The sequence below is a fragment of the Streptomyces sp. BBFR51 genome, assembly GCF_044591655.1.
Classification (GTDB): domain Bacteria; phylum Actinomycetota; class Actinomycetes; order Streptomycetales; family Streptomycetaceae; genus Streptomyces.
On sequence record NZ_CP172448.1, the window covers coordinates 3,324,986 to 3,440,328 of the forward strand.

87 protein-coding genes, 1 tRNA gene, 1 other RNA gene and 5 pseudogenes (2 of these 94 running past the window's edge) are annotated in these 115,343 nt (G+C 71.8%); 39 read left to right on the forward strand and 55 right to left on the reverse strand.

Going from position 1 to position 115,343, the window contains the following annotated elements; all coding sequences use genetic code 11:
- Positions 1 to 1,149 carry the 5' portion of an FAD-binding oxidoreductase gene (locus ACGH7X_RS15110; protein ID WP_399885599.1) on the reverse strand. 276 nt of this gene lie to the left of the window's left edge, so only the first 1,149 of its 1,425 coding nucleotides appear in the window; the start codon lies at positions 1,147 to 1,149; the stop codon falls past the left edge of the window.
- Positions 1,150 to 1,240: 91 nt separating this feature from the next.
- On the opposite strand from ACGH7X_RS15110, the gene ACGH7X_RS15115 reads away from it, so the two are divergent.
- Positions 1,241 to 2,662, forward strand: a complete 1,422-nt coding sequence (locus tag ACGH7X_RS15115; RefSeq protein WP_399885601.1) for a tetratricopeptide repeat protein — start codon at positions 1,241 to 1,243, stop codon at positions 2,660 to 2,662.
- Positions 2,663 to 2,673: 11 nt separating this feature from the next.
- On the opposite strand, the gene hppD is transcribed toward ACGH7X_RS15115, so the two are convergent.
- Positions 2,674 to 3,819, reverse strand: a complete 1,146-nt coding sequence (gene hppD / locus ACGH7X_RS15120; protein ID WP_399885603.1) for a 4-hydroxyphenylpyruvate dioxygenase — start codon at positions 3,817 to 3,819, stop codon at positions 2,674 to 2,676.
- A gap of 124 nt (positions 3,820 to 3,943) precedes the next feature.
- Here hppD and ACGH7X_RS15125 point away from each other — a divergent pair, with 124 nt between their 5' ends.
- Genes ACGH7X_RS15125 through ACGH7X_RS15145 form a run of 5 tightly spaced genes read left to right on the forward strand, consistent with a single transcriptional unit; the run spans position 3,944 to position 8,225 of the window.
- Positions 3,944 to 4,426 carry an Lrp/AsnC family transcriptional regulator gene (locus ACGH7X_RS15125; protein ID WP_399885605.1) on the forward strand — a complete coding sequence of 161 codons (483 nt, stop codon included), beginning with the start codon at positions 3,944 to 3,946 and terminating at the stop codon, positions 4,424 to 4,426.
- A gap of 29 nt (positions 4,427 to 4,455) precedes the next feature.
- Positions 4,456 to 5,103 (forward strand): ABC transporter permease, encoded by a 648-nt coding sequence (locus tag ACGH7X_RS15130; RefSeq protein ID WP_399885607.1) that lies wholly within the window; start codon positions 4,456 to 4,458, stop codon positions 5,101 to 5,103.
- Positions 5,096 to 6,379, forward strand: coding sequence for a betaine/proline/choline family ABC transporter ATP-binding protein (locus ACGH7X_RS15135; RefSeq protein WP_399885609.1), 1,284 nt, complete (start codon positions 5,096 to 5,098; stop codon positions 6,377 to 6,379). Before ACGH7X_RS15130 ends, ACGH7X_RS15135 begins: the two co-directional genes overlap by 8 nt.
- Positions 6,376 to 7,242 carry an ABC transporter permease gene (locus ACGH7X_RS15140; protein ID WP_399885611.1) on the forward strand — a complete coding sequence of 289 codons (867 nt, stop codon included), beginning with the start codon at positions 6,376 to 6,378 and terminating at the stop codon, positions 7,240 to 7,242. The genes ACGH7X_RS15135 and ACGH7X_RS15140 overlap by 4 nt, the downstream gene beginning before the upstream one ends.
- Complete coding sequence (locus tag ACGH7X_RS15145; RefSeq protein WP_399885613.1) at positions 7,239 to 8,225, forward strand: glycine betaine ABC transporter substrate-binding protein; 987 nt, start codon at positions 7,239 to 7,241, stop codon at positions 8,223 to 8,225. The genes ACGH7X_RS15140 and ACGH7X_RS15145 overlap by 4 nt, the downstream gene beginning before the upstream one ends.
- 19 nt (positions 8,226 to 8,244) lie before the next feature.
- Here the strand turns inward: ACGH7X_RS15145 and ACGH7X_RS15150 are convergent, their stop codons facing one another.
- Both ACGH7X_RS15150 and ACGH7X_RS15155 read right to left on the reverse strand, forming a co-directional pair.
- Positions 8,245 to 9,024, reverse strand: a complete 780-nt coding sequence (locus ACGH7X_RS15150) for a S16 family serine protease (protein ID WP_399885615.1) — start codon at positions 9,022 to 9,024, stop codon at positions 8,245 to 8,247.
- 4 nt (positions 9,025 to 9,028) lie between these two features.
- Positions 9,029 to 9,520, reverse strand: coding sequence for an ATP-binding protein (locus ACGH7X_RS15155; protein ID WP_399885617.1), 492 nt, complete (start codon positions 9,518 to 9,520; stop codon positions 9,029 to 9,031).
- Between the two features lie 157 nt (positions 9,521 to 9,677).
- Here ACGH7X_RS15155 and ACGH7X_RS15160 point away from each other — a divergent pair, with 157 nt between their 5' ends.
- Together ACGH7X_RS15160 and ACGH7X_RS15165 are read left to right on the forward strand one after the other, a co-directional pair.
- A complete protein-coding gene (locus ACGH7X_RS15160) occupies positions 9,678 to 10,538 on the forward strand; it encodes a Scr1 family TA system antitoxin-like transcriptional regulator (RefSeq protein WP_399885619.1) in 861 nt (286 codons plus the stop codon).
- On the forward strand, positions 10,535 to 10,738 hold the full coding sequence (locus ACGH7X_RS15165) for a DUF397 domain-containing protein (protein ID WP_399885622.1): 204 nt from the start codon (positions 10,535 to 10,537) through the stop codon (positions 10,736 to 10,738). The genes ACGH7X_RS15160 and ACGH7X_RS15165 overlap by 4 nt, the downstream gene beginning before the upstream one ends.
- Positions 10,739 to 10,760: 22 nt before the next feature.
- On the opposite strand, the gene ACGH7X_RS15170 is transcribed toward ACGH7X_RS15165, so the two are convergent.
- The 3 genes from ACGH7X_RS15170 to ACGH7X_RS15180 all read right to left on the reverse strand — a co-directional run bounded on the left by ACGH7X_RS15170 (position 10,761) and on the right by ACGH7X_RS15180 (position 15,141).
- Positions 10,761 to 11,420: an IclR family transcriptional regulator gene (locus ACGH7X_RS15170; protein WP_399885624.1), complete on the reverse strand. Its 660-nt coding sequence runs from the start codon at positions 11,418 to 11,420 to the stop codon at positions 10,761 to 10,763.
- A gap of 308 nt (positions 11,421 to 11,728) precedes the next feature.
- Positions 11,729 to 13,525: a DEAD/DEAH box helicase gene (locus tag ACGH7X_RS15175; RefSeq protein WP_399885626.1), complete on the reverse strand. Its 1,797-nt coding sequence runs from the start codon at positions 13,523 to 13,525 to the stop codon at positions 11,729 to 11,731.
- Between the two features lie 164 nt (positions 13,526 to 13,689).
- Positions 13,690 to 15,141, reverse strand: a complete 1,452-nt coding sequence (locus tag ACGH7X_RS15180; RefSeq protein ID WP_399885628.1) for an MFS transporter — start codon at positions 15,139 to 15,141, stop codon at positions 13,690 to 13,692.
- A gap of 183 nt (positions 15,142 to 15,324) precedes the next feature.
- Here ACGH7X_RS15180 and ACGH7X_RS15185 point away from each other — a divergent pair.
- Positions 15,325 to 15,399 (forward strand) — tRNA-Cys (locus ACGH7X_RS15185).
- Here ACGH7X_RS15185 and ACGH7X_RS15190 read toward each other — a convergent pair.
- The 10 genes from ACGH7X_RS15190 to ACGH7X_RS15235 all read right to left on the reverse strand — a co-directional run bounded on the left by ACGH7X_RS15190 (position 15,368) and on the right by ACGH7X_RS15235 (position 27,422).
- Positions 15,368 to 16,048, reverse strand: a complete 681-nt coding sequence (locus ACGH7X_RS15190; RefSeq protein ID WP_399885630.1) for an SUKH-4 family immunity protein — start codon at positions 16,046 to 16,048, stop codon at positions 15,368 to 15,370. The two genes, ACGH7X_RS15185 and ACGH7X_RS15190, sit on opposite strands and share 32 nt — an antisense overlap.
- Before the next feature lie 159 nt (positions 16,049 to 16,207).
- Positions 16,208 to 18,526, reverse strand: a complete 2,319-nt coding sequence (locus tag ACGH7X_RS15195) for a xanthine dehydrogenase family protein molybdopterin-binding subunit (RefSeq protein ID WP_399885631.1) — start codon at positions 18,524 to 18,526, stop codon at positions 16,208 to 16,210.
- Complete coding sequence (locus tag ACGH7X_RS15200; RefSeq protein WP_399885633.1) at positions 18,523 to 20,424, reverse strand: 2Fe-2S iron-sulfur cluster-binding protein; 1,902 nt, start codon at positions 20,422 to 20,424, stop codon at positions 18,523 to 18,525. Before ACGH7X_RS15200 ends, ACGH7X_RS15195 begins: the two co-directional genes overlap by 4 nt.
- Positions 20,421 to 21,314 (reverse strand): FAD binding domain-containing protein, encoded by an 894-nt coding sequence (locus tag ACGH7X_RS15205; protein ID WP_399885635.1) that lies wholly within the window; start codon positions 21,312 to 21,314, stop codon positions 20,421 to 20,423. Before ACGH7X_RS15205 ends, ACGH7X_RS15200 begins: the two co-directional genes overlap by 4 nt.
- A gap of 242 nt (positions 21,315 to 21,556) precedes the next feature.
- Entirely contained in the window at positions 21,557 to 23,200 is a 1,644-nt protein-coding gene (locus ACGH7X_RS15210; RefSeq protein WP_399885637.1) for a beta-N-acetylhexosaminidase, read from the reverse strand.
- Between the two features lie 16 nt (positions 23,201 to 23,216).
- On the reverse strand, positions 23,217 to 24,062 hold the full coding sequence (locus ACGH7X_RS15215; RefSeq protein ID WP_399885639.1) for a carbohydrate ABC transporter permease: 846 nt from the start codon (positions 24,060 to 24,062) through the stop codon (positions 23,217 to 23,219).
- Complete coding sequence (locus tag ACGH7X_RS15220; protein ID WP_399885641.1) at positions 24,059 to 25,051, reverse strand: carbohydrate ABC transporter permease; 993 nt, start codon at positions 25,049 to 25,051, stop codon at positions 24,059 to 24,061. Before ACGH7X_RS15220 ends, ACGH7X_RS15215 begins: the two co-directional genes overlap by 4 nt.
- Complete coding sequence (locus tag ACGH7X_RS15225; RefSeq protein WP_399885644.1) at positions 25,048 to 26,346, reverse strand: extracellular solute-binding protein; 1,299 nt, start codon at positions 26,344 to 26,346, stop codon at positions 25,048 to 25,050. The genes ACGH7X_RS15220 and ACGH7X_RS15225 overlap by 4 nt, the downstream gene beginning before the upstream one ends.
- A gap of 188 nt (positions 26,347 to 26,534) precedes the next feature.
- On the reverse strand, positions 26,535 to 26,819 hold the full coding sequence (locus ACGH7X_RS15230; RefSeq protein WP_007450147.1) for a DUF3039 domain-containing protein: 285 nt from the start codon (positions 26,817 to 26,819) through the stop codon (positions 26,535 to 26,537).
- 30 nt (positions 26,820 to 26,849) lie between these two features.
- Positions 26,850 to 27,422 (reverse strand): YqgE/AlgH family protein, encoded by a 573-nt coding sequence (locus ACGH7X_RS15235; protein ID WP_042826249.1) that lies wholly within the window; start codon positions 27,420 to 27,422, stop codon positions 26,850 to 26,852.
- Positions 27,423 to 27,656: 234 nt separating this feature from the next.
- Here ACGH7X_RS15235 and murA point away from each other — a divergent pair, with 234 nt between their 5' ends.
- Positions 27,657 to 29,003 (forward strand): UDP-N-acetylglucosamine 1-carboxyvinyltransferase, encoded by a 1,347-nt coding sequence (gene murA, locus ACGH7X_RS15240; protein WP_399885646.1) that lies wholly within the window; start codon positions 27,657 to 27,659, stop codon positions 29,001 to 29,003.
- A gap of 192 nt (positions 29,004 to 29,195) precedes the next feature.
- Here the strand turns inward: murA and ACGH7X_RS15245 are convergent, their stop codons facing one another.
- From ACGH7X_RS15245 to ACGH7X_RS15305, 13 genes are all read right to left on the reverse strand, one after another.
- Complete coding sequence (locus ACGH7X_RS15245) at positions 29,196 to 29,477, reverse strand: HU family DNA-binding protein (RefSeq protein ID WP_003950507.1); 282 nt, start codon at positions 29,475 to 29,477, stop codon at positions 29,196 to 29,198.
- 352 nt (positions 29,478 to 29,829) lie between these two features.
- Entirely contained in the window at positions 29,830 to 31,245 is a 1,416-nt protein-coding gene (locus ACGH7X_RS15250) for an NAD-dependent malic enzyme (protein WP_399885649.1), read from the reverse strand.
- Positions 31,246 to 31,669: 424 nt separating this feature from the next.
- On the reverse strand, positions 31,670 to 34,006 hold the full coding sequence (locus ACGH7X_RS15255) for a HelD family protein (protein ID WP_399885651.1): 2,337 nt from the start codon (positions 34,004 to 34,006) through the stop codon (positions 31,670 to 31,672).
- An 82-nt stretch (positions 34,007 to 34,088) separates the two neighbouring features.
- Positions 34,089 to 34,874, reverse strand: a complete 786-nt coding sequence (gene rsuA, locus ACGH7X_RS15260; protein WP_399885653.1) for an anti-sigma U factor RsuA — start codon at positions 34,872 to 34,874, stop codon at positions 34,089 to 34,091.
- A gap of 59 nt (positions 34,875 to 34,933) precedes the next feature.
- Positions 34,934 to 35,458, reverse strand: coding sequence for a sigma-70 family RNA polymerase sigma factor (locus tag ACGH7X_RS15265; RefSeq protein ID WP_279559696.1), 525 nt, complete (start codon positions 35,456 to 35,458; stop codon positions 34,934 to 34,936).
- A 185-nt stretch (positions 35,459 to 35,643) separates the two neighbouring features.
- On the reverse strand, positions 35,644 to 36,234 hold the full coding sequence (locus tag ACGH7X_RS15270; RefSeq protein ID WP_399885655.1) for a CGNR zinc finger domain-containing protein: 591 nt from the start codon (positions 36,232 to 36,234) through the stop codon (positions 35,644 to 35,646).
- A 726-nt stretch (positions 36,235 to 36,960) separates the two neighbouring features.
- Positions 36,961 to 38,130 carry a uroporphyrinogen-III synthase gene (locus tag ACGH7X_RS15275; protein ID WP_399885657.1) on the reverse strand — a complete coding sequence of 390 codons (1,170 nt, stop codon included), beginning with the start codon at positions 38,128 to 38,130 and terminating at the stop codon, positions 36,961 to 36,963.
- A gap of 109 nt (positions 38,131 to 38,239) precedes the next feature.
- On the reverse strand, positions 38,240 to 39,601 hold the full coding sequence (locus ACGH7X_RS15280) for a nitrate/nitrite transporter (RefSeq protein ID WP_399885659.1): 1,362 nt from the start codon (positions 39,599 to 39,601) through the stop codon (positions 38,240 to 38,242).
- Positions 39,602 to 39,733: 132 nt separating this feature from the next.
- Positions 39,734 to 40,642, reverse strand: a complete 909-nt coding sequence (locus tag ACGH7X_RS15285; protein WP_399885661.1) for a hypothetical protein — start codon at positions 40,640 to 40,642, stop codon at positions 39,734 to 39,736.
- 82 nt (positions 40,643 to 40,724) lie between these two features.
- Positions 40,725 to 42,068, reverse strand: a complete 1,344-nt coding sequence (locus ACGH7X_RS15290; RefSeq protein ID WP_399885663.1) for an acyltransferase — start codon at positions 42,066 to 42,068, stop codon at positions 40,725 to 40,727.
- Positions 42,065 to 44,269: a polysaccharide deacetylase family protein gene (locus ACGH7X_RS15295; RefSeq protein WP_399885665.1), complete on the reverse strand. Its 2,205-nt coding sequence runs from the start codon at positions 44,267 to 44,269 to the stop codon at positions 42,065 to 42,067. Before ACGH7X_RS15295 ends, ACGH7X_RS15290 begins: the two co-directional genes overlap by 4 nt.
- Entirely contained in the window at positions 44,269 to 45,480 is a 1,212-nt protein-coding gene (locus tag ACGH7X_RS15300) for a hypothetical protein (protein WP_399885667.1), read from the reverse strand. The genes ACGH7X_RS15295 and ACGH7X_RS15300 overlap by 1 nt, the downstream gene beginning before the upstream one ends.
- A 301-nt stretch (positions 45,481 to 45,781) precedes the next feature.
- Positions 45,782 to 46,753 (reverse strand): LysR family transcriptional regulator, encoded by a 972-nt coding sequence (locus ACGH7X_RS15305; protein WP_399885669.1) that lies wholly within the window; start codon positions 46,751 to 46,753, stop codon positions 45,782 to 45,784.
- Positions 46,754 to 46,836: 83 nt separating this feature from the next.
- On the opposite strand from ACGH7X_RS15305, the gene ACGH7X_RS15310 reads away from it, so the two are divergent.
- Positions 46,837 to 48,147 carry an MFS transporter gene (locus tag ACGH7X_RS15310; protein WP_399885671.1) on the forward strand — a complete coding sequence of 437 codons (1,311 nt, stop codon included), beginning with the start codon at positions 46,837 to 46,839 and terminating at the stop codon, positions 48,145 to 48,147.
- Here ACGH7X_RS15310 and ACGH7X_RS15315 read toward each other — a convergent pair.
- The gene (locus ACGH7X_RS15315) at positions 48,110 to 48,538 is read right to left on the reverse strand and encodes a winged helix-turn-helix transcriptional regulator (protein ID WP_399885673.1); all 429 of its coding nucleotides are present in this window, start codon (positions 48,536 to 48,538) and stop codon (positions 48,110 to 48,112) included. The genes ACGH7X_RS15310 and ACGH7X_RS15315 overlap by 38 nt on opposite strands.
- 132 nt (positions 48,539 to 48,670) lie before the next feature.
- Between ACGH7X_RS15315 and ACGH7X_RS15320 the strand changes: the two genes are divergently transcribed.
- Positions 48,671 to 49,516, forward strand: a complete 846-nt coding sequence (locus ACGH7X_RS15320; protein WP_399885675.1) for an NAD(P)H-binding protein — start codon at positions 48,671 to 48,673, stop codon at positions 49,514 to 49,516.
- A gap of 139 nt (positions 49,517 to 49,655) precedes the next feature.
- Here ACGH7X_RS15320 and ssrA read toward each other — a convergent pair.
- The 5 genes from ssrA to ftsE all read right to left on the reverse strand — a co-directional run bounded on the left by ssrA (position 49,656) and on the right by ftsE (position 53,577).
- Positions 49,656 to 50,054: a transfer-messenger RNA gene (gene ssrA, locus ACGH7X_RS15325) on the reverse strand.
- A 102-nt stretch (positions 50,055 to 50,156) separates the two neighbouring features.
- Complete coding sequence (smpB, locus tag ACGH7X_RS15330; RefSeq protein ID WP_399885677.1) at positions 50,157 to 50,636, reverse strand: SsrA-binding protein SmpB; 480 nt, start codon at positions 50,634 to 50,636, stop codon at positions 50,157 to 50,159.
- A 46-nt stretch (positions 50,637 to 50,682) separates the two neighbouring features.
- Entirely contained in the window at positions 50,683 to 51,870 is a 1,188-nt protein-coding gene (locus ACGH7X_RS15335; RefSeq protein ID WP_399885679.1) for a S41 family peptidase, read from the reverse strand.
- Positions 51,871 to 51,938: 68 nt separating this feature from the next.
- Positions 51,939 to 52,856, reverse strand: coding sequence for a permease-like cell division protein FtsX (ftsX, locus tag ACGH7X_RS15340; RefSeq protein WP_399885681.1), 918 nt, complete (start codon positions 52,854 to 52,856; stop codon positions 51,939 to 51,941).
- A gap of 31 nt (positions 52,857 to 52,887) precedes the next feature.
- Positions 52,888 to 53,577, reverse strand: a complete 690-nt coding sequence (ftsE, locus tag ACGH7X_RS15345; RefSeq protein WP_073723721.1) for a cell division ATP-binding protein FtsE — start codon at positions 53,575 to 53,577, stop codon at positions 52,888 to 52,890.
- Between the two features lie 215 nt (positions 53,578 to 53,792).
- Between ftsE and ACGH7X_RS15350 the strand changes: the two genes are divergently transcribed.
- On the forward strand, positions 53,793 to 53,987 hold the full coding sequence (locus tag ACGH7X_RS15350; protein WP_024885332.1) for a hypothetical protein: 195 nt from the start codon (positions 53,793 to 53,795) through the stop codon (positions 53,985 to 53,987).
- A 142-nt stretch (positions 53,988 to 54,129) separates the two neighbouring features.
- On the opposite strand, the gene ACGH7X_RS15355 is transcribed toward ACGH7X_RS15350, so the two are convergent.
- The 4 genes from ACGH7X_RS15355 to ACGH7X_RS15370 form a co-directional block, all read right to left on the reverse strand.
- A complete protein-coding gene (locus ACGH7X_RS15355) occupies positions 54,130 to 54,966 on the reverse strand; it encodes a hypothetical protein (RefSeq protein WP_399885685.1) in 837 nt (278 codons plus the stop codon).
- 318 nt (positions 54,967 to 55,284) lie between these two features.
- A complete protein-coding gene (prfB, locus tag ACGH7X_RS15360; protein ID WP_399885687.1) occupies positions 55,285 to 56,391 on the reverse strand; it encodes a peptide chain release factor 2 in 1,107 nt (368 codons plus the stop codon).
- Positions 56,392 to 56,467: 76 nt separating this feature from the next.
- On the reverse strand, positions 56,468 to 57,724 hold the full coding sequence (locus ACGH7X_RS15365; RefSeq protein WP_399885689.1) for a serine/threonine-protein kinase: 1,257 nt from the start codon (positions 57,722 to 57,724) through the stop codon (positions 56,468 to 56,470).
- Positions 57,725 to 57,904: 180 nt separating this feature from the next.
- Entirely contained in the window at positions 57,905 to 59,584 is a 1,680-nt protein-coding gene (locus ACGH7X_RS15370) for a serine/threonine-protein kinase (protein ID WP_399885691.1), read from the reverse strand.
- A gap of 429 nt (positions 59,585 to 60,013) precedes the next feature.
- On the opposite strand from ACGH7X_RS15370, the gene ACGH7X_RS15375 reads away from it, so the two are divergent.
- From ACGH7X_RS15375 to ltrA, 7 genes and pseudogenes are all read left to right on the forward strand, one after another.
- Positions 60,014 to 63,934 (forward strand): FHA domain-containing protein, encoded by a 3,921-nt coding sequence (locus ACGH7X_RS15375; protein ID WP_399885693.1) that lies wholly within the window; start codon positions 60,014 to 60,016, stop codon positions 63,932 to 63,934.
- A 315-nt stretch (positions 63,935 to 64,249) separates the two neighbouring features.
- Positions 64,250 to 64,813 carry a Uma2 family endonuclease gene (locus ACGH7X_RS15380; protein WP_399885695.1) on the forward strand — a complete coding sequence of 188 codons (564 nt, stop codon included), beginning with the start codon at positions 64,250 to 64,252 and terminating at the stop codon, positions 64,811 to 64,813.
- Between the two features lie 120 nt (positions 64,814 to 64,933).
- Positions 64,934 to 66,125, forward strand: a pseudogene (locus ACGH7X_RS15385) (IS3 family transposase).
- A gap of 31 nt (positions 66,126 to 66,156) precedes the next feature.
- Positions 66,157 to 67,650: pseudogene (locus tag ACGH7X_RS15390) on the forward strand (polymorphic toxin-type HINT domain-containing protein); the annotation flags it as partial.
- Between the two features lie 28 nt (positions 67,651 to 67,678).
- On the forward strand, positions 67,679 to 68,359 hold the full coding sequence (locus ACGH7X_RS15395; protein WP_399885697.1) for a DUF6193 family natural product biosynthesis protein: 681 nt from the start codon (positions 67,679 to 67,681) through the stop codon (positions 68,357 to 68,359).
- A gap of 135 nt (positions 68,360 to 68,494) precedes the next feature.
- Positions 68,495 to 68,902 (forward strand): annotated as a pseudogene (locus ACGH7X_RS15400) (transposase); the annotation flags it as partial.
- 708 nt (positions 68,903 to 69,610) lie between these two features.
- Positions 69,611 to 71,023, forward strand: coding sequence for a group II intron reverse transcriptase/maturase (gene ltrA, locus ACGH7X_RS15405; RefSeq protein WP_399885699.1), 1,413 nt, complete (start codon positions 69,611 to 69,613; stop codon positions 71,021 to 71,023).
- A gap of 31 nt (positions 71,024 to 71,054) precedes the next feature.
- On the opposite strand, the pseudogene ACGH7X_RS15410 reads toward ltrA, so the two are convergent.
- The 3 genes and pseudogenes from ACGH7X_RS15410 to ACGH7X_RS15420 form a co-directional block, all read right to left on the reverse strand.
- Positions 71,055 to 71,915: pseudogene (locus tag ACGH7X_RS15410) on the reverse strand (tyrosine-type recombinase/integrase); the annotation flags it as partial.
- A gap of 256 nt (positions 71,916 to 72,171) precedes the next feature.
- A complete protein-coding gene (locus ACGH7X_RS15415; RefSeq protein WP_399885701.1) occupies positions 72,172 to 72,396 on the reverse strand; it encodes a helix-turn-helix domain-containing protein in 225 nt (74 codons plus the stop codon).
- Positions 72,396 to 73,869: pseudogene (locus ACGH7X_RS15420) on the reverse strand (replication initiator). Before ACGH7X_RS15420 ends, ACGH7X_RS15415 begins: the two are co-directional and overlap by 1 nt.
- Between ACGH7X_RS15420 and ACGH7X_RS15425 the strand changes: the two are divergent.
- Positions 73,789 to 73,980: a hypothetical protein gene (locus ACGH7X_RS15425; protein WP_399897766.1), complete on the forward strand. Its 192-nt coding sequence runs from the start codon at positions 73,789 to 73,791 to the stop codon at positions 73,978 to 73,980. The pseudogene ACGH7X_RS15420 and the gene ACGH7X_RS15425 overlap by 81 nt on opposite strands.
- 62 nt (positions 73,981 to 74,042) lie before the next feature.
- On the opposite strand, the gene ACGH7X_RS15430 is transcribed toward ACGH7X_RS15425, so the two are convergent.
- On the reverse strand, positions 74,043 to 74,216 hold the full coding sequence (locus ACGH7X_RS15430) for a hypothetical protein (RefSeq protein WP_399885703.1): 174 nt from the start codon (positions 74,214 to 74,216) through the stop codon (positions 74,043 to 74,045).
- Between the two features lie 180 nt (positions 74,217 to 74,396).
- Between ACGH7X_RS15430 and ACGH7X_RS15435 the strand changes: the two genes are divergently transcribed.
- The 9 genes from ACGH7X_RS15435 to ACGH7X_RS15475 all read left to right on the forward strand — a co-directional run bounded on the left by ACGH7X_RS15435 (position 74,397) and on the right by ACGH7X_RS15475 (position 88,974).
- Positions 74,397 to 74,606, forward strand: a complete 210-nt coding sequence (locus tag ACGH7X_RS15435; protein ID WP_399885704.1) for a hypothetical protein — start codon at positions 74,397 to 74,399, stop codon at positions 74,604 to 74,606.
- 653 nt (positions 74,607 to 75,259) lie between these two features.
- Positions 75,260 to 76,669: an ABC transporter substrate-binding protein gene (locus ACGH7X_RS15440; protein ID WP_399885707.1), complete on the forward strand. Its 1,410-nt coding sequence runs from the start codon at positions 75,260 to 75,262 to the stop codon at positions 76,667 to 76,669.
- 4 nt (positions 76,670 to 76,673) lie between these two features.
- Positions 76,674 to 78,029, forward strand: coding sequence for a carbohydrate ABC transporter permease (locus ACGH7X_RS15445; RefSeq protein WP_399885710.1), 1,356 nt, complete (start codon positions 76,674 to 76,676; stop codon positions 78,027 to 78,029).
- Entirely contained in the window at positions 78,026 to 78,949 is a 924-nt protein-coding gene (locus tag ACGH7X_RS15450; RefSeq protein WP_399885712.1) for a carbohydrate ABC transporter permease, read from the forward strand. Before ACGH7X_RS15445 ends, ACGH7X_RS15450 begins: the two co-directional genes overlap by 4 nt.
- Positions 78,950 to 79,125: 176 nt before the next feature.
- Positions 79,126 to 81,411: a CDP-glycerol glycerophosphotransferase family protein gene (locus ACGH7X_RS15455; protein WP_399885715.1), complete on the forward strand. Its 2,286-nt coding sequence runs from the start codon at positions 79,126 to 79,128 to the stop codon at positions 81,409 to 81,411.
- Between the two features lie 178 nt (positions 81,412 to 81,589).
- Positions 81,590 to 83,800 carry a CDP-glycerol glycerophosphotransferase family protein gene (locus ACGH7X_RS15460; RefSeq protein ID WP_399885718.1) on the forward strand — a complete coding sequence of 737 codons (2,211 nt, stop codon included), beginning with the start codon at positions 81,590 to 81,592 and terminating at the stop codon, positions 83,798 to 83,800.
- Between the two features lie 7 nt (positions 83,801 to 83,807).
- Positions 83,808 to 86,051 carry a CDP-glycerol glycerophosphotransferase family protein gene (locus ACGH7X_RS15465; protein ID WP_399885720.1) on the forward strand — a complete coding sequence of 748 codons (2,244 nt, stop codon included), beginning with the start codon at positions 83,808 to 83,810 and terminating at the stop codon, positions 86,049 to 86,051.
- On the forward strand, positions 86,048 to 87,328 hold the full coding sequence (locus ACGH7X_RS15470; protein ID WP_399885722.1) for a hypothetical protein: 1,281 nt from the start codon (positions 86,048 to 86,050) through the stop codon (positions 87,326 to 87,328). The genes ACGH7X_RS15465 and ACGH7X_RS15470 overlap by 4 nt, the downstream gene beginning before the upstream one ends.
- 92 nt (positions 87,329 to 87,420) lie before the next feature.
- Positions 87,421 to 88,974, forward strand: coding sequence for a hypothetical protein (locus ACGH7X_RS15475; RefSeq protein ID WP_399885724.1), 1,554 nt, complete (start codon positions 87,421 to 87,423; stop codon positions 88,972 to 88,974).
- A gap of 16 nt (positions 88,975 to 88,990) precedes the next feature.
- Here ACGH7X_RS15475 and ACGH7X_RS15480 read toward each other — a convergent pair whose 3' ends face one another.
- A complete protein-coding gene (locus tag ACGH7X_RS15480; RefSeq protein ID WP_399885726.1) occupies positions 88,991 to 89,404 on the reverse strand; it encodes an organic hydroperoxide resistance protein in 414 nt (137 codons plus the stop codon).
- Positions 89,405 to 89,540: 136 nt separating this feature from the next.
- Here ACGH7X_RS15480 and ACGH7X_RS15485 point away from each other — a divergent pair, with 136 nt between their 5' ends.
- On the forward strand, positions 89,541 to 90,011 hold the full coding sequence (locus tag ACGH7X_RS15485; RefSeq protein ID WP_399885728.1) for a MarR family winged helix-turn-helix transcriptional regulator: 471 nt from the start codon (positions 89,541 to 89,543) through the stop codon (positions 90,009 to 90,011).
- 107 nt (positions 90,012 to 90,118) lie between these two features.
- Entirely contained in the window at positions 90,119 to 91,099 is a 981-nt protein-coding gene (galE, locus tag ACGH7X_RS15490; RefSeq protein ID WP_399885730.1) for a UDP-glucose 4-epimerase GalE, read from the forward strand.
- Positions 91,100 to 91,125: 26 nt separating this feature from the next.
- Here the strand turns inward: galE and ACGH7X_RS15495 are convergent, their stop codons facing one another.
- Both ACGH7X_RS15495 and ACGH7X_RS15500 read right to left on the reverse strand, forming a co-directional pair.
- The gene (locus ACGH7X_RS15495) at positions 91,126 to 91,569 is read right to left on the reverse strand and encodes a glutaredoxin domain-containing protein (protein WP_399885732.1); all 444 of its coding nucleotides are present in this window, start codon (positions 91,567 to 91,569) and stop codon (positions 91,126 to 91,128) included.
- On the reverse strand, positions 91,566 to 92,177 hold the full coding sequence (locus tag ACGH7X_RS15500) for a DinB family protein (RefSeq protein ID WP_399885734.1): 612 nt from the start codon (positions 92,175 to 92,177) through the stop codon (positions 91,566 to 91,568). The genes ACGH7X_RS15495 and ACGH7X_RS15500 overlap by 4 nt, the downstream gene beginning before the upstream one ends.
- An 88-nt stretch (positions 92,178 to 92,265) precedes the next feature.
- Between ACGH7X_RS15500 and ACGH7X_RS15505 the strand changes: the two genes are divergently transcribed.
- Complete coding sequence (locus tag ACGH7X_RS15505) at positions 92,266 to 93,096, forward strand: M55 family metallopeptidase (protein ID WP_399885736.1); 831 nt, start codon at positions 92,266 to 92,268, stop codon at positions 93,094 to 93,096.
- Between the two features lie 72 nt (positions 93,097 to 93,168).
- Here the strand turns inward: ACGH7X_RS15505 and ACGH7X_RS15510 are convergent, their stop codons facing one another.
- Positions 93,169 to 94,299, reverse strand: coding sequence for an FAD-dependent oxidoreductase (locus ACGH7X_RS15510; protein WP_399885738.1), 1,131 nt, complete (start codon positions 94,297 to 94,299; stop codon positions 93,169 to 93,171).
- A 580-nt stretch (positions 94,300 to 94,879) separates the two neighbouring features.
- Here ACGH7X_RS15510 and ACGH7X_RS15515 point away from each other — a divergent pair.
- Positions 94,880 to 95,419 carry a hypothetical protein gene (locus ACGH7X_RS15515; protein WP_399885741.1) on the forward strand — a complete coding sequence of 180 codons (540 nt, stop codon included), beginning with the start codon at positions 94,880 to 94,882 and terminating at the stop codon, positions 95,417 to 95,419.
- 14 nt (positions 95,420 to 95,433) lie between these two features.
- On the opposite strand, the gene ACGH7X_RS15520 is transcribed toward ACGH7X_RS15515, so the two are convergent.
- Complete coding sequence (locus ACGH7X_RS15520; RefSeq protein ID WP_399885743.1) at positions 95,434 to 95,838, reverse strand: nuclear transport factor 2 family protein; 405 nt, start codon at positions 95,836 to 95,838, stop codon at positions 95,434 to 95,436.
- Between the two features lie 40 nt (positions 95,839 to 95,878).
- A complete protein-coding gene (locus tag ACGH7X_RS15525; protein WP_399885745.1) occupies positions 95,879 to 96,514 on the reverse strand; it encodes a TetR/AcrR family transcriptional regulator in 636 nt (211 codons plus the stop codon).
- A 172-nt stretch (positions 96,515 to 96,686) separates the two neighbouring features.
- Between ACGH7X_RS15525 and ACGH7X_RS15530 the strand changes: the two genes are divergently transcribed.
- The 4 genes from ACGH7X_RS15530 to ACGH7X_RS15545 all read left to right on the forward strand — a co-directional run bounded on the left by ACGH7X_RS15530 (position 96,687) and on the right by ACGH7X_RS15545 (position 102,652).
- A complete protein-coding gene (locus tag ACGH7X_RS15530) occupies positions 96,687 to 97,622 on the forward strand; it encodes an ABC transporter permease (protein WP_399885746.1) in 936 nt (311 codons plus the stop codon).
- Positions 97,615 to 98,541: an ABC transporter ATP-binding protein gene (locus ACGH7X_RS15535; RefSeq protein ID WP_399885748.1), complete on the forward strand. Its 927-nt coding sequence runs from the start codon at positions 97,615 to 97,617 to the stop codon at positions 98,539 to 98,541. The genes ACGH7X_RS15530 and ACGH7X_RS15535 overlap by 8 nt, the downstream gene beginning before the upstream one ends.
- A 173-nt stretch (positions 98,542 to 98,714) precedes the next feature.
- The gene (locus ACGH7X_RS15540; protein ID WP_399885750.1) at positions 98,715 to 100,931 is read left to right on the forward strand and encodes a CDP-glycerol glycerophosphotransferase family protein; all 2,217 of its coding nucleotides are present in this window, start codon (positions 98,715 to 98,717) and stop codon (positions 100,929 to 100,931) included.
- The gene (locus ACGH7X_RS15545) at positions 100,928 to 102,652 is read left to right on the forward strand and encodes a glycosyltransferase family 2 protein (protein ID WP_399885752.1); all 1,725 of its coding nucleotides are present in this window, start codon (positions 100,928 to 100,930) and stop codon (positions 102,650 to 102,652) included. The genes ACGH7X_RS15540 and ACGH7X_RS15545 overlap by 4 nt, the downstream gene beginning before the upstream one ends.
- A 296-nt stretch (positions 102,653 to 102,948) precedes the next feature.
- On the opposite strand, the gene ACGH7X_RS15550 is transcribed toward ACGH7X_RS15545, so the two are convergent.
- From ACGH7X_RS15550 to ACGH7X_RS15565, 4 genes are all read right to left on the reverse strand, one after another.
- The gene (locus ACGH7X_RS15550) at positions 102,949 to 104,421 is read right to left on the reverse strand and encodes a hypothetical protein (protein ID WP_399897034.1); all 1,473 of its coding nucleotides are present in this window, start codon (positions 104,419 to 104,421) and stop codon (positions 102,949 to 102,951) included.
- A 142-nt stretch (positions 104,422 to 104,563) separates the two neighbouring features.
- Positions 104,564 to 109,525: an NAD-glutamate dehydrogenase gene (locus tag ACGH7X_RS15555; RefSeq protein WP_399885754.1), complete on the reverse strand. Its 4,962-nt coding sequence runs from the start codon at positions 109,523 to 109,525 to the stop codon at positions 104,564 to 104,566.
- A gap of 462 nt (positions 109,526 to 109,987) precedes the next feature.
- The gene (locus ACGH7X_RS15560) at positions 109,988 to 110,659 is read right to left on the reverse strand and encodes an HAD family hydrolase (RefSeq protein WP_399885755.1); all 672 of its coding nucleotides are present in this window, start codon (positions 110,657 to 110,659) and stop codon (positions 109,988 to 109,990) included.
- 57 nt (positions 110,660 to 110,716) lie between these two features.
- Positions 110,717 to 111,232, reverse strand: coding sequence for a DUF6912 family protein (locus tag ACGH7X_RS15565; protein ID WP_399885757.1), 516 nt, complete (start codon positions 111,230 to 111,232; stop codon positions 110,717 to 110,719).
- Positions 111,233 to 111,564: 332 nt separating this feature from the next.
- Between ACGH7X_RS15565 and ACGH7X_RS15570 the strand changes: the two genes are divergently transcribed.
- Positions 111,565 to 112,476, forward strand: a complete 912-nt coding sequence (locus ACGH7X_RS15570; RefSeq protein ID WP_399885759.1) for an Rv3235 family protein — start codon at positions 111,565 to 111,567, stop codon at positions 112,474 to 112,476.
- A gap of 74 nt (positions 112,477 to 112,550) precedes the next feature.
- Here ACGH7X_RS15570 and secA read toward each other — a convergent pair whose 3' ends face one another.
- Positions 112,551 to 115,343 carry the 3' portion of a preprotein translocase subunit SecA gene (secA, locus tag ACGH7X_RS15575; RefSeq protein ID WP_399885761.1) on the reverse strand. 51 nt of this gene lie beyond the right edge of the window, so 2,793 of the gene's 2,844 nt are visible here — the last part of the coding sequence; its start codon lies beyond the right edge, outside the window — the gene reads right to left on this strand; it ends in the stop codon at positions 112,551 to 112,553.

Below are 115,343 nucleotides of genomic sequence, written 5' to 3' on the forward strand. Positions count from 1 at the left end.
GATGGTGAGGTCGTACTTCGCGGCGATCCGCTCGATGCCCTCCAGCATGTCGCCGAGCCGGGAGCGGGGTACGCACACGTCGTCGATCATGGTGGTGCCCTTGACGGCTTCGAGGGCGGTGAGGGCCAGGCGCCGTGCCTGGAGGAGGAGTTCGGACTCGGCCGCGTCCTCGGCCGGTACCACCTGCGTGGCGCCCGCGGCCTCGCACAGCGCGCCGACGGCGGCGAGGTCGGCCGCCGGGTCGGTGGTGTCGAAGGCGGCGAGCAGGAGCGCCTCGGTGGTCTCCGGCAGGCCCATGTGGGCGAGGTCGTTGACCGCCTTGACGGTCGTACGGTCCATCAGTTCGAGGAGGGACGGCACGTGCCCTCCCTCCATGATCCGGCAGATCGCGTCGCAGGCGGCCGCCGCGGAGGCGAACTCGGCGGCCAGCACCAGCTGCTCGGGCGGCTTGGGGCGCAGCGCCAGCACGGCCCGTACGACGATGCCGAGGGAGCCCTCGGAGCCGACGAAGAGCCGGGTGAGGTCGTACCCGGCGACGCCCTTGGCGGTGCGGCGGCCGGTGGACATCAGGCGGCCGTCGGCGAGGACGACGTCCAGGCCGAGGACGTACTCGGCGGTCACCCCGTACTTGACGCAGCACAGGCCGCCGGAGGCGGTGCCGATGTTGCCGCCGATGGTGCACATCTCCCAGCTGGAGGGGTCCGGCGGGTAGTAGAGGCCGTGTTCGTTCACCGCGCGGGAGAGCGTGGCGTTGACGACGCCCGGTTCGACGACGGCGACGCGGTCGACCGGGTTGATCTCCAGGATGCGGTCCATCTTCGTCAGGGAGAGGACCACGCAGCCGTCGGTGGCGTTGGCCGCGCCGGACAGGCCGGTGCGGGCGCCCTGCGGGACGACGGGGACGCGCAGCTCGGTGGCGGTGCGCATGACGTGCTGGACGTCCTCCACGGTGCGTGGCAGGACGACGGCCGCGGGGGCGCCGGCCGGGCAGAAGCTCGCCATGTCGTTGGCGTACGAGGCCGTGACGTCGGGGTCGGTGAGGACGGACTCGGCGGGCAGTCCGGCGAGCAGCCGGTCGACGAGGGTGCTGTTGACCGTCGCGGCTGCGTCGTCTTCGTCGCGAGGCGCTTCGATACGGCTCATGATCACAGGTTCGCACCCGGGGCCATCGGTGTGAACCCCGTGGACGGCACCCGCCGCCTGCCCGGTGCGATCGTCGTATTGACGCACAGTGAGCGCCATGGACGCCATGGACGTCATGCAGAAGGAGACCGGACGCGGGTGGCGGTCCCGCCGCCGGAGCCGGGTCCTGATCGCCTCCGTCGCCGGGGCCGCCGTACTCGGCGGGGTCCTGGTGCTGCTGCCGTGGGGCGGGGGCGAGGCTGCCCCGCCCGCGCCCGGACCGGCGGCGCTGGCGCGGGGCGCGGTCACCACCGGGGTGCCCGCCGCGCTGGGTGACCTGGCGGTGCTGATCGGGGACCGGGAGACCCATCTGCGGGCGCAGCCGCTGGACGGGGTGTCGTGGGCGGTGCTGGGCGCGGCGTACGTCGAACAGGGCCGCCGGACGGAAGACGCCGCGAACTGGCCGAAGGCCGAGAAGGCGCTGCGCACCTCGCTGAAGACCGGGCCGGAGCGCAATCCGCAGGCCCTGGAGGGGCTCGCGGCGCTGGCGGTGGCCAGGCGGGACTTCCCGGCGGCGAAGAAGTGGGGCGAGAGCGCGGTGAAGGCGGCCCCGAAGCGGTGGACGGCGCACGCGGTGCTGATCGACGCGTACACCGGGCTCGGCGACCACAAGGGCGTGGGCCGGGCCCTGGACAAGGTGATGGAGCTGCGTGCCGGCACTCCGGCGGTCCGTGCACGCGCCGCCGCCGTCTACCGAGACCGGGGCTGGCGGGAGGACGCGGCGGCGCAGATCTCCGACGCGGCGGCCGCGGCCGGGGCGCCGGCCGAGCGGGCCGCGTATCTGGAGCAGGCCGGGCGGCTGGCGTTCGAGCGCGGGGACCGCGAGGAGGCGCTGCGCTTCTTCCAGGAGGCGCTGCGCACCGACCCCGACCAGCGGGCCGCGCAGGCCGGGCAGGGCCGGGCGCTGGCGGCGCTGGGCCGCACGACGGAGGCGCTGTCCGCGTACCAGGCGGCGCTGGCCAAGCGGCCGAGCCCGGAGTACGCGCTGGAGCTGGGCGAGCTGTACGAGTCGCTGGGGCTCGGGCAGGCCGCGCGGGTGGAGTACGACCTGCTGCGGGAGCGGGTGCGGGGCGCCGAGGCCGCCGGGGCCGACGAGCGGCTGGTGCTGGGGCGGCTGGAGGCGGATCACGGGGACCCGGCGGAGGCGGTGCGCCTGCTGCGGGCGGAGTGGGGGCGGCAGCCGGGGATCGCGGTCGCCGACGCGCTGGGCTGGGCGCTGCACCGCACCGGTGCGGACGAGGAGGCGCTGGAGTTCGCGACGATCGCGACGGACGGCGACCACGGCGGCGGGGTGCGCAGCGCGCTGTACGTGTTCCACCGGGGGGTGATCGAGAAGGAGCTGGAGCGGTCCGGGCCCGCGCGGCGGCACCTCGGGGAGGCGCTGACGATCAACCCGTACTTCTCGCCGCTGCGGACACCGGAGGCGAAGCGGGCGCTGGCGGAGCTGGGCGAGCCCCCGCTGGAGGGCCCGCCCGGCTAGAACCGGGTGCGTCAGAGGTTGCCGCGCTTCTCCTGCTCGCGCTCGATCGCCTCGAACAGGGCCTTGAAGTTGCCCTTGCCGAAGCCCATCGAGCCGTGGCGTTCGATCATCTCGAAGAAGACGGTCGGCCGGTCCTGGACCGGCTTGGTGAAGATCTGCAGCAGGTAGCCGTCCTCGTCGCGGTCGACGAGGATCTTCAGCTCGCGCAGGATGTCGACGGGCACCCGGGTCTCGCCGGCCCACTCGCCGAGCGTGTCGTAGTACGAGTCGGGGGTGTTCAGGAACTCGACGCCGGCCGCCTTCATCGCGCGGACGGTCGACACGATGTCGTTGGTGTTCAGCGCGATGTGCTGGACGCCGGCACCGCCGTAGAACTCCAGGTACTCGTCGATCTGGGACTTCTTCTTGGCGACGGCGGGCTCGTTGATGGGGAACTTGACCTTGAGGGTGCCGTCGGCCACGACCTTCGACATCAGCGCGCTGTACTCGGTGGCGATGTCGTCGCCCACGAACTCCTTCATGTTCGTGAAGCCCATGACCTTGTTGTAGAAGCCGACCCACTCGTTCATGCGGCCGAGTTCGACGTTGCCGACGCAGTGGTCCACGGCCTGGAAGACACGCTGCTCGGGCGGGGCGACCATCGGATTGGCGGCGGCGTAGCCGGGCAGGTACGGGCCGTCGTAGCCGGTGCGCTCGACGAGGGTGTGGCGGGTCTCGCCGTACGTGGCGATGGCGGCGAGGACGACGGTGCCGTGCTCGTCCTTGACCTCGTGCGGCTCGGCGAGCGAGCGGGCGCCGTGTTCGACGGCGTAGGCGTGGGCGGCGCGCGCGTCCGGGACCTCGATGGCGAGGTCGACGACGCCGTCGCCGTGCGCGGCGACGTGCTCGGCCAGGAAGCGGCCCCAGTCGGTCGACGGCCTGATCACCGAGGTGAAGACGAAGCGGGCGGAGCCGCTCTCCAGGACGTAGCTCGCGGTCTCCCGGCTGCCGTTCTCCGGTCCGGAGTACGCGACCAGCTTCATGCCGAAGGCGGTGGAGTAGTAGTGCGCGGCCTGCTTGGCGTTGCCCACGGCGAAGACGACCGCGTCCATTCCCTTGACCGGGAAGGGATCGGCCTGCCGGGCGGTGTCGGGAGTGTGGTGTGTGGTCTGCGTCATAGCCGCAGCGTCTCCCGCGTCTGCAAGGTGCGCAATAGTTTGCGTTTTCAGTGGGCAACCTGACCAGTAATACGCCGGGAAGGCCGGGCGATGTGTACAGGATGACCAGCCGGGAGGGCGTGAGATGGCGATCGATCGACTGGACGGGCGGATCATCGGACTGCTGGCGCGGGAGCCGCGGATCGGGGTCCTCGAGATGTCCCGGCGGCTGGGGGTGGCGCGCGGCACCGCGCAGGCGCGGCTCGACCGGCTTCAGTCGAACGGAGTCATCCGCGGCTTCGGTCCCGAGGTGGACCCGGCGGCCCTCGGCTACCCGGTGACCGCGTTCGCCACGCTGGAGATCCGGCAGGGCCAAGGAGCCGACGTACGGGCGCACTTGGCGACGGTGCCGGAGGTGCTGGAGCTGCACACCACGACCGGCACCGGGGACATGCTGTGCCGCCTCGTGGCCCGCTCGAACGCCGATCTCCAGCGGGTGATCGACCGGGTTGTCGGTTTTGATGGCATCGTCCGGGCCGCCACGGCGATCGTCATGGAGAACCCCGTTCCGCTGCGGATCATCCCGCTGGTGGAGCAGGCGGCCGAGGACAGCGGCGGACACGACTGAGGCCGGCCCGATCCCGGAGGTGAGCGGACGTGAACTTCTGGGACTTCCTGGGCAGCCGCCACCAGCAGTTGCTCGCCGACGCCTACCAGCACGCCAGCGCGGTCTTCCAGTGCATGGTCGTCGCGACCCTGATCGGGGTCCTGATCGGCGTCGTCACCTACCGCAGCGAGTGGGCGGGGAACCTGGCGACCCTGTCGACGTCCACCATCCTCACCATCCCGTCGCTGGCCATGATCGGTCTGCTCATCCCGATCGTGGGCCTGGGCGTGCCGCCGACGGTGACCGCGCTGACGCTGTACGGGCTGCTGCCGATCGTGCGCAACGCGATCGTCGGCCTGCGCGGGGTCGACCCGGCGCTGGTGGACGCGGCCAAGGGCATCGGGATGTCGCGTCCGGCGCGGCTGCTGCGGGTGGAGCTGCCGCTGGCCTGGCCGCCGATCCTGACCGGCATCCGGGTCTCCACGCAGATGCTGATGGGCATCGCGGCGATCGCCGCCTACGCCTCGGGGCCTGGCCTGGGCAACGAGATCTTCCGCGGGATCGCCTCGCTGGGCAGCAAGAACGCGCTCAACCAGGTACTCGCGGGCACGCTCGGGATCATCGTCCTGGCCCTGCTGTTCGACGCGGCGTACGTACTGCTCGGACGCCTGACCATTCCGAGGGGGATCCGTGTCTGACACAGCTCAGTCCGTGACCGACGACGGCCCGGGCGAGGCGGCCGGCGCCACCACCGGGGCGACGATCGAGTTGCAGTCCCTCACCAAGCGCTACCCGGGCAACCCGCAGCCGGCCGTCGAGAACGTGTCGATGGAGATCAAGGCCGGCGAGACGGTCATCCTCGTCGGCCCCTCGGGCTGCGGGAAGTCCACCACCCTGAAGATGATCAACCGGCTGATCGAGCCCAGCGGCGGCCGCATCCGCATCAACGGCGAGGACGTCACCGACATCGACCCGGTGAAGCTGCGCCGCAAGGTCGGCTACGCGATCCAGTCCTCCGGTCTCTTCCCGCACATGACCGTCGCCCAGAACATCGCCCTGGTGCCGAAGATGATCGGCTGGTCGAAGTCCCGCATCCGCTCGCGGGTGGAGGAGATGCTCGACCTGGTCGGTCTCGACGCCGGGGAGTTCCACGGCCGCTATCCGCGCCAGCTGTCCGGCGGCCAGCAGCAGCGGGTGGGCGTGGCGAGGGCGCTGGCGGCCGATCCGCCGGTCCTGCTGATGGACGAGCCGTTCGGCGCGGTCGACCCGATCACCCGGGACCACCTCCAGGACGAGCTGATCCGCCTCCAGCACGAACTGCACAAGACGATCGTCTTCGTCACCCACGACTTCGACGAGGCGATCAAGCTGGGCGACCGGATCGCGGTGCTGCGCGAGCGCTCCCACATCGCGCAGTTCGACACCCCGGAGGCGATCCTCACCAACCCGGCGGACGACTTCGTCTCCGGCTTCGTGGGCGCGGGCGCGGCGCTGAAGCGCCTGAACCTGACCCGCGTACGGGACGTCGGCATCACCGACTACCCGACGGTGACCGTGGAGGACCCGCTCCAGCACATCTTCGACCGGCTGCGGGAGTCGGGCACCAACGAGATCCTGCTCCTCGACCGGCGCGGGCGCCCCTACAAGTGGCTGCGGCGCGGCGACCTGATGAGGGCCAGGGGCTCGCTGGCGCGGGCCGGGACGCTGGTCCACGACACGGTGACCCGGGACGCGACGCTGCGGGACGCGTTGGAGGCGGTGCTCACCGACAACGCGGGGCGGGTCGCGGTCACCGGGCGGCGCGGCGCGTACGAGGGGGTCGTGGACATGGAGACGCTGATGAACTCCGTGCACGAGATGCTGGAGGCGGACCGGCTCGACGCGCTGGAGCACCAGCACGACCTCGAGGAGACCCGGGCCACGCAGACGCACACCGAGCAGGAGGGCTTCGTAGGGGACGGGGGCGGGGCGTGAGCAGCTCTTCCCGCCCCTCCGCCGGCCGCCGCCCCGCGGGCGAGCACGAGGTCAAGGGGCTGGCCTTCCGGGACGAGGGCGAAGGGGAGGAGGAGGCGCCACGGCCGTCCCCGGCGGCGGCACGGCCCCGGATCGGCTGGCGGAAGCTGACCTTCCTGCCGGTGGTCCTGATCGCCGTACTGCTGGCGACCTGGCTGTGGTTCGCGCAGGCCGACCTGGACGCGCTCAGCCGGAACGCCCTCGGGAACGGCCAGGTCACCAAGGCGCTGTGGCAGCACGTGCAGCTCACGGTGATCTCCACCTTCTTCGTACTGATCATCGCCATCCCGTTGGGCATCCTGCTCACCCGCAAGGCGTTCCGGAAGGCGACGCCGGTGGCGATGGCCTTCGCCAACATGGGCCAGGCGACCCCGGCGATCGGCCTGCTGGCACTGCTGGTGATCTGGCTGGGCATCGGCCGCAGGGCCGCCCTGATCGGCATCATCATCTACGCGGTCCTGCCCGTGCTCTCCAACACCATCGCCGGCCTGAAGGCGAACGACCCGACGCTCCTGGAGGCCGCCACCGGCATCGGCATGTCCCCGCTGGGCGTCCTCACCCGGGTGGAACTCCCCCTGGCCGTCCCGCTGATCCTGGCCGGCGTGCGCACGGCCCTCGTCCTGAACGTCGGCACGGCGACGCTGGCGACCTTCGGCGGCGGCGGTGGCCTGGGCGTGCTGATCACCACCGGGATCACCAGCCAGCGGATGCCGGTGCTCGTGCTGGGCTCGATCCTCACCGTCGCCCTCGCGCTGCTGGTGGACTGGCTGGCCTCGCTGACCGAACTGCTGCTGCGCCCGCGGGGACTGGAGGTGGAGACATGAGACGGCTGAGGCGGCTGAGGCGGCGTGCGTGTGTGCTGCTGGCCGCGGCCCTCTTGGCGGCTCCCGCAGGCTGCGGCCTGACGAGCGGCTCCCCCATGGTCGACGACGTCGAGCCCGGCAGCATCGGAAAGGGCCGCCCCCTGGACGGCGCCGATCTGACGGTCACCTCGAAGGAGTTCACCGAGCAGCTGGTCCTCGGCGCGATCATGGGCATCGCCTTCGAGGCGGCCGGCGCGGAGGTGCTCGACCGCACGGGCATCCAGGGCTCCGTCGGCACCCGCGCGGCGGTCGAGAACGGCGACGCCGACGCCACGTACGAGTACACGGGCACGGCCTGGATCACGTACCTGGGCCACAGCAAGCCGATCCCCGACCCACGGCAGCAGTGGGAGGCGGTGAAGGAGGCCGACGCGAAGAAGGGGCTGACGTGGCTGGCGCCGGCCCGCCTGAACAACACGTACGCGCTGGCCATGAACCAGTCCAACTACAAGAAGTACAAGACGAAAACCCTCTCGGAGGTGGCCGAGCTGGCGAAGTCGGACCCGGGTGCGGTGACGCTGTGCGTGGAGGGCGAGTTCGCCAACCGCGCCGACGGCCTGCCGGGCCTGGAGAAGGCGTACGGGATGTCGCTGCCGGCCGGGAACATCACCCAGATGGACACCGGCATCATCTACACCCAGACCGCGAAGGGCGCCTGCACCTACGGCGAGGTGTACACCACCGACGGGCGGATCAAGTCCATGAACCTGGTGGTGATGGAGGACGACAAGAAGTTCTTCCCGAACTACAACGCGGCGCCCATGGTCCGCACGGCCACCCTGAAGAAGTGGCCCGCGATCGCCTCCGTCCTCGCCCCGGTCACCAAGGCGCTGACCAACGACGTGGCCCAGACACTGAACGCGAAGGTCGACGTGGACGGCGAGGACGCGCACCAGGTGGCGCTGGACTGGATGAAGGAGAAGGGCTTCGTGAAGGAGGGGTAGGTGGTGGCGGGGGATCGGCTCAGCAGGCGGGGACGCTGCCCTTGCCGCTCTCCAGCGCCTTGAGCGAGTCGACGGCGCCCTTGAGGGTGGTGACGGGGACCAGCCGGAGCCCCTTCGGCAACTCGGCCTGCGCGTCCGAGCACTCCGCCTTCGGTACGAGGAAGACGGTCGCCCCGTCCCGCCGCGCGGCCTGCGTCTTGAGCGGCACCCCGCCGACGGCACCGACCTTGCCGCCGCCGGTGATGGTCCCCGTCCCGGCGATGACCTTGCCGCCGGTGAGATCCCCGGCGCCGAGCTTGTCGACGATGCCGAGCGAGAACAGCAGCCCCGCACTGGGACCGCCGACGTCCTCCAGCCGCAGCTTGACGTCGACGTCGTCCTTGTCCAACCGCAGGTACTGGAGCGCGGCCGTGGTGGCGGAGTCCTGCGACTCCTTCATCTGCTCCTGGTTGTACTTCTCGATCTCGCTCACGTCGTCGCCGCTCGGGTACACGGCGTCGCGCGGCATCACGGCACGGTCGGTGTCGAACCAGCTGCTGAGCACGTCCCCGAGATGAATGCTCGCGTCCGGCCCGGTCGCCTCGATCGTCGTCATCCGCAGCTGCCCACTGGTCTCGTGCGTCGGCACACCGGTGATCGTGATCACCTCGGCCCCCTGGTTCCGGCCCAGCACATCGGCCGTCAGCCCCGGCTGCGCCACCGAGAACGGCAGCGGCGCGAACACGGCGGTCGCGAGCAGCGCCACGACGGGAAGCCCGCATACGGCGAGGACCTGGGGACGCGTGAGACGAGAGAGCACGAAGTCAATCTAACGCGAGCCCGCCACCGCCCCGGCTGCGGGCAGGCGTGCCGAGGTCCAGTTCCGCGCGGACCGTCTTGCCGGGCAGCGCGACGCCTTGTGTGACGCGGGCGACCACTTCCCAGCGGTCGGCGAGTGCGTCGACCAGGAGGAGGCCTCGGCCGGTCTCGTCGAGCGGCGCAGGGGCTGCCGCTGCCGGCCTGTGTTCCGCTCGGGTGTCGGAGACCTCGATGCGAAGGAGGACGTCCGGGGCGTGGGAGAGACGCAGTTCGAAGTCGCGGCCCGGTACGCGGCCGTGGGTGACCGCGTTGGCGGCCAGTTCCGCGACGATCAGCGCGGCGGTGTCGGAGAGTGCGCTGCCGTGCGGGATGCCCCAGCTGTGGAGCTGGGTGCCCGCGAGGTGCCGGGCGAGGCGGGCGCCGAGCGGGGTGGAGCTGAAACGCTGGGTGAACATACGTACGGTGACGGCGAGTTGGTGGGGAGGCGGTGACGTCATGTGGCCACCGTGACGTGGAGACCTACGGTTCACCAGGTCATCGACTCGTACGCGCAGTCAGCGTACGGGTACGAAGAGTGGACAGTGTTGGTGACCGACTGTAACCCTGGGCGTGTTGGGAGTGTGCGGCGGGGAGAACGTGCGGAAGGTGGCCGCCATGGCGGACGGTGCGGTGGATACGGGCGTGGCCGGCGGGGGCGGGGAGCCCGAGGTCTCCGACAGCCTCAAGACGTTCGGGGCCGTGGTCAAGGGGTTCCGCAGGCGGGCCGGGCTGACGCAGGAGGAGCTGGCCGAGCAGGTGCGGTACTCGGTCCAGACCGTGGCCTCCGTCGAGCAGGGCAGGCGCCTCCCCACGCTGGAGTACGTCCGGCGGGCAGAGGAGGTACTGGACGCGGCCGGCATTCTCAGCGGGGCGGCCCAGCATCTGTCGCGGCAGCCGGGGCTCGCGAGCTGGTTCCGGCAGTGGGCCAGGCTGGAGGCGTCGGCCGTCAGCCTCTACACGTACGAATGCCGCGTCGTGCCCGGCCTGTTGCAGACGGAGGCGTACGCACGGGCGGTGTCGCTGAACGTCCCGCCCGTCCCGGACGCGGACGAGCTGGATCAGCGTGTCGCCGCGCGGCTCGCGCGGCAGGAGCTTCTCTCGGTGGCTCGGAAGCCGCCGACCGCGTTCACGTTCATCGTGGAGGACGCGGTGCTGCTGCGGGACACGGGCGGGGAGCAGGTGACTCGCGGGTTGCTCGACCACGTAGTGGAAGTGCTGGAACGGAACTGGAACGTCGAGGTGCAGGTGATGCCCCTGCGGCAGCCGGTGCATGCCGGCATGGACGGCCCCCTCCAGCTGTTGGAGACACCGGAGAACGAGTGGTTCGGGTACTCCGAGGGACAGGAGAACGGCCGTCTCATCACAGCGCGGAAAGAGATCAGCATCCTCCAACAGCGGTATGCGAAACTGCGCTCGCAGGCTCTCACCCCAGCAGACTCGCTGAGCCTGCTGAAGCGAATGCGAGGAGCGCTATGAACACGTCCGAACTGGCCTGGTTCAAGAGCAGCTACAGCGGCTCGCAGGGTGACAGCTGCATCGAGATCGCCATCGCCCCGCACGAGCCGACCGGTGCCTCGACGGTCCGCGTACGTGACTCGAAGCAGTCACGGAGCCCGCAGCTCGCCCTCTCCCCCGCTGCCTGGGGCGACTTCGTCGCCTACGCGGCGCACGACTGACAGGGGCGCGCGCCGCCGGACGTCACCGCAGGGCCTCCGCCACCTCGCGGGCCGCGTGCATGACGCGTTCGCCCACGCGCTCGGGGACCACGTCGGCCAGCATGACCACGCCGACGCTGCCCTCCACTCCCGTGACGCCGAGCAGCGGCGCCGCCGCGCCACACGCGCCGGCCTCCAGTTCGCCGTGCGTGAGGGTGTAGCCGGGGTCGTCCTCGGCCTCGTCGGCGGGCTGGGTCGGCTGGCGGGCGGCCAGGATCGCCTTGCCGGCGGCGCCCCGCTCCAGGGGATGGCGGAAGCCGGCGCGGTAGGCGACGTGGTAGTCCGTCCAGGTCGGCTCGACGACGGCGACGGCCAGCGCTTCCGCGCCGTCCACCAGGGTCAGGTGGGCCGTCGCCCCGATGTCCTCGGCCAGCGAGCGCAGCGCCGGCATGGCCGCCTCGCGGACCAGGGGGTGCACCTGGCGGCCCAGGCCCAGCACCCCGAGTCCGACGCGGGCGCGGCCGCCCAGGTCACGGCGTACGAGTGCGTGCTGCTCCAGCGTGGCGAGCAACCGGTACACGACAGTCCGGTTGACGCCCAGTTTGTGGGATAGCTCGGTGACGGTCAGCCCGTGGTCCGTATCGGCCAGCAGCTTGAGGACGCGCAGTCCCCGGTCGAGCGTCTGAGAGGTCTCCGCGGTCACGACGCCCACTCCTTAGTGGTGAGGTCGGCGGCCCTCCTCGCGGCGATGCGTCACCGAGTCCCGTCAGTGACGCGCTTCAGAGGCCGCCGATCGGCTGACGGCCCGGCCTTGTGCCCGGGCCCAGTCGCTTCACGGCTGCGCTCCGCGGCGGCGCTGCCACGGGGCGTGTGCGTAGCGGGACAGTAACTACCAGGTTCGCTCAGCGGAAGGCTCCGTCCAGAATCCGGGCGCCAACCGTTATCGACTGCCTGTGTTTGTCCCGATACGTATCGCGCGTGCGGGCGGACAGAGGCCTCGGGCCCCGCTCGTCACTTCATGCGCGTGGCCCACTCCTGCACCTTGGCGATGCGCTGGCGCAGTTGCCCGCCGGTCGCCTCGGCGCTGGGCGGGCCGCCGCACACGCGGCGCAGTTCGGTGTGGATGACGCCGTGCGGCTTGCCGCTCTGGTGGACGTAGGCGCCGACCATGGTGTTGAGCTGCTTGCGCAGCTCCATCAGCTCCTTGTGGGAGACGACCGGGCGGCGATCGGCGGGCAGTTCGAGCAGGTCGGCCTCGTCGTCGGGCTTCTTGCGGCTGTGCGCGATCTGGCGGGCCTGCCGCTTCTGGAGGAGGAGTTGGACCTGGTCGGGCTCCAGCAGGCCCGGGATGCCGAGGTAGTCCTGCTCCTCCTCGCTGCCCGGGTGCGCCTGCATGCCGAACTCGGCGCCGTTGTACATGACCCGGTCGAAGGTGGCCTCGGACTCCAGTGCCTCGAAGGAGAACTGCTCCTGCTCGCCGGTGTCCTCGTCCTGCTCCCGGTTGGCCTCGTCCATCTCCTTCTCGGACTCGGCGTAGGGGTCCTCCTCGCCCTCCTTCTTGGGCTTGTCGAGGACGTGGTCCCGCTCGCGCTCCATCTCGCCTGCGAAGGTGAGCAGGTCGGGCACGGTGGGGAGGAAGACCGAGGCGGTCTCGCCGCGGCGCCGGGAACGGACGAAGCGACCCACCGCCTGGGCGAAGAAGAGGGGGGTGGAGATCGTCGTGGCGTAGACGCCCACCGCCAGGCGCGGCACGTCCACGCCCTCGGACACCATGCGGACGGCGACCATCCAGCGGTCGGTGCTCGCGCTGAACTCGTCGATGTTCTTGGACGCGCCCGTGTCGTCGGACAGGACGACGGTGGCCTTGTCGCCGGTGATCTCGCGGATCAGCTTGGCGTAGGAGCGGGCGGAGTCCTGGTCGGCGGCGATGACGAGGGCGCCGGCGTCCGGGATGGCCTTCCTGACCTCGGTGAGCCGCTGGTCGGCGGCGCGCAGCACGGCGGGCATCCACTCGCCGCGCGGATCGAGGGCGGTGCGCCAGGCCTGGCTGACGGCGTCCTTGGTCATCGGTTCGCCGAGCCGGGCGGCGATCTCGTCGCCGGCCTTGGTGCGCCAGCGCATGTTGCCGCTGTAGCTCATGAAGATGACGGGACGGACCACGCCGTCGGCGAGCGCCGAGCCGTAGCCGTACGTGTAGTCGGCGGCGGAGCGGCGGATGCCGTCGTTGCCCTCCTCGTACGCCACGAAGGGGATCGGGTTCGTGTCCGAGCGGAAGGGCGTGCCGGTGAGCGCGAGGCGGCGGGTGGCCGGCTCGAACGCCTCCAGGCAGGCCTCGCCCCAGGACTTGGAGTCGCCGGCGTGGTGGATCTCGTCGAGGATCACGAGGGTCTTGCGCTGCTCGACGCGGTTGCGGTGCAGCATGGGGCGTACGCCGACGCCCGCGTACGTGATCGCGATGCCCTGGTACTCGCGGCTGAGCGGGCCGGCGCTGTACTCGGGGTCCAGCTTGATCCCTATCCGCGCCGCGGCCTCCGCCCACTGCTTCTTGAGGTGCTCGGTCGGCGCGACGACGGTCACCTGCTGCACGACGTGGTGGTGCAGCAGCCAGGACGCCAGCGTCAGGGCGAAGGTCGTCTTTCCGGCGCCGGGGGTGGCGACGGCCAGGAAGTCCCGCGGCTGGTCCTGGAGGTACTTCTCCATCGCCCCCTCCTGCCAGGCCCGCAGCTTGCCGGCGGTGCCCCAGGGGGCACGGCCGGGGAAGGCCGGGGACAGGTGGTGCGAGGTGCTGGAGCTGGCGGTGGTAGTCACGGTCTCCGAAGGGGGTAGAGCGGCTCGGCCACGTATGACAACCGGGCCACCCTACCGGCGCCCCGCCACGATCAACGCGCCCACCGGGTCGGGTCACCCCCGGGTGGGACGGACGTCACAACGGACGTCACAGGGCCCCCGTCCGCCTCACGGCCGTCCCCGGCTCACTTCTCCCGCACCCGCGTCGCCACCCACGCCCCCACCAGCGCCACCGCCGCCATCGGCAGGAACACCGCCGCGAAGGCCGTCGGGTGGGAGCCGGTGGCCTCCGTGGCGGCGTGGCTCACCGTGCCGCCGCCGAGGGCCGCGAAGGCCGCGCCGCCGACCGACAGCAGGACGACGTTGGAGAGGCCGTCGGATATCTGGAGGGCGGCGGAGTTGGAGCCGGCCTCCTCGGGGGCGGAGAGCTTGAGCAGGAGGACGCTGGTGGAGGAGATCACCAGGCCCATGCCGAAGCAGCCGAAGCCCCAGGCGACGGCCACCGTCCAGGCGGGCACGGCGTCGATGAGCACGCTGGGTGCCGTGGTGATGGCCGCCGCGACCAGGAGCATGCCGAGGGCCATCAGGCGGTCCCGGTACGGCTCCAGGCGCGGCCGGGACTGCAGCCAGGAGCCCGCCGCCCAGGTCGCCCCGCCCGCCGCCAGCGAGAGACCGGCCAGCGTGGGGCTGAGTCCGCGCTGGGTGACCAGCATCAGCGGGACGAAGGACTCGGCGGCGATGAAGGACCCCGCGGCCACCCCGCGCAGCAGGACCACGGAGGGCAGCCCGCGCACCGCCCGGTAGGTCCCGCGCGGCAGCAGTCCGAGGACCGACGGGACGAGCAGCGCCACGCCCACCGCGCCGGGCAGCAGCGACACGGGGCGCAGGTCCTGGGCGGCGTACTGGAGCAGGCCCGCGCCCAGCGAGATGGCGAGGGCGAGGCGGATGCGGCGGCGGTCGAAGGAGGCCGGCGCGTCCCCCGAGCCCACGGCGCCGGACGCGCGGGCGCGTATCTGCGGCAGCGCGAGGGCGAGCGGGAAGACGACCAGCACCGGGATGCCGAGGAACACCCAGCGCCACCCGAGGTGTTCGGTGACGGCGCCGGAGGCCAGCGGTCCGACCACCGACGGGACGACCCAGCCCGCCGCGAACGCCGCCATGATCGCGGGCCGCAGCCGCTCGGGGTAGGCCCGCCCGACGACGACGTACAGGGCGACGATCACCAGTCCGCCGCCGAGCCCCTGCACGGCCCGCCCGAGGATGAACAGCCACATCGCGCCCGCCGTCCCGGACAGCACGAGACCCGCCGCGAAGGACGCGATGCCGCAGGTCAGCGGTGCCAGCGGGCCCCGCCGGTCCGACCACTGGCCGGAGAGCACCATCCCGAACAGGCTTGTCGTGAAGTACCCCGAGAACGCGAACGCGTACAGCGACACCCCGTCCAGCTCCCGCGCCGCCACCGGCATCGCCGTACCGACCGCCGTCGCCTCGAAGGCGATCAGCACGATCACGGAGACGATGCCGATGCTCAGCGCCCGGTAGGCGCGGCTCAGCACGGTCTCCTCGGGCGCGGTGGGGCCGACGTCGGTCGCGGCGGGGACGGCGACATCGGTGTCGCGGGGCTCAGGGACGGTCATGGTCGCCAGAGTAAGGGCCACAGCCTGCCTTGACCCCTGTCGGAAGGCGGTGCGGGACCGGGACCTTGGTCGTACGACCGCCCGCCGTTCATGAACGCGGTATGGCAGTCGTGTTGCGGCCTCCCCGGATTCCTTGAGCGCCGGCCCCCGCCCCGCCTACCGTCGAGTCACGAAGTCGGACACGGCCGTGTGCCCGAGTGGTTGAGGGGCTCGCCTGCAAAGCGAGTTACGCGGGTTCGATCCCCGCCACGGCCTCCAGCAGCGCCGCGCGGCGCAGCGCCCAGAGGGTGAGGGCGAGGGCGGACACGTCCGCCACCAGGGGGTGGAGGGTGTCCTCGGGCGTCCGCCAGGTCAGGACGGCGCCCGTCGTGCCGTCGACGACCACGTGATCCCCGTCCTTCAGCCGGCCCAGGCGTACGAGGTGGTCCGCGCGGTCGGGGGCCCGGTGCCCGGGGAACTCCTCGCAGTACTCGGCCAGCGTCGGCAGCGGTGGGTCGTCCGGGTCCCGGTCCAGCCGGAAGGGGTGGGCGTCCTCGGGCAGGCCCGTCTCCCGCAGGAAGCGGCGGGTGGGCTCGTGCCGGAGGGTCCCCGGGAAGTCGACGTCCTCGAAACGCGCGACCCGGCCGCGGCCGAACTCACGGTCCAGGAACCGCGTCGGCAGGTCCTGGAGGGGGCCCGGCTGCCCGGTGCGGTGACCGGCCGTCAGGAGCAGGCAGCTCATCAGGGTGGACGTGTTCCACAGGGATGGTCTCTCCGCGCCCGTCCGGGCCCGCCGTGCGGCGCCGCGCGTCCACCGCGGGTCCTCCACCGACGTCGCGAGGCGGACCCGCGTCACCAGCGACGGCACCGCACGGGCGTCCGTCGCCGGAGCCGGCGTGGTCGTCGTCCCACTGATGAGCGCGCGCATCGTCCCCCCGAGAATGTGTGTCCGCCCGTGTGCCGGCGGCTCCGTTCCCACTCCTGCGGAGACTACGCGCCGCCACTGACAACGCGTCCGCGTGCGGAAGCCGTTCGCCAGGTAGGACGCGCCCGGTCCTTCCCGCGTTGCCTCGCGCGCGTGTGCGGCTCAGCCCCCAGTGACCACCGCGGCCTGCGGGCGGATCGGGAGCCGGTTCACCGGGCGGCCCGTGGCCGCGCGTACGGCGGAGGCGACGGCCGCCGGGGAGGCCACCACCGGTACCGCGCTGACGGCCTTGGCGCCGAAGGGGGCGACCACGTCGCGCTCCTCGACGAGCTTGACGATCCGGATGTCCGGGGCGTCCAGCGCGGTCGGGAGGGCGTAGCCGGTCAGGTCGGGGTGACGGATCAGGCCGCGCGGGGTGCGGAGGTTCTCGGTGAGGGCGATGCCTACGCCCTGCGTCACGCCCGCCTCGATGCGCGCGGTCAGCTGGGCCGGGTTCAGGACGCGGCCCACGTCCTGTGCGACGGCCAGCTCCACGACCCGTACCGAGCCGATCTCGATGTCGACGTCCACCACCGCGCGGATCGCGCAGAAGGCCATGCCGACGAAGGCGTCGCCCTGCCCGGCCTCGTCGAGCGGCTCCGTCGGGTGCGGGCGGCACTGGGCGGTGGCCCACAGTTCCTTGCCGTCCAGCGCCTCGGTGACCGTGGTCGACAGCACGCCGTCGTACGAGGTGATCTTGCCGTCGGCGATCTGGAGCAGCTCGGTGGACATCCCGAACTGGTGCGCCAGCGGCTGGAGGAGCTGGGTGCGGACCATCTTGGCCGCCCGCTCCACCGCACCGCCGGACACCCACGTGTGCCGTCCCCGGCAGCCCGGTCCCGCCGGGGGCTGGTCGGTGTCGACGGGCGCCACCTGAACCTCGTCGACGCCGAGGGTGTCCTGCACGATCTGCCGGGCCAGCGTGGTGAAGCCCTGGCCGGTCTCGACTGCCGCGCACAGCACCGTCGCCACGCCGTCCTGGACCTTCACGGTGGCCGTGGAGACCTCGTCGGCGCCCTCTGCGCCCAGCATGTGCACCATGCCGATGCCGTAGCCCACGCCCCGGCGCACCGCGCCCGGTTCGCCCGCGCCCTCGGGGCCGCCGGGCAGCAGCCACTCGTCCTCGGGCGTGTCCTTGGGCAGGTCGGGGAGCGGGAAGTCGCGGACCGCCTGGAGGAGTTCGGCGACGGGGGCGGGACACGTGACCGTCTGGCCGGTGGGCAGCACGTCGCCGGTGGCCAGGACGTTGCGCAGCCGTACCTCGGCCGGGTCCAGGCCGAGCTTCTTGGCGACCTTGTCCATCTGCGCCTCGTAGGCGGCGCACACCTGCATGGCGCCCTCGCCGCGCACATGGCCGGAGGGCGGGTTGTTGGTGCGTACGGCCCAGCCCTCGATGAAGGCGTTCGGGACGACGTACGGGCCGCAGGCGAAGGCCACCGCGGCGGCCAGGGCGTCGGCGGAGGTGTCCGCGTAGGCGCCCGCGTCGAGCAGGATCTGCGCCTCGACCTTCACCACCCGGCCCTCGGCGTCCGCGTGGTGGCGGTAGCGCAGGAGGGTGGGGTGGCGGTGGGTGTGGCCGAGGAAGGACTCCTCGCGCGTGGCGGTCAGTTTCACCGGGCAGCCGGTCTTCAGCGCCAGCAGGCCGAGCGGCAGCTGGAAGCCCTGGTCCTCGCGGTCGGCGGTGGCGCCGGGCACCCCGGTGACGACGATCTTCACCTGTTCGGGTGTCAGGCCGTAGCACGCGGCGGCCGTGTCGCGGTCGCCGTGCGGGTCGGTGGAGGCCAGGTACAGCTCCACGCCGCCGTCGGGGCGCGGTACGGCCAGGCCGGCCTCGGCTCCTATGGGGGCCGGGTCCTGGCGGCCGATGCGGTACAGGCCCTCGACGACGACCTCGCCGGCCGCCTCCGGGTCGCCGTGGCGCAGCGGGATGTGCCGGATCAGGTTGCCGTCGGGGTGCAGCGGCTCGGCCTCGAAGGCCTGCTCGGGGTCGGTCACCGGGTCAAGCACCTCGTACTCGACGATGACGGCGGCCGCCGCCATCCGCGCGGTGTCCGGGTGGTCGGCGGCGACGGCGGCGATGGGCTCGCCGTGGTGGCGTACGACCTCGGAGGCGAAGACCGGGCGGTCGGCGTGCCCCCGGCCGTGCAGCGCGGTGCCGGGCACGTCCTCGTGGGTGACGACCGCGCGGACACCGTGCATCTCGCGCGCGTGGGTGGTGTCGATGGACACGATGCGCGCGTGCGGGTGCGGTGAGCGCAGGACGGCCGCCCACAACAGGCCCTCGGCCCACAGGTCGGCGGCGTACGGGAAGGTGCCCTCGGTCTTGGCGCGGGCGTCGGCGGGCGGCAGGGACGCGCCGAGGCCGTGCGGGATCGGCTCGGGCGCGGGGGGCGCCGCCTCGGCGGTTCCCTCGGCCTCCGCAGTCGCGGCGTCGTTGCTCACGCGTGGCCTCCGTCCTGGCCGTGGTCGCCGAAGGGCTGGTCGTGCGGTGCCGCCGCGTCCGGTGTCCCGGGCGGTGGCTGGGTCCCGAACGCCGACGGGTTGACGCCGCCGGCGCCCGGACCGGCCTGGTGCGGGATACGGAGTTCGTCGGCGTCCGTGCCGCCCGCCTCGGCGGCGGTGTGCGCCTCGCGCTCGGCGACGACCTCGTTGACGGCCTCCAGGACGCCCCGGTAGCCGGAGCAGCGGCACAGGTTGCCGCACAGGGCCTGGCGGGCCTCCAGCTCGGTCGGCGCCGGGTTGCCCTCCAGGAGGTTGTGCACGGTCATGGCCATGCCGGGCACGCAGAAGCCGCACTGCACGGCGCCGCGCCGGGCGAGCGCCCGCTGCACGTCCGACGGCTGCCCGTCGGTGGCCAGGCCCTCGACCGTACGTACCTCGCTGCCCGCGGAGGTGACGGCCGGGACCAGGCAGGAGGCGACGAGCCGTCCGTCGACCTGCACGTTGCACGCGCCGCACTCGCCCTGCGAGCAGCCGTCCTTCGCGCCCGCGAGGCCGAGCCGCTCGCGCAGCACGTACAGCAGCGACTCGCCGATCCAGGCGTCGGTGACGGGCCGGTCGGCGCCGTTGACGCGCAGCACGTACGAGGCGAGGGGGTGATCCTGGTGCGGACCGGCGGGGGCCGGCTCCTGGTCGACGGACGGGTCGGCGGCGGCCACGTCAACCGCGTCGACCCCGTCCGCCGCGTCGGCCAGGTCGGCCTGGGGATCGGTGGTGTCGGTCGCGTCGGGCCGGTCGTCGGTGGCGTCGGGGCGGGGCTCCGTCTCGGGGGCCCGTCCGGATTCCCGGCCGCGGTCCGGTGCGGGCCTCGGCGCCGAGGCCGTCACGGGGTGCTCGGCGGCCTCCGGTGCGGGTTCCGCGTCCGCGACCTCTGCGCGTTCCGCCGTCGGCTCAGCAGGGCCTTCAGGGGCCTCCTCGGCCCCACCGCGTCCGCCGAGCCCGCCCGGCGCGGTCCTGTCGTCGCGCGAAGTCGCGGGGCCGGTTTCCACGGCGGGGTGGGCGGGCGGCTGCTGCCCGTACGGGCCGGCGGCGGGTTCGGGTGCGCGCGGGGCTTCGGTCGCCGGTCCCGCACGGCCGGGACCGGCCTCCGCCGCGCCCTCGTCCCACGGCTGTCCGGCGGGCTGGGTCGCCCAGGGCGCGGGGGCGCCGCCGGGGAGGGTGGCGGGGGCACCGGTCCCCCACTGCTCGGCCAGGGACGAGGTGGTGAACTCGCCCGACTCGTCCGGCAGATCGCCGTCCGCGACGGGGATGGACCACTGCCCGGTCACGTCCTGTCCGGTCACGTCCTGTCCGGGCGCGGTCCGCGCCGCCGCGGCCTCCGCCTCGGCCTGCGAGAAGTCCCACTGCCCGGTGGCGCCGGGCTGGTAGCTGAACCGGGCGTCCTCTCCGGGGGCGCCCTGCCCGGTGTTCGCGTCGTAGGGCGCGGCCCCGCCGTACGGGTCCCGCTGCTCGTATCCGGCGTAGCCCTGGTGGGCGGGGGGCTCCTGCCGCACGTCCGGGGCCTGCCACTGGGTGCCGTCCACGGGCGCGGACGGCATCGTCCAGGAGCCGGTGGCGGCCGGGTCGGTGCCGGTGGTGGCGGGCGTGACGGTGATCTGCGGCGGCACATAGCCGTGCCCGGGCGCGGCGAGCGGGCTGTCGGAGGAGGCCAGGAGCGCGTCCACGCCGCCCTCGGGCAGCTTCACGAAGGCGGTGGCGCCGTCGTCGTAGTCGCCCTGGGGCAGCGGGTCCCAGCGTCCGCCGCTCGGGGGCGTGCCGCCTCCGTGCCGGTCGCCGCGCTGCTCACCGTACTGATCGTCGTACTGATCGCCATGCTGATCGTCGTACTGGTCGTCGCTCACGACAGCGCCCTCCCCAGTGCTCGTCGGGCCAGGGCGGCGACGGTGCGCCGCAGGTGCAGTACGGCAGGCGGGAGCTGCGGTACGGAGCCGTCCCCGGCCGGGGCCGCGTCGGGGATGCAGGCCGCGGCGACGTACTCGCCGAAGCCGTGCAGCGCCTCCGGGACGATGGCGCGGCCGTTGTCCCAGTCGATGAGCGAGGCCACCCACTGCTCGGCCTCCAGGGGCCGCAGCGGCATCGGCGCGATGGCACCGACGGCGCACCGCACGCCGCGCCTGCCGGGGTCGAGGACCAGGGCCACGGAGGCCGTCGCGCGGCCGGGACCGGTGCGGCCGGTCGCCTTCAGGAAGACCTGGGGCGCGTGCAGCAGCGGCACGCGCACGTAGCCGATCAGCTCGCCCGCGCGGAGCATCTCCATGCCCGCCAGCAGGTGCGAGACCGGCATCTCCCGCCGGGCCCCGTCCGGGCCCGCGATGATCAGCGTCGCCTCCAGGGCGGCCAGCACCGGCAGCGCGTCCCCGGTGGGGGCGGCCGAGGCGATGTTGCCGCCCAGGGTGCCCGCGTTGCGGATCTGCGGCGGTCCGGCGGCGCGCGCGGCGGCGGCCAGCGCCGGGATGAGCGCGGCGAAGTCGGGGCGGCCCATGCGGGCATGGGTGAGTCCCGCGCCGAGCAGCGCGTGCCCGTCCTGGTACTGCCAGCCGCGGATCTCACTGATCCGGCCGAGGCCCACCAGCGCGGCGGGTCTGAGCTGCCCGGAGTTGACGGCCGCCATCAGGTCGGTGCCGCCCGCGACCGGAACGGCGGCGGGCATCGCGGCGAGCGCCGCCACGGCCTCGTCCAGTGTCGTGGGCAGCGTGACGGCCTGCGCCGCCTGCGGTGCGTGCGTGGTCAAACCGACTGCCCCTTCCCGCTGTCCCACCTGGTCCCGCCCATGTGGCCGTACGGTACGACCTGACAGGGCGGACGTGGCAACTCTGGCACATCTTTGCAGGGCCCGAACGCAGGGGTCCGCTAGGAGGCATTCGCCCACCTCGTCGACGGGATGGTCCGTTTTCAGACGGGATCTCCGACGATCGGAGCTACGCGCGATGCGCACGAGTTGCCACTCTTCGGTGACGTTTAGGGGCGTTTTCCTTACTTGTTCGGCGGTGGCCCGTCGATCGGCCGGCCGAGCACGCCGGGCCGCCGCTGCCAGGGCAGGGGGCCGCCGGGCGGCCGGTAGGAGACGCCCAGGGCGTCAAGTCGCCGGTAGTGGGCGGCCATCCGCCGCTCGAAGGCGGCGAAGTCCCGCTCGGCCGGGGCGGGCAGGGCGCTCCAGGCGACCTCGGCGAAGGCGGCGAGCCGCGGGAACGTCTGGTAGTCGACGCGCGCCTGGTTCTCCATCACCTCGGTCCACACGTTCGCCTGGGTGCCGATCACATGTCCGGACTCGTCCGGCGTCAGCTCCGCCGGAACCGGCTCGAACCGGTACACGTCCTCCAGGGTGCGTACGAAGCCGATCGGCACGGGTTCGTCCTCGCCCGCGTGCTGCCGGTGGTCCAGGTACACCTGCTGCTCGGGGCACATCACGACGTCGTGGCCCGCGCGCGCGGCGGCGACCCCGCCCGCGTACCCGCGCCAGGAGGACACGGCCGCGCCCTTGGCGAGGCCGCCCTCCAGGATCTCTTCCCAGCCGATGAGCCGGCGCCCGCGTTCGCTGAGCCAGGTGTCGAAGTGCTGGATGAACCAGGACTGGAGTTCGTCCTCGTCGGCGAGCGCGAGTTCCTCGATCCGCGCCTGCGCGGTCGCCGAACGCCGCCACTGCTCCTTGGGGCATTCGTCGCCGCCGATGTGGATGAACTCCGAGGGGAAAAGCTCCAGGAGTTCCTCGAACACGCCCTCGTAGAAGCGCAGTGTGTTCTCGGTGGGGGCGAGTACGTTCGGGGAGACGCCCCAGGTGTCCCAGACGGAGAGGGCGGTGGTGTCGATCACATCGGTGTTGCCGAGTTCCGGATACGCGGCGATGGCGGCCTGCGAGTGCCCGGGTACGTCGATTTCGGGGACGACGGTGATGTGCCGCTCGGTGGCGTAGGCGACGATCTCCCGGATGTCCTCCTGGGTGTAGTAACCGCCGTGGGGTTTGTCCTCCCACAGCGGCGAGGCCCGGTGGCCGTATTTGGTGCGCGCCCGCCAGGAGCCGGTCTCGGTGAGCTTCGGGTGGCGGGTGATCTCTACGCGCCAGCCCTGGTCGTCCGTCAGGTGGAAGTGCAGGACGTTGAGTTTGTGGGCGGCCATCAGGTCCAGGTAACGCAGCACGCCGTCCTTCGGCATGAAGTGCCGGGCGACGTCCAGCATCAGGCCGCGCCAGTGGAAGCGCGGCGCGTCCTCGATGCGGCCCAGCGGCAGCCGCCACCGGCGGCCGGGGAGCGGGGCGCGCCGGAAGGCGTCCGGGCCGAGCAGTTGCCGCAGCGTCTGCGCGCCCCAGAAGAGGCCCGCGGGGTCACCGCCGGTGAGGTGGACGCCGGCCGGCGTGACGTCGAGGCGGTAGCCCTCAGCGCCCAGTTGGCCGTCGAGGGACAGCCGGACGGCGTTGTCGTCGCCCGCGGCGGGCGCCAGTGGCAGACCGGTGGCCGCGCCGAGCGTGGCCCGCAGCCAGCGCTCGGTGTGTTCGGTGCCGTCACCCGCCGCCAGCCCGGTGTCCGGACCGAGGTCGAAGAAGGCGCCCTGGGACGCCACTTGCCGGGGCTGCGGAATCACGTCCGTCACATCCGCCGAGTCCGCCACGTCTGTCACATTCATCACATCCTTCACGATGTCAGTCCTTTACCGCTCCGCCGAGGCCGGAGACGAGTCGTCGTTGTACGAGTACGAAGAAGACCAGCACCGGAATCGTCATCACCGTGGACGCGGCCATCACTCCGCCCCAGTCGGGATCGTCCGGCTTGTAGAAGACCAGCAGCGCCATCGGCAGCGTCGACTGGGAGGTGTCGCTGATGATGAACGACTTGGCGAACAGGAAGTCGTTCCAGGTCGAGATGAAGGAGAAGACGCTGGTGGCCACCAGCCCCGGGAAGACCAGCGGGAAAAGAATCTGCCAGAGAAAGCGGCTCCGGCTCGCCCCGTCGATGTAGGCGGCCTCCTCCAAGGCCTCCGGCACCGCTTTCACAAAGCCCCGCAGCATCCAGATCGCGAAGGGCAGCGAGAAGGCGATGTGGGGCAGGATCAGCGAACCCAGCGTGTTCAGCTGGCCGAAGTCCCGCATGAGGAAGAACAGCGGGATGGTGAGCGCCTCCACGGGCACCATCTGGGCCACCAGGAACATGATGAGCAGGGTGGTCCGGAAACGGAACCGGAATCGCGTCACCGCGGTCGCCGCGAGGAACGCGATCAGCGCCGAGGCGATGACGACGGTACCCGCCACGAGCAGACTGTTGAGAAAGTAACGGCCGAATTCCTGCTGCCCGAAGACCCGCCGGAAGGAATCCAGCGAGGGCGCAAGGGTCCACGGCCGCGGCTCGCTCGACTCGATCTCCCCGGCCGGTTTGAAGGCGCTCAGCACCATCCAGTACAGCGGGAAGGCGACCACGACCGCGATCAGCAGCGCCGACGTCTCCGCCGCGAGCCGCCACGGGCGGCGCACACGCACGCGCGGAAGATTCACAGCTCCTCCCCCTGGCGGCGCAGCAGCCGCAAGTACACCAGCGTCACGGCGAGCAGGATCAGCAGCATGACGACGCCGATCGCGGAGCCGAGGCTGTACTGCGAGGACGCGAACGCCTTCTGGTAGGCGTAGACGTTGAGGACGAGGTTCTGGCCGGCGATGCCGCCGCCGTTCGTCATGACGTAGATCTGGGTGAAGACCTTGAAGTCCCAGATGACCGACTGGATGGTGACGACCACCAGGATCGGCCGCAGCATCGGCGCGAGCACCGACCGCCAGATCCGCCACTGCGAGGCGCCGTCGAGCGCGGCCGCCTCCAGCACCTCGGACGGCACGGCCCGGATCCCGGCGTAGACGGTCACCATGACGAACGGAAAGGAGCACCAGACCACTTCGAGCAGGACGAGCAGGAAGGCGCTGTAGCGCCCGTACGTCCAGGAGTGGTCGCCGAGGCCCAGCATCCGGTTGACGGGCCCGAAGTCCGGGTCGAACAGCAGCAGCCAGACCGTCGACCCGGTGACCGCCGGGGTCGCCCACGCGCCCAGCCCCGCCAGCATCAACGCGAGCCGCGGCACGGCCCGCACCCGCGTGAGCAGCACGGCGAGCGCACACCCGACGGCCAGCGTGGACACCACACAGGCCGCCGCGAACACGACGGTGGCGAGCAGCACCCGCCAGAACTCCCGGTCCCCGAACAGCTCGGCATAGTTCCCGAACCCCTGAAAGGTGGTCGGCTCCCCACCGGACACCTGAGCCTGCGTGTACTCCAGAAACGAGATCAGCCCGAGCTGATAGACGGGGTAGACGAGCAGCCCACCGAGGACGACGAGAGCGGGCGCGAGATAGATCCAGGGGGTACTGGAGGAGCCCCGATAGGGGCGCGGGGCTGTGTTGGATTTGCGGCTACCGCCGCGTGAGCGCGGCAAGCCACGACGGCGCGGCACCCGCCCACGAACCGCACCCCCCGAGCCAATAGGCGAACCCGTCATCCGGCGGAGCCAAACGCCTCGTCCATCTTGTCGGCCGCGTCCTCCGCCGCAGCGCCCACGTCCTTCTTGCCGCTGACGACCTCCTGGAACATCGTCGGCAGCACCTGCGAGGAGTCGATCGTCGCCCACGCGGGCGAGGCCGGGACGAACTTCGTACCGGCCGCGAGCGTGTCGACGAACGGCTTCACGAAGGGCTCCTTCGCCGCCACCCGCTGCCGTACGTCCGCGTAGGTCGGCAGGAAGCCCATCGCGTCGAACAGTTCGCCCTGCGCCTTCTTCGACGCGAGCCGCTTCATCAGGTCGACGGCGAGGGTGCGGTGCGAGGTGCTCTTCAGGACGCCGATGTTGTTGCCGCCCGCGAAGGCGGGGGCGATCGAGCCGGGCTCGGCGCCCGGCAGCGGCACGACCGCGTACTTGCCCTTCACCTCGCCGGCCTCCACGGCCTGGTGGCTGAAGTCGCCGCCGATCGCCATGGCCGCCTTGCCGGAGGCGAACGCGGTGACGGTGTCGTTGCCGCTCATGCCGGCGCACTTGGCGGCCGGGCAGTTGTCGTCGCCGAACAGGGAGGTGTACGCCTCGATGCCCTTCTGGGCCGCGGCGCTGTCGATCGCCGAGGCGTACGAACCGCCCTTGCCGCCGGCGAGTTCGCCGCCGGACGCCCAGATGAACGGCATCGCGCCGTAGGTGTAGGCGCCGCCGACCGCGAGGCCGTAGAGGTCGGGCTTCGCGGCCCGGACCTTCTTCGCGGTGGACGCCAGTTCGTCCAGCGACTTGGGGGCCTGGAGGCCCAGTTCGTCGAAGACGTCGGTGCGGTAGTACAGGGCCCGGACGCCGACGAAGTAGGGGGCGCCGTAGACCTTGCCGTCCACGGTGACCGACTGGCGGGCGGTGGGGTCGGTGTCCTCGGCCTCGTCCCAGGCCGCGAAGTCCTCGGTCACGTCGGCGAGTCCGCCGTCCTTGACGTACCCGGCGGTGTCGGTGTTGCCGAACTCGATGACGTCGGGGGCGCTCTTCGGGTCGTTGAAGGCGGCCTTGATGCGCTGGGCGCGGGTCTCGACGGGGATGTACTCGACGGTGACCTTCGTGTCGTCGTGCGCCTTCTCGAAGTCGGCGAGGGCCGCGTCGACGACCTTCTCCTTGGGCTTGTTGTTGACCTCCTGGAAGAGCCAGACCCGGAGCGTGCCGCTCTTCTCGTCCTTGTCGGAGGAGGAGTTGTCGGACGTCTGGGGGGCGCAGGCGGTCGCGGCGACGACGGCGACGGCCAGCAGTACGGCCAGGCGGGGGGCGAGCTTCATGGAGTGTTTCCTCCGGACGTGCGTTGCAACATATGCAATGACGGTTTCGCTCTGCACAACATCCAGGAGGGTAGGGAGTACATGAACATGTCCACAAGAGGTCTGAACCAATTCATGACGCACGAAAGCCCCCGGAGCGCGCGCGGGCACGCTCCGGGGGCCTCGGGGACCTCAGGCGGGGAGAGCCGTTACTTCTTGTCTCCGCCCTTGCCCTCGTCGCCGCCGCCGTTCATGGACTCGTAGATCTCCTTGCACATGGGACAGACGGGGTACTTCTTCGGGTCGCGGCCCGGTACCCAGACCTTGCCGCACAGCGCCACGACGGGGGTGCCGTCGAGGGCGCTCGCCATGATCTTGTCCTTCTGGACGTAATGGGCGAAGCGCTCGTGGTCGCCGTCGCCGTGGGACGTCTGCGGCGTCGGCTCAACGAGGGTCCCCGTACCAGTCCCGCGCTCGGGCTCGAGAGTGCTCATAACCGCCAAGGGTACTGAAGCTCACACGCTTCAGTTGAGCGACGGGTCGTCCGGATACGTCGCCACCATCGCCAGGTCGCCCCGCTGCCGGCGCAGGACCTCGCGCCACAGTCTCTCGGGGAACGGCGAGGAGACGTCGCCCGGCTCGGACTCGACCACGTACCAGGCGCCCTCCGTCAGTTCGTCCTCCAGCTGGCCGGGCCCCCAGCCCGCGTACCCGGCGAAGATCCGCAGGGCACCCACCGCGGACGCCAGCAGCTCCGGCGGCGCCTCCAGGTCCACCAGGCCGATCGCGCCGTGCACCCGGCGCCAGCCCAGCGGCGCCCGCTCGCCGGACGCCCCGCCGGGGACGACGGCGACGCCGAGGGCCGAGTCCAGCGAGACCGGGCCGCCCTGGAAGACGACGCCCGGCTCGCCGGCCAGGTCCGCCCAGTCCTCCAGGATGTCGCCCACGTCGACCGGGGTGGGGCGGTTGAGGACGACGCCGAGGGAGCCCTCCTCGTCGTGGTCGAGGAGCAGCACCACCGCACGCTCGAAGTTCGGGTCCGCCAGGGCGGGCGTTGCCACGAGCAACCGCCCCGTGAGCGAGGACACCTCGGTCATGCCAGACATGATCCCGCATGTTCCCCCGTCGTGGGGAGGCAATCGGCGGTACGGGGGTGAACACACCCCCCGCGCACGCTCCTGGGTCGTGACCCCCCGTGCGCGCCGGTGAACACCGCGTGTTGTGACAAACCCATGACGTTGTCCGACCGTGCGCAGGCGCACTGAAGGGGGGTACAAGACGATTACCCTTTCCCTTCTGGCCCCTGCCCAACCCCACGGAACGCGAGATTCATGACCGTCAACGGCGCTGATGACGTACTGCTTGTCCACGGCGGAACCCCGCTGGAGGGCGAGATCCGGGTCCGCGGTGCGAAGAACCTCGTGCCGAAGGCCATGGTGGCGGCCCTGCTGGGCAGTGGGCCGAGCCGGCTGCGCAACGTGCCGGACATCCGCGACGTGCGGGTCGTACGCGGACTGCTGCAACTGCACGGGGTGACCGTCCGGCCCGGCGAGGAGCCCGGCGAGCTGGTGATGGACCCCTCTCACGTGGAGAGCGCGAACGTCGCCGACATCGATGCCCACGCGGGCTCGTCGCGCATCCCGATCCTGTTCTGCGGCCCGCTGCTGCACCGGCTCGGGCACGCCTTCATCCCGGGCCTGGGCGGCTGCGACATCGGCGGCCGGCCCATCGACTTCCACTTCGAGGTGCTGCGCCAGTTCGGCGCCACGATCGAGAAGCGGGCGGACGGCCAGTACCTGGAGGCTCCGCAGCGGCTGCGCGGTACGAAGATCAACCTGCCGTACCCGTCCGTCGGCGCGACCGAGCAGGTCCTGTTGACCGCGGTGCTCGCCGAGGGCGTCACGGAGCTGTCCAACGCGGCCGTGGAGCCTGAGATCGAGGACCTGATCTGCGTCCTGCAGAAAATGGGCGCGATCATCGCGATGGACACCGACCGCACGATCCGCATCACCGGTGTGGACGAGCTGAGCGGCTACACCCACCGCGCCCTCTCGGACCGCCTCGAAGCCGCCTCCTGGGCGTCGGCGGCGCTGGCGACCGAGGGGAACGTCTACGTCCGCGGCGCCCAGCAGCGCTCGATGATGACGTTCCTGAACACCTTCCGGAAAGTGGGCGGCGCCTTCGAGATCGACGACGAGGGCATCCGGTTCTGGCATCCGGGCGGGCGGCTGAAGTCCATCGCCCTGGAGACGGACGTGCACCCGGGCTTCCAGACGGACTGGCAGCAGCCCCTGGTGGTCGCGCTGACGCAGGCCACGGGACTGTCCATCGTCCACGAGACGGTCTACGAGTCCCGGCTGGGCTTCACCTCGGCGCTCAACCAGATGGGCGCCCACATCCAGCTCTACCGCGAGTGCCTCGGCGGTTCCGACTGCCGCTTCGGCCAGCGCAACTTCCTGCACTCGGCCGTCGTCTCCGGACCGACCAGGCTGGAGGGCGCCGACCTGGTCATCCCCGACCTGCGCGGCGGCTTCTCCTACCTCATCGCCGCCCTCGCGGCCCAGGGCACCTCCCGCGTCCACGGCATCGACCTGATCAACCGGGGCTACGAGAACTTCATGGAGAAGCTCGTGGAGCTGGGCGCGAAGGTGGAACTGCCGGGCAAGGCACTGGGCTAGCGCCCCGCAGACACGCCGATGGGGCGGTCACCCGAGCTCGGGTGACCGCCCCCTCGGCGTTGCGTCGAGTGCCCCGAAAGGGGCGCGGGGAACTGCGCGACCAGCCACAGACGGCCCGCGGCCGCGAAACGACCGCAGCCCGAACGAACGGTCCGCGCAGTCCCCGGCGCTCAAAGCGGAGCGCTCACGCGCTTACTTACCCTTGGCGGCTTCCTTGAGCTTCGAGCCCGCCGAGACCTTGACGCTGTAGCCGGCCGGGATCTGGATCGGCTCACCGGTCTGCGGGTTGCGGGCGGTGCGAGCGGCACGGTGGGTGCGCTCGAAGGTCAGGAAGCCGGGGATGGTGACCTTCTCGTCGCCCTTGGAGACGATGTCACCGACAACCTCGGCGAACGCGGCCAGAACGGCGTCGGCGTCCTTGCGGGTCACCTCGGCGCGGTCGGCCAGCGCGGCCACCAGCTCACTGCGGTTCATGTTGTTACTCCCGTGTTCTTCTTGCCGTTGAGGCGTGCCACGCGGCGGAGCCGCATGTTGGGCACAGCGATGCCGATGCTGCCAGGGTCCTCGGACACTCCCCGGACCCGGGTCGGTCGTCAGACCCTCGCGCCCAGGGAGGCATCCTGCCTCCACCTGCGGCGGTAAAGCCAATCCGGCACCCCCAGGAGTCGTGAGAACACCCGTGGGAGTCACACGCCGAGAGGGCCTGAGCCTTGCGCCACCCTAGAGGGCGATCCGAGGCCCGACATCCCGCGACGCGCCGGTGGAGCGGCCCGCCGTGGTGATCCTCACCACCACGCCACAGGCCGCCTTCCCCCGCCGGAGGAACCTACGCCACCACTCCGGCGGACTTCGCGGCCTCGCGCACGGCGCCCGCGACGGCACCGGCGACCTTGTCGTTGAAGACGCTCGGAATGATGTAGTTCGGGTTGATCTCGTCCTCGGTCACCACGTCCGCGAGGGCGTGCGCGGCGGCCAGCATCATCTCGGTGTTGACCGTGCGGGACTGGGCGTCCAGCAGACCGCGGAAGACGCCCGGGAAGACCAGCACGTTGTTGATCTGGTTCGGGAAGTCCGAGCGGCCGGTGGCGACGACCGCCGCCGTCTCGCGGGCGACGGCGGGGTCGACCTCGGGGTCGGGGTTCGCGAGCGCGAACACGATGGCACCCTCGGCCATGGCGGCCACGTCCTGGCCGTCGAGGACGTTGGGGGCGGAGACGCCGATGAAGACGTCCGCGCCGTGCACGGCCTCCTTGAGGGTGCCGGTGAGGCCCTCGGGGTTGGTGTTGTCGGCGATCCAGCGCAGGGCCGACTCGGGCGCGGCGTCCACCAGGTCCGCGCGGCCCGCGTGCACGACGCCGTGGATGTCGGCGACGACGGCGTTCTTGACGCCCGCGGCGAGCAGCAGCTTGAGGATGGCCGTACCGGCCGCGCCGGCGCCGGACATGACGACCCGTACGTTCTCGATGCCCTTGCCGACCACGCGCAGGGCGTTGGTCAGCGCGGCGAGGACGACGATCGCGGTGCCGTGCTGGTCGTCGTGGAAGACGGGGATGTCGAGGGCCTCGCGCAGCCGGGCCTCGATCTCGAAGCAGCGGGGGGCGGAGATGTCCTCGAGGTTGATGCCGGCGAAGCCCGGGGCGATGGCCTTGACGATCGCGACGATCGCGTCGGTGTCCTGGGTGTCCAGGCAGATCGGCCAGGCATCGATGTCGGCGAAGCGCTTGAACAGGGCCGCCTTGCCCTCCATGACCGGCATGGCGGCCATCGGGCCGATGTTGCCGAGGCCGAGGACCGCGGAACCGTCCGTCACGACCGCAACCGTGTTGCGCTTGATGGTCAGGCGGCGGGCGTCCTCGGGGTTCTCGGCGATCGCCATGCAGACGCGGGCCACGCCGGGCGTGTAGACCATGGACAGGTCGTCGCGGTTGCGGATGGGATGCTTGGACTGCATCTCGATCTTGCCGCCGAGGTGCATGAGGAAGGTACGGTCGGAGACCTTGCCCAGGCTGACGCCCTCGATGCCCCGAAGCTGCTCCACGATCTCGTCGGCGTGGGAGGTCGAGCCGGCCGCGATGGTGACGTCGATCCGGAGCTTGTCGTGGCCGGAGGCCGTGACGTCGAGGCCGGTGACGGAGCCGCCGGCGGCCTCCACGGCGGTGGTGAGCTGCGAGACTGCGGTTCCCCCCGCGGGCACCTCCAGTCGGACCGTCATCGAGTAGGAGACGCTGGGCGCCGTTGCCATGGCCGACTTCCTCTGCTTTCACCGTGTAACTGGGTTGTGCCGTCCGATCGTCGCACCTACCACTGAGTACGCGGTAGCCGCCCCGGATTGCGAACTTTTTGTTCGCACCGCTTTCGGAAAACGACTTCCACCATACGAGAAGTGGCCCGTCGGGGGAAGGGACCCCGGGAGGCCGCGGGCCGGTCGGCGAACGAACGGCGCGGGAACGGCGGAGGAACCCGCGGGACGGGAATTGTCTTGCGGGGATCGTTTGTTACCTTGGACGTGGCACCGGCTCGATCCAAGCCCCCGGGCCCAACCTTCGTCGCTACGAGCGACCACTTGCCGCGAGGCGAGCATGGCGGGTCGGTGCCACTTAAACGAAGACGAGAGGCTCGCGCCGTTCGACGGCGCGGGCCTCTCGTTCGTTGCGGCCGGGCGGGGCTCAGTCGCGCAGCAGGTCCGGCACCCCCGAGGCGTCCGGCTCGTCCCGCTCGCACGAGACGACCGTCAGCTGCTGGGTGGCCCGGGTCAGGGCGACGTACAGCACGCGCAGTCCGGCGGGCGACTCGTCGGCGATCTCGGCCGGGGAGACGACCACCGTGGCGTCGTACTCCAGGCCCTTGGCCTCCAGGCTGCCCAGCGCCACCACGCGGTCGCCGAGCCCGGCCAGCCAGCGCCTGGCCTCCTCGCGGCGGTTCATGGCCACCACGACGCCGACGGTGCCGTCCACGAGGTCCAGCAGCCGGGCCGCCTCCGCCCGGACCGTCCGGGCGAGGGAGTCCCGTACCACCGCGAAGCGCGGCTCCACGCCCGTCGAGCGGACGGCGGCCGGGGACTCGGCGCCCGGCATGGCGAGGGCGAGCACCTTGGCGGCCAGCGCGGCGATCTCGGCCGGGTTGCGGTAGTTGACGGTCAGCTCGAAGCGGCGGCGCGGGCGGGTGCCCAGGGCCTCGTCACGGGCCTCGGCCGCCTCGTCGGGGTCGGACCAGGAGGACTGGGCCGGATCGCCCACGACGGTCCACGTGGCGTGCCGGCCGCGGCGGCCGACCATCCGCCACTGCATGGGGGTGAGGTCCTGCGCCTCGTCCACGATGACGTGCGCGTACTCGGTGCGTTCCTGCGCGAGGCGCTCGGCGCGCTCCCACTGGGTCTCCTCGCGCTGCGGCATCAGCTCCTCCAGGCCGGTGAACTGGTCCAGCGGGTCCGCCTCGCGTCGCTTGCGGGGGCGGGCCGGGGTGCCGACGATCGCCTGGAGCTCGTCGAGCAGGGCGATGTCGTGCACGGAGTGGCCCTCGCGCCGCAGCGAACGGGCCACCTTGCGGACCTCGCCCGGGTTCAGCACGCGCCGCGCCCAGCGGCCGAGGCGGCGCTCGTCCGCCATGGCCGCCAGCACGGCGCCCGGGGTCAGCTCGGGCCACCAGGCGTCGAGGAACGCGATGAAGGAGTCCTCGGCGCTGACGTCCTCGTCGAAGGAGGACCGCAGCTCGGCGGCCAACTCCGGGTCGGTGTGCCGGGCGCCGGCGCCGGACCGGTCCCACAGGGCGTCCAGGAGCAGCCGGCGGGCGCGGGGGCGCAGCAGGTTGACGGGCGCGGTGCCGCCGAGGACGGTGTGGCGGATGCCGGCCAGTTGCTCGGCCTCCAGTTCGAGGCGGCGGCCGAAGGCGACGACCCTCAGCAGGTCCGGCGAGTCACTGGGCTCCAGCGCTCCGCGCGCGGCCCTGCGCAGCACCCTGAGCATCCGCGAGGAGCCCTTGGCGCGGGCGGTGGCCGGGGAGTCGTACAGCGTGGCCCCGGCGCCCGCCGCCTCGTCGGTCAGTGAACCGATCGCGCGGATGGCGACCTGCCCCTCCTCGCCGAGCGAGGGCAGCACGCCCTCGGTGTAGGCCACGAGCAGCGGGGTGGGCGAGACGATCAGGATGCCGCCCGCGTACCGGCGCCGGTCCTGGTAGAGCAGGTACGCCGCCCGGTGCAGCGCGACGGCGGTCTTGCCGGTGCCGGGGCCGCCCTCGACGTAGGTCACGGAGGCGGCGGGGGCGCGGATCACCCGGTCCTGCTCGGCCTGGATGGAGGCCACGATGTCCCGCATGGAGTGCGTACGGGCCTGGCCGAGGGCGGCCATCAGGGCGCCGTCGCCGACGACGGCCAGCTCCTCGCCGTCCAGGCGGGCCTTGACCTCGGGCCGCATGAGGTCGTCCTCGACGCCGAGGACGCGCCGCCCCTTGGAGCGGATCACCCGGCGGCGCACGACCCGGCCCGGGTCGACCGGCGTGGACCGGTAGAAGGGGGCGGCGGCGGGCGCCCGCCAGTCGATGACCAGCGGGGCGTAGTCCTCGTCCAGGACGCCGATGCGGCCGATGTGCAGGGTCTCGGCGATGTCGGCGGTGCCGTCGGGCCCGAGGGCGCCCTCGGCGGGCTCGACCGCCGTGTACGCGCCGTCCGGGCCCTTCTTGCCGTCCTTGCCGAGGAGCAGGTCGATGCGGCCGAACAGGAAGTCCTCGAACTCGTTGTTCAGGCGGTTGAGGTGGATGCCGGCCCGGAAGACCTGCGCGTCGCGCTCGGCCAGCGCGCCGGGCGTGCCGACGTGGCCGCGCTGCGCGGCGTCGTGCATGAGGAACTCGGCCTCGTGGATCTTCTCCTCGAGGCGTCGGTACACCCGGTCGAGGTGTGCCTGTTCCACGTCGATCTCTCGGTCCCGTACGGAGTCCTCCCGCGCGGAGTCCTTTCGTACGGGCTCGTGCTCCGAGTCGACCGCTGAATCCTGTTGAGCCTGTGCGGCCACCGGGCCCCCTTCTGACGTGCTGGGCAGCCGTCAAAAATACGCGAAGGGGGCGCCGGAAGCTACGGCGCGCCAGGAGCGCGGCCTACGCGTCGACCTCGACCAGTCGCTTCCCGTCGAAGGTCATGACCTCGAAGTGGGCGATCTGGTTGGGCTCGAAGGCGGCGCCGCCGTGCACGTAGAGCGGCTTCTTGGCCTTTTCGGTGGTGGCGTTCGGGATGCCGTAGCCCCACTCGGGGACCGTCCAGGAGGTGAGCGTCTCGCGCTCGCCGTTCTTGCCGACGGCGATCAGGGAGCACTTCTGGGGGCCCTTGAGGTTCTTGAGCTCCAGGACCGTCTCGGTGCCCCAGGCCTTCTTCTCCAGGGCCACGGTCGCGCTGACCTCGGTGGACGGGTCGGTGGCGGTGACCCGGTCCGGCATGGTGGCGAAGGCGGACTCGGCGGGGCTCGCGGCCTGCTGCGACGCCTCGGTCTTGCGGCCGCCGTCGTCACCGCCGCCTCCGCCGCCGCCCGTGGTCGCCACGGCGGCGAACGGGCCGCCGATGATCAGCGCGGCCGCGGTGCCCACCAGGTAGAAGTTGCGGCGGCGTTTGCTCGCGCGGCGTTCGGCGACCTCGTCGACGAGCTTCTCGGAGAGCCGAGCGCTGGGCTTGGCGGTGAGCGACTCGGCGATCGCGGGCGTGCCGGCACCCGGCAGGTCCGCGAGGGCGGCCATCATCGGCTCCATGCCGGCCAGCTCGTCGAGCTGCTGGGCGCACCATTCGCAGGTGGCGAGGTGGGCCTCGAAGGCCGTCGCCTCCGCGTCGTCGAGGATCCCGAGGGCATAGGCGCCGACGGTCTCGTGCTCGTTCGGCGCCGGTGATCCCTGCATGGGGACAGAATTACCCGTATCCCCCGCGCCGAATCCCTGAACTCCCCCGTACCCGCTCATCACGCCGTCACCCCCCGCTCCTCCAGTGCCAGCTTCATCGAACGCAGGGCGTAGAAAACCCGGGAGCGAACGGTGCCGCTGGGTATGCCCAGTGTCTGCGCCGCCTCATTGACGGTACGCCCCTTGAAGTACGTCTCGACGAGGACCTCCCGGTGAGCCGGGGTCAGGTCGTCGAGCGCGTCCGACAGCGTCATCAGCCACAGCGCCTTGTCGATCTCGTCCTCCGCGGGGATGACCTCCAGCGGCGACGGATCGACCTCCTGCGGCCGGGCCTGCCGGCTGCGGTGGCCGTCGATGACGATGCGCCGGGCGACCGTCACCAGCCAGGGGCGTACCGATCCGGTCGCACGGTTGAGCTGACCGGCGTTCTTCCAGGCACGGATGAGCGTCTCCTGGACGACGTCCTCGGCGCGCTGCCGGTCCCCCGCGACCAGCCGCAGCACGTAGGCCAGCAAGGGGCCGGCGTGCTCGCGGTACAGCGCGCGCATCAGCTCCTCGTCGGGTTCCGAGGATGCTTGGGACATGCGATGTCGGGCCCTCGCACCACGTTCATTGGCCACGACGGAATCCTTGCGCACGCCCACCTCCGATGTCCGGGGGTTCCCCCAGTCGGTCGCTCGCCCATTCGGTACGGACGCGAAGTGCGGCGTGTTCAAAGTGAGATGAGAGTTTTCTCGGAGACGGCGCGCTGAACGGGATGATGCCGTACTTATCGGGCGAGCGCGGCGCGGCGGCGGTGCCGGGCGACGCGTTCGCGGTTGCCGCAGATCTCGCTGGAACACCAGCGCCGACGGCGGCCGCGGGAGGTGTCCACGTACACGATGGGGCAGTTGTCGCCCTCGCACTGCCGCAGGCTCGCGCGCGCGACGGGGTCGGTGAGCAGTTCCACGGCGTCCCGGGCGAGGGCGCCGAGCAGCGCCGCGCACTGCGGCGGCCCGGTCAGCTCACGCACCAGCGCGCCGTCCTCGCCGGGCACCGCGCGGGGGGCGGGCGGCGCGGCGCGGGAGAGTTCGTTGACGCGGGCGAGCGCGAGGTCGTAACGGCGGGTGCGGGAGGCCGGCCGGGCGCGCACCAACCGTGCGGTCTCGCCGCGCAGTTCGCGGAAGCCGGTCAGCCAGGCGCTGTCGGCGTGGGCCAGCGGCGTGCCGCGCGGGACGAGTCCGGAGCCGGTGATCCAGGCGCGCAGCGCGTCCACCGAGTCGAGGCGTTCCACGGGATGGGTGGTGGCGATGAGGTCCAGACAGATCCGCCCGGTGTCGAACCGCAGCTCGTACGGGTCGGTGGCCGTACCCAGTGCCATGTTCCTGTCACCGCCTAGGGCTGGCCCGCCGCGGGTGCGGGCTGGGAAGGGGAGCAGGTGGACCGCTCCCTCTACAGTGCCTTCCCGCACCCGCGCCCGGAACCCCTCGTACCGCTCCCACGTGGACGCGTGCGTGCGCGCCCGCGCGCCCGAAGACGTCCCGGCGTCCCCACGCCGGACCGCCTCCGGACCCGCGCCACCCCATCCCGCCCCACCGCGCCGGACCGTCCCCCGGTCCGCCCCGCCGAGCGCCGTATGCGCTCGCCGCCGCGCGTCCCCGGTTCCGCGTCCCGCGTTCGCCGTGCCGGACCGCTCCGGACCCGCGCCACCCCATCCCCACGTCACCGCGCCGCGCCGTCCCGGGACCCGCGCCACCCCATCCCCGCGTCACCCTGCCGTCGTATCCCGCGTCACCGTGCCGACGCGCCCTCACGTCTCCGTACGCCGTGCCGCTGCGGCCCGCGCCCGCGTGTCCGTGCCGACGCCACACGCCCAGCCGGGTCCCCGGGCGCCGTATGCCCTGGTCGGCGCGCGTCCCCGGCTCCGCGTCCTCGTTCCCGTGCCGACGCGCCCTCACGTCTCCGCTTCGCCGTGCCCCGCGTGTCCGTGGCGACGCGACATGCCCCGCCGAGCCCCCGCGCCCCCGAGCGCCGTATGCGCTCGCCGCCGCGCGTCCCCGGTTCCGCGTCTCGCGTTCGCCGTGCTGGGGCGTTCGCGTGGTCTCCGTCAGCTGTCCGTGTACTTGGCGTCCGTGGCCGGGTCCAGGGCCAGGCGGTAGCCGCGTTTGACGACCGTCTGGATCAGTTTCGGGGTGCCGAGGGAGGTGCGCAGGCGGGCCATCGCCGTCTCCACCGCGTGTTCGTCGCGGCCGGTGCCCGGCAGGGCGCGCAGGAGCTCGGCGCGGGGCACGACCCAGCCCGGGCGCCGGGCGAGACTCCGCAGCAGGGACATGCCGGCGGGCGGTACGTTCCTCAGCTCCCCGTCGACGAGCACCGCGTGGCCGCGGATCTCCAGCCGGTGCCCGGCGACCGGCAGGGCACGGGCACGGCCGGGGAGTTCCTGGCACAGCAACTGGACGAGGGGGCCCAGCCGGAAGCGCTCGGGCTGGACCGTGTCGACCCCGAGCGCCTGGAGCGGCACCGCGGTGACCGGGCCGACGCAGGCGGGCAGCACGTCGTGGCCGAACGCGGCGAGCAGCTCCGGCAGCAGGCCCCGCTCCTCGGCCCGGCCCAGCAGGGACACCGCGGCGGGGGCGCTGGTGAACGTCACGGCGTCCACGCCCCGCGACACGGCGGCGTCCAGCAGCCGGTCCACGGGGCCGATGTCCTCCGGCGGCAGCCACCGGTAGACGGGCACGCCCACCACCTCGGCGCCGCCCGCCCGCAGCGCCTCCACGAACCCCGGCAGCGGCTCACCGTGCAGCTGTACGGCGATCCGGCGGCCTTCGACGCCCTCCTCCAGCAGCCGGTCGAGGACCTCGGCCATGGACTCCGACGTGGGCGACCACCGCTCCGTCAGTCCCGCGGCCCGCACCGCCCCCTTGACCTTGGGCCCGCGCGCCAGCAGCTCCACCGCCCGCAGCCGCTCCAGCAGCGCGTCCCCGAGCCCCCAGCCGTCGGCGGCCTCGACCCACCCACGGAAGCCGATGGCGGTGGTGGCGACGACGACGTCCGGTGCCTGCTCGATGAGCTGCTTGGTCGCGCCCATCAGCTCACTGTCGTCGGCGAGCGGCACGATCCGCAGCGCCGGCGCGTGCTGGACGACGGCACCGCGCCGCTGGAGCAGCGCGCCCAGTTCGTCGGCCCGGCGGGCGGCGGTCACGCCCACGGTGAATCCGGCCAGGGGCCCGTGGTCGGGTCGCTGCTGTTCGTCGTACACGTCGTCCACGTCGTCCATCGCTCGCCGCGCTCCGATCCGTTCACACCCACGTGCACAGTCACGTGGCGACCGAGCCTGTCAACGCTGCGTGACAGGCTCGGTTCCGCTTCATGTCACCAGTGTTACGTCACACCTCGGCATAGCTGAGCTCGGCCTTCGCACTTTCCGGCCCGGTCGAACCTCCCGACGCCAGTACGGCCGGGCGGCGAAGGTATACCGCCCACGTGACGGCGAAACACACGGCGTAGAAGGCGAGGAAGGCGACGAAGGCGCCCGTGCCCGAGCCGAAGGAGAGGAAGGACTGCCGGAAGGCGAGGTTGATGGCGACGCCGCCGAGCGCGCCCACCGCGCCGATCAGCCCCATGGAGGCACCGGAGAGCCGCCGCCCGTACGCCACGGCGGCCTCCCCCGTCAGCCCCTTGCCCAGCGCCTTGTTCTGGAAGATCCCGGGGATCATCTTGAACGTCGACCCGTTGCCCAGCCCGCTGAGCACGAACAGCACCACGAACACGGCCACGAACAGCGCGAGCGACTTCGCCATGCTGGCCGCGACGAGGACGGCGGTGGCGGCGGCCATGGCCACGAAGTTCCACAGCGTGATCCGCGCGCCGCCGTACCGGTCGGCGAGCCTGCCGCCCAGCGGACGGATCAGGGAGCCGAGCAGCGGGCCGATGAAGGTCAGGTACGCCGCCTGGAGCGGGGTCCGCCCGAACTGGCTCTGGAGCACCTGCCCGAAGGCGAAGCTGTAGCCGATGAACGAGCCGAACGTACCGACGTACAGCACCGACATGATCCACGTGTGGGCGTCGCGGGCGGCGTCCTTGGCGGCCCCGGTGTCGTTCTTCACGGAGGCGAGGTTGTCCATGAAGCAGGCGGCGAGGACGGCGGCCACCAGGATCAGCGGGATGTAGATGCCGAGCAGCACCCGCGGCCCGCCGCTCGCCCCGATGATCGCGAGCGCGGCCAGCTGGATGACCGGCACGCCGATGTTCCCGCCGCCGGCGTTGAGGCCGAGCGCCCAGCCCTTCTTCCTGAGCGGGAAGAAGGCGTTGATGTTGGTCATGGAGGAGGCGAAGTTGCCACCGCCGATCCCGGCCAGCAGCCCGACCAGCAGGAAGGTCGAGAAGGACGTCCCCGGCTCCATCACGGCGAAGGCCGCGACGGTCGGCACGAGCAGCAGCCCGGCGGAGACGATCGTCCAGTTCCGCCCGCCGAAGACCGCGACCGCGAAGGTGTACGGCACCCGCACGACGGCGCCGACCAGCGTCACCACGGACGTCAGCAGGAACTTGTCGGCCGGTGTCAGCCCGTACTCCGGGCCCATGAAGAGCACCAGGACGGACCACAGCGTCCAGACGGAGAACCCGATGTGCTCGGAGAGCACGGAGAAGAACAGGTTCCGCCGGGCCGTCCGCTCCCCCGTCTCCCTCCAGAAGGTCTCGTCCTCGGGATCCCAGTACTCGATCCAGCGGCCGCCAGGGACTGTCATGACGCCTCCACGGTGCTCCACAGCTCGGTTGCACCGAAGGTAGGGAGGACGCGTTTCGGGCCGGTGGGGCTGTGGATGACCGGAAGGGAACGTTGCTCTCACCCGGCGCCCGCGCCGGGTGAGAGATCGCCGTCAGCCCTGCGGGGGCTGGGGCTGCCAGTGCGGGTTCTGCTGCGGGTAGCCCTGCGGCGGGTACGGCGGCTGCTGCCCCTGCGGCGGCGCGTACGGCTGCGGGGCGTAGGACCGCGGGGCCGGCTGCTGCGGCGGGTACGGCGGCGCGTACGGCTGCGGGGCGTAGGGCTGCTGGGCCGGCTGAGGCTGCTGGGGCGCATAGGGCTGCTGAGGCTGGGCGTACGGCTGCTGCGGCGGCTGGGCGGCGTACTGGCCGGGGGCCGGCTGCCCGTAACCGCTTGGCGCGGCGCCGAACGGGTTGCCGTGCCCCGGCAGCTGCCCGCCGGGCGGCAGGTAGCGCACCCGCCCCGTCTCGTCCGCCGTCGGCATGAACCCGGCGGCCTGCAACCGGGCCGCGAACTTGGCGTTGCGCTTGCGGGTGACGAGGAAGCCGACGCCCAGGATGGCCAGGATGAACAGCCAGATGATCGCGGCCACGACGAAGTCGTCGGACGAGCCGCCCGAGCGGTAGGCGAGGACCACGCACCCGACGCTGACGCCGAGGGCCCCGTATCCCATCCGCTTCTCGGCGTTCTTGCCGGTGAGGTCGAAGTTGATCCGCGCCTTGAGGAGCTCGAAGGCGTCCGGCACGAGCGGCGGCACCGAGACCCCGTCGCCGGCGTTCGGATACTGCGCCCAGTTCTGTGCGGCGCGGGTCCGGGCCTGCGGGCTCGGGTCGGGGACGAGCAGCATCGTGAGGGAGGCGTTGTTCCCGCCGCCCTGGCGCACGTCGGCGTACTCGTACCCGAACTGCTGGGCGACGAAGGCGAGTTTGGCGAGCTTCTTCACGGACGCCATCGGACTGGTGAGCTGGACCGGCTCCCCGCTCGCCATCAACCGCAGCATCTTCTGCGTCTGCCGCTTACTCATCCCGCCTGCTCCCCCTGCCCGGCTCACGCCGCCCTGTTCACTTCCGCAACCGGGGCAGTCTCCCACGGAGGGGTGACACTCGTCAGCCCCGGTGGGCCGCCCGGGCCCGGGCCCTGGGCTGCTTCTGGGCCGAGCCCTTGCCGCCGTCCGGCCACAGCTGGGGCGTGCGCTTGGCCGCCACGTCCTCCATCCACCCGAACCAGACGATGCAGCTCCCGATGAGCAGCCAGGCGATGGCCAGGACCGGCCAGGGGCTCTCCAGCAGCCAGGGGACGTGCTCGCCCAGGGTGTCGAAGCCCCACAGCCGGTCCCACAGCGTGGCCGCGATGAGGATGCAGACGTTGTGCCACAGGTAGATCGTCACGGCGCGCGAGTTGAGCAGGGTGATCAGCCGGTCCCAGCGGCGCAGCCGACGCGGCCACTCGGTCCACGACGGGCTGACGTGCAGGAGCAGCAGCACCGTCGCGAAGGACCAGACGGCCTGCGCGAAGGGGATGGAGTCCAGGTCGTAGCCGGCCTTGAAGCCCTCCCTGAGGGCGTACCAGAGGCCCAGAGCGGCGATCACCGGGGCCACCGAGGGCACGACGTAGCGTGGCAGCCGCTTCAGGACGCCTTCCTGGTGGGCCATGCCCAGGATCCAGCAGGCGCCGAAGGTGCTGAAGTCCGTGAGCGCCGAGGGGAAACGCTCGCCCGGCAGGTTGAGGTAGCCGAACTGGAAGGCGGCCGAGAGCGCGAGCGGCGCCAGGATCGTCAGCCAGGGCAGGGCCCGCAGCGCGCGCAGCAGCACCGGGGAAAGCAGGACGTACCAGAGGTAGGCACGGATGTACCACAGCGGACCGGCGAGTTCCGAGGCCCAGTCCTCGCCCAGGATGCCGTGGATGCCCGACAGCCCCTCGGCGAACGGCGGGTCGCTCAGCGGCAGGATCCAGAAGGCGAGGTGGAGCCACCAGAACCCCGGGTGCCCGTCGTCGTTCGGCCCCCAGCCCTGCAGCACCATGCCGGTCACGCCCACCACGCCCAGCAGCCACAGCGGCGGCAGCAGACGGCGCATGCGGCTGCGGACGACCTGGACGGCCGGACGCTTGAGGGAACGGGCCATCAGATTGCCCGCGAGGGCGAACATCACGCCCATGGACGGGAACACCACCGGCAGCCAGGCCCAACCCATCAGGTGGTAGAGGACCACCCGGAAGAGGGCCACGGCCCGCAGCAGGTCGAAGTACCGGTCGCGGACGGGACCGCGCCGGGCCTGCTTCTGCTCGGGCACGGCCGGTGCGGCCGAGTCCTCCGTGCCGGGGGACTGACGGTCCACGGACGGATACGGGGGTGCGGTCACGTGCTGGACTCTCCGGTGCGTGGCAGGCGTGGCGGCGGCGACCGGGGCGGCGGGCGTCGGCCGCGTCGGATCGAAGGGCGGGGTGGTCATCCGACCGGCCTCCCGTCCATGGCACCGGACCGCCGCTGGGGCGGCACGCCGTCGGCTCCGGGCGGCGGCGCGGACACCCCGCCGCTGCGCCGCAGCTTCTGCCAGCGCAGCCGGCCGCCGGTGAGCGCCGTGATCCAGGACTGGAGCAGCACCACGTACATGATCTGGCGGTACAGGATCTGCTGGAGGGGCAGCGAGATGAGCGGGGTCAGCTTCTCCCGGTCGAGCCGGAAGGCGTACGCCGCGCAGACCGCCTGGATGGCCAGGACGCCCAGCCACGCCACGATCGTCTTCTGGGTCGGGCCGAAGACGATGCCGTAGAGCAGGAAGACGTCGATCAGCGGGGCCAGCAGCGGGGCCAGGACCATGAAGAGGGAGACGAAGGGCAGGCCCACGCGTCCGAAACGGCCGGAGGGGCCCTTCTCGATCACCGCACGGCGGTGCTTCCAGATGGCCTGCATGGTGCCGTACGACCAGCGGTAGCGCTGGGACCACAGCTGGCTGACGGACTCCGGAGCCTCGGTCCAGGCGCGGGCGTTCTCGGCGTAGACCACCCGCCAGCCGGCGCGGTGCAGGGCCATGGTGACGTCGGTGTCCTCGGCGAGGGTGTCGTCACTCATGCCGCCGAAGGGCTCCAGGGCGGAGCGGCGGAAGGCGCCGACGGCCCCGGGGATGGTCGGCATGCAGCCGAGGACGTCGTACATCCGGCGGTCCAGGTTGAAGCCCATCACGTACTCGATGTGCTGCCAGGCGCCGATGAGGCTGTCCTTGTTGCCGACCTTCGCGTTGCCCGCCACGGCGCCGACCTTCGGGTCGCCGAAGGGCTGGACGAGTTCGCGGACGGTGGAGGGTTCGAAGACGGTGTCGCCGTCCATCATCACGACGATGTCGTAACGGGCGTTGGCCAGGCCCCGGTTGAGCGCGGCCGGCTTGCCCGCGTTGAGCTGCCGGATCACCCGGACGTTGGGCAGGCCGAGGCCCTCCACGATCCGGGCGGTGCCGTCACTGGAGCCGTCGTCGATGACGATGACCTCGATCGGGTGGTCGCTCTCCATCAGGGAACGCACCGTGTTCTCGATGCATTTGGCCTCGTTGTACGCCGGGACCAGCACCGTCACCGGTTCGGTGATCGCCGGTCCCCAGCGGAAGCGCCGGCGGCGGACCCGGCGGGCGTGGATGCCGGAGAGGAGCAGCATCAGGACGAAGCGGGCGATGACCAGCGTGCCGATGATCGCCAGGCCCACCACCAGGACGTCGGTGAGCTTCTCCGAGGCCTGGACCAGGAAGACCCACGCCTTGCCCTTCCACAGGTCGGCGCCGGTCACCGGGCTCATGGCGCTGGGCGCGTCCAGGGCCTCGGTGAGGTTGTCGAACTCGTAGCCCTTCTTCTTCAGGTCGGGCAGGAACCTGTCCAGGGCCTGCACGGTCTGGTGGCGGTCGCCGCCGGAGTCGTGCATCAGGACGATGGCGCCCTTGCCGCCGTGCGGCGTGGCGCGGCGGATGATCTCCTCGACGCCGGGCTTCTTCCAGTCCTCGCTGTCCGTGTTGTTGACGACGGTGATGTAGCCGCGGCTGCCGATGTACTCGGTGACCGGCCAGGACTTGTCGTCCATCGCGTCGGCGAAGGAGGAGTACGGCGGCCGGAACAGCGAGGTGCGCACGCCGGCCGCGCCGGTGATCGCCAGCTGGTTCTGCGACAGCTCCCAGTCGATGCGCTTCTTGGACTGGAAGGAGAGGTCGGGGTGGTTGAAGGTGTGCAGGCCGACCTCGTGGCCCTCGTCGACCATGCGCTGGACGAGGTCCGGGTAGCGGGAGGCCATGGTGCCGGTGACGAAGAAGACCGCGTGCGCGTCGTGCTTCTTCAGCACGTCCAGCACCCTGGGGGTCCAGGTCGGGTCGGGGCCGTCGTCGAAGGTGAGGACGAGCCGGTGGTCGGGCACGCTCAGGCTCTCGGTGTGACCGCCTCGGACGTCGATGACCGGGCCGCCCTCGAGGATCTTCTCCGGTACGTGGGCGGTCGGCGCGGGCGGCTGGACGCGGTGGTCGGCGAGGATCTCGCTGTGCACGTATCCGCGCAGCATGAGCATCGCCACCAGGGCGACCAGTACGAGCAGCGGAAGCAGCAGACGCAGGGGCAGGCGACGTCGGGAGCCCTCACGGGCGCTGCGCGCGGCCCCGTGACGGCGGGTGCGGGATGCCATCAGAGGGTGTTCTCCGGGGACAGGGAAGGGGACGTGGTGGTGTCGCCGGGGCCGGCGACGACGACGGGTGCGCCGGCGGGCCCCGCGACGGGGCCACTCGCGCCGTTGGCGTTGGTGCCGCCGTCACCACCGGGTGCGGTGCTGGTGCCGCCGGTGGGCTCGGTCGGGTCGGTCGTGGTCTCGCCGCCGCCCGCCGGTTCCGACGGGCCCTGGCTGGCGGGGGGCGGTGCCTGCGTCGACTCCGACGTGCCCGGGGCGGTCGCGCCGCCACCGCCCGGCTTCGCGTCGGTGCCGGGCGCCGACGACTGGGGGTCGGCGCTGGTGCCGGGCTGCCCCGTGGTGCCGCCGGTCACGCCGGACGTACCGGAGGCGGGCGCCTCGACGCCCGGTGCGGTCGTCACGCCGGCGCCGGCCGAGGGGGTGGTCTGCGGGGCGGCGGTGCCGGTGCCGGAGGGCTGCGCCGACTGCGAGGGCAGCGGGGTGGGGTCGACCTGGCCGGCCGGTTTGCCCTCCTCCTGGCCCGGTACGGGCATCCAGGGCGCGTCGGAGTTGCCGGAGAGCAGCGTGGAGACGATGACGACGGCGTAGACCGCGCAGGCGATGCCGACGAGGATGCCGAGGCGGCGGTACAGGCGGCTGCGGCGGCCCGACGAGTCGACGAAGACGGGCCCGTCGGAGGCCTCCGGGCCGCTCTTGCGGTGTCCGCCGTCGGCCCGCAGGAGCACGCCGTCGCCGAGGTGGACGGCGTCGAGCTGGACCGTCACCTCGTGCGGATCGTGGGTGTGCCCACCGGCGCCGGCGCCCGCATCGGCGTCGCCGTGGCCGTGGCCGTCCGTGTCCGGGGCCTCTTGCCAGGGGTCGCGGAGTGCGGCGGTGGCGGGGAGGACGGAGGGGAGGACGTCCGTCCGGTCGGCGTCCGGTCCGGCGTGGTTCGGTGCGGCCGCGTGCGGTGCGGCCGCGTGCGGGTTCGATCCGTTGGGGTTCGATCCGCTCGGGTTCGATCCGCTCGGGTTTGATCCGGCTGGTCCGGTTCTGCCCCAGGTTATCCGCTCTTGACCCACCGGGCTCCGGCCCGTCCGGTCGCGGTCCCCTATTCGGGAGCCGAGGATCTCCGTCTCGTCGGCACCGGAACTTCCGAACCAACCCGAGCCCGACCCGGCCCCGGTGGAACCGCCGGTACCGCCGGGCCCGCCGGGCGCCGTCGCGGTCATCGGAGGTTCCCCTGCTGACGGGAAGGGCCGGTTCGCCGGCAGCACCTCGGTGGCGTCAGCATTCTGTCCTGCCTCCGAGTGATCACGACCCCCGGACTCGGCCTCGGGCCACTCCGGTTGGGCGTCTTTTTGCCATTTCTTCACGCGCGCGCACTTCCCCCCACGGAACACTTCCGGGTGCGCGTTCGACTCCGAGCACCCGTCGGCCGAACCGGCCCCCACCAGGTTCGAGCGCCCCCTGTATCACACCGTGCTCAGGCAAAGAATGTAGCGCACGCGGAGGATGTGTGGTTGCCGCGTGTCAGTTATGGACGGACATCACAGTCGCGTCGGCGGCCGGAATCCATCCTTCGACCGGGGTCTGGAGCCAGCACTTTTCGGCCGCGACCTGGGCCGCCGCCCGGCGCAGCGCGTCGAGTGCCGGATGCGCCAGTCCTTTTCGCCAGACCAGGGACACGGGCGACAGCGGAACGGGGCCGACGAGGGGGCGCACCACGGTCGAGGCCATGGCCGGAAAGCTCACCACGGCGAGGATCGGGTTGCGCGTCTTGTCCATGATGCGCTGGAACTCCTCCTCCCCGATCGCCAGCGGAAGGGGTGGCGCCACGTCGATGCCGCGCCCGTCGAACAGGCGGTGCGCGAGGTCGGTCCACTCCGGCGTGCGCGGGTTGCCGGCCCCGGCGTACACGGTCTCCCCGGCGAGTGCGGAGAGCGGTACCTCCGTCAGTCCGGCCAGCGGGTGGTCCTCGGGCAGGACGACCGCCATGGGCTCGTAGCGCACCGGCTGGTGGCCGAGTCCGGCCCGCAGCGCCGGGGGCAGCCCGGCGAACCGGCCGAAGGAGGCGTCGAGGCGGCCGGCGAGCAGTTCGCCCGCCGCGTGCGTCAGTCCGCTCTCGTAACGCGCCATCAGCTCCTGCTCGGGCGCGAGCGAGCGGGCCCGTTCCAGGACCAGGCGGCCGGTGACCAGCCCCGGGGAGTTGAGGTCGACCAGCAGTGGGCGGGCCTGTCCGAAGGCGGCCAGCAGGTCGTCCTGCGCCTCGAGGGCCCGGCGGGCGTACGGCAGCAGCCGCTCACCGTCGGCCGTCAACGTCACCTGCCGGGTGGTCCGGACGAACAGCTCGGCGCCCAACTCCCGTTCCAGGCGCCGTACGTCCCTGCTGAGCGCCTGCTGGGCGACGTAGAGACGGGCGGCGGCACGGGTGAAGTGCAGCTCCTCGGCGACGACGACGAAGGCCCGCAGGAGGCGGGGGTCGAGGTGGGCGGGTGCGGGCATCCGGCGAATTTACAACGGGAGTGCGTGAATGGCCACGGAGAAGGTGTTGGACCCCCTGATCGCCTACGGGCGACGGTAAGCGCATGCCGCAACCGACCCCCGCGCATCCGTCCCGCCCGTCTCCGCCCACCACCCTCCTCGCCGTCACCGCCGACACCCTGGTCGCCGCCGACTTCCGCCCGCGCACCCGGCGCCGGCCGCCGGGACCGTACCGGCGCCTCCTCTCCATACCCGGCGCCCGAGCCTTCACGATCGGGAATCTCACTGCCCGGCTCCCGATGGGCATGTTCAGTGTGAGCGCGGTCGTCATGATCGCCGGCACCCGTGGTTCGTACGCCCTCGCCGGCGCCGTCACCGCGACGGGGCTTGCGGCGACGGCGCTGGTCGCCCCGTGGACCGCACGCCTCGTGGACCGGCACGGCCAGGCCAGGGTGGCCGTGCCCGCCACCCTGATCGCCGCGCTGGGCTCCGTCGCCCTGCTGCTGTGCGTGCGGTACGGGGCGCCGGCCTGGACGCTGTTCGCCGCCTACGCCGCCACCGCGACGACCCCCAACACCGGCGGCATGGCCCGCGCCCGCTGGGCCCACCTGCTGAAGGACCGGAAGGACGCCGCCGACGCGCTGCACACCGCGAACTCCTTCGAACAGGCCACGGACGAGCTCTGCTACATGTTCGGGCCCGTCCTCGCCGCGTTCCTGTGCACCGCGCTGTTCCCGGAGGCGGGCACGCTCGTCGGCGTGGTGCTGCTGGTGAGCGGCATGCTGCTGTTCGCCGCGCAGCGCTCGACCGAGCCGCCGGCCCGTCCGCGCCCGGGCGCGAAGGCGCCCCTGCGGGCCCCCGGCATCCCGCCGCTGCTGGTCACGTGCCTGGCGATGGGCGGGGTGTTCGGCGCCATGGAGGTCGTCACAATCGCGTTCGCGGACGCACAGGGACACCGCGCGGCGGCCGGTGTGGTCCTCGCCCTGCAGGCGGCCGGCTCCTGCGCGGCGGGCCTGCTGTACGGCGCGCTCAAGCCGGCCGGTCCGGCCGAGCACCGTCTGCCGTGGTGTGTGGCCGCGATGACGGCCCTGCTGACGCTGCCGCTGCTCGCGGCGTCCGTCAGCGGCTCACTGCCCCTGCTGGCGCTCACGCTGCTGGTCGCCGGGATGGCGACGGCACCGACGATGGTCACCACGATGACGCTGGTCCAGCACCGCACCCCGGAGGGCCGTCTCAACGAGGGCATGACGCTCGCGGTGACCGGCCTGCTCGGCGGCATCGCCTGCGGCAGCGCGGCGGGCGGCTGGACGGTGGAGCACGTCTCGCCCACCGCCGCCTACGGCGTACCGGTCACGGCGGCCGCGGTGGCCCTGCTGCTCACCCTGCTGCCCCGGCGGGACCACGCGAGCGCGTGACGGCAACCGGTGCGTCCGAGCCGTCGAACTCCTGCCTCGCCCGCGCGACCTTGGGCAGGTTCTCGCCGGACCACTCGACGAGCGCGGCGAAGATCGGCGCCAGGCTGCGCCCGAGGTCGCTGATCTCGTACTCCACCCGCGGCGGCACCTCGGCGTAGTACGTACGTCCGACCAGGCCGTCGCGCTCCATCTGACGCAGCCGCTGGGTGAGCACCTTGGGCGTGATGGTGCCGATGTTGCGCTGGAGTTCGACGAAGCGCTGGCGCCCGTACTCGTTCAGCGCCCACAGGATCGGCGTGGTCCAGCGGCTGAAGACGATGTCGAGCACGGGGGAGACCGGACACGCCACTTCCGGGTCGGTCCCCGCGCCGCGCGGAGTGGTGCCGGTCATTGAGCCCTCCGGGATAGTCGCTTTCTTCTAGGTACCTACTTTACTCAGGATGCTAGCTTCCCGGCAGACCAGGCAGGCAAGGCACACGAGCCGGACCAGCCAGACCGGTACCACCGAGCACGGGAGTCCATCATGATCGTTGTCACCGGAGCCACCGGAAACGTCGGCCGTCCGCTCGTCGCGGCGCTCGCCGCCGCGGGCGAGGAGGTGACGGCCGTCTCGCGCACGCCCCGCTCCCACGAGCTGCCCGGGGGTGGCCGGCACGTCGTGGCCGACCTCGCGGAGCCGTCGACGCTGCGGCCCGCCGTGGAGGGAGCCGACGCCCTGTTCATCCTGCCGGCCGGTGAGCTGCTCGGCGGCGGCGCACCTGCCACCGAGGTCCTGGACGCGGCCCGGGCGGGTGGGGTGCGCCGGGTCGTACTGCTCTCGTCCCAGGTCACCGGCACCCGCCCCGCGGCCCTGTCGCACGGCCGGCTGCGGGAGTTCGAGGGGGCCGTGCGCTCCTCGGGCCTGGACTGGACGATCCTGCGGCCCGGCGGGTTCGCCTCCAACGCCTACGCGTGGGCCGAGTCCGTGCGCGCCCGGCGCACGGTGGCGGCGCCGTTCGCCGACGTCGCCCTCCCGGTGGTGGACCCGGCGGACATCGCCGAGGTGGCCGCCGTGGCGCTGCGCGACGAGGGCCACGCGGGGCAGACCTACGAGCTGACGGGGCCCGTCGCGCTGACCCCGCGCGAGCAGGCGCGGGCGTTCACCGAGGTGCTGGGCGAGGAGGTGCGCTTCGTGGAGCTCACGCGCGAGCAGGCCCGCGAGCACATGGCCGGGTTCATGCCCGAGCCGGTCGTCGACGGCACGCTCGACATCCTCGGCGAGCCGCTCCCGGCGGAGCAGCGCGTCGCCCCGGACGTCGAGAAGATCCTCGGCCGCCCGGCCGGTCCCTTCACGGCCTGGGCGACCCGCAACGCCGCGGCCTTCAGGTAGCCGGCGCGGGGCCCGCGACCCAGGGGGCCCGAGCATGGGGTGCGGGTGGCGAAGCCCCCGCATCGCGCGGCGAAGCCACGCAAAAACGACGAGGGCGGCGTGTGCTCGCGCTTTCTGCGAGCACACGCCGCCCTCGACCTCGTGGAGATGGCGGGAATCGAACCCGCGTCCAACGGTGCGGAATCAGGGCTTCTCCGTGTGCAGTCCGCTTCGATTTTCTCAGCCCCGGAGATCACGCGGACAAGTCTCCGACGGGCTCAGTCACTGTTTGGTTTCCCTCTTCACCCCGTGACCGGGATCAAGGTTTAGTCCCCTAGCTGATGCCAGGATCCGGGTCGGGAACAGCCCCGGGCTGACACTCCCTTAGTAGGAGGCTCGCTTCGCTACCTGAGATCAGGCAGCGAGGGCGAAGGCCTGCTGGGAGGAATCGCGCTTGGTGTTGGCGATTATTTTTTCGGCCTGTGGTTTACGAGATCATGGCCGCTTCCTCGACACGCTTCCCCTGCTTCGACAGCCGCTGTCGAAACCGATCATCCCCATGTTGATTTTTCAATCCCTCCGGAGAGGGGCTGCACCCGCTTCGAGGTGCGGATGCCATCGTACGTGACCAACGCACGAAGGTGCCAGCGTATTCCCGGCGTCAGGCCCGCTGCTTGCGCTTGATCGCCGAGATCGTCCGCTCCGCCTCGCGGCGGTCCTGCTTCTCCCGGAGGGTCTGGCGCTTGTCGTACTCCTTCTTGCCGCGCGCCAGCGCGATCTCGATCTTGGCCCGGCCGTCCTTGAAGTAGAGCGCCAGGGGCACGATCGTGTGACCGGTCTCCTGGGACTTCGCCTCCAGCTTGTCGATCTCCACGCGGTGCAGCAGCAGCTTGCGCTTGCGCCGGGCGCTGTGGTTGGTCCAGGTGCCCTGGCTGTACTCCGGCACGTGCACGTTGTGCAGCCACGCCTCGTGTCCGTCCAGCTGCACGAATCCGTCGGCCAGTGATGCCCGTCCCTGGCGCAGCGACTTCACCTCGGTCCCGGACAGCACGAGGCCGGCCTCGTAGGTGTCGAGGATCTGGTAGTCGTGCCGCGCCTTCTTGTTCTGCGCGATCAGCTTGCGCCCTTTTTCCTTAGCCATAGTGCAGCCCATTTTGGCACTACGGAGGGGTCTGGTGGAAAGCCGATTACGCGGTCGGCCCCAGCCCGCTCAGTACCGTGCGGGCCCGCGTCAGGGCGGCCGGGTCGGCCGGGTCGACCTCCAGGTCGGGCGTGATGCCGGTGCCGTCGACGCCGCGGCCCGAGGGGGTGCGGTAGTGGCCGACGGTCAGCTCGGCCACCGAGCCGCCGGGCAGCCGGCTCGGCATCTGCACCGAGCCCTTGCCGAAGGTGCGGGAGCCCAGGACGACCGCCCGGCCGCGGTCCTGGAGGGCCCCGGTGAGGAGTTCGGCCGCGCTCATCGTGCCGCCGTCGACGAGCGCGACCAGGGGTCTGGTGGTGTCGCCGCCGGACTCGGCGTGCAGGGCGCGCTGGTCGCCGTCGACGTCGTAGGTGGCGACCAGGCCGCCGTCGAGGAAGGCGGAGGCGGCGGTGACCGCCTCGGTGACCAGGCCGCCGGAGTTGCCGCGCAGGTCGAGGACGATTCCGGCGCCGGACGGCACCCCCGCGACGGCGGTGCGCACCTGTTCGCCGACGCCCTTGGTGAAGGAGGCGACCTTGACGACGGTGAGGCCGTCGGCGAACTTGCGGACGGTCACCGGGTCCGTGGACAGCCGGGCGCGTCGCACGGTCTCGGTCCACGTGCGCGTGCCGCGTTCCAGACCGAGCCGGACGGCGGTGCCGGCGGGCTCCTGCCGGGCGTCGCCGCGCAGTATGGAGACGACCTCGGTGACGGGGCGCCCGTCGACCCGCTCGCCGTCGACGCTGCGCAGCCGGTCGCCCTCGCGGATCCCGGCGTCGGCGGCGGGTGAGCCGTCGCGCACCTTGCTCACCTCGATACGCCCGTCGCGCTCGCGGCGCGCGGAGAGCCCGACGCCGGTGTAGCGGCCGTCGAGGGCGGCCTCCAACTCCTCGTACTCGCCCTGGGAGTAGACCGCGCCCCAGCGGTCCCCGCTGCGGCTGACCGCGCGTTCGGCGGCCTCCACGGGGGACTTGCCGTCGGCCATGGCCTCGGCCGCCGCGCGGGCGACGTCGTCGTCCCGGCCGTGCTGACCGGCCGGAGCGGCCGAACGGGCCGTGCCGGGCTCGGACTTCCGGTCGGTCCCGGGGAACGAGCCGGTGGCCGCGCCCGCGGCGAGCACACTGGCGAACACCAAGGTCAGGGCGGCCCCGTGGCGTACGCGACGGGGCTGACAGAACAGGTCACGACCTGACATGCCGGTGAGTCTAGGACAACGCGAGAGGGCCGCACGGTCGCTTGACCGTTCGGCCCTCTTGGTATGTGTCACACCTTCAGGTACTTGCGCAGCGCGAAGAACGCGGCCAACGCGGGCATCAGCAGACTGGTGGCCAGGATGAGCGGCAGCTTCGTCAGGACGGCGTCCCAGCCGATGAAGTTGATCAGGTTCAACTTCTCGGACAGGGCGAGCCCGTGGTCGATGATGAAGTATCTGGCGATCACCAGGAAGCCGCAGGCGACACCACCGCCGATGAGCCCGGCGACCGCCGCCTCCATGATGAACGGCGCCTGGATGTAGAAGCCCGAGGCGCCGACCAGGCGCATGATGCCGGTCTCGCGCCGCCGGCTGAACGCCGAGACGCGCACCGTGTTGACGATCAGCATCAGCGCGACGACGAGCATGAGCGCCATCACCGCGCGGGCGGCCCAGTTCATGCCGTTGAGGAGGCCGAAGAGGTTGTCCAGGATGCCCTTCTGGTCCTGCACGGACTGCACGCCGTCCCGGCCGTCGAAGGCGGTCGCGATGACCTGGTACTTCTCCGGGTCCTTCAGCTTGATCCGGTAGGACTCCTGCATCTGGTCCGGCGTGAGGGAGCTGGCCAGCGGCGAGTCGCCGAACTGCTCCTTGTAGTGCTTGTACGCGTCGTCCTGCGACTCGTACGTCACCTTGTCGACGACGGTCATCTCGTCGAGGTCGGACATGATCTGCTTCTTCTGGTCCGCGGTCACCGCGCCCTTGGCGCAGTTGGGGTCGGACTCGGCGTCGCTCTTGTTGCAGAGGAAGACCGAGACGTTGACCTTGTCGTACCAGTAGCCCTTCATGGTGTTGACCTGGTCGCTCATCAGCAGCGACCCGCCGAACAGGGCCAGGGACAGGGCGACGGAGACGATCACCGCGAAGGTCATCGTCAGATTGCGGCGAAGACCGACACCGATCTCCGAGACTACGAACTGGGCGCGCATGGCGTCTCGTTAAGCCTTTCGTTCCTCGACGTCAGTGCTGGTAGCCGTAGACGCCGCGCGCCTGGTCCCGGACGAGGCGGCCCTTCTCCAGCTCGATGACGCGCTTGCGCATCTGGTCCACGATGTTCTGGTCGTGGGTCGCCATGATCACGGTGGTGCCCGTCCGGTTGATGCGGTCGAGCAGCTTCATGATGCCCACGGAGGTCTGCGGGTCGAGGTTGCCGGTCGGCTCGTCGGCGATCAGCAGCTTGGGCCGGTTGACGAAGGCGCGCGCGATGGCGACGCGCTGCTGCTCACCACCGGACAGCTCGCCGGGCCTGCGGTCCTCCTTGCCGCCGAGACCGACGAGGTCCAGCACCTGCGGCACGGACTTGCGGATCTCGCCACGGGACTTGCCGATGACCTCCTGGGCGAAGGCGACGTTCTCACCGACCGTCTTGTTCGGCAGCAGGCGGAAGTCCTGGAACACCGTCCCCAGCTGGCGCCGCATCTGCGGCACCTTCCAGTTGGACAGGCGGGCGAGGTCCTTCCCCAGGACGTGCACCTGCCCGTGACTGCACCGCTCCTCGCGGAGGACCAGCCGCAGGAAGGTGGACTTTCCCGAGCCCGAAGACCCGACGAGGAAGACGAACTCGCCCTTCTCGACCTCCAGGGAGACGTCCCTGAGGGCTGGGTGGCTCTGTTTGGGGTAGACCTTGGAGACGTTGTCGAATCGGATCACGGATGCACCACGGGTCGCCGGGGGTAGATGTGCGTGACCATACGCGAACCGGGGAGCGGACCGCAGTCACCGGTCGGGGTTGCGTAGTAGTTGCGCGTTTTGTCCCCGTCAGGAGGGCGAGCGGGGCCCCGGGGAACCTGGCACAGTGGAAGGGGAACGTTCGTGTCGTCGCGGGCGTTGTTCTGAATTGAGCCGGTTGCAAGGAGGGCGAGCGCATGACGTACGACCGGTTGGTGTGCGCGAACTGCGCGGCGCCCGTGAGTGAGGGCAGGTGCCCGGTGTGCCGGGCCAACCGCGAGCGGCTCCAGCAGGAGAACAACTTCTTCGCGGGGCTGAACCCGATGACGCTGATCGCGCTGCTGGCGGTGCTGATCGCCGCCGTGGCCCTACTGGCCCACCAGACCGTCTGACGGGCCCGGAGCGCCCCTGAGGGCCTCCAGGACGCCTCGACACCCACAGGCACAGGGCGCACAGGACACGCGGAAGGGGCCCGGAGCAATGAGCTCCGGGCCCCTTCGTGTGCGTGCGCGGTGCGTACGCGGACGGCTACCGTCAGGCAGCGGCCCCGCCGCGTCCGTTCATCATGCGCGGCAGGATGCGGAAGCCGATGCCGCCGGCGATCATCGTGGCGGCGCCGACCAGCAGGAACGTGGTCTCCGCGGCGCCGGTCTCGGCGAGCTCGTCACCGCTGCCCTGGGCGGCGGTGTCGGAGGCCGGGGCCTCCTCGCCGGTGTCGGTCAGGGCGGAGGAACCCTCCTCCTGAGCGGCGTTGTCGTTGCCACCGCCGTCGGGGGTGGTGCCGTCGTCGCCGCCGGTACCACCACCGTTGCCGCCGGTGGTCTGCGAGCCGCCGTTGTCACCGTTGCCGCCGGTGTCGCCGTTCCCGCCGTTGTCGCCGGAACCGCCGTTGTCACCATTGCCACCGTTGTCGCCGGTGCCGCCGTTGTCGCCGCCCTCGGACGTGCCGGTGGAGGTGCCCTCGGACGTGCCCTCGGAGGTACCCACCGAGGAGCCCTCGGAGGTGCCTTCCGACGTGCCCTCGGAGGTGCCCTCGGACGTACCTTCGGAGGTGCCGTCGGACGTGTTGCCGTCCGACGTGTTGCCGTCCGACGTGTTGCCGTCGGTGGTGTTGCCGTCGGTCGTGTTGCCGTCGGTCGTGTTGCCGTCGGACGTGTTGCCCTCGATCAGACCGACGCTGGTGTTGCCGTCGGTGTCGCCCTCGTTGCCGCCCTGGACGCTCACGCCGAGGCCGACACCGTCGCCGTCGGCGCTGGCGTTCACGCCGATCTCGAGCGCCGAGGCGGCGCCCGCCGCGGTCAGGGAGGCGCCGGCCGCGATCACGGCGCCGGCCGCTATGCGCGCGACACGGATGCGCGTCTTCTTCGTCATGTAGTTGCTACCCCCAGTAGCCGATTAGTCGGTGAGGCCGCACTCGGGGCCGTGATCGACGGAGGTAGCTGCGCTCAAGTCCCCCGGTTCACATGCGCCCCAGAAATACGCATGCCGAGCCTCACCCTTACGAATGTTCAAAGCAACGTCAAGGCCATTGCGTACGCGATGTCCAGGTACGGGACGTATGCCGGACACAAAGGGTGTGAGTGTGATGTAAAACCCAGACATCACCGGCGGACAGCGAGCAGAGAAAAGGCAACCGCCGCCAGGAGAGCGGCAGTTGCCTTGTCGACAAAGCGGCGTTCCCGCTTCGCGCTACTTCTCCTGCTGCTTGCGCCAGCGAATGCCGGCCTCCAGGAAACCGTCGATCTCACCGTTGAACACGGCCTCGGGGTTGCCCACTTCGTGCTCCGTGCGCAGGTCCTTGACCATCTGGTACGGGTGCAGCACGTACGAACGCATCTGGTTGCCCCAGGAGTTGCCCCCGTCGCCCTTGAGGGCGTCCATCTTGGCCTGCTCCTCCTGGCGGCGCCGCTCCAGGAGCTTGGCCTGGAGGACGTTCATGGCGGTGGCCTTGTTCTGGATCTGCGAGCGCTCGTTCTGGCAGGAGACGACGATGCCGGTGGGGATGTGGGTGAGGCGCACCGCGGAGTCGGTGGTGTTCACGCCCTGGCCGCCGGGGCCGGACGACCGGTAGACGTCCACCCGCAGCTCGGACTCGTCGATCTCGATGTGGTCGGTCTGCTCGACCACGGGGAGGATCTCGACGCCCGCGAAGGAGGTCTGGCGGCGGCCCTGGTTGTCGAAGGGCGAGATGCGCACCAGCCGGTGCGTGCCCTGCTCGACGGAGAGGGTGCCGTAGGCGTACGGCGACTGCACGGCGAAGGTGGTCGACTTGATGCCGGCCTCTTCCGCGTACGACGTCTCGTAGATCTCGGTCTTGTAGCCGCGCTGCTCGGCCCAGCGCAGGTACATGCGCTGGAGCTTCTCGGCGAAGTCGGCGGCGTCCACGCCACCGGCCTCGGCGCGGATGTTGACGAGCGCCTCACGCGCGTCGTACTCGCCCGAGAGCAGGGTGCGGACCTCCATCTCGTCCAGCGCCTTGCGCACGGCCGTCAGCTCGGACTCGGCCTCGGCGCGGGTGTCCGGGTCGTCCTCCTCCTCGGCCATCTCGAAGAGCACACCGAGATCGTCGATCCGGCCGCGCAGTGCCTCGGCCTTCCTGACCTCGGCCTGGAGGTGCGAGAGCTTGCTGGTGATCTTCTGCGCCGCCTCCGGGTCGTCCCACAGGGAGGGCGCGGCCGCCTGCTCCTCGAGCACGGCGATGTCTGCCCTCAGCCTGTCGAGGTCCAGGACGGCCTCGATCGACTCCATGGTCGAGGAGAGGGACTTCAGCTCTTCGGATACATCGACGACTGCCACGCATCCAGCGTAACGGCTCCGTCCAGCGCGCTTCGCCGGGCCGTCACCTGCGGCGGCGGCCACGGCGGGCGCGGCCTCACGGAGAGGCCGGTGCGGAGTTCCGCGTGTCCTGGGGTCCGGAGCCGTTCTCGTCCCCGCCCGTGGCCAGCCACGTACCGACGCCGATCGCCGCCACGAGGGCGACCGCGCCCGCCCCCACCGCGATCCGGCGGCGCCGCGCGGTGGCGCGGTTGCGGGCCGAGCCGGGGCGCGGGGCGCCGGACGCGCGCGGGGCGCGGGCGGTGCCGCGGGCGCCGCCGGCCAGCTCGTCCGGGGCCGGTACGCGCATCGACGTGTGGGTGTCGCGATTGGAGTCGGCCGGCTTGGCGCCCGGCACCAGTGGCACCGCTCCCCGGCGCCGGGCCGGCTCTCCGGCGGAGGGGGAGGAGGAGGCCGGGGGTGCCGCTGACTCGTCGGGCTCGTCCTCCTCCTGTTCGGCGTCGGGCTCGTCCACGTCCAGCGGGCCCATTCCGGCGAGCATCGGCAGCAGCTCGCGCAGCCGGGCGCTCAGCTCGGAGGCGCGCAGCCGGGAGGCGGGCGCCTTGGCGAGGCACTGGACGAGCAGCTGCCACAGCTCGTCCGGGATGCCGGGGAGCGGGACGACGGTCTCGGTCACGTGGCGGCGCAGCACCGCGCCGGGGTGGCCGCCGCCGAAGGGCGTGAAGCCGGCGAGCAGCTCGTACAGCACGGTGGCCAGCGCGTAGATGTCCACCGCCGCGCGCGGGGGCAGGCCCTCGACGATCTCCGGGGCCAGGTAGTCCGGCGTTCCGATGATCTTCGTGGCGCGGGTGCGCCGCGGGGTGTCGATGAGCTTGGCCACCCCGAAGTCCGTCAGCAGTGCCGGGTGCGAGCCGCCGGGGCCGAGCGGGCCCTGCATGTCGAGCAGGACGTTCTCGGGCTTGACGTCGCGGTGCACGACCCCGGCGGCGTGCGCGGCGGCCAGTCCGTCGGCGACGTCGGCCACGACGGCCACCGCGGCCTCGGGGGCCAGGCGCCGCTCGCGGTCGAGGCGGGTGCGCAGGTCGGTGCCGCGGACCAGGTCCATGACCAGCGCGAGGTCGTTGCCGTCGACCACCAGGTCGCGTACGGAGACGACGTGCGGGTGCTCCAGGCCGAGCAGCGCGGTGCGCTCCTGCACGAAGCGGGAGACGAGTTCCTGGTCGGACGCCAGGTCCTCGCGCAACAGCTTGATCGCGACGGGCCCCTCGGGACCCTCGCCCAGCCACACCGTGCCGGCGCTGCCCCGCCCGAGGATCTGGTGGGCGGTGTACCGGCTGCCGATCTTCCGTGCCAAGACTGCTCCTACCGACGCGTGTTGCGCCTAAAAGTACGCGTCCGAGGAGCCAACCTTCACCGCGGAGGCGGAAATCACCCGCTGGATGTCGACAGCCCTGCCTCCGGAGCGGGCGGAAACGCGGGAGCGGCGGGCGCGGACCAACGCGGGAGCGGCCGGCTCAGCCGGCTCAGATACCGGTCACGCCCCGCCGCCCGAGCCGCCGCCGAGGTCCCCGATCCAGTCGGTCACGGAGGTGAACCAGTCGCTGAGCTGCTCCCAGTAGCCCTTGCCCGTGCCGATCCAGTCCTGGAGGGGGCTCAGCTCCCAGATCAGCCAGCCGGCCACGAACAGGATGACGATCGTGAACAGGCATCCCTTGAGGCAGCCGAGGCCCGGGATGCGCATGGGGTTGGCGCTGCGCTGCCGCGGCGCCCGGGGCTCACGCCGGGGCGGCTGCGGCTCGGGCGTGGGCGGCGGCGCGTACCGCTGCGGTTGCGGGCGGGGCGGCTGCTGCTGGGGCTGCGGGTTGGCGTACCGCTGCGGCGGTTGCTGCTGCTGCGGATAGCCGTAGGGCTGCTGGGGCGGCGGGCCCTGCGGGGCCTGGCGCGGCTGCTGGGGCGGGCGGGACACCTGCCGCTGGGGGCGGCGGCGCAGCGGGTCCTCGTTCGGGTCGAGGTACTGGACCTGCGTCTGCTCGTTGCGGTCGCGGGCGGCGCGCAGCTGGTTCTGCCAGGGGTGCGGGTCCTCGGGCCCGCCCTGTCCGGGGCCTCCCTGCCCCGGCCCGCCCTGTCCGGGCCCGCCCTGGGGCACCGGCGGCATGACGGTGGTGGGGTCGGCGGCGCCCGACTGGTTGCCGGTGTGCGGCAGGACGCTGGTCGCGCCGTTGGGGTCGTAGGCGCCGTTCGGGTTCTGCGGCAGGACCTGCGTCGGGTCGGCGGCGCCGGGGGCGCCCGGGACCTGCGCGGGAGCCGGGTCGGGCACGAGGAGCATGCTCACGTTCTCGGCGGCGCCGATCTGCGCGCTGTTCGCGTGCACGCCGATGCCCTCGGCGACGACGCGCAGGCCGCGGGCGAGGTTCTCGGCGCTGGGGCGGTCGTCGGGGTTCTTGCGCAGGCAGCGCTCGATGACCGTCCACAGCGGGTCGGGGACGGTGGAGGGGCGGCGCGGTTCGGCGCTCAGGTGCTGGTGCAGCACCTCCAGGGCGGAGCCCCCGCCGAACGGGGGACGGCCGGTGACCAGCTCGTACAGCAGGATGCCGGCGCCGTACACGTCGACCGCGGAGGTCTGCGGGCGGCCCTCGGCGGACTCCGGCGCGATGTACGCGGGCGTGCCGACGAACTCGTGGGTGCGGGTGAGGCCGGGTGAGTCGGCGAGGCGGGCGATGCCGAAGTCGGTGAGCATCGGGTGCATCTCGCCGTCCGTCTGCTTCAGCAGGACGTTGGCCGGCTTCAGGTCGCGGTGGACGACGCCGTCGGCATGGCTGGCGGAGAGCGCGTCGGCGACCTGCGCGGTGAGCAGAGCGGCGGCAACCGGGGTGAGCGGCCCGTTTTCGCGCAGGTAGCGGTGCAGGTCCGGACCGTCGACGAGATCCATGACGAGAGCCAGCAGCTCGCCCTCGACGACCAGGTCGCGGACCCGGACGATGTTGGGGTGGGTGAGGCGGAGCAGGACCGAGCGCTCGCGCAGGAAGCGCATCACGATGTCGGGGTCGCTCGCCAGCTCCTCCTTGAGGACCTTGATCGCGACGGTCTCGCCGGGCTGTCCGGCCACGGCCGCCTCGGCCCCCGCGGTCTCGCGCTGGCGGGCACGCCAGACGGTGCCCGTGGCGCCGCGGCCGAGGGGCTCCTCGAGGAGGTACTTGCTGCCTACCGGCCGCACGTCATGCGCTCCTAGTTGCTTGCTGGCTGTTCCGACCCACTGTAGTGCCGCGCTCCCGGCACGGGGCTGTCGTCGCCCTGTGGTTCCCATTGCTCCGCCGGTACGTCTTACGTCCCGTCACCGGACCATGTTCGGAGGAAAGACGCTCGACCCGGTCCCATGGTTGCCGCTGCCCGTACGTGACTGATCTCAAGCGGACGGCATTCGATCACCTACAGAGCACCTGTCAGGCATTTTTGGGGGCAGAGCCGACCAATCAAGATCATTTGGCGGCGGGCGGCGGGCGCGTTGTCAGTGGCAGGTGCGAGGATGCGTGCAGTACTGGCCGACGTGCTCGTGTGGCGGTGGGGGAAGTCCGCGGTGGGGGGACCGTGGTGACGGCTTCTGTCCCGGCGTGCGGGCGCCCGCGCGAAGGGACCGCTGACGGCGATGCAGATCCGGCTGACCGTCGTAGACCCGCTGGGCCCGCATGCTTCGGTGGGGGGCCGCGCCGCGAGCTGCGACGTGCTGGTCACCGCACCGGCCGGCACGGCCCTGGCCGCGGTCGCCTCCGCGCTGGCCGCGGCGCTCCCCGGCGGCGAGGGCCCGGGCTCCGGCCAGGTGGTGCTGTACGCGGGTGCGCAACGGCTCGACGCCCAGCGCAGCACCCTGGGCGAGCCGCCGTTGATCGACGGTGCCGTGCTGTGCCTGGGCGCCCCGGGCGAGCCCGACCCGCACACCGAGCCGGCCGACGTCCCCGCCCAGCTCCACGTGGTCGCGGGTCCCGACGCGGGCGGCGTCCACCTGCTGCACGGCGGACAGATCCGGCTCGGCCGCTCCGCCGACGCCGACGTCGCGCTCGACGACCCGGACGTCTCCCGTATGCACTGCGCCGTGACCGTCGGTCCCGACGCCCGCGTCTCGGTCGCCGACCTCGGCTCCACCAACGGCACCACGCTGGACGGCACCCGCGTGGGCGACCGCCCGGTCCGCTTCGCGCCGGGTGCGTTGCTGCGGATCGGCGAGTCGGCCCTGCGGCTCGTGCCGGTGCCTCCGGCGGCCCAGGCGCGGGTGGCGACGACGCCGGACGGGGAGGGGCACGTGCGGCTGTCCGGGGCTCAGGCGTCCCCGTCGGGCGGCGGGGACGGTGACGGCGACGCGGTGATCCACGCGCGCGTGGCGGACGGGGCGGAGGGACACGCGGGCGACACCGGCGGCCGCTCCCGCGCGACCGGGCCGGGCCACGGCGCCGCGACCGGCCCGACCGGACCCGCGCGGGTGGCCGGCAGCACGCCGGGCGGTTCCGCACGTTCGGCCGGTCGTACGGCGGGTGCGGCGGACGCGACCGCGCCGGACACCACGGGCGCCCGCGGCACCGGGACAGACGGGACGACCGGGGCCCGCGGGCGGACCCATCACGCGTACGGCACGTCGGGGTACGACACCTCGGGGTACGACACGGGCGCGGCGCCCGCCGAGCCGCCGCAGGTACCCGGCCAGGGCGGCGCCCCCCGCATCGAGAGCCACGGCACCGGTCCCGCGGGGGGCCTGCCCCGGCGGTCCCCCGCCGGAGGCGAGACGCACGGCGGCGCGCAGGGCGCGGGGGCGTACGCGACGGGCGGGCCCGGTGCGGGAGGGTTCCGCGCTCCGGACCCGGGCACGCCCGGCGAGGACGCCTACGGCACGGTCCCTTCCGCGCCGGGCGCGAGCCGCCCGGGCCCCTCCGGCGCGAGCACGTCAGGCACCGGCACGTCGGGTTTGAGCCCCTCCGGCGCGGGGGCGCCCGACACGGGTTCCTCGGACGGCCGGGGCTCCCGCACGGGCGGGGGCGCAGCCCACGCGGACGCCTCCCATACGGCTCGTACGACCCGTACGAGCGCGGCCGGTGAGGCGGCCCGCCGCTCCGCCGGTGCCCCCGGCCGGGCAGCCGGCGCCGGCCCGGACGACGGCACCGGGCGCAAGGGGACTCCCCTGCGCGGCACCGACGTGCCGCAGGAGGTCCGCAGGCGCGGTGGGATAGGGGCTTGGGCGCGGCGGCTGACCGGCGGGCGCGGCATCGCGCAGGAGGTCACCGCGTCCGGCGCGTACGCGTACGCCGAGGAGGCGGCCGGACCGGCACCGGCTGCCCCGTCCGGCACCTCCCGTGCCCCGGAGACGTGGCCGGACTCCGCATCGCTGCTGCTGACGGCGCTCGGACCGGGACCGCGGCTGTGGGAGCGCGGTCCGGGCCACCCGGAGGCGCTCACCGTGCGGCTCGGTACGGCCGACCGGGTGGCGCCGGGCGGTGCCGCACCGCTGCCCGCGGTCCCGGTCACCGCCGACCTGCGCGAGGTCGGCGCGCTGGGGCTCGCGGGCCCGCGGGAGCGGCTCGCCGGGCTGGCCCGCTCGGTGCTGGCGCAGCTGGCCGCGCTGCACTCCGCCGACACCCTGGAGATCGTCCTGATCAGCGCGGACCGTTCCCGTCCGCTCGCCGAGCGGAGCGCCGAGTGGTCCTGGCTGGGCTGGCTGCCCCAGCTGCGCCCGGGACACGGCCAGGACTGCCGCCTGCTCCTCGCCCACGACCGCGAACAGGCCACGGCCCGCGCCCATGAACTCCTCCGCCGCCTGGAGGACCACGTCTCGGGCGCCGGTTTCGAAGGACGCCCCCCGGCCGCCACGATCCCGGCCCAGGCGTCGGCATCCGCACCGGACTCCCCCCAGAACCCGGGCGCCGCCCGGCACCACCCCTCCTGGGCACGGTCCGACGACGAACCGGACCCCGCCGACGGCTTCACCGGGCCGTACACCGTGGTCGTCGTGGACGGGGACCCCGGCGGGGCCGACGTGCGCGAGGCGGTGGCGCGGCTGGCCCTGGAGGGACCGCGGGCCGGTATCCACGTCGTCTGCCTCGCCGAGACGGCCGCCGCCTCCCCCACGTCCCCGGTGACGCGGACGTACGAGGCGGCCTGCGCGGTGTCGCCGGTGTTCCGGGAGTGCGGTGCCGTGGCCCTGCTCAGCGGCGACGTGGCGACGACCCTGCGGCTGCTGCGCGTCGCCCGCACCGGCGGGGCAGCGGGCGCCCCGGCCACTCCCGCAGGACCGGTCGGTCACGGCACCCTCGGCACGGTGGACGCCGTCTCCCCCGCCTGGGCCGAGCGGTTCGCGCGCGCCCTGGCCCCGCTGCGCACGGACACCGCCGTCGGCGGCGAGCACCACGCGCGCGTGTCCGCACCGCTCCCCCAGACGGCCCGGCTCCTGGACGAACTGGGCCTGGCCCGCGCCACCCCCGCCTCCCTGATGGCCCGTTGGGCCGACGCGGCCGACGACACGGACGCCCTCGGGGGCCGCGCGCACGCGGTGCTGGGCGCCGGTGCGCGCGGCCCCGTCACGGCCGACCTCGCCGCCGAGGGACCGCACCTGCTGATCGAGGGGCCTCCCGGCAGCGGCCGCACCGAGCTGCTGCGGGCCCTGGTCGCCTCGCTGGCCTCAGCCGAACGCCCCGACCGGCTCGGCGTCGTCCTCATGGACGGCCGCGACAGCGTGAGTTCGGGCGGCGCCCACGGCGAGGGCCTGCGCGTGTGTACGGACGTACCGCACGTCACCACGCACCTCACCGCCAACGACCCGGTCGTCATGCGGGAGTTCGCCCAGGCGCTGAGCGCCGAGCTGAAACGGCGTGCCGAGCTGCTCGGGCGGTCGCACTTCGGCGAGTGGCACACCGGGCGCGAGGTGTCGGGCCGGCTGATCGCCCAGCGCGCGCCGACGGCGGGCGGACCCGGCCCGGCGGTGCTGCCGGACAACGGGGACGTCGACTCCCCGCCCAGCTCCACCATGCGGCTGCGCCCCGGCGCCGCCCGTCGCCGGGCGGGCGCCGTACCGCCGCTCCCCCGCCTGGTCGTCGTCGTGGACGACCTCGACGCGCTCGTCACACCCCCGCTGGGCTCGCCCGGGCGGCCCGCCGCGGGGTCGGTGATGCGCGCGCTGGAGGCCGTCGCGCGGGAGGGCGAGCGACTCGGCGTGCACCTCGTGGCCGCCACCGTGCCCGGAGGCCGTACGGACCGCACGGAGCCCGCCCTGCGCGCGACCCTGCGCGTCACCCTGGACGCGCCGGTACCGGGCCCGGACGAACCGACCCCCGGGCGCGGCCGCTTGACCCACCCCGACGGACGCACCACCGCCTTCCAGGGCGGCCGCGTCACGGGCCGCATCCCCCGCACGGCCACCCTGCGCCCCACGGTCGTCCCCCTGGAGTGGCACCGCATGGGCGACCCGCCCACCCGCCGCCCCGTCCGCGAACTGGGCAACGGCCCGACCGACCTGGCCCTGCTGGCCAGCGCGTTGGAACGAGCGACCCGAGAGGTCTCGGCGGCGGAGGTCCCGTCCCTGTTGTAACGCCCGGCACATCTAGTTCTCCTGGTCACCGACGTACAGCCCACGAAGCATGCGCTGAACGTGATGATCACTGAACAGAAGGCCGGTGGACCGCTGGATTGCCGCCCCGACGCGCCAACACTCGGCAGGACCGGACATCGGCGAGGCGAGCCATGCCGACACCCTCTGGGACCGGCAATCCAAGTGAACGTTTGTTCGATACCCCGCTCGTGGCGGCGAACCCGGAGTCAGCCGCTGGGGGCGCCCGTATGCTGGCCGTGTACCACCTGTCGAGGTCACACCGAGACTGCCGGTCGGATGAGGAGGTGAAAGGGAATGAGCGTCGCCATCGACCACACAGGGCCCTGGACCGTCGCCGAGGTCCTCGCCCTGCCGGAAGACCGAACCACACGCTATGAGCTGCTGGGGGAATCCCTCGTCATGTCCCCTGCCCCCGGCGTCCGTCACCAGCGAGCCTCGTTCCGCCTCCACCTCGCCCTGGACGCGGCCGCCAGGGCGGTCGGCGCACCGGTAGAGGTGCTGGAGGGCGTCAATGTCGTCCTGCCGTCGGGACTGGTCGTTCCCGACCTGGTGGTGGCCGACGGCGGCGCGACGGCCGACGACCCCGTCGCCGTCGACATCGACGCGGTACAGCTTGTCGTCGAACTCGTCTCCCCTGGCAACAGCACCATGGACCGCAAGGTCAAGCCCATGCTCTACGCGGAGGCCGCCATCCCGCACTTCTGGCGACTGGAGTTCGACCCCGCGCCGATGCTCGTCGTCTACGAACTGCAGGGCGGCCGCTACGTCGAGCGGACCACCGCACTCGCCGGCGCAACCACTCACCTGGATGCCCCGTTCCCGGTCGCGCTCGACCCGGCCGGACTCACTCGGCAGTAGCTACCGCCTGACGACAGGCAGCCGCTGATGGGCATGCGGATCTCGGGAGGACTGGAGTGACCCCCGGGACTCCGACACCTGGACGCTGGATGTTTCGTCATCCAGGGGAAGTGATCCAAGGTGGCAAAGCGGAAGAACTATCCCGAAGAGTTCAAGCGGGACGCGGTGGATCTCGTGCGTTCCTCGCCGGACCGTTCCCTCACCGATATCGCCCACGGCCTGGGTGTCCATCTGGAGACCCTGCGCAAGTGGGTCCGCGAGGACCGGACCCGCACCCGAACGGCGGACGGCGAGGGTGACGCCGGCATGACCCCTGGCGAGAAGGAAGAGCTCAAGCGCCTGCGGCGGGAGAACGCCCGGCTGAAGGAGGACAACGAGATCCTCCGGAAGGCCGCCGCCTATTTCGCACGGGAGACGACACGGTGATCCGCTTCCGTTTCGTCGACGAGCACCGGAACACCCACAGGGTGAAGCGGATGTGTGACGTTCTCGGATGGGACCGTTCCGGCTACTACACCTGGCACCAGAACAAGGAGGCACGGCAGGAAAAGGCCGATGAGGAAGAGGGCCTGGCCTGTCGGATCCGGGAGATCCACACCGGTTCCCGAGGATCCTACGGGGCCCTGCGGATCACCAGGAAACTCCGCGATCAGGGGCGCGTAGTGAACCGCAAGCGTGTCGCCCGCATCATGCGGGAGCGTGAGATCGTCGGGATAACGCGACGGAAGTCGCGGTCGCTGACGAGACAGGACCGCACGGCGCCGCCGGCGCCGGATCTGATTCTGCGGGACTTCACCGCACCGCTGCCGGGTCTGAAATTCGTCGGGGACATCACCTGCTTGCCGACGGCCGAGGGATGGCTGTATCTGGCGACGGTGATCGATCTGTGCACGCGGGAGGTCGTGGGCTGGTCGATGGCCGACCATATGCGCACCGAACTGGTCGCAGACGCCATCCGGATGGCCCACGCGGGCGGACACACGGCAGGAAAAGCAATCTTTCACTCCGACCGCGGGAACTCGCCCAATACACGTCTCACCAATTCCGTGCCCTGCTGTGCGAGTTGGACATGCGGCAGAGTACAGGACGTACCGGATCGTGTTTCGACAACGCCGCAGCGGAGAGCTTCTTCGCCGTCCTGAAAGCAGAGATCGGTACGACCGTCTGGGAAACCCGAGTACAGGCTCGGCAGGACGTTTTCCGGTGGATCGCAGAACATTACAACCGGGAGCGGATCCACTCGACCATCGGCTACATCACGCCGTACCAGGCGAGGGTCCGCTGCCATCAACGACTGGACCTCGCGGCATAAGACGGAAGTGTCGGCACCTGAGGGGTCACTTCACTTCCTCGGCAAGACCCGAGACAGCACCACCGGTCTGACCCACGTCGGCGCCCGCGAATACGACCCCACCATCGGCCAATTCATCAGCGTCGACGCACTCCTCGAACCGCAGAAGCCGCAGAGCGTCAACGGATACAGCTACGCCCACAACAACCCCATCAGCAAATCCGACCCCAGCGGATTCGGCGTACCGGGATGCCACACCGGCGTCTACCAGCACTGCAACAACGGAGTCCCGACCTCAGAATCCACATACCACCCCGAGCGAGAATCTGAGCCAGTCCTCGCAAATTGGGTTCACGAAGGCTGGACGGGCACTCCCGCCGACATCGACAGTGACGGCTACATCCAATTGCTGCCCAATGTCGCCATTCCTGTCCAGTGGAAAGACACGCAGCAGTTCGTTCAAGCTTTCTACAGCCAGCTCAACGGCCTCACTGGTTACGGAATCAGCAACTTTGCAGACCATCAGGATGTCCCCTACGTTTCTGCCGACATCTATCGAGCGCTACTAGATGCCTGTGATCTCACCGATTGCCCCTCCAAAGACCACTTCATGTGGGCATGGGCAGGTTCAGCGGCCGCTGCGGGATTTTCCGTGGAGGGGCCAGGACGGGGGGTCAGCCGCAGAGCAAAGGCCAGCTCCTGCACGCACAGCTTTGTCGCTGGCACCGAGGTTCAACTTGCCAACGGCGACACCAAACCCATCGAGGATGTCGAGGTTGGTGACAAGGTTGTAGCCACAGAACCCGAAACCGGCGAGACCAACACCTACGAAGTCACCGACACCATCGTCACCAAACATGACAAGCACTTCGTACGGGTTACAGTAGGTGGATCTGACGGCACTGAGGCGCAGGACTCGTTGACCGCAACCACCAGCCATCCTTTCTGGGTTCCGTCCGAGGAAAGCTGGGTTGACGCCGGCAACCTTCGTACTGGCATGACCCTTCGGACACCGAGTGGGCACGCAGTCAAGGTTGAGAGAGTCGACCGCTTCACCGCTCAGCAGGTCACGTACGACCTGACCGTCGGCGACGTGCACACGTACTATGTGCTGGCTGGCGCCACCCCGGTCCTCGTCCACAACTGCAACGTGGCGCTGGGGCAGAAGGCGGAAGGCACCTATTCATGGGCGGACGGTGAGGGGTTCAAGCACTTTGGCGACTATGCTCCTGACGCATGGCAGGGCCCAGTGGAGAACGCGATCCGGGACTCGTCGGTGACGCTTCACGTAAATCTCCGCGGCTTGGGAAACTTCACTGAATCGGCGAAGGCCGGGCTCCAGCCAGGAGCGTACGCCACTGATATGGAGATGGGTTGGATCGCCAGAGCTGTCGGTAATGGCGAACGGTCATGGTCCTCCATTAACTTCTATCGACCGAACGCGAAGGGGGCTCTTGAAAGAGTCGATGTCGCGGAACCAGATTGGGCGAGCTTCGGTAGGCTCCGGCCCTTCATATCGGATGCAGGGAAGTTCTGTGGCTGCTAGCAAAGCGAACCGAAGGGGGTTCACGAGCATGGATTCGCTTGACCCTGGTCTCTACCCAGACCTCTTCGCTGCGGGCGGCCTCATCTCGGCGATGGAGCTAGCGTCGGCAAAGAAAGATCTCGACCTGGGACGGCTCTACAGTCACTACGCATCGGGACCTGGCCTGCTAGCCACGGCTGAGCTGGATTCGAGTCGCGGAAGGGCTTCTATTCAGCTCAGTAGCCAAAGCAGGACCTTCTACGTAGCAATCCAGGGGCAGGGATTCACGTGGGCTGAGGGTGCCACTGATGATCTAGGCGATCTGATCGAGGCATTGACTGCATGGCGGGATGGCATTTCGGTGGATGACTTCGCTGAAAGGTTCCCATTCATGATGCCGGGGCGGCTCGCGAGAGCCCACGAGTCGGGAGACTCGGTACCCGCTCAGTGGAATTGGTTGCGGACTGCTGAGGAGTTCTCCGAGGAGAGCCCGCTTGTGGAAGCGGCCTACGCAGATGGTCGGTTCGGCTGTTCCTTCCCAACTCTCAGCCATGGAACGCTACGGCTTAGATCGGTGCGCCGAGAGCAAGGGGCCCAGGAAGTGAGCATTACTCCACTTTCTGGAGGTTCCTACCGTGTGGAGAATCCTCGATTGCTCGACCCGACGGTCGTAGATTCTTTGAGGGAGGCTCTTACTATGGCTTCTGAAGCTCTCGCGAGTAACGAATGACACGTTCACTTCAGTAAATGAGGAGCCCCGCCGACCTTGGTCCGGCGGGGCTCCTGAGCTGGGTGACGGCAGTAGTTGACGCTGAGGTTGAAAGAGTGGGGTGACAGCGGGCGTTGGCGGTGCTACATCCTCGTCATGAGGTACGCGGATGGCGGCGGTCTGACCGCCGCGGGCCGGGCGAAACGTGAAGCAGTGCGCTTCGAGGCTGCAGAGATGTTCGAGCGAGGGGTGCGGCCGCCAGAGGTGGCCCGCCGGTTACGGGTGTCGCGGAAGTCGGCGTACGCCTGGCATGCCGCCTGGTGTCAGGGTGGCAGAACGGCTCTGGCGTCCAAGGGGGCGGGCGGCTTCCCGAGTCAGCTCAGCGACGGCCAGACAGAGCGCCTGCAGGTCGAGTTGGGGGCCGGCCCGGCCGCGCACGGCTGGACGGAGGACCAGCGGTGGACTCTTGCCAGGGTCGCGGAGCTGATCCACTGCCTGTTCGGCTATCGGTACACCCCGCGCGGGGTGTCGTATCTGCTGCACCGACTGGGCTGGTCGCCGCAAGTGCCCACGCACCGGGCGGCAGAGCGGGACGAACGGGCCGTCACCCGGTGGCGGACGGAGCAGTGGTCACGGGTAAGAGGTCGGCCCAGCTCCTGGGCGCGTGGATCGTCTTCGAGTTGCGCCGTGAGGCGCTGTGATTCGTGTGGAGGTGAGAGACCTTCACCGCCGACCTGTCGTAGCAGGGAGGTGGAGCTGAGGGCAGCCTGATCCGGGTGATGACGGAGAGGGCGGGAGCGGCCCTGACAAAGCCGGAACGTGCCAGTACTGCCAGATGGTGCGGGTCCGGCGAGCGGGATGGAGAGGAGTACGCGAGGAACCGGCGTCTTTACGTCTCTTAACGACTACACCGGCTCGAGACCTGGTGGATCTGGGCCGGAAGCGGTGCGCACTTGCTGCCCAAGGGCGGCGGGGAACTCCTTGGCCGGTATTTCGAAGCCGTTCGGGAGGCGACGAGGAAGGTCTACGGCGTACTCGTGGCGATGCCGCAGGGACACAGTCGGGCTCCTACTCCAACGAGCGAATCGCAGTGAACACGGGAACCACCCGTTCTCAACTCCCTGTCGTGCATGGCCAGTGCTCGGCTGGGGATAGGCGCATCGACCGCCGAACGGTCCGGGTGGGGCGGAGCCGCCGTAGTACTCCGAGCCGGGGAGAGCCCGCGCACATGGGGAAGGGCGGCAGCGGTATCGAGAGGGGAAGGAGACTGCAATGCCGGAAGACGCGCCGTTGAACAGCGGCGCTCTGCTGGAGGCGGACCTGGTGGGTCCACGCCAGCGGGTATCGGAGATGCAGGCCAAGCTTCACCGTTGGGCGGCAGCCGATCCCGGCCGCCGGTTCGATGATTTGTTCAACCTCGTGCACGACCCGGCGACGCTGATTGCGGCGTTCGACCGGGTCGCCGGCAACCGGGGTGCCCGCACTCCCGGCGTGGACGGCCTGACGGCCGCCGATGTCGAGGAGCGATTCGGGGTCCCCGGATTCCTGGATGACCTACGGGCCCAGCTCAGGCAGGGCTTGTTTCGTCCGCTACCGGTGCGGGAGCGCAAGATTCCCAAAACGGGTGGGTCGGGGAAGGTTCGGCGGCTGGGGATTCCCGTGATCGCCGACCGGGTCGTCCAGGCCGCGCTGAAGCTGGTGCTGGAGCCGATCTTCGAGGCCGACTTCAAGCCGGTCTCCTACGGGTTCCGGCCCAAGCGGCGGGCTCAGGACGCGATTGCCGAGATCCACTTCTATGGCACTCACGGCTATCGGTGGGTGCTGGACGCGGACATCGCGGCGTGCTTCGACGAGATCGACCACGTCGCGCTGATGGACCGTGTCCGGAGCCGGGTCAAGGACAAGCGGGTGCTGACGCTGGTGAAGGCGTTCCTGAAGGCCGGGCTCCTCACGGAGCTCGGGGAACATCAGGAGACCTTCACCGGGACGCCGCAAGGGGGCATCATCTCTCCTCTGCTGGCGAACATTGCCCTGTCGGTGCTCGATGAGCACCTGCACCGGGCATGGGAGCCGGGCGGGGAACTGTCCACCAGCGGTCGGCGCGAACGGCGGAGTGCCAACGGCCTGCCCTCGTGGCGGCTGGTCCGCTACGCGGACGACTTCGTCGTCCTGGTCAAAGGGACCAGGCAGGACACCGAGGCACTGCGCGAGGAGATCGCCCAGGGTCTCGCACCGATGGGGTTGCGGCTTTCGGAAGCCAAGACCCAACTGGTGCACCTCGGCGAGGGGTTCGACTTCCTGGGGTTCCACATCCAGTGGCGCCGCAAGCGCGGAACGGACAAGTGGTACGTCTACACCTTCATCGCCGACCGGCCCGTCCGGTCAGTGAAGGCGAAGATCCGTACCCTCACCCACAGAACGTCGCAGCAGGACGGTGAAGAACCGCCTACGCAGCATCCAACGCCGACCAGAGGTCCTCGACGGCTTTATCGCCGGGACCGGACTGAGGCTGGAGCCCCCGTAACTCTGTCACCTCGCCCTTTCAACCTCAGCGGCAACGTCAGCGGACGACGGCTGCGTTGGGTGGGTCATCGGAGGCGTCGGTCGGGCCGAGGATGCTGCCGAGGGTCTCGATGGCCTGGCGTTGGAGGCGGAGTCGTACGTGGGCGTAGACGCCGGCGGTGACGCCGATGTGGGCGTGGCCGAGGAGTTCCTTGATGACGACGAGGTCGACGCCTTGTTCCAGGAGCAGGGTGGCGGTCGAGTGCCGGAGGTCGTGGAAGCGGATCGTCCGCAGTTCCGCGCCGTGGAGGAGGCGGCGGAAGCTGCGGGTGAGGTTGGTGGGGTCGAGCGGCTTGCCCTTCGGGGTGGTGAAGACTAGTCCGTCGTCCGTCCAGCTCGTTCCGGCCGTCTGGCGTTCTTCCTGTTGCCGTTCCTGATGGGCCTTGAGGGAGCTGAGGCACTCGGTGGGGAGGGCGATGCGCCGCTCGGAGGCCAGGGTCTTGGTGTGCAGGACGGTCAGGCCCTGGCTGCGGGTGCGCTGGAGGGAGCGATGGATGCTGGCGGTGCCGCCGTCAAGGTCGAGGTCTTCCCAGTGGAGGCCGAGAAGTTCGCCCTTCCGGAGTCCGGTGCGCAGGGCGAGTTCGTACAGGGCGTGGAGCCGGTCGCCGTTGGCCGCGTGGAGCAGTCGCTGGGCTTCGGTGGCGGTGAGGGGCTGGAAGCGCCGGGGGGGGCGGGGCGTGGTCGTCTTGACGTTCCGGGCGACGTTGCGGGGAAGTTCGTCCTCGCGGACGGCGTGTTCCAGGGCCGACTTGAGTACCGCGTGGACGTACGTGACGGTCAGCGGCGAGAGCCGCTTCCCGCAGCACTGGCCGATGGCGCAGCAGGACCGACGGACGGAGTCCCGGTCCCGGGCGCAGCACTGGCAGGTGGTGCGGAGCCCGTCGAGGAAGGTGCGGACGTCGCGGGTGGTGAGCCGGGCGAGCTTCTTGGCGCCGATACCGGGGTTGAGGTGGAGGCGGCGTAGCGGGTGTGGGTGTTCTCCCGGAGGTGATGGACGGCGACGCCGTCCAGCCAGTACGTGAGGTAGGCGCTCACGGTGCTGTCGGCTGCGGCGACGGGAAGGCCGCGGTTGCTAGCGGCGATCTTCTCGGTGAGCTTGGTCATCGCGCCTTTACGGGTAGCGCCGTAGACGCGGACGCGCTTGCGGGTGTTGCCGGGGGCCAGCACGTATCCGGCGGCTTCCCAGCGTCCGTCCTTGCGCTGGTAGACGGTTCCGTCTCCGTTCGCACGGGTGCGGGAGCGGCGGGACGGAGCGGGGTGGGCTGCGGTCATCAGGCGGCTTCCTGTGCGAGGCGGGTGCGGATGAAGTCGGTGAGGGCTTGGGTGGGGATGCGGCGGGCGCGGCCGAGGGTGATCGAGGCGAGCTGGCCGGTGCGGATGAGGTCGTAGACGGTGGAGCGGCCGAGCTGGAGGCGGGCCATGACCTGGGGCACCGTGAGCAGATCCAGGGCCGGGGCCACCTCCTTGCGGAGGGCGGCGAGCGGGGGCGAGGTCATCAGCAACCCCCTTCGGCCGTGAACTGCCGTTCCAGTTCCTTGCGATGCCAGACACCGGCGGCGAGGAGAGCCGCCCCGGGGCTGTAGCCGGAGCCGAGGTAGTCCCAGCGGCCGACGACGAGCGTGGTCGTCGGGTCGGACTCGGGCAGGCCGGCGTGGGCACGGGCCTGTTCGTGCGCCAGGTGCGCCAGGTGCGGCGGGCTTCGCGGAGCGCGCCGAGGGTGGTGGAGTAGCTGCGGGACTTGGTGGAGAAATGGCCCCGGAAGCCGAGCATGTGCGCCCGCTTCCAGAGCTTGAGGTGGGCGAACTCCGGCAACCGGCCCAGCTCCCAGCAGGTGCGGATCATCTGCCGGACGTGCCGGGCGACGGGGAGCCGGGTCAGCGGGCGGGCCTGTCCGGTCCCCTCGCACGCGGTGCACCGGAGCGGCGTTCCGTGGGGCAGAAGAGTGGCGCCGCGTCCCTGACAGGGGCGGCAGAGGAGGGTGTGGTCGAGGGTGCCGGAGGCGTCGTCGGACTTGGTGGCGTACTTCGCCACGTAGGCGGCCACGGCCTGGTCGGTGAGTTCGGCGTCGGTGCCGAAGGAGGCAATCTCGCGCACGTCGAACTGTTCGCCCCAGCCGAGTTCGCGATCCCCGGCCGCATCCGACTCAACCGTGACGCGGACCCGTGCTGCGGCTGCGCGGGCGGCCTTGGTGAGCACGGTGATGGTGGCGTACGGCGGCGGGGGCGCGGTGTTGCCGTCGGGGCCATCGAGTCGGATGACGGCGTGGAAGTGGACCAGGCCGCGCTGCTGGTACTCGGCGACCTTCGCGAAAGACACCCGCAGGACCGCGCGGGCGGCCTTCTGGGTCATGCCGAGCCCGGCGGCGATCTCGCGGCGCAGGTACGCGGTGAAGCGGGCCCACAGGGCGGAGGCGTGGGCGTTGAACAAAACCGCGCCTTCGTAGTCGTACGTCCCGGGGTTGAGCGGCGTCCCGATCAGGGCGTCGTTAAGTTCGTGGAGCTTGTGGCAGCGGCAGGGCTGGATGTCGCCGCCGGGGGTGGTGAGGCGGTTGTGGACGGGACCGAAAGATGGCGGGGTGAGGGTGATGAAGACGCGGGGGTGGGTGCGGACGGTGTCGGGCACGGTCTTGCCGCCAGAGAGGCCGGCGCGGATGAGGTGGTAGGTGTCGGCGGCGTAGAGGCGGGAGCAGGCCGGGCAGCGGGAGGCACGGCGGTTGCCGCACGCGGTGAGCAGGCCGGGCAGCGGGAGGCACGGCGGTTGCCGCACGCGGTGAGCAGGCTGCCCGTCGGCTCGTCCGACGTGTTGTAGGTACGCAGCACCTCACCGGTCGTGGTGTCGACGGTCGTGGTCTGCCCGGTCAGGCGGACGGGTTCGGTGCAGCCGCCGAGGTGTTCGATCTGCTGTTGTGCGCGGTCGAAGTCGGGGTGGTTGACGAGGTGGAGCAGGTCCCGTACGGCGGGGCTTGCCACGTCGCGCAGGTCCAGGGTGACCATTCGGGGCGTGTCCCTTCTGTTCGGGTGGGTGGCCCTGAGCAGCAACCAGCCGAGCTGGAAGGCATGTTGGTGCTGCTCGGGGCATGACGGACCAGGCCCAGGGGCGGGCGTGGGTTCAGCGAGGAGGATGCGACCAGGCGGGCCGGTGCTCAGAGTTGAGCGAGTGCGGCGGTGGCCACTGGCAGGGCGACGCCCATGCGCGTGCCCAGGTGGGCGGCGCTGATCGGCGTTCCGTGCTCGGCGCGGTGGGTGTCCGCGATGCGCCGGGCCGCGTCCAGCAGGGCGGCCGGAATGGCCGGGCCGGAAGCGGGTCGGCCCGTCATGGTGACGATGACCGGCGGAGGCGGAGTGGCGACGGTGTCCGGGGCGGGCGTCGGAAGTGTCGATGCGGGTGACGGTGCGACGCCGGGCACCGGCTCGGTGACGAGGGTTGCGGCGGTGGCTTCCAGGGGCGGAGTGGGGCGGGTGAAGGTGTGGAACTGGGTGAGGAAGGCGGGGCCGACGTGGCCCCAGCCGAGCAGCAGGAGCGGGGCGACGGTGTCCAGGCAGGTCCGTCCGTAGCGTCCGGCCAGCAGCGGTTCGGCGGTGTTCAGGGCGAGGGTGAGCAGGCCGCACAGGTGCAGCAGCCGGGCGCCGGCCTTCAGCTCCTCCTTGGGGACGCGACCACCTCGCGGCTCCCGACCTCCGGCAGCGGCTCGCCCTCGAGCGCGTAGTCGGCGACCACGCCGGTCGCGGAGGTCTTCGAACCGTCGAGGACCGCCGCGACGGGCTCGTCGCGCAGGGGCCGGGGAAGGCGAACACGGCCCCGGGGAGCGAGTCGAGGTCTGTGGGGGTCGGGTTCGCGTCGGTGGCCAAGCGGCCACACTACCGGCGTGGATGCAGGCCGGTATGCCGGGGCGAGGGCCCGGATTGGACACTCCGTCCCGGCAACACGCCGACTCGAGCGTCGTTTTGGCGGGACGAACTGTCCAATCGTCCCCTGCACACGCAGCGCCGGGCGTCGAACCCGTCAGTTCCCCCGCATAGCCAGCCCCTGCTGCGTCAGTCCGCGCTGTTTCCTGATGCGGGCGATGCGAGCGCCGACGTGCTCCTCGATGCTCTGCGACACGGCGAACTCCGTTCTGCGGCAACACTCAGACGGTACTCCCGACGCAAGACCCTGGATCGACTGAACGGCGACGGTCCCGGTGGCCACGGGTCCCGCACCCGTCGACCCAACCTCAGAGCACACCGTTACCGGTCACGACGCGGTCACGATCTCCGTGTCGACCGCGGACGCGCTCTTGCCGCCCTCACCCCCCTGGCGTACACCAGAGCGCACGGGACAGCGCCGGACGTTCGACGAGGAACGAAGAACGGGGCAGTGATGCGCACGAGCAGCACCATGCGGAGTCGCAAGACCCGCGGCAGGACCCTCAGCAGGACCACCCGGGCCGCCGCCACCCTCGCCGCGGGAGCGCTCGCGCTCTCGCTCACCGCGTGCGGCGGGGACGACGACAACGGCGGCGGCGACAGCGGCGACAAGGGCGGCGGCGACAAGGAGCCGACCGCTACCGTCACCCTGCCGAAGCTGGACGGCGAGAGCCTGGAGGTCGCCGCCGTCTGGACCGGCACGGAGCAGGAGAACTTCAAGAAGGTCCTGGCCGAGTTCGAGAAACTCACCGGCGCCAAGGTGACCTTCGTGCCCGCCCAGGACCCCATCATCAACTTCCTCGGCTCGAAGATCGCGGGCGGCGCTCCGCCGGACGTGGCGCTGCTCCCGCAGCCCGGCGCCATCAAGCAGGCCGTCGACAAGGGCTGGGCCAAGCCGCTGGGCGCCGAGGCGACCAAGGAGCTCGGCGAGAACTACTCGCAGGGCTGGCAGGACATCGGCAAGGTCGGCGGCAAGCAGTACGGCGTGTACTACAAGGCCGCCAACAAGTCGCTGATCTGGTACAACGCGCAGGTCTTCGAGAACGCGGGCGCCGCCGAACCCAAGACCTGGGACGAGTTGCTCACCAGCGCCCAGACGATCTACGACTCGGGTGTCACGCCGTTCTCCGTCGGCGGCGCGGACGGCTGGACGCTCACCGACTGGTTCGAGAACGTCTACCTCTCGCAGGCGGGCCCGGAGAAGTACGACCAGCTCGCCAAGCACGAGATCAAGTGGACGGACCCGTCCGTCAAGGAGGCGCTGACCACCCTCGCCGAGGTCTGGGGCAAGAAGGACTACGTCGCGGGCGGCGCGTCCGGCGCGCTCCAGACGGAGTTCCCGGCCTCGGTGACGCAGACCTTCACCGGCGGCGACCAGCCCAAGGCGGGCATGGTCTACGAGGGCGACTTCGTCCAGGTCAACATCGGTGAGACGAAGGCGAAGGTCGGCACGGACGCGAAGGTGTTCCCGTTCCCGGCCGTCGGCGACACCGCGCCGGTGGTGTCCGGCGGCGACGCGGCCGTGATCTTCAAGGACTCCAAGGCGGCGCAGGCGCTGGCCACCTGGCTGGCCTCCCCGGACGCGGCGGCCATCCAGGCGAAGCTGGGCGGCTTCCTCTCGCCGAACAAGGCCGTCGACACGTCGGCGTATCCGAACGAGGTGCAGAAGAAGATCGCCGACGCGCTGATCGCGGCCGGCGACGACTTCCGCTTCGACATGTCGGACCAGGCCCCGCAGGCCTTCGGCGGCACCCCCGGCAAGGGCGAGTGGAAGGCGTTGCAGGACTTCCTGAAGAACCCGAAGGACGTCGCCGGCGCCCAGGAGAAGCTGGAGGCGGACGCGGCTGCCGCCTACGGAGGCTGACGCGATGACGTCGGCCACGGCGGCAGGGACCGCGTCGGGCCCTGCCGCCCCCAAGTCGCCCAAGTCCCGCAAGAGCGTGACCGGCACCCGTAAGTCCGTGGCGGCCCTGTTCCTGCTGCCCGCCCTGGTGCTGCTCGGCGCGCTGGTGGTCTACCCGATCGGGTACTCGCTGATCCGCAGCTTCTACGACCAGTCCGGCGACTCCTTCGCCGGATTCGACAACTACGAGGCACTGTTCACCGACGACGGCATCCGCACCGCCCTGAAGAACAACATCATCTGGGTGGTGTTCGCGCCGACGGTCGCCACCGCCCTCGGTCTGATCTTCGCGGTACTGACCGAACGGATCCGCTGGGGCACGGCGTTCAAGCTGGTCGTCTTCATGCCGATGGCGATCTCGATGCTGGCGGCCGGCATCATCTTCCGCCTGGTGTACGACCAGGACCCGGACAAGGGCGTCGCGAACGCGGTGTGGGTCGGGGTGCACGACACGTTCGCCGAGTCGTCCGCGTTCCCGAAGGCGCACCCGGGCCGCGAGTCGCCGCTGGAGCCGGCCGGCGGGGGCGCGTTCATCACCAGGCAGCCGGTCGGCCTCGGCACTCCGGTCGTCCTGCCCCTCGTCGGCGTCGCCCCCGACCTGATGCCCGACGGCGCGCAGAAGGCCGTACCCGCCGAGCCCGAGGACGGGAAGGTCACCGGCACCACCTGGCAGGACTTCACCCGCGGCAAGGGCGTCGGGAAGCTGGGCGGCGTCGACGCGGCCGAGCTGGGCTACGCCGGGATGAAGATCGAGGCCGTCAAGGACGGCGAGGTCGTCGCGTCGACCACGGCGGCCGGGGACGGCACCTTCACACTCCCCGCAGCGGCCGACGGGGCGCTGCTCAGACTGCCCGCCGACAACTTCAAGGAGCCGTACAACGGCCTGAACTGGCTCGGCCCCTCCCTCGTCACCCCGGCGATCATCGGATCGTACGTGTGGATGTGGGCGGGCTTCGCGATGGTGCTGATCGCGGCGGGGCTGGCCGGGATGCCCAGGGAACTCCTCGAGGCCGCCCGGGTCGACGGTGCCAACGAGTGGCAGGTCTTCCGACGGGTCACGGTGCCGCTCCTCGCACCGGTCCTCGCGGTCGTGGTCGTCACCCTGATGATCAACGTGCTGAAGGTCTTCGACCTGGTGTTCATCATCGCCCCCGGCTCCTCCCAGGACGACGCGAACGTGCTCGCCCTGGAGCTGTACCGCAAGGGCTTCGCCTCCGACCAGCCGGGCATCGCCAGCGCCATCGCGGTGTTCCTGCTCCTGCTGGTCATCCCGGTGATGTGGTTCAACGTACGGCGACTGCGGCGGGAGGTGCGGCGATGACCGCGCAGGCGGGTTCCCTCACCGAGCCGGTGGTGCCGTCGCCGCCGCCCGAAACGGCCGTCAAGGCGAAGCGGTCCCTGGGGTCGCGGATCACCGAAGGTCTCAGCGGCGGTCTGGTCCGGGTGTTCCTGATCGTGGTGGGCCTGTTCTGGCTGGTCCCGACGATCGGGCTGCTGCTGTCCTCGCTGCGCACGCCCGAGGACATGGCGGCGAGCGGCTGGTGGGAGGTCTTCACCAAGCCGTCCCAGCTGACCTTCCAGAGCTACGAGGAACTGCTGAAGAACGGCGACATCACCTCCTCCCTGCTCAACACCGTGATGATCACGGTCCCGGCGACCGTCCTGGTCGTGGTCATCGGCTCGCTCGCCGGGTACGCCTTCGCCTGGATGGACTTCCCGGGCCGCGACTGGTGGTTCCTGGCCGTGGTCGGGCTGCTCGTCGTCCCCGTGCAGGTCGCCCTGATCCCGATCGCCGAACTCTTCGGCAAGATAGGCCTGTTCGGCTCGGTGCTCGGCGTGATCCTCTTCCACGTCGGCTTCGGACTGCCCTTCGCGGTGTTCCTGCTGCGGAACTTCTTCGCGGAGATCCCGCGGGAGCTGCTGGAGGCGGCCCGGCTGGACGGCGCGGGTGAACTGCGGCTGTTCGTGCGGGTCGTGATGCCGCTGGGCGGGCCCGCGATCGCCAGCCTCGGCATCTTCCAGTTCCTGTGGGTGTGGAACGACATGCTGGTCGCGCTGATCTTCTCGGACTCCGGGAGCCAGCCGATCACGGTCGCCCTGCAGACCCAGGTACGGCAGTTCGGCAACAACATCGACGTCCTGGCGCCGGGAGCGTTCATCTCCATGGTGATCCCGCTGGCCGTGTTCTTCGCGTTCCAGCGGCAGTTCGTCTCCGGCGTGATGGCGGGAGCCGTCAAGTAATCGGCAAGTAGTCGTCGCGACACCACCCTTGAGGGGGCGGACCGGTCACCGGTTCGCCCCCTCATCCGTATGGGCAGGACGTCCCCCGAATGCCGCAGGGGCCGTAACCAAGTCACTCCATTGGCCGTTGCCGGGCCGAACGCCCGCACCGACCCCGCCGACCCATGGATGTCCCCGTGCCCAGGTTCAGTGTCATCGTTCCCGCGTACCAGGTTCAGGCGTATCTGCACGCGTGCCTGGAGTCGGTGCTGTCCCAGTCGTACCCCGACCTCGAAGTGATCGTGGTCGACGACTGCTCGCCGGACGCCTGCGGGGCGATCGCCGACGAGTTCGCGGCCCGCGACCCGCGCGTACGCGCCGTGCACCTGCCGGACAACCAGGGCCTCGGCCCGGCCCGCAACGCCGGCCTCGAACGGGCGGGCGGCGACTACCTGGTCTTCCTCGACGGCGACGACACCCTCGCCCCGGGCGCGCTCGGTGCCGTGGCCGACCGGATCAAGGAGACCGGGGAGCCCGACGTCCTGGTCTACGACTACGCGCGCACGTACTGGACCGGCGAGACCGTCCGCAACCAGGCCGCCGCGCACCTCACCGAGCAGGGCCCGGCCCCGTTCCGGCTGACCGACCGGCCGGGGCTGCTGAAGCTGCTGATGGTGGCCTGGAACAAGGCGGTGCGCCGGGAGTTCGCCGAGCGCGAGGGCCTCACCTTCCCGCCCGGCTACTACGAGGACACCCCGTGGACGTACCCGGTCCTGATGACGGCGCAGTCCGTCGCCACCCTTGACCGGGTCTGCGTCCACTACCGGCAGCGCCGGCAAGGCAGCATCCTGGGCACGCCGAGCGTGCGGCACCTGGACGTCTTCGACCAGTACGACCGCGTCTTCGCGTTCCTGGAGTCGCGCCTGCAGTCGCACCCGGAGTCGCACCCGGAGCTGTCCCGCTGGCGCCCGGTCCTGTACCGCCGCATGGCCGACCACCTGACGACGGTGTACACCCGCCCCGACCGCCTCCCGCGTTCCCTGCGCGCCGAGTTCCTGCGCCGCGCCCGCGTCCACTGCCGCCGCTACCGGGTCCCCGGCGCCCCGGCCCCGCTGCCCGTCCGGCTGCGCCACGCCCTGCTCCGCCTCGGCCTGCGCCGCACCTACACAGCCCTGCGCCTCGCGTCCGCCCTGCGCCGCCGTACGGCGAACGGCACCACGGCGCTGCTGCACGCCGCGCGGACCGTCGCCCTCCGCCTGCACTACCGCGTCCAGCGCTGTCTGCCGCTGCGCGCCGACCGTGCCGTCTTCGCCGTCGAGGGGAACCGCGGGTACGCCGGCGACCCGGGCGCGCTGGAGGAGGCCTTCCGCCGCCTCGCGCCGCACGTGCGCACGGCGTGGGCCGCCGGCCGGGAGCACCACCACACCGTCCCGCCCGGCACCCGCCGCCTGACCCCCGGCACGGCCGCCCACTGGACGGCCCTGGCCCGCTCCCGCTACCTGGTGCGCGACTCGGCCTTCGACGCGGGCCTGCTCAGGCGCCGGGGCCAGATCCTGGTGCAGACGCAGAACGGGACGCCCCTCAAGCACATGGGCCTGGACCTCCAGGAGCGCCCGGCCGCGGCGCGCGGCACCGACTTCGCCCGGCTGCTGCGCGACGTCGACTCCTGGGACTACGTGGTCTCCGCCAACCTCCACTCCACCCTGACCTGGGAACGCGTCCACCCCGGCGGCTGGACCACCCTGGAGTACGGCCAGCCGCGCACCGACGTCCTCCAGCGGGCGACGGCGGCGGACGTGGCCCGGCTGCGGGAGACCCTCGGCATCCCCGAGGGCACCGTCGCGATCCTGTACGCGCCCACCCACCGCGACTACCGGCGCACCCAGCGCACCGCCCTCGACCTGGAGCGCGTCGTGCGCCGGCTCGGCCCGCGCTTCATGGTGCTGGCCCGCGCCCACCCCCGCCACGGCGGTCCGCTCGCCCGTTCCGGGGGCCGGGTCCTCGACGTGAGCGACCACCCGCACGTGGAGTCGCTCTGCCTGGCCTCGGACGCCCTAGTCACCGACTACTCGGCACTGATGTTCGACTACGCGGGCCTGGACCGCCCGATCGTGATCCACGCCGACGAGCCGGAGGCGTACGAGGCGGCCCGCGGCACCTACTTCGACCTGGGCTCCTGCCCGCCGGGCGCGATCGCGCGGGACGAGGACGAGCTGATCGGCGTCTTCGCCGGCGGCGACTGGCACGGGGCCCGCTCGGCCCGGCTCAGGGCGGCCTTCCGCGAGCGGTTCTGCCCGTACGACGACGGCCGCGCCGCCGAGCGCGTCGTACGCCGGGTCGTCCTGGGCGAGCGTGACCTCCCGCCCGTCGTCCCGCTCGCCGCGCGCCGTCCCGCGCCCTCGGCCGCCGCGTCCCTGGTCCGCGCCCCGCTGGCGACGGTGCCGCAACCCGCGGGGCCCCGCACCGTCACCGACAGCCGCTGACCGCCGTTTGTCCACTGGGAGTTCGCATGCCCCGCAGTTCGTCGCGGCCCACGCCGACCCGGCCGTCCACCTGGCGGCCGACGGGACGGCCGGGCCGACGTCGGGACCCGGCGGGGGGCTCCCGTCCGACCAGGACAAGCAGTACAAACAGGACACGGCTCACGAGAGAAAGAGCAGTATGCCCCGCTTCAGTATCATCGTCCCGTCCCATGGGGTCGCGGGGCGGCTCTCCCAGGCACTGGACTCGGTCCTCACCCAGTCCTTCGGCGACTTCGAGCTGATCCCGGTCTGCGACGGCCCGGGCTCCACGGCGGCGGACGTCGCCGCCGAGCGCGCCGAGCGGGACTCCCGGGTGACGCCCGTGCACTCGCCGCCGGAGGCCGGGCTGGCCGGGGCGCGCAACACCGGGATGCGGGCGGCGACCGGCGCGTACCTGCTGTTCCTCGACGGCGACGACGCCCTCGTCCCGGGCGCGCTGGCGGCGCTGGACGCGCGGCTGGCGGAGACCGGCGGGGTGGACGTGCTGTATTTCGAGTACGAGCGCGTGCCCTGGTGGGAGGGCGAGGTCACCAACCCGGCCGCCCCGCTGCTGGCGAGGACCCCGGACGGCGCCTTCGCCCCCGACCGCGCCCCGCACCTGACGGGCGTGCAGCTGCCCGGGTGGAGCGCGGTCCACCGCCGTACCTTCCTCGCCGAGCGGCGCCTGGACTTCCCCGACGGGCATTTCACGGACGTCGGTTTCGGCGCCCTGGTCGCGGCGCGCGCCGAACGCGTGGCGGTGCTGCGCTCCGTGGTCGTACGGCATCTGGTGCGCCGCCAGGGCAACCGGCTGAACCTGCCGGGCGAGCACCACGCGGAACTGCTCGACCAGGCCGAACTGGCGCTCGCGCACGCCGCCGAGCGGGGTCTGCCGGCCGCGCGGCGCGAACCGCTGTTCGAGCAGCTCTTCGCCGCGATCCTGAAGACGGCCACCCACCCCCGGCGCCTGACCCGCCGGGGACGCCGTGCCTTCTACCGCCGGGCGAGCCGCCTCTACCGCCGCCACCGGCCCGCCGGTTTCCGGCCGCCGGGCGGACGGCTCGGTGTGCAGTACCGGCTGCTGGCGTCCGGGTCGTACACCGGCTTCCGCGCGCTGCGCGCCGCCAACCGGGCGGCCACCGGGGTGCTGCGGCGCCTGCCGTGGCCGCGGGGACTGCGCACCCGCCTGCTGTACCGCCGCCACCTGCGCCGCCCGCTGGACGCGAACCTCGTCGTGTACTGCGCCTACTGGGGCCGCGGCTACGCCTGCAACCCGGCCGCGATCCACGCCAGGGCCCGTGAACTCGCCCCGCACCTGCGGTCGGTGTTCCTGGTCGAGCCGGACCAGGCGCACACCGTGCCGCAGGGCGTCGACCACGCCGTCATCGGCAGCCGGCGCTACTGGGAGGTGCTGGCCCGCGCCAAGTACCTCGTCAACAACGCCAACTTCGCCGAGGGCGTCGTCAAACGCCCCGGCAGCGTGCACGTGCAGACCCAGCACGGCACCCCGCTGAAGACGATGGGCGTGGACCAGTCGACGTATCCGGTGGTGGCCGCCGCCACCGGCAGCTTCACCAAGCTCCTCGGCCGCGTGGACCGCTGGGACTACAACCTGTCCGCCAACCGCCACTCCACCCGGATGTGGGAGCGCGCCTTCCCGGGCTCCTACGAGCACCTGGAGTACGGCTATCCGCGCAACGACGTGTACTGCACGGCGAGTGCCGAGGACGTGGCCCGCGTCCGGCGCGAACTGGGCGTTCCGGAGGGGAAGACGGCGGTCCTGTACGCGCCCACGCACCGGGACTACGAGACCGGTTACGGCGCGGGCGGCCTGGACCTGGAGGCGTTCTGCGAGGCGGCCGGCGAGGACGTGGTGGTGCTGCTGCGCGCCCACTACTTCTACGACCGGGGCGGGCAGCGGGAACGCACCGGCCGGATCATCGACGTCACCGGGCACCGTTCCTCCGAGGACGTGTGCCTGGCGGCGGACGCGCTGGTCACCGACTACTCGTCGATCATGTTCGACTACGCCAACCTGGACCGTCCGATCGTCGTGTACGCGGACGACTGGGACGTCTACCGGGAGACCCGCGGCGTCTACTTCGACCTGATGGCGGCGCCGCCGGGACCGGTGGCCCGGACGCCGGAGGAGCTGGCCCGCGTCTTCGCCGACGGCACGTACGCGGACGCGGAGTCGACCGCACTGCGGGCGGCGTTCCGGGAGCGGTTCTGCGAGTTCGACGACGGCCGGGCCGCCGAGCGCGTCGTACGCCGGGTGCTGCTCGGCGAACCGCCCGAGGCGCTGCCGCCCGTGATCCCGCTCGCGGAGCGCGTCCCGGCCCCCGCCGCCGCCACCCTTGTAAGGAGCTGACCCCGCCGTGCCCCGCTTCAGCGTCATCATCCCGTGCTTCAAGGTGCAGGGCTTCCTGCGCGAGTGCCTCGACTCGGTCCTGGACCAGTCCTTCCGGGACCTCGAGGTCATCGGCGTCGACGACTGCTCGCCGGACGGCTCCGGCGCGATCCTCGACGAGTACGCGGCTCTCGACGAGCGGGTGCGGGTGCTGCACCTGGAGGAGAACGTCGGCCTCGGCCGGGCCCGCAACGCCGGGCTGCCGCACGCGAGCGGCGACTACCTCTTCTTCCTCGACAGCGACGACACCCTCACCCCGGGCGCACTGCGCGCGATGGCCGACCGGCTCGAGGAGACGGGCTACCCAGAAGGCCCTGACGTCCTGGTCTTCGACTACGCGCGCACCTACTGGTGGGGCGGCACCCGGCGCAACGTCCTGGCCCGGGTGCTCGCGGAGGCGGGCGAGGGGACCTTCACGGCCGCCGCGCACCCCGAGATCCTCGACCTGCTGATGGTGGTGTGGAACAAGGTCTACCGGCGGGAATTCGTAGAACGGGAGGGATTCACCTTCCCGCCCGGCTACTACGAGGACACGCCCTGGACGTTCCCGGTCATGTTCAGCGCGGAGCGGATCGCCGCGCTGGACCGCATCTGCCTGAACTACCGGCAGCGCCGCCAGGGCAACATCCTGTCCACGACCAGCCGCAAGCACTTCGACGTCCACGCGCAGTACGAGCGGGTCTTCGCCTTCCTCGACGCCCGCCCGGAGCTGGCCGGCTGGCGGCCGTTCCTGCACGCCAAGATGGGCGAGCACTGCCTGGACATCCTGTCCAAGCCGGACCGGCTGCCGCCGTCCGACCGGGCCGAGTTCTTCCACCGCACCGCCGAGATGTTCCGGGCGTATCGGCCGGACGGCGCCGCGGTCCCGGCCGAACTGCGGGTGCTGCAGGGGCCGTACGCCACCTACCGGTTGCGGCGGGAGTCCGGGCGGGCGGCCCGGGAGCTGGAGCGCCGGACGCGGCCGGTCCGCGGGGCGGCCGCCGGGCGGCTGCGCCGGGTCGCGAGCGCGGCGCGCACCCGCCGTGCGCCGGACCCGGACCTCGCCGTGTACTCGGCGTTCTCCCACCGGGGTGTGCTGGGCGACCCCGCCGCGATCCACCGCGCGGCCCGCGAACTCGCCCCGCACCTGCGCGGCGTGTGGGTGGTGCGCGACGAGGAGTGCGCGGCGGACACCGCCCTGCTGCCGCCGGGCACGGAGCACGTGGTCCTGGGCAGTGCCGCCTACCGCCGGGTGACCGAGCGGGCGACGTTCTTCGTCAACAACGTCAACTGGCCCGGCTCCGTGGCCAAGCGGGACGGCAGCGTCCACATCCACACCCACCAGGGCACCCCGCTCAAGTACATGGGCGTCGACCTGCTGTCCAGGCCCGGCGCACGGCACGGCCTGGACGTGCCGCAGATGCTGCGCCGGGCCGACCGCTGGGACCACAGCCTGGTCGCGGGCCGGTACGCGGAGCGGGTGTGGGAGCGGGCGTTCCCGTGCCACTTCACGTCCGCGCGCTCCGGCAGCCCGCGCAACGACGTCCTGGTGAACGCCGGCCCCGAGGACGGCCGCCGGGTCCGTGAGCGGCTCGGCGTCCCCGACGGCCACACCGTCGTGCTGTACGCGCCGACCCGCCGCGACTACCGGCGGGGCGGGCACGTCGAGCGGATCGACGCGGCCCGGCTCGCCGCCGACCTCGGCGACGGCCACACCCTGGTGGTCCGCCTGCACCCGTCCCTGGCCACCGGACCGGCCCGCGGCATGGGCCTGTCGGAGCTGCACCGGCGGGGCGTGCTGATCGACGGGACGGACGAACCGCACGTCGAGGACCTGATGCTCGCCTCCGACCTGCTGATCACCGACTACTCCGCCCTGATGTTCGACTACGCCCTCCTGGACCGGCCGATCGTGATCCACGCCGACGACTGGGACGCGTACGCGGCCAGCCGGGGCGCCTACTTCGACATCACCGAAGAGGCGCCGGGGCACGTCTCGCGCTCCTACCGGGAGCTGGCGTGGCTGCTGGCGTCCGGGACGTGGCGGGACGAGGAGGCGGCGCGGCTGCGGTCGGCGTTCCGGGCGCGGTACTGCGAGTACGAGGACGGCCGGGCCGCCGAGCGGGTGGTGCGGACGCTGATGCTGGGCGAGCCGATGCCCGAGCCGAAGCCCTCCGGCGTCCCCGGCGCGCGCGCCGTCCCGTCCGGGCGCGACCTGCTGCCCTCCACGTGAGACCCCGCAGCTGGGTGCTGGTCCTGGCCGCCGTGTTCGCCGCGCTCCAGCTCGCGAACATCACCGGCCGGGACACCCCCGACACCAGGAACTACCTGTCGTACGCCCTGAGCCTGACCGGTGAGAGCAAGCGCGGGGCGGCGACGGCCACCATCGACTACGTGTGCGCGAGCCGGGCGGAGCGGGCCCGGCGGGACCAGAGCGTGCACGTGGTCCGCTTCCACCGCCCCGATCCCACCGACGAGGTGCTGGCCGAGTGCCGCGCGCAGGAGTGGGCGGTGGTGGAGCCGCGGCTGGCGGCGGGGCAGACCGGCGGGCACACCGTGCCGTACATGACGGAACGCTTCATGCGGATCTTCGAGGCGCGGCCCGGCTATCCGGCGTTCCTGGTGCCGTTCGTCCTGGCCTTCGGGGTGACCTGGGGTCTGTGGGCGGCGGGTGTCGTCATCGCCTGCACGGGCGGCGTCCTCGCCTGCCTGATCCTGCGCACCCTGTCCGTGCCGGTGCCGCTCGCGCTGGCCGGGCAGGCGCTGTACTACGTACTGCCGTGCGGGACGACCGCGATGCGCCCGATGACCGAGGGGCTGCTGATGGCGCTGACCCTGGCGGCGGTGTGGGGCTGTGCGCTGGTGCTGCGGGCGGGGCGCACGCGGGCCGGGCTCGCGCTGGTCGCCGGGTCGCTGCTCGCCCTGTTCACGGTCAAGCACTCCCAGGCGCTGTTCCTGGGGCTGTGCCTGGCGGCGGCGGGCACGCTGATCGCCCTGCGGCGCCGCCACAGGGGCCGGCCGGCGGGCCGGGACGTGCCGGCGCTCGCGGCGGTGGGGCTGGCGGGGGTGGCCGCCACGCTGGTGCTGGCCCGGCTGCTGCACTACCCGTCCGAGTCGGACAGCCTCCAGGATCTGCTCACCGACCACTTCAACCGGCCCGACCGGGAGCGTCCGTGGCCGGAGTTCTGGCAGTTGCAGGGCAACTTCTGGGTGGAGTGGCTGCGCCGGCAGGCGTGGCAGCCGCTGTTCGTGGCGGCGCTGGGCGCCGGGGCGTGGGGCGCGCTGCGGCGCGGGGGCGCGGTCGGCGGTTTCGTGGTCGCGGCGGCGTTCACCGGCATCCTCACCCAGGCCGGGCACCCGGACATCAACATCTGGGGCGAGCGGCTGATCGTGCTGGCGTGGCTGCTGCCGGTGATCGGGGTGCCGCTGCTGCTGGAGCCGGTGGTGCGGGGCGCCCGGGTGCCGCTGCCCGCGCAGGGGCAGTCCGAGCGGGCCGGGGCGATCGGCTGAGCCTCCGCCGCCCGGGTGACTTGGGTTGATGCGGGCGACCCCACCGGGAACATACGCCAAATGTCCCGAATGCCCCTTCCTTCTCCTGCTTCGTGAGCGCCGGCACCCTCGTCCGGCAGTCGGTGCGCGGCGCGACGGCGCTGCGCGGCGGCCGTGTCTGGCGTCCCACCCCGTACCAGGCCGCCGGCTTCCTGTTCTTCCTGGTGATGTCGCTGGCGTACTTCGCGGTGCCGCTGTGCTGCGACGCCGGCCAGCACGCGGCCGTCGTGGAACGCCTGAAGGCCGACCTGCTCCACCCCCGCCATCCGATGGCCGACCTGCCGGGTGCGGGCAGCGCGTACTACTCGCCGTACGCGCTGGTCCAGGGGGTGTTCGCCCGGTTGACGGGACTGGGCGGCTGGGAGGTGGTGCGGCTCGCCGGGCCGCTGAACCTGCTGGTGCTGCTGACCGGCCTGGGCCGCTTCGTGCGGGTGCTGAGCGCGCGGCCGTGGGCGCCGGTGCTGGCGCTGGGCGCGATGACGCTGCTGTGGGGCACCGAGCGGGCCTGGTGGAGCGGCTATCTCGGGCTGATGTCGATGACCGGCAACCTCGGCTACCCGTCGACGTTCGCGATCGGGCTGACCTTCTGGGCCTGGGCGCTGACCGGGGCGCGGGCGCGGGACGCCCGCCGGGTGCGGTACGTGGGGCCGAGCGGACTGCGCGGCCTGCCCGGATACGCGGGGCTGGGCGCCCTGTACGGGCTGATCCTGCTGGTCCACCCGATCACCTCGGTGGCGGCGGTGCTGGGCGCGGTGGCGCTGGTGGCCGGATGGCAGCGTGGGTGGCGCGGGCCGGTCGTCGGACGGTGGGCGCTGACGGGCGCCGTGGCGTTGACGACGGCGACGGCCTGGCCGTACTTCGACGTGTTCACGCTGGCCGGCGACGACAGCGTGGACGGGATGCACCGGGTCCTGTACCTGCACCTGCCCGGGGAGTTCTGGCTGGCGCTGCTCGGGCTGCCTGCGCTGTGGGCGCGCGGACGCCGCTCGGCCCGGGACCCGCTGGTGCTGATGTTCGCGCTGGACTGCGCGGTGGTGGCGTACGGCTGGTTCAGCGGCCACTACACCTACGGCCGGATCCTCGGGCTCACGCTGGTGCCGTTGCAGTTCGCCCTGGCGGTGGAGCTGGCGGCGCCCGGGCCGTGGGGGCGGTGGCGGGCGATGCTGGGGCGGGCCGCGACCGCGGGTGCGCTGCTGGGCTTCCTCACGGTCCACGCGGGGGCGGTGGTGCCGCGCGCGCTGGACCCGGTCGGCTTCGAGCAGCCGCCCGCCTGGCCGACGTACGAGTGGGCGGCCCGGCACATCGGCCCCGGCGAGGTCGTGATCACCGACGGCTACTACGCCGGACACGCCATCGCCGGGTACGGGCCGAACCTCGCGGCGCCCGCCTGGCCGGACCCGTCGCTGGACGAGCGGGAGCGCGGGCGGCGGGTGGCCGACGTCGAGGCGTATCTCGCGCCCGGTTCGACCCGCGCGGAGCGCGCCGCCGTCGTCCGCCGCTACCACGTCCGGTGGCTGCTGCTGACGCGCTGGCAGCCGGTGCCCGAGGAGGCGGTGGTGGTGGCGTGGAGCGAACGGACGGGCGAGGTGCTGGCGCGGGTGGGGTGAGCCCCCGGTGAGCGGGTTACTCGATGACGAGGTCGACCGGGATGTTGCCGCGGGTGGCGTTGGAGTAGGGGCAGACCTGGTGGGCCTGCTCGACCAGCTTGCGGCCGGTCTCCTGGTCCAGACCCTCGGGCAGCTCCACCCGGAGGGTGACGGCGAGCGCGAAGCCCTCGCCCTGCTTGCCGATGCCGACCTCGGCGGTCACCGCGGCGTCGCTGACGTCGACCTTCGCCGCCCGGCCGACCAGGCCGAGGGCGCTGCCGAAACAGGCGGCGTATCCGGCGGCGAACAGCTGCTCGGGGTTGGTGCCCTCGCCGTTGCCGCCCATCTCGACGGGGATGCCGAGGGCGAGGTCGAGCTTGCCGTCGGAGGTGACGGTACGGCCGTCGCGGCCGTGGGTGGCAGTGGCGGCGGCGGTGTAGAGCGCGTCCATGGGAAACCGTCCCTAGCTTGGGGAGAAGTGTCGTGGCGACTTCTGACTGCCAACTTCTGACAACCACAAGTAGAGCACACAACTCAATTGTCCACAACTAAATGACGGACAAGAGCTGTCGGTTACCCTGGGAGTCATGACCACGCCCGCAACCGACTGGCTCCGCCTGGACCAGCAGATCTGCTTCTCCCTGAACGCCGCCTCGCGTGCCTTCGGCGGCGTCTACCGGGTGGTCCTCAAGGACCTCGGGCTCACCTATCCGCAGTACCTGGTGATGCTGGTGCTCTGGGAGCACGGAGAGCTGCCGGTGAAGAAGCTCGGCGAGCATCTGCGGCTCGACTCCGGCACGCTGTCGCCCCTGCTCAAGCGGCTGGAGGCGGCCGGTCTGGTCCGGCGTGAGCGCAGCACGCGCGACGAGCGGTCGGTTCAGGTGCGGCTGACCGCCGAGGGCACGGCGCTGCGCGAGCGGGCCGTCGAGGTGCCGCGCCGGATCTCGGCGGCGACCGGCCTGGACCTCGCGGAGATCCAGGACCTGCGCGCCCGCCTCGACCGGCTCACGGCGGCCATGGACACCTACGGCCAGGAACTTCCCGCCGTCTCGTCGTGAGGGCTGATTACCCGGCGGGGAACCGCATGCCGGATCATGGACGCAGAGGACCGACCGACCGTCTGACTGATTGACTGACGGACTTCACTGATGAGGGGACGGCCGCAATGACCTGGCTGATCACCGGCGGCGCCGGATACATCGGGGCGCACGTCGTACGGGCGATGACCGAGGCGGGCGAGAAGGCGGTGGTCTACGACGACCTGTCGACCGGCATCGCCGACCGCGTGCCCGACGGCGTCCCCCTCGTGGTGGGCTCGGTCCTGGACGGCGAGCGGGTCGCGCGCGCCCTGGCCGACCACTCCGTCACCGGCGTGGTGCACCTGGCCGCCAAGAAGCAGGTCGGCGAGTCGGTGGACCTGCCGCTGCACTACTACCGGGAGAACGTCGAGGGCCTGCGGGTCCTGCTCGACGCGGTCACGAAGGCCGAGGTCCCGTCCTTCGTCTTCTCCTCCTCCGCCGCGGTGTACGGCATGCCCGACGTCGACCTCGTGACCGAGGAGACGCCGTGCGTGCCCATGTCGCCGTACGGCGAGACCAAGCTGGTCGGCGAGTGGCTGGTCCGCGCCACCGGCAAGGCCTCGGGCCTGTCCACGGCCTCGCTGCGCTACTTCAACGTCGCCGGCGCGGCGAGCCCGGAGCTGGCCGACACCGGCGTCTACAACCTCGTCCCGATGGTCTTCGAGAAGCTGACGGAGTCCGCGGCCCCCCGGATCTTCGGCGACGACTACGCGACGCCGGACGGCACCTGTGTCCGCGACTACATCCACGTCGTCGACCTGGCCGAGGCCCACGTGGCCGCGGCCCGCGCTCTCCAGTCCTCCCCCGGCCGCACCCTCACCCTCAACATCGGCCGGGGCGAGGGCGTCTCCGTCCGCGAGATGATCGACCGCATCAACGCCCTCACCGGCTACGACCAGCCCCCGACGGTCACCCCCCGCCGCCCCGGCGACCCGGCCCGCGTCGTCGCCTCGGCCGACCGCGCAGCCGTCGAACTGGCCTGGAAGGCCAAGTACGACGTCGAAGACATGATCACCTCGGCCTGGGCGGGCTGGGTACGCCTGCGTCCGGAGGCGGCGCGGGACTGACGGCGTCACCGGTCACCGGTCACCGGTCACCGGTCACCGGACGAGGAGACCTGCTCGCGCACCCACGAGGGAGCGGGATTGGTGTACGGCCGGCCCGCCACGAGCAGCGTGGGCACGGTCTCGTTGCCCTCGTTGGCCGCTCGCACCACTTCCGCCCCGGCCTCGTCCCGCCAGATGTCGACCCAGTACAACCGCGTGGCCTTCCGGCCCAACCGGATGCGCAGTCGCAGGCAGTAGGTGCACCCCGGCCGCCAGAAGACGACCGGCCGCCCGTCGACGTCACTGCGCCGCCGCGCCTCCAGCGCCCCGACCGACCTGGGGAACACCGGGGGCGAGATCAGGCCCGCCAGCAGCACGAACGCCAGGAGGAGCACGGCGGCCGCGACCGGGCGACTCCGCACGACCTGCCCGGCCGCAACGGCCAGACCGGCGACCAACAGCAGTACCGGCCCACTCCACACCCGCCTCACCGGACCCCGCCCGACGTCACACGCCGCCCGGCTTCCCGCGCCGCCCGCTCCAGCCGGCCCCGGTACGTCTCCCACCACGCCGAGTCCCCCGGCGCCACGCCGACATTGCCCTCGCTCATCCCCACGGCACCGTCCATGAGCTCCCGGACGATGTCGGCATGCCCGGCGTGCCGGTGCGTGTCGGCGATCACGCGCGTCACGGCATGATGCAGCGTCACCTCGTCCTTCCCCTCGGCCCACCACGGCACCTTGCCGACCGTGTCCAGCGCCAGCGCGTCGATCGTCGCGTCCGCGTGGGCCCACGCGCGCCGGTACAGCTCCACGACGTACTCGCGTGACTCGTCGGCGGTGGCCCACATGTCCGCGTTGGGCTCGGCACCGTCCGCGAGCCAGGGCAGCGGTTCACCCGACGGCCGCCCGAAGGTGTCGCCGAGGTAGCCCAGCTCCACGCCGGCGGCGTGCTTCACCAGGCCCAGCAGGTTGGTACCGGTCGGTGTCGCCGGGCGGCGGATGTCGTACTCCGAGAGCCCTTCGAGCTTCCAGAGCAGGGCGTCGCGGGCGGACTGGAGGTAGAAGTGGAGATCGGTCCTGGGATCTATCGGGGTCATGAGGCCAGTTTCCCGCTCCCGTCCGGGGAACCGACGATCACCCGGGTGATGTCCTCCAGGCGATCGAGCTTTCGGAGGAACTGACCCAGTGCGGATCTACTTCAGCGTGGACATGGAAGGCATCACGGGGCTCGTCGACGCCGACGACGTCCAGCCCGGTGGCCGGGACTACGAGCGCGGGCGCCAGATGATGGCCGAGGACGTCAACGCGGCCGTCCGAGGAGCACTCGCGGCCGGTGCCACCCACGTCACCGTGAACGACGCGCACGGCCCGATGCGCAACCTCCTGCCGGAGGCACTGCACCCGGCCGCCCGCCTCATCCGCGGCAAACCCAAGGCCATGGGCATGCTCGACGGCCTCACGGCCGACCACGACGCCATGATCTGCGTCGGTTACCACACCAGGGCCGGCGCACTCGGTGTGCTGAGCCACAGTTTCATGGGGCACGAGATCGAGGACATGTGGCTCGACGGCCGGCCGGTGGGAGAGATCGGCCTGGCCCACGCGACCGCGACCGCTCTCGGCGTTCCGGTGGCGGTCCTCACCGGCGACGACCGCGCCTGCGAGGAGATGACGGAGTGGGATTCCACGGTCACCACCGTGGCCGTGAAGTACGCCCACGACCGTTTCGCGGCCGAACTGCGTCCTGCGGACGAAGCCCGTGGAGCGATCGAGAAGGCCGTTGCCACGAGCCTCGTCGCCGCACCGAGGGTCGCGTCGACGGATTCGGGACCGGTTGCCCTCACCGTGCGATGGCAGTCGGCCTCGGTGGCCTCCGTACTTCAGGGCATCCCCGGCGTCACCGCCAAGGACTCCCGGACGGTTCAGGCTCACGGCGCTCTGCCCGGCCTCTACCGTCAGTTCGGAGTCTGGATGCGGGTGGCGGCTTCCATGACCAACCAGCGCCCCTATTGCTGACCAGGGTGAACGGGCCTGACGACGCACCGGAGATCGGCACCCGGCTGTGCCGGTGAGGAGCGCCGGTGCCGGCTACTCCCCCTGCCCGGTGATCATCTCGAGCATGGCCCGGGCCGTGTTGTTCTCGGAGTCGATGCCGTGGACCTCGGCGCCCTCGAAGGTGACGGCCTCGGCGCCGCGGGCGAACATGGCGTGCTCGTGCTCGGCGAGCGCGGCCTCGATGTCGTCGGGGTGGGCGGCGAGGGCCTTGGCGAGTTCGGCGCCGTCGAGCATGGCCAGGTTGGCGCCCTCGCCGTTCGGTCCCGCGAGGTGGGCGGCGTCGCCGATCAGGGTCACCCCGGGGACCCTCTCCCACCGGTGTTCGGCCGGCAGGGCGTAGTGCGGGCGCAGCACGGGTGCCGTGTCGGCGTCCGTGAGCAGCGCGGTGAGTTCCGGCGCCCAGTCGCCGAACTCCCGCGCGATGCGGGCGGCCGCGGCACGGGCGTCGGTGAAGTCGATCGCGGCGAACCAGTCCCGCGGCCGGGACAGCGCCACGTAGGCGTGAAGCGTGTCGCCGCTCTCCCGGTGGGCGAAGATCTCCTTGCCCGGCGAGGGGGCGACCATCGCCCCGCCGCCGACCAGCTTCGCGGTGGCCGGGTGCCGGGTGTCGGCGTCGAACAGGTAGGTCTCGACGAACGACGTGCCGGCGTACTCGGGTGCGGCACCCGACAGCAGTGGCCGGACCCGCGACCACGCGCCGTCCGCGCCGACCAGCAGGCTCGTGACGACGGTGCCGCCGTCGGCGAAGGCCACCTCGTGACGGCCCCCGCCGAGCGCACGGGCGCCACTGACCTTGTGCCCCCACCGGACCGTGCCGGCCGGGAGCGAGTCGAGCAGGATCCGTCGCAGCTCCGCGCGCTGCACCTCGGGACGTCCGCCCGTGCCGTCGTCGGCCATCTCGTGCAGGACCGTCCCGTCCTGCTCGACGAGCCGGATCGTCTGGCGGCCCTCGACGACGACGGCGCGGAACTCGTCCATCAGACCGGCCGCCTCCAGGGCGAGCTGCCCGTTGTGGTCGTGGATGTCGAGCATCCCGCCCTGCGTGCGCGCCGTCGGCGAGGACTCGGCCTCGTGGACCGTGACCGGGATGCCGTGCACGTGCAGCACGCGGGCCAGCGTGAGTCCGCCGAGTCCGGCGCCGACGATCGTGACGGGAGTATGCATGGTGGCTCCTCGGGATCGGGGCCGCCCAGTGATCCTCGGCGGCCGTCTCCGCAAAGGTGCCGGGCCGCTCCGACACGCCTCCGACACGGGACCGACAGCCTCCGACAGGGGACCGACAGCAGCCGATGGACAACAGGAGTCGCTGAGCGCAGTTCGGGGGCCGGGGTTTGGCCACTGATTCGTACTGAGCGGGCGGCACTGGTAGCCGATCTTGCGGATCTGTCCGACGATCAGTGGGCAACGCCGTCGCTGTGCACCGGGTTGACGGCCGACCGGACGCGCGGCGTATCTCGAAGACCTGGAAGGCGACGGTGTCGAGCGCCTCCGCGAGCGCTGCGGAGTGGTGCGACGGTGGAGTCGGCCCAGCACCCGTGAAGCGGCCCACCGCCCGTGAAGCGGCCCAGCGCCCGTAAAGGCGGTGGGCCGCCGAGGTGGACCTGCGGGTGTCGGCTGACCTTGGCCGCTTCTTCGGTCCGGGCGGTCGTCGCGGCCCGATCGTGTGCCGGCGGTTCCGGCCCGAGGTGGCGAGAGAAGACGCTTTTACCCGCACGCGGCCTTGGCTACGGCTCAGACTGCGGGCATGGACAACCACGAGGCCAACACCTACGACCTGTTACTCATCGGCGGCGGCTCGGGCGTCGGCAAGAGCACCGTCGGATGGGAAGTGTCGGCACTGCTGCGGGCTGCCGGGACCGCGCACTGCCTGATCGAGGGGGACGGCATGGACCAGATACATCCCGCCCCCGAGGGCGACCCGCACCGCACGGCGATCACCGAGCGGAACATCGCCGCGGTGTGGGCGAACTACTCGGCGCTCGGACAGCGTCGCCTGATCTACACCAACACCGTGAGCATCCTGGAGGCGCCGATGATCGGGCGGGCCATGGGCGGGGTCGAGGTCAGGGCCACCTGTGTGCTGCTGACCGCCGACGAGGCGACGGTGCGGCAGCGACTCGCCGTGCGGGAGACCGGGTCGCAGCTCGGCGTACACATCGAGCGCAGTCTGCGCATGGGGCGGCGGCTGGCGGAAGACGCTCCCGTGGGCACGGTGCGGGTGCCGACGGACGGACGGGCGGTGCCGGACATCGCGGCGCAGGTGGTCCGGCTCGCCGCCTGGTGAGGCGGACGCGTCGCCTAGAGCGGTCGTACGAATGCCGCCCGCCACTGCGGCGACGGGTCCGAACCCGGTTGCGTCCAGTACTCCCGGCCGTCGGTGATCCTTCCGGCGCGGACCGTCCAGAGGGAGACGACCCGGTGGACGCCCATCGTCTCGTGCGGGACCTCCACCTCGGAGACGACGGTCTCGCCGTCGGCCACGACGCGTATCACTTCGATCGACCAGCCCTCCGGATACTCCGCGTTGACGCTCACGAAGTCCGCGCGGCCCACGATGCGCTCGGCGCTGACCGGCCACTCCACCACCAGGTCGTCGGCGAGGAGCGCGCCGAGCCCCGCCCAGTCGCGGGCCTGCATGCGGGCCCAGAACTCCCGCACGGTCGCCGTGGGTTCCCCTGCGTCCACCGGGTTCGTCAGTTTCATGGGGGCATCGTGACAGGCCCCACTGACAGTCGGCCCCGGCTCAGAGCGCCTTCAGGCCCTCCGCCGTGGCCCGTGCCAGCGAGCGCAGGTACCCCTTCGGCAGCTTCGGGCTGCGGATGACCACCGAGCGCCAGTACAGCGGGCCCGAGATCAGGTCGAGGGCCAGGTCGGGGTCGAGGGCGGGGCCCAGTTCGCCGCGTTCCGTCGCCGCCGCGAGGATCCTGCTGGCGACGCCGTCCTGACCCTCCCGCAGGGTCTTCTGAAGCGCCTCGGCGATGTCGGGATTGCGGGCCGCCTCCGCCTGGAGGTCGGGGATGACCTGCGAGGCCACCGGGTGGCGCAGGGCGCGCGACGTCACCTCGTACAGCAGCCGCAGGTCGCCCTCCAGGGAGCCGGTGTCGGGCGCGGGCAGCCCCTGCACGGCGAGGGCCGAGACGACGTCCAGGACCAGGTGCAGCTTGGAGCGCCAGCGCCGGTAGACGGCGGTCTTGCCGACGCCCGCCCGGCGCGCGATGCCCTCGATGGACATCCGCGCGTATCCGACCCCCGCGAGCTCCTCGAAGACCGCCGCCCTGATGGCCTGCGTCACGTCCTCGCGGAGCACCGCCGCCCCGGCGGGGGCCCGGCGACGCGGGCGCGGCGGCGGCTCGTCGGAGGCAGCGGCGTTGGTCGTCATGCGGGTCAAGCATAGGGCGTAACGACGAAACGGTTGCGTTCCGACGTCGCCACGACCTACGCTCACGTTACGACGATACGGTCCCGTCCCGACGTAAGTGAACACACGCGGTCACCCAGGTGAACGACGGGCGTCGCCCTCTCGCCCCCTCCCCCGAGCGAAAGCACCGGATGTGAGCCAGGTCCTCGACACACCGCCCCCGACACCGGCATCGGCCGCGACCGCCCCCACCGCCGGCCCCGACCTCGCGGCCCTCGCCGCCCGCCACGGTCTGTCGGTCAGCGGCGCCCGCCCCTCCCTGCCCCAGTACGTCCGTCAGCTGTGGGCGCGCCGGCACTTCATCGGCGCCTTCTCCACCGCCAAGCTCACCGCCCAGTACAGCCAGGCCAAGCTGGGCCAGGTCTGGCAGGTGATGACGCCCCTGCTCAACGCGGCGGTGTACTACTTCATCTTCGGCATGCTGATGAACACCAGCCGGGGCGTGGAGGACTTCGTCCCGTTCCTGGTCACCGGCGTGTTCGTGTGGACGTTCACGCAGAGCTCGATCATGGCGGGCACCCGGGCCATCTCCGGGAACCTCGGACTCGTCCGCGCCCTGCACTTCCCGCGGGCGGCGCTGCCGGTCTCCTTCTGCCTCCAGCAGCTCCAGCAGCTGATCTTCTCGATGGCGGCGCTCGTCGTGATCCTGCTCGCCTTCGGCGTGCCGCCCTCGATGTCGTGGATGCTGGCGGTCCCCGCGCTGGTGCTCCAGTTCGTGTTCAACGCGGGTGTGGCCATGGTCATGGCCCGGGTGGGTTCCAAGATCCCCGACATGGCCCAGCTGATGCCGTTCCTGCTGCGCACCTGGATGTACGGCTCGGGCGTCATGTTCAGCATCCAGCGCATGACCGGCCCGGACAGCGACCTGCCGTCCTGGGTCGGCCCGCTGCTCCAGGTCAACCCCGCCGTCGTCTACATCGACCTGATGCGCTTCGCGCTGATCGACACCTTCGACGCAAGCCAGCTGCCGCCCCACGTGTGGGCGCTCGCGGCGGGCTGGGCAGTGGTCGCCGGGATCGGCGGCTTCATCTACTTCTGGAAGGCCGAGGAGACCTACGGTCGTGGCTGACAACAACAGCACAGACAAGCAGGCAGACAAGCAGGCGGGCACGCAGACGGGCACGCGGACGGACGAGCGCGTCCCCACCGTCGTCGTCGACGGCGTGGACATCGTCTACCGGGTCAACGGCACCGGCGCCGGCCGCGGCTCCGCGACCGCCGCCCTCAACCGCATCCTGCGCCGCGAGAAGAGCGAGAAGGCGGCGGGCGTGCGCCGGGTGCACGCCGTGAAGAACGTGTCCTTCGTGGCGTACCGGGGCGAGGCGATCGGACTGATCGGCACCAACGGTTCGGGCAAGTCGACGCTGCTCAAGGCGGTCGCCGGCCTGCTCCCGGTGGAGAACGGCTGCATCTACACCGACGGCCAGCCCTCCCTGCTCGGCGTCAACGCGGCCCTGATGAACGACCTCAGCGGCGAGCGCAACGTGTACCTCGGCGGCCTGGCGATGGGGATGTCCCGCACCCAGATCAAGGACCGGTACCAGGAGATCGTCGACTTCTCCGGGATCAACGACAAGGGCGACTTCATCACCCTGCCGATGCGCACGTACTCCTCCGGCATGGCCGCCCGCCTGCGCTTCTCCATCGCCGCCGCCAAGGACCACGACGTCCTCCTCGTCGACGAGGCCCTGGCCACCGGCGACCGCTCCTTCCAGAAGCGCTCCGAGGAACGCATCCGCGAGCTGCGGGCGCACGCCGGCACGGTGTTCCTGGTCAGCCACAGCAACAAGTCCATCCGCGACACCTGCGACCGGGTGCTGTGGCTGGAGCGCGGCGAGCTGCGGATGGACGGGGCGACGGAGGAGGTCCTGAAGGAGTACGAGAAGTTCACCGGCGGCCCGGACAAGGCGGCGAAACCCAAGACAACGCCCAAGGCGGCGCCCAAGACCGCACCCAAGCCCGCCCCCAAGGCGCAGGCGGCCGTCTGAGCGCCCCCTGAGGCGGTCGTCTGAGCGCCCCCTGAGGCGGCCGTCCGAGCGCCTCCCTCCCCCGGGAGGCGTACTCACGATTAACCCTTTTGCCCGATTAGTGTCACGATGACCGAATAGCCGGCGACCCACAGGAGTGCCCCGGGAGCGACGAAGGCGAAGGAGTCCCCGCCATGTCCGAGACCCCCGACCTCAGCGTCGTCGTCCACGGCCGCAACGTCCAGGACCAGCTGCCCGCACTCCTCGACTCCCTCGACGCCCACCCCCTCACCGGCGTCGAGGTGGTCGTCGCGGCCGTCGGGGACTGGGCGCGGGAGACGGCCGAGCGGCACACCCCAGCGTTCACCGTGCTGCCGCTCCCGGACGGGGCCGGTGACGCCGCGGCCCGCTCGGCGGGGGCGGCCACGGCGAGGGGCCGGTGGCTGCACTTCGTCCACGCCAAGGACGGGCTGCCCCCCGGCGCCCCCCGCACCGTCGCCCAGCACGCCGCCGGCCTCCCCGACACGGTGGACGTCCTGCTCTTCGACCACGTCCGCAGCTCCTGGCGGGCCTCGGGTCTGCCCTCCCCCGACGGCCCCCGCCTCGCCCGCGCGGGCCGCGCCGACCTCGCCCTCGACGAGCGCGCGGCGCTGCTCGGACTCACCCCGCTGCTCGGCAACCGCGTCGTGCGCGCCGGCTTCTGGCGGGCGCACGAGCGCCTCCTCACCACCGAGGACGAGCCGTTCGCCGCGTACGTCACCCTGCTGCTCGCCGACCGCCTCGCCTGCCTGCCCCACCCCGCGTACGAGGACCGCCGGCTGCGCCCCGAGAGCCTCCCGCCGCCCACGCCGGAGCAGCGGTACGCGCTGGTCGACCGCTACGAGACGCTCCTCGGCCTCGCCGCCGACCGGCCGGCCGTACGCGCCGTCCTGTACGACCTGATGGTCCGCGACTGCCTGCGCACCTTCGCCCGCGCCGGGATGCCGGACGACGTGGCGCGGGAGTTCTTCCGCCGGGCGTCCGCGACCGCGCGGCGCCACCGCCCCGAGGGGCACCGGCGCACGGCCGGTCTCGAGGGCGTACGCCGGTCGCTGCTGGAGGAGGGCGCCTACTCGAAGTACCGGGCACTCCAGGCGGCCAACCACGCCCGTCGCGGGGTGCGGTCGGCCGTGCGCACCGGCAGACGCCGGGCCGGCACGCGGCTGCGGACCCTCCAGTACCGCGGGGCCCTGGCCCGTCCGGTCGACCCGCACCTCGCGGTCTTCTCGGCGTACTGGAACCGCGGCGTGGCCTGCAACCCGGCCGCGATCGCCGCCAAGCTCGCCGAACTCGCCCCGAGCGTCCACCCGGTGTGGGTGGTCACCGCCGCGAACGCGGCCCTGCTGCCGCCGGGCACCGACCACGTCGTCCCCGGCACCCGCCGCTACTGGGAGGTGCTGGCGCGCGCCAAGTACCTCGTCAACAACGTCAACTTCCCGGACGCGGTGGTCAAACGCCCCGGCACCGTCCACCTCCAGACCCACCACGGCACCCCGCTCAAACGCATGGGCGTGGACCAGCTGCCGTACCCCGCGGCCGCGCACGGCCTGGACTTCCAGGCCCTGCTGGAGCGCGTCGACAAGTGGGACTACAGCGTCTCCGCCAACGGCCACACCACCCGTATGTGGCAGCGGGCCTACCCGTCCCGCCACGTCTGCCTGGACCACGGCTATCCGCGCAACGACGTCTACTACACCGCGGGCGCCGCCGAGGTCCGCGCGGTCCGCGAGCGGCTCGGCATCGCACCCGGCCGCCGGGCGATCCTCTACGCGCCCACCCACCGCGACTACGAGGCCGGCTGGACCCCGCGCCTCGACCTCGCCGCCCTCGCCGACCAGCTCGGCGAGGAAACGGTTCTCCTGGTGCGTGCGCACTACTTCTACGAGAGCGCGTCCGCCCCGTCCGCCCCGCTGGCGGGCCTGCGCCGCACCGGCCGCCTCGTCGACGTCTCCTCCTACGAGCCCGTCGAGGAGCTGTGCCTGGCCGCCGACGCGCTGGTCACGGACTACTCGTCGATCATGTTCGACTACGCCAACCTCGACCGCCCGATCGTCGTCCACGCCGACGACTGGGAGACGTACCGCACCACCCGCGGCGTCTACTTCGACCTGATGGCCGAGGCCCCCGGCCCGGTCGCCCGCAACCAGGCGGAACTCACGGAGATCCTCACCACCGACGCCTGGCGCGACGCACGCGCGGCGAAGGCACGGACCGCCTTCCGGCGCCGGTTCTGCGAGTACGACGACGGCCGCGCCGCCGAACGCGTCGTACGCCGGGTCTTCCTCGGCGAGGACGAGCGGACCCTGCCCCCGGTCCTGCCGATCGAGGACCGCACCCCGGCGCCGAGCCCCGAGGAGGCCACCGCGTCATGAACACAGTCACGGGTCCGTCCACGAGCACGAGCACGACGCGTACGACCACGCCCGCGAGCACCCCGGACGTCACCGTCACGGTCATCGTCTACAACGACGCCGAACGCCTCCCGCGCGCGGTCGCCTCCGTACTGCGCCAGACCCACGCGAACATCGAGGTCGTCATCAGCGACGACCACTCCACGGACGCCACCGAGGACGTGGCCCGTGAGCTGGCGGCCCGGGACCCCCGCGTGGTGTACCTCCGGCTGCCGGAGAACAGCGGCGGGTGCAGCGCCCCGCGCAACCGCGCCCTGGAGATCGCGCGGGCGCCGTACCTGATGTTCCTGGACAGCGACGACGAACTCCCCGAGCGCGCCGTCGAGGTCCTGCTCGCCGCCCACCGCGAACGCGACCTCGACTTCGCGATGGGCGCCGTGCACCGGATACGCGTGGACGGCGGACGCCGCACCACCTGGATGCCCCACCTGCTCCGCGAGCGCCGCACCCTCGACGGCATCGAGGCCGACCCGCGGCTGCTCTTCGAGCACCTGTCGACCAGCAAGATGTACGCCCGCTCCTTCCTGGACCGGCACGGCCTGCGCTTCCCCGAGGGCATCCACTACGAGGACCAGCTCTTCTCGGCCCAGGCGTACTGCCTGGCCAAGACGTTCACGGTCGTCCCCGAGCCGGTCTACCGCTGGTACATCGCGCCGTACGCCGCCTCCGAGAGCGCCTCCATCTCCAACCAGCGGCACAAGCTGACCAACGCCCGCGACCGCGTCCACGTCCAGCGCCTCATCGACGCGTTCCTGGCCGAGAGCGGGCACGAGGCGCTGCGCGAGGACAAGGACTTCAAGTTCCTCAAGCACGACTTCCGGATGTACGCCGGTGACCTCCCCTACCGGGACGACGCGTGGCTGGCCTCCTTCGCGGACCTCATGACCCCGTACCTCGACACCCTCGCCCAGGGCGCCTACGCCCGGCTGCCCCGCTCCGAACGGGTCGTCCTCCAACTGCTGCGCGACCGGCGCCTGTCCGACCTGCGCGTGGCGGCCCGGGGCCTCGGCCACGACGTGGCGCCGCGCCGGGTGACGCCGGACGAGGGAAGTGGCCGCGTGTACTGGGGCGAGAGCATCCCCAGGTCCCCCGAGGCCCGTCGCGAGCTGGACCTGACGGACCTGGAACTGGACACCCGCCCGTTCTTCACCGCCCTGCTCCGGCATGAGATCACGGAGATCTCGCGGGGCCCGGGCGCCTCGATCGACCTCACCGTCCGCACCTACGACCCCGCCCTGCGCCTCCCGGTCGGCCCCCAGCGCGCGGTACTCCACCTCTCCCCCGGCCGCCGACGGCTCACGGTGCCCTTCCGCCTCTCACCCGTCGGCCCCGGCCTCTTCGAGGGCCGCGTGCGCCTGGACCTGGCGGCGGCCCGTCTCCCGCTCCAGGGCTTCGCGGGGGCACGCCATCCCGTACTCCGACTGCGCCACCAGGGCCGGACCCACACCGGCATCCTCCTGGCGCCCCTGGCCTTCCCACCCCTCACGGCCCGCGTCCCCTACCGCGCCGGCCTCACCCCGCACCGGGTCACGCTGCGCCCGGAGGGCCACAACCCGGGCCGCCTCCAGATCCACTGGCAGCCGATCGGCACCACGGCCACCCTCATCGCCCCCACCGCCCGCCACCTCTCCACCCCCCGATCCCGCAGAGCAACCCGCTTGGCGGCCAACATCCTCCACTGACAAAGCAACCCCAGCTGCGAACAGCCGCATACCGCCGCAGCCGCGGACAGCGCGCCCCCACCCACTCAGCCGCGGGCAGCCGCAACCCCACCCACCCAGCCGCGAGCAGCCGCAACCCCCACTCACTCAGCTGCGGGCAGCCGCGCCCCCACCCACCCAGCTGCGGGCAGTCGTGCCGCTGGGGCGGCACGGGTGGGCGCAGCGGCACCCCGCACCGCCGGGCTGCGCACCCACCCCCGCCCAGCACCGACCCCGGTCACCCCAGTCACCAACGGCACCCGAAACAGAACCCCCACTCACCCCACCACCGCGTACAACACCACCCCACCCGGCCCCCGCCCCACCACCCGCAACCCCTCATCCCCCCGAAGCCCGTCCCCCACCCCCCGCCCCACCACCCACCGCACCCCGTACTCCCGCTCAATCCCCCGCCGCACACTCCCCGCCACCCCCGCCGAGAAGTACACCCCCACCGCCGCCACCCGCTCCTCCTCGTCCCGCAGAAAGAAGTCGGTGTACCCAGGAGCCACCGTGTACGCCCCGTACGCCGGAATCTGCCGCGCCGGAAACTCCCGCGCCATCACCACATCCCCGTACCCGACCCACCGCGTGATCCAGCCGTACCCCTCCCACGGCTCCCGGTACTTCTCCGCGACCCACCCCGGCAACACCCCCCGCCCCACCACGTACCCCACCACCCCCGCCTGCCCCCACGCCCCCACCACCAGCGCCACCCCCAGCACCACCGCCCAGCCGGCCCGCACCGCCCGCCGCCCGGACTCCACCACCTCCACACCCTCCAGCGCCACCGCGAGCTGCGCCGGAATCAGCGCGGCCGGCAGCACCCGCCCCCACGACCAGTGCCCGCTCACCCCGCCCGCCGCGAACACCACCAGCCCCAGCACGAAGAACACCACCAGCACGTCCCGCCGGTCACGCCGCCACCGCACCACCAGCGCCGCCACCCCCACCAGCACCAGCCAGTACCGCCCGAACAGGTCCCGGTACAGCGACCGGTGCACCGCGTCCATCCCGTCCCCGGCGCCGAGCAGCGCGAAGAAGTCGTAGTACGGCCAGGCCCACAGCACCACCACCCCCAGCGCCGCCCCCGCGCCGAACCGCCCCCACACCCCCCACCCGGCCCGCGCCGAGAACACGACGGCGAGGGCGCCCAACGACGCGACCACCCCCGAGAACTGATGGACCAGCAGGATCACCGCCCACACCACCCCGCACCCCAGCCAGATCCCCCACCCGGCGTCCGCCCCACGCACCGCCCGCGCCAGCCATGCCCACAGATGAAAGGCGAGGCCGAGGGCGAACACACTCGGGTACGCCACCGTCAACGCGAGGGAGTGCAGCCCGAGGAACCCGCTCCAGCTGAACTGCGTCGTGCCCCACAGCAGCACCAGGCACAGCAGCGCGAGCGGCGGCGCCGCCGGACGCGCGCTCAGGGTGCGGACGTACCGCCAGACCCCCGCGACCAGGACCGCGAGGGCCACCAGCGCGCCGACCCGCAGCACACCGAAGGCGGAGAGCCCGGTCGCCTTCGCGAGGCACCCGAGCAGCACCGTCCAGGGCGAGTAGTAGGGGCTCGGTGTGTCCGCGTCGACCAGCGGATCGCCGGGGTCGAGGAGACCGTGCCGCAGACGTTCGACGGTGGCCGCGTGGATGCCGAGGTCACCGATCCACGGCAGCCGGACGGCCACGAGGACCAGCAGGATCAGGACGAGGGCGGCCCCCGTCAGCGGCAGCGCGGTGCGCGTCATGGCGGAACGCCCGGTCACCCGGCCACCATAAGCGAACGAAACGAACGAAACGAACTAAACGGACCCCAGACCCGAAGGCGCGCCAGACACGAAGGCGCCCCGGGCCGACGCGCGGCCCGGGGCGCCTCACACGGCTACACCGTCACGAGTGCGTGCGCAGCAGCGTCCGCATCGTCCGCATCGCCACCGAGAGGTTGGACAGGTCGAACGCGTCCGAGCCCCGGATCTCCTCCAGCGTGGTACGGGCCCGGCCGAGGATCGCGGCGTTCTTCTGCTCCCACGCCTTGAACCGCTGCTCGGGCGTCGACGTGCCGTTGCCCGCCGCCAGGACGTCGGCGGTGAGCGAGGCGTGCGCCGCGTACAGGTCCTCGCGGATCGCCGCGCGGGCCATCGACTGCCAGCGGTCGGTGCGGGGCAGGTCGCTGATGCGGTCCATCAGCTGGGTGACGCCGAGCCGGTCGGCGAGGTCGTAGTACACCTCGGCGACGTCCAGCGGCTCCCTGCCCATGCGGTCGGCCACCGACACGATGTCCAGCGTCGGGAAGGCCGAGGAGAACCCCGCCACCCGCGTGGCCGGCTCGTCCGGGACTCCGGCGGCGGTCAGCTCGTCGTAGATGTGCTGGTACCACTCCGCGTCCGCGCCGCGCAGCAGCTTCGGCAACTGCGACCAGACCTGCTCCACCCGCTCGGAGAAGAACTCCACCGTCTCGGCCAGCTCCAGCGGCTGCGGCCGGTTGTTGAGCAGCCAGCGCGTGCCGCGCTCGACCAGCCGGCGCGAGTGCAGCCGGATACGGGTCTGCACCGCGGCCTCGACCTTGGTGTCCACAGCCTCCACCGCGTCCCACACCGGGGAGGAGCGGAAGATCGCCCGGGCCGCGGTCTGCGCCCGCACGATCTCCTCGAGCGAGGCGCCGGTCTCCTCGCGCATCCGGTGCAGATACGTCGTACCGCCCGTGTTGACCGTGTCGTTGACCAGGACGGTCGTCGTGATCTCGCGGCGCAGCGGGTGGCTGTCGACCTGCTCGAGGAACTGCTCGCGCAGCGCCGTGGGGAAGTAGGCGTGCAGCAGGCCCTTGAGGTACGGGTCGTCGGGCAGCGAGGTGTGCAGCAGCTCCTCGGCGACCGTGATCTTCGTGTACGCCAGCAGCACGGCCGTCTCCGGTCCGGTCAGGCCGTGTCCGGTGCCGAGCCGTTCGCGGATCTGGCGGTCCGTGGGCAGGAACTCCAGGGCCCGGTTGAGGTGGCCCTCCCTGACCAGGTGCCGCATGAAGCGCTGCTGGGCGTGGAGCATGTCCTTGGACTGCGCCAGCGCGTTGGCGATCGCCGTGTTCTGCGCGTAGTTGTTGCGCAGGACGAGCGCGCCGACCTCGTCGGTCATCTGGGCGAGCAGCTTGTTGCGCTGCTTGACGGTCATGTCGCCGTCCCTGACGAGACCGTTGAGCAGGATCTTGATGTTCACCTCGTGGTCGGAGGTGTCCACGCCCGCGCTGTTGTCGATGGCGTCGGTGTTGATCCTGCCGCCCTGGAGCGCGAACTCGATCCGGCCCAGCTGGGTCAGGCCGAGGTTGCCGCCCTCTCCGACGACCTGGACCCGCAGGTCCTTGCCGTCGACGCGGATGGCGTCGTTGCCCTTGTCGCCGACGTCGGCGTTGGACTCGGTGGACGCCTTGACGTACGTACCGATGCCGCCGTTCCACAGCAGGTCGACCGGGGAGCTGAGGATCGCCTTCATCAGCTCGGCCGGGGTCATCTTGGTGATGCCCGAGTCGATGCCGAGGGCCTCGCGGACGTGCGCGTTGACCGGGATCGACTTGGCCGTGCGCGGGAAGATTCCGCCGCCCGCCGAGAGCAGCTCGGTGTTGTAGTCCTCCCACGAGGAGCGCGGCAGCTCGAACAGCCGGCGACGCTCGGCGTACGAGGTGGCCGCGTCCGGGACCGGGTCGACGAAGATGTGCCGGTGGTCGAAGGCGGCGACCAGGCGGATGTGCTCGCTGAGCAGCATGCCGTTGCCGAAGACGTCACCGGACATGTCGCCGATGCCGACGACGGTGAAGTCCTGGGTCTGGGTGTCCACGCCCAGCTCCCGGAAGTGCCGCTTGACGGACTCCCAGGCGCCGCGGGCGGTGATGCCCATGCCCTTGTGGTCGTAGCCCGCGCTGCCGCCGGAGGCGAAGGCGTCGCCGAGCCAGAAGTTGTAGGACTCGGCGACCTCGTTGGCGATGTCCGAGAACTTCGCGGTGCCCTTGTCGGCGGCGACGACGAGGTAGGTGTCGTCCTCGTCGTGCCGGACGACGTCCGCCGGGTGCACGACCTCGCCGGCCACCATGTTGTCGGTGATGTCGAGCAGCGCCGAGATGAACGTCTTGTAGCTGGCGATGCCCTCCGCCAGCCACGCGTCGCGGTCGGCGCTCGGGTCGGGCAGCTGCTTGGCGACGAAGCCGCCCTTGGCGCCGACCGGCACGATGACGGTGTTCTTCACCATCTGCGCCTTGACCAGGCCGAGGATCTCGGTACGGAAGTCCTCCCGGCGGTCCGACCAGCGCAGACCACCGCGCGCGACCTTGCCGAAGCGCAGGTGCACGCCCTCGACGCGCGGCGAATACACCCAGATCTCGAACGCGGGGCGCGGTGCGGGCAGGTCGGGGATAGCCTGCGGGTCGAACTTCATGGAGACGTAGTCGTGCGGCGCGCCGCCGCTCGCCTCCTGGAAGAAGTTGGTCCGCAGCGTCGCCTTGATGACGGTGAGGAAGGACCGCAGGATCCGGTCCTCGTCGAGGCTCGCGACCTGGTCGAGGGCCGCGTCGACCTCTTCGAGCAGGGCGTCGACGATCTCGCGGCCGGCGCGCTGCCGCTCCGGCGCCATCCGCGCCTCGAACAGGTTGACGAGCAGGCGCGTGGTGTGGACGTTGTTGCGGAGGGTGTCCTCCATGTAGTCCTGGCTGAACGTCGAGCCGGCCTGCCGCAGGTACTTGGCGTACGCGCGCAGCACCATGGCCTCGCGCCAGGTCAGACCGGCGCTGAGCACGAGGGCGTTGAAGCCGTCGTTCTCCGCCTTGCCGGTCCAGGTGGCGGCGAAGGCGTCCTGGACGCGCTCGCGGGCGTCGTCGCCGAGGTAGTCGGCGCCGCCGGCCACCGCCTTGGGCATGCGCAGGCCGAAGTCGTAGATCCAGGCCGTCGTGCGGTCCACGCAGCGCAGCTCGTAGGGCCGCTCGTCGGTGACCTCGACGCCGAGCCGGCTGAGCACCGGCAGCACGGCCGACAGGGAGACCTGGCCGCCCTTCTGGTAGATCTTGAAACGCCGTTCCTCGGGCGCGGCGCCGACCGGCTCGTACAGGCTCAGCGCGAAGGTCTTCTCCTCGTCGAGCCGCTCCAGGTGGCCGAGGTCGGCGACCGCGGAGCGCGGGCCGTGGTCGGCCTTGTAGCCCTCGGGGAAGGCACCGGCGTAGTGGCGCAGCAGCTCCGCGGCACGTTCCTCGCCGACCTCGGCGGTCAGCGCCTCGCCGAATCCGTCGGCCCAGGAGCGGGCGGCCTCGACGAGGCGGGCCTCGATGCGCTCCCGGTCGGCGTCGGACAGCTGCGGCAGCTCGGTGCCCTGCGGGACGCGGACCACGAAGTGCAGCCGGGACAGGATCGACTCGGTGTTCCAGGCGGTGAAGTCGACGCTGATGCCGCCGAGCTCCTCCTTGAGGATGTCGACGATCCGCAGCCGGACACCGGTGGTGTAGCGGTCGCGGGGGAGGTAGACGAGAGCCGAGTAGTAGCGGCCGTACTCGTCCTGGCGCAGGTAGAGGCGCAGCCGGCGCCGCTCCTGGAGGTAGAGCACGGAGGTGACGATCGGCTCCAGCTCCTCGACCGGCGTCTGGAACATCTCGTCGCGCGGGTACGTCTCCAGGATCTGGAGGAGGTCACGTCCGTCGTGGCTGTTGGGCGAGAACCCGGCCCGCGCCAGCACCTCCTCCACCTTGCGCCGCACGACCGGCACCCGGCGCACGGACTCGGTGTAGGCGGCGGAGGAGAACAGGCCGAGGAAGCGCCGCTCGCCGACGACGTTGCCGTTCCCGTCGAACTTCTTGACGCCGACGTAGTCGAGGTAGGAGGGCCGGTGCACGGTGGCCCGGCTGTTCGCCTTGGTCAGCACCAGCAGCCGGTGTTCCCTGGCCTTGGCCCGGGCGTCGGCGGGGAGCCGCTCGAAGGAGGGGCTGACGGGGTGGCTCTCGTCGGTGTCGTGGTGCGGGTCGGAGCGCAGGATGCCGAGGCCGGTGCCGGCGACGGCGGCGAGGGAGTCGTCCTCGCGCAGCTGGTACTCGCGGTAGCCGAGGAAGGTGAAGTGGTCGTCGGCCAGCCAGCGCAGCAGCTCGCGGGCCTCCTCCAGCTCCCGCGCGGGGAGGTCGTCGGGGGTGGCCTCGGCGGGCAGCTGCTCGGCGATGCGGACGGCCGCGTCCCTCATCTTGCCCCAGTCCTCGACGGTCTCGCGGACGTCGTTGAGGACGCGCAGCAGGTCGGCGGTGATCTGCTTCAGGTCACCGCGGTCGGTCTCGCGGTCGATCTCGACGTGGATCCAGGACTCGACGTGCGCGTCGTGCGGGAGGTCGGCGGTGGGCGGACCGGTGAGCACCTCGACGAGCTTGCCGGCGATGTCGCGCCGCACCACGATCTGCGGGTGGACGACGACGTGGATGCCGCGGCCCTGGCGGGTCAGCTCGTTGGTCACGGAGTCGACGAGGAAGGGCATGTCGTCGGTGACCACCTCGACGACGGAGTGGCTGCACGTCCAGCCGTTCTCCTCGACCGTCGGGGTGTGCACCCGGACGTTCGCCGTGCCCTGCGGGCGGCTCTCGGCCAGCCGGTAGTGCGAGACGGCGGCTCCGAAGACGTCGACCGGGTCGCGGTCGGCCAGGTCCTCCGGGGCGGTGTGCCGGTAGTAGCGCTGGAGGAACGCGAACACGGAGGCGTAGTCCGGGGCGCCGTCCGGGGCGTCCGGGGTGCCCGGAGTTCCCTCGCCCGTCGTCCCGGTCGGTAGGTGCCCCCCGACCGGGCTGTTCTCAGCTACCCGCGCGGCCCTTTCGAGCAGCTCGGCCCTGGCTTCGTCCAGCTTGGTCTGCATTGTCCTCTGACTCCTGTCGCGCGCCGTTGCGTGACGTAGAAGGAAGTACGGTCTCCTGCCTTCCGGCATGACGTCGGGACACGGGGTGTCCGGTCTGCTCCGACGCTATGCCGCAAGGTGAGAAGAGCGGGGGCATATCAGCCAATGTCGCCGCTCCCGCCGGGTGTGACATCGCTCTCGTCGTCACCGTCCGGGGAGTGCGCGGCGCCGTACCGGGGGCCTTGGATGCCCCGTCCCGCCCGCGAGGATCAGCTACCGCCGCCCGGACACGGATGTGGTCCGTGTGTGCCGGGCGCGGGGCAGGGGCAACAGTGCCCCCGCGAACTATCGCGCTGATCACGCCACAAGGCTATCGCCCCGCCCGGGCCCCCCGTCACGAGCCGCATGTGTACAAAACCGGGCCCGCAACTTGGACGTTCCGCACAGCTGGGACGGGGCCGACGGGCACGGCCCGCGGCGCCTTCACCCCGCGAGTCTCTCCGCCAGCTCCACGGCCTCCCCCAACGTGTCCACCACGGGCACCCCGACCCCCTCGAGGCTGACCCGGCTGTGCGACCCCCCGGTGTACAGCACCGCTCCCGCTCCGACGTGCCGCGCCGCCACCGCGTCGTCTGCGGCGTCCCCGATGACCACCGTACGAGTGGGCTCCACCCCGGACAGTGCCAGCTCCGCGAGATGCCGGACCATGTGCTCGGCCTTGCTGCCGCCGGACGGGCCCGTCCGCCCGTCGACGCGTATGAAGTACGCCTCGATCCCGAGGCCCTTGACCAGCGGCACCAGCTCGTCGTGGCCGTACATGCTGAGGATCGACTGGCTGCGCCCCGCCGAGCGCCACCCGGTGAGCAGCTCCGTGGCGCCCTCGGCGAGCCGGCAGCGCCCCCGCTGCTCGGTGTAGTGGCGCTGGAAGGTCGCGTCCATGACCTCCCACTCGGCGTCGGTGGGCAGCCGCCCCATCAGCCGCTCGTAGAACTTCGGCACCGGCACGCAGTACAGCGCCCGGTACTGCTCCAGCGTGATCGGCGTCAGCCCCAGCTCCGCGAACGCCGCGTTCGTCGCGCCGATGATCGCGTCGTTGTCGTGGAACAGCGTGCCGTTCCAGTCCCACACGATGTGTGCGCCCGTCTGCATCCCCATGCCCGAAAACGTACCCGCCGCCACTGACAATCAGGGCGCCACGGTGTCGGGGACCGGTCAGTGACCGGGTCCCACCAGGTTGGGGATCTCCTGCGTGGCGTACCACAGCAGCTCGTGGTCCTCCGCGCCGTCCACGACGAACTGGGCGTCGTCGTCCCCGCCGTCCGCCGCCGCGAGGGCCTCGGCCGCGGCCGTCACGTCCGCCTCCGCGTCGGCCGCGTCGACGTGCACCGAGGCCGCCTTGGCCAACGGCAGGGGCCCGGCGAGACGCACCTCGCTCAGCGCCGCCGGATCGAGCCCCCGGTCCGGGTCGGCCGCGGCAGCGCCGTCGGGTACGTCGGCGGCGACCACGACCCGGCGCCGCGCCGGGGCGGTGTCGGCCGCCAGCAGCCGCAGCGAGGCGAGCGCGGCCCGGTTCAGGGCGGCGTACTCCAGCTCCTCGATGTCGTCCGAGAGGTACCACTCGCGCAGCGCCGGTGTGACGGCGTGGGCGACGAGCGGCCCGGTCCCCAGCTCTCCCGTCCTGTGCGCCTCGGCGAGGGCGGGCAGGGTCAGGGGGACGTAGACGCGCATGAGTCTGCCGCTTTCTTGGTCGGGGACGCCGCCGGAGCGCTCGGCGGCCCCGGCGGGAGAGCCTTCAGGATACGTGCGGGTGTCCCCTTTCGAGTCCCCACCCAGGGCGCCCGACGCGTCCACCCCGGGCCGGAAATTCACCCGGCCCACCCGCTCCATCCCGGGCTTTCCGAGCATCCCGGTCACTCTGATAGGTGAACCTCCCGACCCCCACGACCCGACCGTCGTCCTCCTTGCCTTGCCACCCCTGCGCCCCGTACAAGATCCCCGACCATGAAGTTACTGCCCGGTATCACCCGGGCCGCCGAACGGGGACTCCCATGCGCAAGGTCATGACCAGGACCCAACCCCGCCCACCCGCCACCCCCCTCACTCCGCCCCCGCCCCACGGGCGCGACGACGCCCCGTCCCGCGAGCCCGGAGGTGTCCAGTCCCGCGAGCCCGGCGACGCCCCGCCCCGCACACCCGGCGGGCTCCGCAGCCCCGACGACCTCCCGGCACCCCGCCGGCACGGCCTCGCTCCGACGACCACCACCCCCACCGACGCCCCGCCCCGCGGCCCCGGTGGTGTGCCGCCGCGCAGGCCGGGTGCGCGAGCAGTGGCGTCCGGTGGGCGTCCGCCGGGCTCCCCGGGCCGGTCCCAGCGGGCCCGTACGCGACCGGCGGACACCCGCCCGCCCACGGCCGGTCCGGGCCGGGGCGCCAGGACGGGCGCACTCACGTCGGCGGGCACCTCCGTCACGGCCCTCGTCCCGGGCCCCTTCGCCGGCTCCGGCCCGGCCCCCGCCGCGAACGCCGCCACGGCTCCCACCACGGGCCCGACGGCGCCGGCGGTCCATCGGTCCGCCCGGCCCGCCGCGGCGCCTCTCGTCCCCGCCCAGACCCCTCGCCGCCCCGTCCCGCAACTGCGCCCCACCGACCGGTTCGCCGAGCTTCTCCTCGGCGTGCTCAGCGGCCGGCGCCCCGTTCACTCGATGCTCCGCCACACCGTCGGCCGCGCCTACGACGACCTGGCCCACCTCGCCGAGCGCGGCCCCCTGCGCACCCGCGGTACCCTCCCCGTCGTACGGGACATCGGCTACTTCGAGCCCCGTCCGGGCGCCCTCGAGGTCTTCGCCCGCATCGGCGCGGGCGACCGGCTGCGTGCCATGGCCTTCCGCTTGGAGCAGGGCAGGGACCTGCGCTGGCGCTGCACGGCGGTGGAACTGGGCGGCCCCCGCAGGCCGCACACGGACGACGACTGAACCCGACGGCGAAGGGCCGGTCACCCGCGGGTGACCGGCCCTTCCCCGCTACGGCGCCCGCAGGCACCGCAGCGTCACTTCTTGCGGCGGCGTCCGCCCTTGGCCTGCTTGCGGCGCTCCGCGCGCGTGAGCCCGTCGGACTGGGCCTGCGCGGACTCGCCGTCGGTGAACTCGCCCTCGACGACACCACCCTCGCCGTCCACGGTCGGCGCGGAGAAGTGCAGGTCCCGGCGCTGCGGGGCGTCGAGTCCCTTGGCGCGGATCTCCGGACGGGCGCCCGCCTGGGCGGGGACGGCGTCCTGCGGACCCTTGTCGAGCGACGGCGCCGCGTCCTCGACCGGAACCTCCTCGACCTGCTGCTCGACCTGTACCTCCAGGTTGAACAGGTAGCCGACGGACTCCTCCTTGATGCCCTCCATCATGGCCTGGAACATGTCGAAGCCCTCGCGCTGGTACTCGACCAGCGGGTCCTTCTGCGCCATCGCGCGCAGGCCGATGCCCTCCTGGAGATAGTCCATCTCGTAGAGGTGCTCGCGCCACTTGCGGTCCAGGACCGACAGGACGACCCGGCGCTCCAGCTCACGCATGATCTCGGAGCCGAGCTGCTCCTCACGCGCCTCGTACTGCTCCTGGACGTCGTCCTTGATGGACTCCGCGATGTAGTCGGCGGTCAGCCCGGCCCGGTCGCCCGCCGCCTCCTCCAGCTCCTCGACGGTGACCTTCACCGGGTAGAGCTGCTTGAAGGCACCCCACAGCCGGTCGAGGTCCCAGTCCTCCGGGAAGCCCTCGGCGGTCTCGGCCTGCACGTACGCGTCGATCGTGTCGTTCGTGAAGTGCTGGATCTGCTCCTGGAGGTCCTCGCCCTCCAGAACACGGCGGCGCTCGCCGTAGATGACCTCGCGCTGGCGGTTGAGGACCTCGTCGTACTTCAGGACGTTCTTACGCGTCTCGAAGTTCTGCGTCTCGACCTGCGACTGGGCGGAGGCGATGGCGCGCGTGACCATCTTGTTCTCGATCGGCACGTCGTCGGGGACGTTGGCCATCGACATCACGCGCTCGACCATCTGGGCCTTGAACAGCCGCATCAGGTCGTCGCCCAGGGAGAGGTAGAAACGGGACTCGCCGGGGTCGCCCTGACGTCCGGAACGACCGCGCAGCTGGTTGTCGATGCGCCGCGACTCGTGCCGCTCGGTGCCCAGGACGTAGAGGCCGCCGAGGTCCTTGACCTCCTCGAACTCCGCCTTGACCGCCTGCTCGGCGCGCTCCAGCGCGGCGGGCAGGGCCGCGGCCCACTCCTCGATGTGCTCCTCGGGGTCGAGGCCGCGCTGGCGCAGCTCCGCCTCGGCGAGGTCCTCGGGGTTGCCGCCGAGCTTGATGTCCGTACCACGGCCGGCCATGTTCGTGGCCACCGTCACGGAGCCCTTGCGGCCCGCCTGGGCGACGATCGTCGCCTCCCGGTCGTGCTGCTTGGCGTTCAGCACCTCGTGCTGGACGCCGCGCTTGCTGAGCTGCTGCGAGAGGTACTCGGACTTCTCGACCGAGGTGGTGCCGACGAGGATCGGCTGCCCCTTGCGGTGCTTCTCCTCGATGTCGTCGACGACCGCCTCGAACTTGGCGACCTCGGTGCGGTAGATCAGGTCCGACTGGTCATTGCGCACCATCGGCCGGTTGGTCGGGATGGGCACCACGCCGAGCTTGTAGATCTGGTGGAACTCGGCGGCCTCGGTCATCGCCGTACCGGTCATGCCGGACAGACCGGGCTGTTCCTTGTCGTTGTGGTCGTGGCGCTTGTAGAGGCGGAAGAAGTTCTGGAGGGTGATCGTGGCGAGGGTCTGGTTCTCGTCCTTGATGTCCACCCCTTCCTTCGCCTCGATCGCCTGGTGCATGCCCTCGTTGTAACGGCGGCCGGCGAGGATACGGCCGGTGTGCTCGTCGACGATCATGACCTCGCCGTCGAGGACGACGTAGTCCTTGTCCTTCTTGAACAGTTCCTTGGCCTTGATGGCGTTGTTCAGGTAGCCGACCAGCGGGGTGTTCACCGACTCGTAGAGGTTGTCGATGCCCAGCCAGTCCTCGACCTTGGCGACGCCCGGCTCGTGGATGGCGACGGTGCGCTTCTTCTCGTCGACCTCGTAGTCGCCGGTCTCCTCGATGCCCTTGAGGGTGTTGCCGGCCTCGCCCTTCTTCAGGCGGGTGACCAGCTTGGCGAAGTCGCCGTACCACTTGGTGGCCTGGTCGGCCGGGCCGGAGATGATCAGCGGCGTACGGGCCTCGTCGACGAGGATGGAGTCGACCTCGTCGACGATGGCGAAGTTGTGGCCGCGCTGGACGAGTTCGTCCTTGGACCACGCCATGTTGTCGCGCAGGTAGTCGAAGCCGAACTCGTTGTTCGTGCCGTAGGTGATGTCGCAGGCGTACATCTCGCGGCGCTGGGCCGGCGTCTGGTTGGCGAGAATGCAGCCGACGCTCAGTCCGAGGAACTTGTGGACGCGGCCCATCAGCTCGGAGTCGCGCTCGGCCAGGTAGTCGTTGACCGTGACGATGTGCACGCCCTCGCCGGACAGGGCGTTGAGATAGGCGGGCAGCGTACTGACGAGGGTCTTGCCCTCACCGGTCTTCATCTCGGCCACGTAGCCCATGTGCAGGGCCGCGCCGCCCGCCACCTGCACGTCGTAATGCCGCTGGCCCAGGACGCGCTTGGCGGCCTCACGGACGGTGGCGAAGGCTTCGGGCAGCAGGTCGTCCAGGCTCTCACCGTCGGCGTAGCGCTGCCTGTACTCATCGGTGAGGGCCCTCAGCTCGGCGTCGGAGAGGTCGACGAAGTCCTCTTCGATGGAGTTGACCTGGTCCGCGATGCGGTGCAGCTT

Bases quoted from the DNA above. Each gene is read 5' to 3' on its own strand.
- ACGH7X_RS15115 (WP_399885601.1), top strand. From the start codon at position 1,241: ATGGACGCCATGGACGTCATGCAGAAGGAGACCGGACGCGGGTGGCGG.
- hppD (WP_399885603.1), bottom strand. From the start codon at position 3,819: ATGACGCAGACCACACACCACACTCCCGACACCGCCCGGCAGGCCGAT.
- ACGH7X_RS15125 (WP_399885605.1), top strand. From the start codon at position 3,944: ATGGCGATCGATCGACTGGACGGGCGGATCATCGGACTGCTGGCGCGG.
- ACGH7X_RS15145 (WP_399885613.1), top strand. From the start codon at position 7,239: ATGAGACGGCTGAGGCGGCTGAGGCGGCGTGCGTGTGTGCTGCTGGCC.
- ACGH7X_RS15155 (WP_399885617.1), bottom strand. From the start codon at position 9,520: ATGACGTCACCGCCTCCCCACCAACTCGCCGTCACCGTACGTATGTTC.
- ACGH7X_RS15160 (WP_399885619.1), top strand. From the start codon at position 9,678: ATGGCGGACGGTGCGGTGGATACGGGCGTGGCCGGCGGGGGCGGGGAG.
- ACGH7X_RS15165 (WP_399885622.1), top strand. From the start codon at position 10,535: ATGAACACGTCCGAACTGGCCTGGTTCAAGAGCAGCTACAGCGGCTCG.
- ACGH7X_RS15180 (WP_399885628.1), bottom strand. From the start codon at position 15,141: ATGACCGTCCCTGAGCCCCGCGACACCGATGTCGCCGTCCCCGCCGCG.
- ACGH7X_RS15190 (WP_399885630.1), bottom strand. From the start codon at position 16,048: ATGCGCGCGCTCATCAGTGGGACGACGACCACGCCGGCTCCGGCGACG.
- ACGH7X_RS15210 (WP_399885637.1), bottom strand. From the start codon at position 23,200: ATGAATGTGACAGACGTGGCGGACTCGGCGGATGTGACGGACGTGATT.
- ACGH7X_RS15220 (WP_399885641.1), bottom strand. From the start codon at position 25,051: ATGACGGGTTCGCCTATTGGCTCGGGGGGTGCGGTTCGTGGGCGGGTG.
- ACGH7X_RS15225 (WP_399885644.1), bottom strand. From the start codon at position 26,346: ATGAAGCTCGCCCCCCGCCTGGCCGTACTGCTGGCCGTCGCCGTCGTC.
- ACGH7X_RS15230 (WP_007450147.1), bottom strand. From the start codon at position 26,819: ATGAGCACTCTCGAGCCCGAGCGCGGGACTGGTACGGGGACCCTCGTT.
- ACGH7X_RS15235 (WP_042826249.1), bottom strand. From the start codon at position 27,422: ATGACCGAGGTGTCCTCGCTCACGGGGCGGTTGCTCGTGGCAACGCCC.
- murA (WP_399885646.1), top strand. From the start codon at position 27,657: ATGACCGTCAACGGCGCTGATGACGTACTGCTTGTCCACGGCGGAACC.
- ACGH7X_RS15245 (WP_003950507.1), bottom strand. From the start codon at position 29,477: ATGAACCGCAGTGAGCTGGTGGCCGCGCTGGCCGACCGCGCCGAGGTG.
- ACGH7X_RS15250 (WP_399885649.1), bottom strand. From the start codon at position 31,245: ATGGCAACGGCGCCCAGCGTCTCCTACTCGATGACGGTCCGACTGGAG.
- rsuA (WP_399885653.1), bottom strand. From the start codon at position 34,874: ATGCAGGGATCACCGGCGCCGAACGAGCACGAGACCGTCGGCGCCTAT.
- ACGH7X_RS15265 (WP_279559696.1), bottom strand. From the start codon at position 35,458: ATGTCCCAAGCATCCTCGGAACCCGACGAGGAGCTGATGCGCGCGCTG.
- ACGH7X_RS15270 (WP_399885655.1), bottom strand. From the start codon at position 36,234: ATGGCACTGGGTACGGCCACCGACCCGTACGAGCTGCGGTTCGACACC.
- ACGH7X_RS15275 (WP_399885657.1), bottom strand. From the start codon at position 38,130: ATGGACGACGTGGACGACGTGTACGACGAACAGCAGCGACCCGACCAC.
- ACGH7X_RS15280 (WP_399885659.1), bottom strand. From the start codon at position 39,601: ATGACAGTCCCTGGCGGCCGCTGGATCGAGTACTGGGATCCCGAGGAC.
- ACGH7X_RS15285 (WP_399885661.1), bottom strand. From the start codon at position 40,642: ATGAGTAAGCGGCAGACGCAGAAGATGCTGCGGTTGATGGCGAGCGGG.
- ACGH7X_RS15290 (WP_399885663.1), bottom strand. From the start codon at position 42,068: ATGACCACCCCGCCCTTCGATCCGACGCGGCCGACGCCCGCCGCCCCG.
- ACGH7X_RS15295 (WP_399885665.1), bottom strand. From the start codon at position 44,269: ATGGCATCCCGCACCCGCCGTCACGGGGCCGCGCGCAGCGCCCGTGAG.
- ACGH7X_RS15300 (WP_399885667.1), bottom strand. From the start codon at position 45,480: ATGACCGCGACGGCGCCCGGCGGGCCCGGCGGTACCGGCGGTTCCACC.
- ACGH7X_RS15305 (WP_399885669.1), bottom strand. From the start codon at position 46,753: ATGCCCGCACCCGCCCACCTCGACCCCCGCCTCCTGCGGGCCTTCGTC.
- ACGH7X_RS15310 (WP_399885671.1), top strand. From the start codon at position 46,837: ATGCCGCAACCGACCCCCGCGCATCCGTCCCGCCCGTCTCCGCCCACC.
- ACGH7X_RS15315 (WP_399885673.1), bottom strand. From the start codon at position 48,538: ATGACCGGCACCACTCCGCGCGGCGCGGGGACCGACCCGGAAGTGGCG.
- ACGH7X_RS15320 (WP_399885675.1), top strand. From the start codon at position 48,671: ATGATCGTTGTCACCGGAGCCACCGGAAACGTCGGCCGTCCGCTCGTC.
- smpB (WP_399885677.1), bottom strand. From the start codon at position 50,636: ATGGCTAAGGAAAAAGGGCGCAAGCTGATCGCGCAGAACAAGAAGGCG.
- ACGH7X_RS15335 (WP_399885679.1), bottom strand. From the start codon at position 51,870: ATGTCAGGTCGTGACCTGTTCTGTCAGCCCCGTCGCGTACGCCACGGG.
- ftsX (WP_399885681.1), bottom strand. From the start codon at position 52,856: ATGCGCGCCCAGTTCGTAGTCTCGGAGATCGGTGTCGGTCTTCGCCGC.
- ACGH7X_RS15350 (WP_024885332.1), top strand. From the start codon at position 53,793: ATGACGTACGACCGGTTGGTGTGCGCGAACTGCGCGGCGCCCGTGAGT.
- ACGH7X_RS15355 (WP_399885685.1), bottom strand. From the start codon at position 54,966: ATGACGAAGAAGACGCGCATCCGTGTCGCGCGCATAGCGGCCGGCGCC.
- ACGH7X_RS15375 (WP_399885693.1), top strand. From the start codon at position 60,014: ATGCAGATCCGGCTGACCGTCGTAGACCCGCTGGGCCCGCATGCTTCG.
- ACGH7X_RS15380 (WP_399885695.1), top strand. From the start codon at position 64,250: ATGAGCGTCGCCATCGACCACACAGGGCCCTGGACCGTCGCCGAGGTC.
- ACGH7X_RS15395 (WP_399885697.1), top strand. From the start codon at position 67,679: ATGGATTCGCTTGACCCTGGTCTCTACCCAGACCTCTTCGCTGCGGGC.
- ltrA (WP_399885699.1), top strand. From the start codon at position 69,611: ATGCCGGAAGACGCGCCGTTGAACAGCGGCGCTCTGCTGGAGGCGGAC.
- ACGH7X_RS15415 (WP_399885701.1), bottom strand. From the start codon at position 72,396: ATGACCTCGCCCCCGCTCGCCGCCCTCCGCAAGGAGGTGGCCCCGGCC.
- ACGH7X_RS15430 (WP_399885703.1), bottom strand. From the start codon at position 74,216: ATGACGGGCCGACCCGCTTCCGGCCCGGCCATTCCGGCCGCCCTGCTG.
- ACGH7X_RS15440 (WP_399885707.1), top strand. From the start codon at position 75,260: ATGCGCACGAGCAGCACCATGCGGAGTCGCAAGACCCGCGGCAGGACC.
- ACGH7X_RS15445 (WP_399885710.1), top strand. From the start codon at position 76,674: ATGACGTCGGCCACGGCGGCAGGGACCGCGTCGGGCCCTGCCGCCCCC.
- ACGH7X_RS15450 (WP_399885712.1), top strand. From the start codon at position 78,026: ATGACCGCGCAGGCGGGTTCCCTCACCGAGCCGGTGGTGCCGTCGCCG.
- ACGH7X_RS15460 (WP_399885718.1), top strand. From the start codon at position 81,590: ATGCCCCGCTTCAGTATCATCGTCCCGTCCCATGGGGTCGCGGGGCGG.
- ACGH7X_RS15480 (WP_399885726.1), bottom strand. From the start codon at position 89,404: ATGGACGCGCTCTACACCGCCGCCGCCACTGCCACCCACGGCCGCGAC.
- ACGH7X_RS15485 (WP_399885728.1), top strand. From the start codon at position 89,541: ATGACCACGCCCGCAACCGACTGGCTCCGCCTGGACCAGCAGATCTGC.
- galE (WP_399885730.1), top strand. From the start codon at position 90,119: ATGACCTGGCTGATCACCGGCGGCGCCGGATACATCGGGGCGCACGTC.
- ACGH7X_RS15500 (WP_399885734.1), bottom strand. From the start codon at position 92,177: ATGACCCCGATAGATCCCAGGACCGATCTCCACTTCTACCTCCAGTCC.
- ACGH7X_RS15510 (WP_399885738.1), bottom strand. From the start codon at position 94,299: ATGCATACTCCCGTCACGATCGTCGGCGCCGGACTCGGCGGACTCACG.
- ACGH7X_RS15515 (WP_399885741.1), top strand. From the start codon at position 94,880: ATGGACAACCACGAGGCCAACACCTACGACCTGTTACTCATCGGCGGC.
- ACGH7X_RS15520 (WP_399885743.1), bottom strand. From the start codon at position 95,838: ATGAAACTGACGAACCCGGTGGACGCAGGGGAACCCACGGCGACCGTG.
- ACGH7X_RS15525 (WP_399885745.1), bottom strand. From the start codon at position 96,514: ATGACGACCAACGCCGCTGCCTCCGACGAGCCGCCGCCGCGCCCGCGT.
- ACGH7X_RS15540 (WP_399885750.1), top strand. From the start codon at position 98,715: ATGTCCGAGACCCCCGACCTCAGCGTCGTCGTCCACGGCCGCAACGTC.
- ACGH7X_RS15545 (WP_399885752.1), top strand. From the start codon at position 100,928: ATGAACACAGTCACGGGTCCGTCCACGAGCACGAGCACGACGCGTACG.
- ACGH7X_RS15550 (WP_399897034.1), bottom strand. From the start codon at position 104,421: ATGACGCGCACCGCGCTGCCGCTGACGGGGGCCGCCCTCGTCCTGATC.
- ACGH7X_RS15555 (WP_399885754.1), bottom strand. From the start codon at position 109,525: ATGCAGACCAAGCTGGACGAAGCCAGGGCCGAGCTGCTCGAAAGGGCC.
- ACGH7X_RS15560 (WP_399885755.1), bottom strand. From the start codon at position 110,659: ATGGGGATGCAGACGGGCGCACACATCGTGTGGGACTGGAACGGCACG.
- ACGH7X_RS15565 (WP_399885757.1), bottom strand. From the start codon at position 111,232: ATGCGCGTCTACGTCCCCCTGACCCTGCCCGCCCTCGCCGAGGCGCAC.
- ACGH7X_RS15570 (WP_399885759.1), top strand. From the start codon at position 111,565: ATGACCAGGACCCAACCCCGCCCACCCGCCACCCCCCTCACTCCGCCC.